Source organism: Marinobacter mobilis (assembly GCF_900106945.1).
GTDB lineage: Bacteria > Pseudomonadota > Gammaproteobacteria > Pseudomonadales > Oleiphilaceae > Marinobacter > Marinobacter mobilis.
In genome coordinates, this window is sequence record NZ_FNNE01000001.1 from 56,851 (window position 1) to 170,489 (window position 113,639).

The following is a 113,639-nucleotide window of genomic DNA, read 5'->3' on the forward strand; positions in this document are numbered from 1 at the left end:
GATGCTGCTGTTCCAGGCCGGAGCGGAATTCTGAAACCGGCGATCAGTCCAGTGTCATGGGTGGATTGTCGTCGGCCCAGCCCGGCACAAAGTGGGCCGCGATCACCTCGGCAGGGACATCTTCAACCCGCGGATAGCTCCAGACCGGTTTCTGGTCACGGTCAATCAGGCGGGCCCGTATTCCTTCCCTGAGATCCGGGCGGCGGACGCATTCCTGCGCCATGGCCAGCTCCATCTCGACGATATCCTTCAATGACATCTGCTGCGCCCGTTTCAGTTGCTCCGACACCAGCCAGGCGGTGACCGGACAGCCGCAACGGAGATTCTGGATGCAACTTCGCCACCAGTCGTCACCGTCCGGATGGGACAGCAGGCGCCCGACCACTTCGGGCAGGGTACCCTTGCGGCAGAGCTGGGCTATGGTCTGTTCATAGTCAGCAAGCTGACTGGCCGGGAGTTGCTCGGGGCTGGGCGCGTCCAGCTGGTTCAGTAGCCGGTACAGGCGGTTGTCGTCGGCAGCGACAGACCCCGTCCAGCTCTGGCTTTGCAGTTGGGTCAGCAGTGGCGCTCTGCCGTCCGTGTGCACCGCCATATCGGCCAGCCCCACCCGCAGTGCGTCGCTGGCGTTCAGGCGTGCGCCGGTCAGCCCCAGAAACAACCCCAGGCCGGCTGGCAAGCGGTTGAGAAACCAGCTGGCGCCAACGTCGGGGTACAGGCCGATGGTGATTTCCGGCATGGCCATCATCAGATCCGGGGTGACCAACCGGTAGCGGCAGGCGGACAACAGTCCCATGCCGCCCCCCATCACCACCCGCTGGGCCAGTCCCACCACGGGCTTGGGGTAACAGTGGAGGTGGTGGATCAGTTGATACTCGCGGGCGAAGAAACGCGGGGCGGCCGTTGCGTCGCCGCTCCCGGTCATACTTTGGTACAGGGCAACAATATCGCCGCCGGCACAGAAGGCCCGGTCGCCATTGGCGTCCAGCACCACCAGGCAAATACGGTCATCGTCCCGCCACTGGTCGAGGGCTGCCTGCATGTCTGTGATCATGTCTTCGCTGAGGGCGTTGAGGGTGGCCGGTGAATCCAGGGTGATGTGGCCGATCACGCCTTGTTGGCAGGCAAGCTCGTTAACCAGAATGGGCATGCAGACTTTCTCCACGGGCGTGTGGGTACGCCGTTTATTGTCGGTTCGGGAATGACCGCAGTTTGCCACAGTCTGGCCCGGGAATGGATGATTGCCGTCCGATCCTTGTGCCAAAGTCGTAGCTTGATCTATCGCATTTGAGGCGGGTCGGGGCTATGTTATAACCTGCCCGGCGAGACTCTGTCCGCCGAAGCCTGGCTTCAGAGCCGATTTGATAGCCTGGTGGCAGCTTACATAGTGAGTGGCAGGTCAATAATTAATAGAGAGGGATAATCCATGAACCTGAAGAACGTAACGGTTGCAGGGGTGTTTGCCCTGGCTGCGGCCCTGCCGGCGGTCAGCGCCGCGGGTGATGTTGATGCGGGTAAGGCCAAGGCTGCGGTTTGCGCCGCCTGTCACGGCCAGAATGGCTTGGCGGCCATTCCGATGTACCCGAACCTGGCTGGCCAGAATGAAGCCTACCTGGTCAATGCCCTGACGGCCTACCGTTCCAAGGAGCGTAATGGTGGTAACGCGGTCATCATGCAGGCCCAGGCGGCAGCCCTGAGCGACGATGATATCGCCAACCTGGCGGCCTACTATGCCAGCCTCCCTGCCGGCGGTTGATCGCGGATGCAGGCAGCCCTGACCGGGCTGCCTGATCACTCAGGCGGCAGCTCCCTGCACAATGCGATAACTGGGGCTGTAGGCCACAGAGCCGGGCAGTTTCATCCGGTTCTGTGTCACGAATGCCTCCAGCATCTGTTCCAGCGGTGCCAGCAGCTGCGGGTCACCGGAGATCTCGAACGGACCCTTCTGCTGAATCTGGCGAATCCCCTGTTCCTTGACGTTACCGGCAACAATGCCGCTGAAGGCCTTCCTCAGGTTGGCGGCAATCAGGTGTGCCGGCTGATCCTGATGAAGCTCTAATGCCCGCATGGACTCGTGGGTTGGCTCAAAGGGCATCTGGAAAACCGGGTCGATATTCAGCATCCAGTTGAAGTAATAGGCGTCCTGCATCGCCCGCCGGAAGGTCACGACTTCGTCGATGCCGTGCTTCATGGTTTGCGCCACCCGCACCGGGTCATCGATGATGATGTCGTACTTGCTGGCGGCTTCTTCACCCAGGGCCTGGCGAATGAAACGATCGATCATCTCAAAATACTCGGCATTCTCCTGTCGCCCGGTGAACACCAGCGGGAACGGCAGGTCGCGGTTGTCGGGGTGCAGCAGAATACCCAGCAGGTAAAGAATCTCCTCTGCCGTTCCAACCCCGCCCGGGAACACAATGACGCCATGGCCGGTGCGCACAAACGCCTCCAGGCGTTTTTCGATGTCTGGCATGATCACCAGTTCGTTAACGATGGGGTTGGGCGCTTCCGCACCAATGATCGCCGGCTCGGTGATGCCAATGTAGCGGCCGTTGGCGACCCGCTGTTTGGCGTGGCCGATGGTGGCCCCCTTCATCGGTCCTTTCATGGCCCCGGGGCCGCAGCCGGTGCAGATGCTCAGCCCGCGCAGGCCCAGCTCGTGCCCCACGACCTTGCTGTAGTCATACTCAGCCCGGTTGATGGAATGGCCGCCCCAGCACACCACCGTATCCGGCTGGCGACCGGCCTGCAGCACCCCGGCATTGCGGAGGATGTGAAATATCAGGTTGGTGATGTCCTCGGGATCATCGCGGCGGAAGCCATCAGCGGTACGCGGAATCGAACTGGTGTAGAGAATGTCCCGCAGCACCGAGAACAGGTGCTCCCGGTTGGCCCGTAACATGGAACCGTCAACAAAGGCGTGGGCAGGGGCGTTGATCAGTTCCAGCTTGAGTCCGCGGGGTTGGGGCACCAGCCGGATATCAAAGTCGGCGTGGCTTTCCATCAGTGTCTTACAGTCATCGGTCTCGATGCCGGTATTCAGTACCGCCAGAGCACACTGGCGAAAGAGTCGGTACAGGCCGCCTTCGCTTTTGTCCTTGAGCCGGTCAACTTCCTGCTTGGACAGGACTTCAAGGCTGCCTTCCGGGGATACCAGAGCGTTGATTCGGGTTTCTTTCATAGATCGTCCTTTTTCGGGCGGGAGAACAGCGTCCCCTACCTTCTAACCTTAGCCCATTTATTCGATCCGCTGCGACCGCTGTGGTTTGGAGGTGCTTCCGGATCGGGTTAAACTATGCCAACACTGGGGGCGGCCCTGGTGCGTCCTTAACCATTCTCCAGTCACCCTCCAGTCAGTCTATAGTCGGTTCCCATTATGAAATTCCAGATTCGTCCGGCCTCGGAAGTTGCCATCAAAAGCAAGCCGGTGCGCCTTCAGCAGATGCGTCAGTTGCGCCAGAATATCCGTAAGATCCTGATCCGTCTGGATTCGGAAATTGTTGTTGAAGGTGGCTGGGACCGGGTGACAGTGGACGTTCCCGATGGCCGTGGACTGACTGGCCAGGTGGTTGATGAGCTGGTCCGTATCCCCGGTATTTCCACCATCCAGGAAGTGGCGGTGTACCCGCTGGTGTCGTTGGAAGATGTGGCGGAAAAGGCGGTGGCAGCCTTTGCCGAGACCCTGGCAGGCAAGACCTTCGTGGTGCGGGCCAAGCGTCTGGGCGAACACAGCTTTACCTCGATCGAGTTGGAGCGCTTTGTGGGTGGGGCCCTGCTGCAGAACTCGACAGCCCGGGGCGTGAGCCTGAAGGATCCGGACATCACGGTGCGTATCGAAGTCCGCAAGGAGGAATTTCTGGTGGCTCTGCGCCGGCACCGGGGTGCTGGCGGCTATCCTCTGGGCAGCATCGAGTCGGTGATGACCCTGATCTCCGGTGGCTATGACTCGTCGGTGGCGGCTTACCTGATGATGCGCCGTGGCTTGCGCAGCCATTTTCTGTTCTTCAACCTTGGCGGAACCGCCCATGAGGTCGGGGTCCGTCAGGTAGTGCACTACCTGTGGCAGCGCTATGGCTCTTCCCACCATGCCAAGTTCATCTCAGTCCCGTTTGACGGTGTGGTGGCAGAGATCATGCAGTCGGTCAATCACCGCCACTGGGGTGTGGTGCTCAAGCGTGAGATGCTGCGGGCCGCTTCTGCGGTTGCCGGGGAGCACAACACCATGGGGCTGGTGATGGGCGACGCCGTGGCCCAGGTATCGAGTCAGACCCTGGCCAACCTCAACGTGGTTGACCGTGCCTGTGAACAGGTGGTGCTGCGCCCGCTGATTTCCATGGACAAGGAGCAGATCATCCGGATTGCCAAGGACATCGGGACCGAGCCCTTTGCCCGCACGATGCCGGAATACTGTGGGGTAATCTCCCAGAAACCGTCCACTCGGGCCAAGCTTGACCGTGTCCTGCATGATGAGGCCCAGATGGATGCCTCAGTATTGCAACGGGCGATCGAGGCGCGCACGGAAACCCCGGTGGCCAAGCTGATGGACACCCTCACCACGCCGGAAGATGTCGAACTGGTGCCGACGCCGGGGGTGGAGGACGTGATTATTGATGTTCGCCATCCGTCGGAGAGCGAACAGGCGCCACTGACCCTCACCAACAACGAGGTCTTGCAGATTCCCTTCTATGAGCTCAACCAGAAGATGGCCGGGTTGCCTGGCGACCGCCAATACCTGCTCTACTGCGATCGCGGCTCCATGAGCCGTATGCACGCGGGCCATCTCAAGGCCGAGGGCTTCACCAACGTCAAGGTTTACAGTCCGGTCCGCTGATCAGCCTTCCAGTCCCTGAAAGAAGCGCTGGACGTTGGTCGCCAGTGCTTCCAGGTCATACCCACCTTCCTGGATCACCAAGGTCGGTAGTCCGGCCAGACGAACGCGCTCCCCGAGTTTCTCGAAGCCATCGGAGGTCACCGCAACCTTGGCCTGGGGGTCGTTGTGGTAGACATCAAAGCCCAGTGGCAGGACCAGGGCATCGGGCTGGAACAGCCGGATGGCCGTCAGGGCTTCCTCCAGACGTTCAAAAAAGGTGGATTCCGGTGAACCGTGGGGCATCGGAAGGTTGATGTTGTAGCCAAAGCCTTCGCCCTCGCCACGCTCGTCCTCAAATCCTGCTACGACCGGATAGAAATTGGTGGGGTCGCCGTGGATCGAGACATACAGTACATCACTGCGCTGATAGAAAATTTCCTGAATGCCCTGGCCGTGGTGCATGTCGGTATCGAGTATGGCGATGCGGGGAAACCGTTGCTGCAGCTTTTCCGTCGCAATGGCGGCATTGTTGAGGTAACAAAAGCCGCCAGCGGCGTCCCGGCGGGCATGGTGGCCCGGAGGGCGGCACACCGCGTAACAGCTGCGCTCGCCCGCCATCAGGGCGTCGGCGGCGCCGATCGCAGTCTGCGCCGACCAGTAGGCGGCCTCCCAGGTATGGGCGCCAATGGGGCAGCTGCCGTCGGCGAGGTAATGGGCGGCCTCGGCGAGTAAGCCGCGCATCGGGTTGGGGGAGCGCACAAAGATGTTCGACATGACCTCCTCGCCCCAGTCCTCGGGCATGGCCATCCAGCGCCGGTGGGCCGACTCCAGGAACCGCAGATAACCAAGGTCGTGCACCCGGGCAATCGTGCCAGCACCCTGGTCTGCCGGTGTCAGCAGGGGCACGTTGAGCGCGGCCAGCCCTTTCAGCATGACCTCGGTGCGAGCCGGAACCTCCTGGGGCTGCCGCATCTGGCCCCGGGTGAAGTAAGTCTTCGGCAGGTGCAGGTCCTGGGACGGATGAAAAAATGCTTTCATTGGCCAACCTCCTTTTTCAACCAGTATAGGCACTCGGTCAAATGCCAGGATTCAAGGCGGCTTTACAGGGAGAAACTCAGGGACCAAGATGAACAGGGAGGCGACCAGTGTCCAGCCTTGGCCTGGTCAACACTGAACGGCAACATCAGAAGGAACCGAGATGATTGAATCTCCTCTGCTGACGCATCTCGCTGGTTATAGCGGCGGCCAATGGCAGGACAGCTCCGGGACCCGGAACTTCGAGGTCTTCAACCCTGCGAACGGAGAGGTGATCGCCAGGGTTGCTGCGATGAATGCTGATGAGGTTGAGCAAGCCATTCGCAGTGGCTGCTCGGCGTTACGACTCAGTCAGCCCTATTCGATCGAGGCGCGCCAGCGCTGGCTGGAGGAGATCCGCGATGCCCTGACCGCCCATCGGGAAGAGCTGGGCCGGATTCTCTGCAGTGAGCACGGCAAGCCCCTGCCGGAAGCCTGTGGTGAAGTGGATTACGCCGCCGGTTTTTTTGATTATTGCGCCCGCCACATTGGTGCCCTGGAATCCCACGCCCTGGCCGAGCGGCCCCGGGGCTGCAGCTGGACGGTGCATTACCGTCCGGTGGGGGTGGTTGGCCTGATCACCCCGTGGAATTTTCCCATTGGCATGATCGCCAAGAAGCTGTCAGCGGCGCTGGCGGCCGGCTGCCCATCCGTTATCAAACCCGCCAGCGAAACCCCGCTAACGATGATTGCGCTGTTCACTCTGCTGGACGAGCACACCAGCCTGCCGCCGGGGATGGTCAACCTGGTGATGGGCAAGGCCAGTATGATTGGCCAGGTGCTGTGCGAAAGCCCGGAGGTGCCGATGCTCTCGTTCACCGGTTCAACGGAGGTGGGCCGACGCCTGCTGGTGGACACCGCGCTCCAGGTCAAGAAGCTGGCGCTGGAGTTGGGCGGAAACGCGCCCTTCATCGTCTTTGATGATGCCGACCTGGAAGCGGCCGCCGATAACCTGATGGCCAACAAGTTCCGCGGTGGCGGGCAGACCTGTGTCTGTGCCAACCGTATCTTCGTGCATGACCGCGTCATGGCCCGTTTCAGCGAACTGCTGGCGCAACGGGTCAGCGCACTCACGGTGGGGGATGGCATGAACGAAGGGGTCGACATTGGTCCGCTGATCAACAAGGCCGGCTTCGACAAGGTGCGCCGCCATGTCAGCGATGCCCTGGCTCTTGGGGGCACCCTGATCGCAGGGCCGGATCCCGGCAGTCTCGACAACGTGGGACTGTTCTACCCGCCCACGGTGGTGTCCGGGGTTACCCGGGACATGGCCTGTTTTCGCGAGGAGACCTTCGGGCCACTGGTTCCGCTGGTGTCATTCTCATCCGAGGACGAGGTGGTCGCTGCGGGCAACGATACCGAGTTCGGACTGGCGGCCTACGTCTTCAGCGCTGACCCCGAGCGTGCCCAGCGAGTCACGGCCGCTCTGCGCTTTGGCCATGTGGGCTGGAACACTGGCACCGGGCCCGCTCCGGAAGCGCCGTTCGGTGGCATGAAAGCCTCCGGCATCGGTCGTGAAGGAGGCCTGGAAGGGCTGTTCGAGTTTGTTGAGCCGCAAACGGTGCCGCGGGGGGATTGATCCCCCGCACTCGTCACCGGAAACCGCTGGATTCTCCTGTTATAATCCCGGTCCTGTGCATTTAACCAGTACCGGACGCGCTCTATGGATGTCTCCCACATTATCGATTCCCTCAACGACGCCCAGCGTGAGGCTGTCACCGCCCAGAACGACCACCTGCTGGTACTGGCCGGAGCCGGCAGTGGCAAGACCCGGGTGCTGGTGCACCGTATTGCCTGGCTGATGCAGGTGGATGGGGTACCGCCAACCGGGATTCTGGCGGTTACCTTTACCAACAAGGCGGCGAAGGAGATGCGTTATCGCATCGAGCAGATGATGAACATCCCGGCTCGGGGCCTCTGGTTCGGCACGTTCCACGGTATTGCTCACCGCCTGTTGCGCGCCCATTGGCAGGATGCGGGGCTGCCGGAGAACTTTCAGGTGCTGGACAGTGACGACCAGTTGCGGCTGGTGAAACGGGTCATGCGTGAGCTGCAGGTGGATGAAAGCCGCTGGCCGCCGAAACAGGTGCAGTGGTTTATCAATGGCCAAAAAGACGAAGGTCTGCGCGCCGGTCATATCCAGGTCAATCCCGGCGATCATTTCACCGATACGATGGTGAAGGTCTACCAGCAGTACGAAGCCCTCTGTCAGCAGGGCGGCATGGTCGATTTCGGCGAGCTGTTACTACGCTCCCATGAGTTGTGGCTGCACCGGCCGGAGCTTCTGGCCCATTACCAGCGTCGTTTCCAGCATATTCTGGTAGACGAGTTCCAGGACACCAACACCATTCAGTACGCGTGGCTGCAGGTGCTGGCGGGCAATCGCGTACCGCTGACCATTGTGGGTGACGATGACCAGTCCATCTACGGCTGGCGCGGCGCCAAGATCGAGAACATCCAGCAATTCCAGCGTGACTTTCCCAATGGCCGGCTGGTTCGGCTGGAACAGAACTACCGATCTACCCAGCTGATTCTCAAGGCCGCCAACTCGGTGATCGCCAACAACCAGGGCCGGCTGGGCAAGGAGTTGTGGACCGATGGCCCGGAAGGCGAGCCAATCAGTCTTTACGCGGCGTTTAATGAACAGGATGAAGCCAACTACATCGCCGACAGCATCGAAAGCTGGGTGGCCGAAGGCAACCTGCGCAGTGAAAGCGCGATTCTGTATCGCTCCAACGCCCAGTCCCGGGTGCTGGAAGAGGCGCTGATGCGGCAGGGCATTCCCTACAGGGTATACGGCGGTCTGCGTTTCTACGATCGCCAGGAGATCCGCAACGCACTGGCGTACCTGCGTCTGGTGCACTATCGCCGCGACGATGCTGCCTTCGAGCGGGTGGTCAATGTGCCGCCACGGGGCATTGGCGCCAAGAGTCTGGCCGACCTGCGGGCCTATGCCGGTGAGGTGGGCATTTCATTGTGGGAAGCTGGCGAGCGCATGCTGCAGGCGGGCCAGGTGAAGGGGCGGGCGAAAACCGGTCTGCAGGGTTTTATGGACATTATCGAAGCCTTGGCGGACAAGGTCGGACATGCCAGCCTGCACGGTCTGATGAAGCAGACCATTGAAGACAGCGGGCTCAAGGACTACCACGCCAACGAGAAAGGTGAAAAGGCCCAGGCCAGGATTGAGAACCTGGAGGAACTGGTCAACGCGCTGGCGGATTATGAAGTGGAAGAGGGCGTTGATCCACTGGCGGAGTTTATTGCCCAGGCGGCGCTGGATGCAGGCGAAGCCCAGGCCGATGCCCATGAGGACAGCGTGCAGCTGATGACCCTGCACTCCGCCAAGGGGCTCGAGTTTCCGCTGGTGTTCCTGGCCGGAGTGGAGGAGGGCCTGTTCCCCCACAGCATGTCGGTGGAGGAGCCCGGGCGGATGGAGGAGGAGCGCCGCCTGGCCTATGTCGGTATCACCCGGGCGATGAAGAAGTTGGTGCTCACTTACGCCGAGTCCCGTCGTATCTATGGCCAGGAGAAGTTCCACGCCTTATCCCGTTTTGTTCGTGAGATTCCGGCGGATTGCCTGCAGGAGGTTCGGCTACGTAATACGGTGAGTCGGCCGGCGATGGTGTCTCGTCCCAACGAAAGCCTGTTCGCCAGCGAGTCCAGTGCCCAGGCAGGTTTCAGCCTGGGGCAGCGGGTGCGCCACCCGAAATTTGGTGAAGGGGTGGTGATGAATTGCGAAGGTAGCGGTCATCACACCCGGGTGCAGGTCAATTTCGACGAAGGCGCCAAGTGGCTGGTGCTGGCCTACGCGCCGCTGGAAGCCTGCTGAGGGAGCCTGTCGGACCGGGGCGGCGGTTTGTCCGCCGGTTCCCGGTTACCCATACCTCTGGACGTTCAGTTGGGGAAGCGTCCCCGGGTGCGGTTGGCGATTGCCACCAGCATCAACATCAATGGCACTTCCACCAGCACCCCCACCACCGTAGCCAGCGCTGCGCCGGATTGCAGTCCGAACAGCGCAATGGCGGCCGCCACGGCCAGTTCGAAGAAATTGCTGGCGCCGATCATCGCTCCCGGCGCGGCAATGCAGTGGCGCACTTTCCAGAGTCTCGCCCAGCCGTAAGCCAGAAAGAAAATGAACACGGTTTGTATGATCAGGGGTACTGCAATCAGGGCAATGTGCAGCGGATTGTTGAGGATGACTTCACCCTGAAAGGCGAATAGCAGCACCAGCGTCACGATCAGCGCAGCCGGTGTGACCGGTCCTAGCCGTTTCATGAAGATCCCGTCGTACCATTGCCGGCCATGGCGGGCGATCAGGATACGGCGGGTCAGGTAACCGGCGCTCAACGGAATCACAATGTACAGCACCACCGACAGCAGGACCGTATCCCAAGGCACCTGAATGTCGGAAATGCCCAGCAGGAATACCACAATCGGGGCAAAAGCGAACAGCATGATCAGGTCATTGAGGGACACCTGAACCAGGGTATAGGCTGCATCGCCGCGGGTCAGATAGCTCCAGACAAACACCATTGCGGTACAGGGAGCGGCACCGAGCAGGATCGCCCCTGCCAGGTATTCGCTGGCCAGCGGGGCCGGAATCCAGGGTTCGAACACCACGGTCAGGAAGAACCCGGCGATGGCAAACATAGTGAAAGGCTTAATCAGCCAGTTCACGATGGTGGTGATCGCCAACCCCTTGGGTTCTTTGCGAACGCCCACCACAGCGCTGAAATCGATCTGTGCCATCATTGGAAAGATCATTGCCCAGATCAGTATTGCAATCGGGATGGAAACTTGGGCGTATTCGAAGCGCGACAGGGTCTCCGGAATCGAGGGCGCCCACTGGCCAAGGGCAACCCCGGTGACGATGGCCAGCGCCACCCAAATCGACAGGTAGCGCTCAAACCGCCCCATGCCCGCGGTAGATTCTGACGGGGTGGATACGTCGGATTGACGGCTCATCGAAGCTCCTCAGATTGACCGCTGGTTAACGCGTTTTGCCAGGTCCGCCGCATTTTCTTTGCGCTCGGAATAACGGTCGGTCAGGTAATCGCTCCGATCCCGCACCAGGAGGGTGAATTTCATCAGTTCTTCCATGACATCGACGATGCGATCGTAGTAAGCCGAGGGCTTCATGCGGTCATTGTCATCGAATTCCATGAATGCCTTGGCCACCGACGACTGGTTTGGAATGGTCACCATGCGCATCCAGCGCCCCAGTACCCGCAGTTGGTTGACCGCATTGAAGGACTGGGAGCCCCCACAGACCTGCATCACTGCCAGGGTCTTGCCCTGCGACGGACGTATCGCTCCCAGTGACAACGGAATCCAGTCAATCTGGGTTTTCATGATGCCAGTCATGGCGCCATGGCGCTCGGGAGAACACCACACCATGCCTTCGCTCCAGCTGACCAGATCACGCAACTCCTGAACTTTCGGATGAGAGGCATCTTCGGCATCGGCCAGGGGCAGGCCGCGGGGGTTGAATATGCGGGTTTCAGCGCCCATCGCGTCCAGCAACCGTGCCGATTCCTCGACCACCAGACGGCTGAACGAACGCTCCCGGAGCGAGCCGTAGAGCAGCAGAATCCGTGGCCGATGGGTGGATGGGGTGGCGGCAAACACGGCATCGGCGGTGGGGGCGACGAACAGTTCGCGATCAAGGTTTGGCAGATCTGGATGGCTCATGGTGCTCCACAGAAACAAAGGGCTGGATAGCTCTCCAAAGGATAGCTGGCGGGCAGGCAGTCGGCCTGTCCAAAGGGTTCAACGGGTTTACTTCGGCGATTTGCCGCTATAATATCCGAAAAATAAAATATACAGAAGCTGTTATATATGGAAGTTCGAATATGAAGCGCCGGGTCTTGTTCGTCTGTACCGCTAACAGTGCCCGCTCGCTGATGGCGGAAGCCCTGTTGAAGCACCTGGCGGGGGACCGTTTTGAAGTGGCGAGCGCGGGTACCGAGCCGGCTCGGCCCCACCCCCTGGCGTTACAGGTATTGCAGGAATCCGGCATCCCGGTGGATGACCTCCACAGCAAGCAGCTGACGACCCTGGAGGACCAGCACTGGGACTACGTGATCACCCTGTGCGAAAAGGCGGCCAATGAGTGCGGCACGCTGTGTCAGCCCGCGCAGCAGATTGCCTGGGATTTTCCGGATCCGGTTCCGGGTAACCGGCACGTCAACTTCGCCCAGACCCTGAAGGAGTTGCGGGAGCGGATCGGCTTGTTTGCCTTGGTGCATCAAAAGGAAACAGGCCTGAAACCGTTGGAATATAACCCGGTGACGGTGTTCCGGGCGCTGGGGGATGCGTTGCGGTTGGCCACGTTGTTGCTGATTCGCGAGCAGAAAAAACTGTGTGTCTATGAACTGACGACCGCATTGGCGGCATCCCAGCCCAAGGTCAGCCGTCACCTGTCGAGCCTGAAGGAGGCCGGGTTGCTGGACACCGAGCGCCAGGGACAGTGGATATTTTACGATCTCCACCCCCAGCTGCCCCCATGGGTCAGGCGGGTGCTGGATGAGACTTCAGCCAGCCACCCCCGGCTTATAGAGCAGGAAACACGGCGATTGCACGGGATGTCAGACCGTCCCGTTGTCCGGGTTGTCTGAACTCAGGTTATTTGAGCGGTTTTAGCGTTATTGGAGAGTATCAACATGAGTAAGATCAAGGTCGGTATCAACGGCTTCGGCCGCATGGGGCGTCTCGCGCTGCGGGCGGCCTGGGAATGGCCAGACATGGAGTTTGTCGCCATCAACGATCCGGGGGCGGACGCGGCCACCCTGGCGCACCTGCTGAATTTTGATAGTGTCCACGGTCGCTGGAACCGGGAAGCCCGTGCCGAGGGTGCCGAGATGGTGATCGGCGAACAGCGCCTTCGCGTCACCCACAATAAGGCCATCGGCGACACTGACTGGTCCGGCTGTGATCTGGTGATCGAAGCCAGTGGCAAGATGAAGACCGTTGCCGTCTTGCAGCCCTATCTGGATCAAGGTGTGAAGCGGGTCGTGGTCACGGCTCCGGTCAAGGAGGCCGGCGCCAGGAATATTGTGGTGGGTGTGAATGACGAGCTGTTCAATCCGGCTACCGATCGCATCGTCACGGCGGCGTCCTGTACCACCAATTGCCTGGCCCCGGTGGTCAAGGTGATTCACGAAAAACTGGGTATCAAGCACGGCTCCATCACCACCATTCACAGCCTGACCAATACCCAGACCATCATCGATGCGCCGCATAAAGATTTGCGCAGGGCCCGTGCCTGCGGCAGCTCGCTGATTCCGACCACCACCGGGTCGGCCACAGCCATCATCGAAATCTTTCCGGAACTGAAAGGCCGCCTGGACGGTCATGCGGTGCGGATACCGCTGACCAATGCTTCCCTGACCGACTGTGTCTTTGAGGTCAGCCAGCCGACTGATCGGGATACGGTTAACCAACTGCTGAAAGACGCGGCGGAAGGTGAGCTCAAGGGCATCCTGGGGTATGAAGAGCGCCCGCTGGTGTCCATTGATTACCGGACCGACCCCCGTTCCTCCATCATCGATGCCCTGTCGACCATGGTGGTCAATGGCACTCAGGTGAAGCTCTATGCGTGGTACGACAACGAGTGGGGCTATGCCAACCGTACGGCGGAACTGGCGCGCAGGGTGGGTTCCGCCTGACATGACGGCTGCAATCCGACAGTATCTGGTCATCACCGGTAACTACTGGGCTTTTACCCTGACCGATGGCGCCCTGCGAATGCTGGTAGTGCTGCACTTTCACCAGCTCGGTTACTCGCCGCTGGAGATTGCCCTGCTGTTCGTCTTCTACGAGTTCTTCGGGGTCGTGACCAACCTGGTGGGGGGCTATCTGGGGGCCCGTATGGGGTTGAACCGGACCATGAATCTCGGGTTGTTTCTACAGATTGTTGCCCTGGCCATGCTGGCCGTCCCGGCGGCAATGTTGACGGTACCCTGGGTGATGGCGGCGCAGGCGCTCTCTGGCATCGCCAAGGATCTGAATAAAATGTCCGCCAAGAGTGGCATCAAACTGCTGGTGCCGGATACCCAGCACGGCACCCTGTACAAATGGGTGGCGCTCCTCACGGGGTCCAAGAACACCCTCAAGGGTGTGGGTTTCTTTCTCGGTGGTGTGTTGTTGATGGAGGCAAGAATCACTGGCGCTGTCATGATCATGGCCTTAGCGCTGGGTCTGGTGTGGCTGGCAAGCCTGTTCCTGCTCAAACAGGAGCTGGGCAAGAGCAAGGCCAAGCCGAAATTTACCGACATCCTCTCCAAGAGTCGTGCGATCAATGTGCTGTCGGCGGCCAGAATGGTTCTGTTTGGCGCCCGCGATGTGTGGTTTGTGGTGGCACTGCCTGTCTACCTGCACACGGTGTTTGGCTGGGATTTCTGGAAAGTGGGTGGTTTTCTGGCCTGCTGGGTCATCGGCTATGGTTTTATCCAGACTATTGCGCCACGGATCACCGGTAGTCGTGGGAGCCGGCAGACGGCGGTGTTCTGGGCGGCGGTGCTGGCACTGGTTCCGGCCGCCATCGCCATTGGCCTGATGGCGGGCTGGTCGCCGCAGTGGGTGGTAATTGGTGGACTGCTGATGTTCGGCGTGCTGTTTGCCGTCAACTCCTCCCTGCACAGCTATCTGATCGTCAGCTACGCCCGTGGCGATGGCGTGTCTCTGGATGTTGGCTTCTACTACATGTCTAATGCCGCCGGGCGATTGATGGGTACCCTTCTGTCCGGTTGGGTGTATCAGGTCTATGGCCTGGAGGCCTGTTTGTGGATGTCTGCCGGACTGGTGGCGATGGCGGCGCTGCTGTCACTGGGCTTGCCAGAGCGGCCACCGGCCTGAGCCCATCGCGACGGCCGCCGGTGGACGATCTGCTGTTGGGCACCAAAGTCGCATGTTCCTTCAAAACATCCTCACGATAGTCTTAGGGGTGCCCTCAATCCCCTGGTTGGCGGCACTTTCAATGCCATTCCCAATGGCGCTCTTTATGGCACTCTCAATGAGACTCTGAAACGGAACCTCTCACAAAAGGCGGTCGTAATGATCGATTTACTCCGACGTTATCCGTTACCGGTGATCGTCGTTGCCCAGTTGTTCGGAACCTCCCTGTGGTTCAGCGTTAATGGAGTCTGGTTATCCCTGTCCCGGGAGTTGGGGCTGACCGAAGCGGATCTGGGCAGGCTGACTCTGGCGGTACAGGCTGGCTTTATCGCAGGCACCCTGACGATTGCGGTGACGGGGCTGGCTGACCGCTTTGGGGCCAGCCGGATCTTCGCGGTGGCAAGTCTGTTGGGCGCCATGGCCAATGCCGGGTTTGTGCTGACCCTGAATCTGCCGGCACTGGATTTCATTTTGCGGTTTGCCACCGGACTTTGCCTGGCGGGCATCTATCCGTTGGGCATGAAAATGGTCATCGCCTGGACGCCGAAGTATTCGGGCGTGGCACTGGCTTGGCTGGTGGGTATGCTGACCCTGGGTACTGCGCTGCCGCACCTGATGCGCGGGGCGACGCTGGGTATGCCCTGGCAGTGGCCGTTATTGGTGGCGTCGCTGCTGGCCGTAGTGGGTGCTGCGGTGGTGTTTCTGTTGGGGGATGGCCCCCATTTACCCAAAAGCAGCGGGCCTATCCCTCTGCGTCAGGGGCTGGCCGCCTTGCGTGTGCCCCGATTCCGGGCCGTTGCCGGTGGTTACTTTGGGCATATGTGGGAACTCTATGCATTCTGGACCCTGGTGCCGTTGCTGGTTGGCCGCGAGCTGGGGCGTCTGGGAGAGGGGGACGCATTGATTCCATGGCTGGCGTTTGCGGTGATTGGTATCGGAGCCGTGGGGTGTGTCGGGGGAGGCTGGCTAAGTCGAGTAAAAGGCAGTGAATGGGTGGCGCGGCAGGCGCTTCGGCTATCGGGCACGGTCTGCCTGGTATACCCCTGGCTGAACGGGGTATCGCCGGTGGTGTTGATGGCCTTGCTTTTGGTCTGGGGGGTGGCCGTGGTGGCGGATTCGCCCCAGTTCTCGGCTCTCGCTGCCGAGGCCGCGCCGCGGGCATCGGTGGGCTCGTCGCTGGCGGTGATGAATGCCGTTGGTTTTGGCCTGACCCTGCCGGCCATCTGGTTGACCAGCGGATGGTGGGGCCAGCTGGAGGTTTGGGCAGTATTACTGCTGGTGCCTGGGCCGGTGCTCGGGCTATGGTCGCTGGCAAGAGCAGGGGCTGAACCAGCGCAGGGCTAGCCTGGGCGGGCGGCAGCCCCGGGCTGGTATCAGAGCTGGTCCGGGACTTCGCGGATGCGCCCATGCTCGTCGATGGCGACAAAGACAAACAGCGCTTCGGTCACCTTGCGGGGGCGCTTGGCAGCACGGTCCAGGGTCCACACCTCAACATTGATCTTCATCGAGCTGCGGCCAATGTCCACCAGTTCGCAGTAGCAGCTGACCTGGGAGCCAACGCGCAGGGGTGACAGGAATTCCATGCGGTCTACGGCAACGGTGGCATTGCGTCCCTGGGATACTCGCCCGGCAATGGAAGCTGCGGCCATATCCATCTGCTTGATCAGCCAGCCGGCATAAACATCACCATTGGCGTTCGTATCCCCGGGCAGAGGGACTACCTGAATGGTGAGTTCGCCGCGGGGGCGGGGTTTGTCATCGTCCAGAGTCGTCATCGAAAGGCACCTTTTGTCATTCTTGTTTCATTGCATAAAAAATGTTGAAAAGCTGCATGTTAATGGTGATCGCCGTGGCTGCAAGCGAAATCGGCCTTAAATGCCAGCATTTCCCTTTACCGCTCATGACGGTAATATTTCAAACGCTGTAACAAAGTTGTCACAGAGGCTGCGTATTCTCCAATCATCGGCTCACCCATGCCGTTAGTCTGAGGATTGGATAAGACGTCAAATTGACGAGAAATGACGCGATCTGATCCCATCAGCTCACCAAAAGCAGCTTATAAGCTCAACGTGATGGAGACGTAACGTGATTAATCTGAAGACAGCTTTCGCCAGCCTGGCCGTTGCCGGTACCCTGGCTGCAGTTTCCACCCCGACCCTGGCCCGTGACACCATTAACATCGTGGGTTCCTCTACCGTTTACCCGTTTGCCACCGTGGTTGCTGAGCACTTCGGTCGCAACACTGATTTCCCGACTCCGAAATTGGAGTCCACGGGTTCCGGCGGTGGTCTGAAGCTGTTCTGTGCCGGTATCGGTACTCAGCATCCGGACATCACCAACGCTTCCCGTCGTATGAAGGCCAGTGAATTTGAACTGTGCCAGAGCAACGGTGTTGAAGACATCGTGGAAGTGAAGATCGGCAGCGACGGCATTGTACTGGCCAGCTCCCAGGAAGCGGAAAACCTGGACGTCAGCCTGCAGCAGTTGTTCCTGGCTCTGGCCAAAGATGTTCCGAACCCGGACGGCAGCGAAGAACTGGTTGCCAATCCTTACCAGAACTGGAATGACATCGACGCCAGCTTGCCTAACAAGCCGATTCGCGTGATGGGTCCTCCTCCTACCTCCGGTACCCGTGACGCCTTCAACGAGTTGGCTCTGGAAGGTGGTTGCAAGACCTTTGACTGGATCAAGGCTATCAAGGCTGAAGACAAGAACGCCTACAAGGCCATCTGCCACAGCGTTCGTGAAGACGGTGCCTTTGTTGAGGCCGGTGAGAACGACAACCTGATCGTTCAGAAACTGACGGCAGACGCCTCCGCCTACGGTATCTTTGGCTACAGCTTCCTGGAAGAGAACTCTGGTACCCTGCAGGCAGCAACGGTTGCCGGCTTTGAGCCGACCATGGACAACATCAGCGTTGGTGACTACCCGCTGGCCCGTTCCCTGTGGTTCTACGTGAAGAAAGCTCACGTGGGTGTGGTTCCGGGTATCGCCGAGTACGTGGCTGAGTTCGCGAGCGAAGGCGCCTGGGGTGACAACGGTTACCTGGCTGATGTGGGCCTGATTCCGCTGGATCGCGCGGACCGCATGACGGCTGCCGAAAGCGCTGTCAGCCTGGAAACCATGACGGGTGACGAGCTGTAATACGGCTGGTATCAGAGAAGTGGTAAGGAAAAGTGCGGGCCTGGTGTCCGCACTTTTCATGTGTGTAAAAACCCGCTGAATGCCCCTTTCGGGGAGATAAGGCGGGTTTCCAATAGCAGAAACAGAGAGAAACCATGCAACCGGCGAATCTAATTCCGCTCATTGTGGTGCTGGTCGTTATTGCCTTTGCCCTGGGCTACGCGCGATCACGAGCCCTGGCAGTCCCCATGGGTGGTATCAAGCATCTGAAATCGCTTCCCTTCTACTATGCTGCCCGGGCGGCCATGTGGTGTGGATTGCCGGCGCTGCTGGTCTTGGCCTGCTGGCTGGGGTTTGAGGGCAAGGTTATCCAGACGCTGGTGGTCGGCAGTCTGCCGGCGGAATTGCAGCCGGATTCGGCGGGCAAGGCCAGTCTGATCCTGTCTCAGATCAGTAACGTCGCCTCCGGCGCACTGTCTGCCGATGTTGTGCCGCCGGCTATTGCTGAAGCGGCCTCAAGGCTGACGGGGCTGCAGCAGAGCAGCCAGACGATGATGGCGCTGCTGGTTATCTGTATTGCGGTGCTTGGGGGATTTGTCGCCTGGTTACGTATAGCCCCCCATATCAATGCCCGGGAAAAATTTGAGACCACCCTGCGGCGGATTTTTTTCGCCTGTGCCGGGTTGGCAATCCTGACCACCGTGGGCATTGTGTTCTCGGTGATCTTCGAGACCATTCGATTCTTTGGCAAGGTACCCATCACTGAGTTCCTGTTTGGAACCTCGTGGAGCCCGCAAACTGCGATCCGTGCGGACCAGGTGGGGGCTGAAGGTGCCTTTGGCATGATCCCGCTGTTTGTGGGCACTCTGCTTATTTCTGCTATTGCGATGGTGGTGGCGGTGCCTGTCGGCCTGATGTCCGCCATCTACCTGTCCGAATACGCCTCCCCGCGCATGCGCGGCATCATCAAGCCGTTGCTGGAAATGTTGGCAGGTGTGCCAACGGTGGTTTACGGTTTTTTCGCGGCGCTGACCGTGGCGCCATTCATCAGCGGCCTGGCGGCAGCCCTGGGATTACAGGCATCGGCAGAAAGTGCGCTGGCAGCCGGTCTGGTGATGGGCATCATGATTATTCCGTTTGTATCATCACTGTCTGACGATGTTATCAATGCCGTACCCCAGTCGCTGCGGGACGGTTCCCTGGCGCTCGGTGCGACCCAGTCCGAAACCATGAAGAAGGTGATTTTTCCGGCGGCATTGCCCGGCATTATGGGCGGTATTCTGCTGGCGGTGTCCCGCGCCATTGGTGAGACCATGATTGTGGTCATGGCCGCGGGTCTCGCGGCCAACCTGACCGCTAACCCTCTGGAAGCGGTCACCACCGTCACCGTTCAGATTGTCACCCTGCTGGTGGGCGATCAGGAATTCGACAGTGCCAAGACCCTGGCGGCCTTCGCCCTCGGCATGCTGCTGTTTGTTGTAACCCTGGCGCTGAATGTCATTGCCCTCCATGTCGTAAGAAAATATCGGGAACAGTATGACTAACTCAACTTCGCAGGCGGAGATTGTCCGCCAGTCTCTGAAGCGACGTTACCGCAAGGAACGCCGTTTCCGGGCCTACGGCATTGCTGCAATTGCCGTGGCCCTGACCGCTCTGGTGGTGTTGTTTGCTGACATCATCGGTAAGGGTTACACCGGCTTTCTCAAGACCACGCTTACTCTGGAGGTCACCTTTGACCCTGAGCTGATGTATCTGGAGGATCCCACTGACCCGGCCCAGCTGCGTAATGGTGACTATTTGGCGCCGCTGATTGCCGCGCTCAAGAAGGAACTGCCGGAAGTGTCCGGCCGCCGGGCTGAGCGGGCGCTGAAGGGGCTGATCAGCAGTTATGCCGCCAGTGACGTAAAAGATCTGGTGGCGGCAGATCCGGCGATCATGGGCACCACTCAGCGTCTGACCTTCCTGGCCAGCGATGATGTCGATGTGTTCGCCAAACACCGGGACGATGCCAGCTATTCCATCAAGCTGACGGAGCAGCAGCAGGCCTGGGCCCTTACCCTGTTGGAGCGGGGCATCATTGAAAACTCATTCAACGATGTGTTTTTCAGCAATGGCGACAGTCGTGATCCTGGCCATGCCGGTGTCCTCGGTGCCATTGTCGGGTCTTTGCTGACCATGGCGGTAACCCTGTTGCTGTCGTTCCCCATTGGGGTGTCTGCGGCGATCTACCTGGAGGAATTCGCGCCCCAGAATCGTCTCACCGATTTCATTGAAGTGAACATCAACAACCTGGCTGCGGTACCGTCGATTATCTTCGGTCTGCTGGGTCTGGCGGTGTTTATCAACCTGTTCGGCATGCCGCGCTCGGTGCCGGTCGTGGGTGGTCTGGTGTTGATGCTGATGACTCTGCCGACGATCATTATTTCCAGCCGCGCCGCCATCAAGAGTGTGCCGCCATCGATTCGGGAAGCGGCCCAGGGTATCGGGGCGTCCAAGATGCAGGTGGTACTGCACCATGTGCTGCCACTCGCCATGCCCGGCATGCTGACCGGCTCCATCATTGGTATGGCGCAAGCCCTGGGTGAAACCGCGCCGCTCCTGCTCATCGGTATGGTGGCCTTTATCGTTGATGTCCCGGACGGCTTTTTCAGCTCTGCGACGGTGCTGCCGGTGCAGATCTTCCTGTGGGCAGGCAGTCCGGAACAGGGCTTTATCGAACGTGCGTCGGCCGCCATTATGGTGTTGCTGGCCTTTCTGATCAGTATGAACGCATTGGCTATCTGGCTCCGTAAACGACTCGAGCGCCGGTGGTAAAGGAGAATCCCATGAGTACTTTGAATACCAGTATCAGCACTGAACAGACGCAACGGGAAGCTCCCGAACTGGCTCCGGCCGCAGTGCAGGACAAGCCTGAGGAAACCGCCATCGAATATGGCCAGACCGTGGGTACCCCGTTTGCCGATGACGCAAAATTCCGTCTGCGTGACGTTGAGGTGTATTACGGCGAGAGCCAGGCGATCAAGGGTGTAAGCCTGGACATTGCCCGTAATGAGGTTATTGCCTTTATCGGTCCCTCCGGTTGCGGTAAGTCCACGTTCCTGCGCTGCCTGAACCGGATGAACGACAGTATCGATATCTGTCGTGTGAAAGGGAGCCTGGAGCTGGACGGACAGGATCTCTACGACCCCCGCCGCGACGTTGTTGAACTGCGTGCACGGGTAGGCATGGTGTTCCAGAAACCGAACCCCTTCCCCAAATCCATTTATGACAATGTGGCCTACGGCCCGCGCATCCATGGCCTGGCAAATCGCAAGTCAGAGCTGGATGACATTGTTGAGGACAGTCTGCGAAAAGCCGGTCTGTGGAACGAGGTCAAGGATCGCCTGGATGCTCCGGCAACCGGTATGTCTGGTGGTCAGCAGCAGCGTCTGTGTATCGCCCGGACGATCGCCGTGAGTCCGGAAGTGGTGCTGATGGATGAGCCTTGCTCCGCGCTGGACCCGATTGCGACGGCAAAGGTTGAAGAGCTGATTGCCGAGCTGTCGGAGAGTTACACCATCATCATCGTGACCCACTCCATGCAGCAGGCCGCTCGGGTTTCTCACCGTACCGCCTATTTCCATCTGGGTAACCTGGTGGAAGTTAACGCCACCGACAAGGTGTTCACGGCACCCGAGCATAAACTGACCGAATCATACATCACCGGCCGTTTCGGCTGATTGTGGCCGCGACGGATAGATCAGGAGAATAAGAGTTATGCCTACGCAAAAGGATGAAGTTTACGGTGATCACATTTCCCATCAGTTCAATGAAGAGCTGGCGGAACTGAAAACCGAATTTCTGAAAATGGGTGGCTTGGTTGAACAGCAGCTGATGGATTCAATCCAGGCGCTGATCGAGAATGACGGCCAGCTGGCGGATGACGTTCGCGGTCGTGACAAGGTGGTCGACAAGATGGAAATCGCCATCGATGAAGAGGCGACCAAGGTCATTGCCCGCCGCCAGCCTACTGCCCGGGATCTGCGCCTGGTGGTCTCCGTCATCAAGATGGTGGCTGACCTGGAGCGGGTAGGTGACGAATCGAAGAAGATTGCCAAGTTCGCCATGGGGCTGTCTCAGGAAGGTCAGGCGCCGCGTGGCTATGTCGAGGCCCGCCACATTGGTAATCATGTGGCCAGCATGCTGCACGATGCGCTGGATGCCTTTGCCCGTCTGGATTCTGAGCAGGCCCTGCGGGTGATGAAGGAAGACAAGCGGGTGGACGAGGAGTATCAGGCTGCAACCCGTACCTTGCTTACCTTCATGATGGAAGACAGCCGCAATATCTCCCGCTGCATGTCAGTGATGTGGGTGCTGCGAGCGCTGGAGCGGGTCGGTGATCACGCCTGCAACATTGCCGAAAACGTGATTTTCATGGTCAAGGGCGAGGATGTTCGACACGCCTCCATGGAACGGGCGGAAGAGGTGGTCAGCCGCTAACGGCAGGTCCATCGTTCGCTGTAAAAAAGCCGGCCCAGGTAAACCTGCGCCGGCTTTTTTATGCCTGCTGATCAGATGGCCAGGTCAGGCCTGCTTCATCCGGTCGGTGTAAGGTGGCCAGCCCAGGGGTTTGCCAGCCAACAGGTGCAGGTGGATATGAAATACCGTCTGACCGGCGCTTTCTCCGCAGTTCATCACGGTGCGATAGCCTGCGTCGTCAAAGCCCATCTCTTTGGCCAGCTTGGCCGCCACCAGGTACAGGTGGCCGACCAGTTCGCGGTCGCCCGCTTCCAGATCATTGATGGTGGCAATCGCCCGTTTGGGGATGATCAGCAGGTGTACCGGGGCTTGGGGGTTGATGTCACGGAACGCCAGGCTGAGGTCGTCTTCATAGACGATGTCCGCGGGAATCTCGCGGTTGATGATCTTGTTGAAAATCGTTTCTGACATGGTGGTTGTGTCCTTGCCGTCGTGGTGGTTCTGATCGTAACCCGGTATCAGGCTGCCGCTCAGGGGAGTGGCAGCGAGGGCAGCCGGCTGGCCAGCAGTTGCAGCACCGCGGGCAGTTCTTCCTCGATACCCATGGCGTAGCGGGCGACGCGGTTTTTTGCGAAAGGCAGGGCCTGAGCCATGCCGAGGCCCAGGTTGCGTGCCAGATGCAACGGTGGAATGCGGTTGCTGAACAGGTAATAGAACAGATCCATGGCCAGCATCATGCGCCGGTTGGCCGGGCGCCGCTGTTGCTCATACTGCTGCAGGCAGCTGCTGTCGCTCAGGTTGAGACCGTTTCGGCGACATTCTTTAAGCAGGTCCTGCAGGCACTGGGCATCCTGGAAGCCCAGATTGACGCCCTGGCCGGCCAGCGGGTTGATGGTGTGGGCGGAATCGCCAACCAGGACCACCCGGCCGTTGCTGTAGCTGTTCGCATGCTGGCGGGCGATGGGGAAGCTGGCGCAGGCATCGATATGGGTCAGTGGCGGCAATTCCGGCGGAAACGCGCGCTGGATCTCGGCCAGCAGGTCCGGTTTGCTCATCGCCTTGAGCCGGCTCAGGGTGTCCGGGCTGTCGTACCAGACCAGTGAGGCCCAGCTTTCCTGGGGGAAGGCATCGCCCGCGCTGTGCAGGGGCAGAAAGGCTCGTGGCCCACTGGGATGAAACGCTTGCCAGGTGATGTCCTCAACCGCGCCGCGATACCGTACTGAAATAACCATGGCCTGCTGGCTGTACTGATCCCGCTGGGTCCCAATGTCGGCCATCTCCCTGACACGGGACTGGGCACCATCGGCACCGACAACCAGTTGGCAGCTGAGTTCGCGGCCGTCATCAAGGGTGACGGTCGCCTGATCCTGCTGCTGGCAGACCGCGCTGACACCGCTGCCAGCGAGCAGATCAACCGAAGGTTGCTCACGGACACATTGCCACAGGGCGTACTGGGTTACCCGGTTCTCGACGATATGACCGAGATGGCCGGTGTTGAGGTCGGTGGCGTTGAAGATGGTTTGGCCGAGGCGGGCGGGCAGCAAATTGCTCAGTGGGTGGCGGGTTTCGTCCCATACCCCCAGGCGGGTGTACGGCGTCAACCGCATGGTCGCCATTTTCTGCCAGGCACCCAGTTGCCGCAGGTAACGCTCGTTACCGGCGCTGATGGCCGACACCCTCAGGTCGGGCGACTGAGCGGGATCGAACGCCCCGGCGCTGTCCCGGTCGATCAGGGCAACGCTGAATCCGTTCTGGCCGAGGCCGGTGGCCAGAGCGGCACCGACCATACCGGCGCCCACCACCACAATGTCATACGCTTGTGTCATAGGAATATCCTGTCCGAGGCTCCCAAGTTTACGCGATGGAGCCGCGGAGACAAGCGTACCCGCAGCTGGGCGGCGGTGGGATGACCTGGCTCAGGTTCGGGGCAGGCGTGACCTCAATAACCCATGAGATCCTGGGAGATCAGGTCATCATTCTGCATTTTTCGGGGTTTCTGCCCTTTACGCAGCCAGGCCGGCTTCTGGGCGCCAGGTTTGGTGAAGCCCTGATTGATGACCACTGGGTGAACCAGCTCCAGGAAGTCGCTGGTTTTCATGTGGATGGATTCGGTATGCGTGCCAGCGGCAAAGGCCAGTTCAGGCTGGAGGGTAAGGGCTTCGCAGCAATACACCGACATATCAAAAAGATTGCCAAAGGGGGGCATGGCACCGACTTCACACTCTGGGAACCGGTCCTGGAATTCCTGTTCGTCCGCAAGATCAAGAAAGTCGGTATCCAGCACGCTGCTGAGGCGATCCCAACGCACTCGCCAGGTCGCAGGCATGACCAGCATCGCCATCTTGCCGTCCAGCTCGATGATGACGGTCTTGGCGACACGGTCTCCGGCAATCTGGACATGATGGGCCAGTTGCTGGGCGGTGTAAGCGGGAGGGTGGGGCAGGCACATGTATTCAACACGCGCCTGGTCGAGAAAGTCTTTCAACTGTTGTACCGGCATCGTTACAACCTCCTACCAGCAATGACAGTTTACCGGCTCGACGTCAGTCGGAAGCGTCAACCGGACGTAGGGAACGAGAGCGTGGAAGGTGGCATTCCCCTACCCGTCAGCTTAGCCAAGACGGAGGAGAAAGCTAGAGTATTTCTGGTGGTTTTGAGATTTCCGTCCCAGTTGGTCGCCACTGGGACGTGGCGGGAAAAGAAAAAGGGAACCCCGGTCTGGGGTTCCCTTGCTGTTGGGGACGGTGCAGGGGTACTGGGCTCAGTCCTGTTTAAAAATATGCACGTCCCGTTGTGGGAAAGGAATGGAAATGCCTTCTGCATCAAAGGTCTTCTTCACATTTTCCTGCATGTCGAAGTAAATCCCCCAGTAGTCAGCCGCCTTGGCCCAGACGCGAACAGTAAAGTCCACGGAGCTTTCACCGAGGTTACCAACCACAACCATAGGGGCCGGATCCTTGAGCACGCGCTCGTCCTGCTCCAGCAGTCGCATAATGGTGGCCTTGGCCTTGCCGATATCGTCGCCATATCCGATGCCGAAGCTCATATCGACACGGCGGGTGTCGTAAGCGCTGAGATTGATCAGGCTGGAGTTGGACAGGTTGCCGTTAGGGATGACAATGCGGCGGTTATCGAAGGTATTGAGGACGGTGTAGAGAATCTGGATTTCCACCACGGTGCCCAGGTAACCCTGGGCCTCGATGACATCGCCGACCTTGAAGGGCTTGAAGATAAGGATCAGTACCCCGCCGGCAAAATTGGCCAGGCTGCCCTGCAGGGCCAGACCAACGGCGAGGCCGGCGGCACCCATAATGGCAACGAAGGAGGTCGTGGCGATGCCCACCATCGACGCGACCGAGATCAGCAGCAGAATTTTCAGGGTGACACCGATCAGACCACACAGGAACTTGCTCAGGGTGGGGTCTTTGGCGGTGAGACGGGCTTCCAGTACCCGAACCAGGCGGCCGATCAGCCACAGGCCGATGAGCAGGGTGACAATCGCCAAAATCACTTTGGGAGCGTAGGTCATGACCATGGCGGCGGCCTGGTCCATCAGCTCGGTGGCTTGTCCATTCGATCCGAAGAGGTCGTCCATAAGAACTCCTTGTTCACAATATTGGGGGTAGGTCTGAGGGTGAAACGGGCAGCACAGTACGTGGCCGATAACGACGGCCTCTGCCGATACTTATAGCAGAGTATGCCCTTGATTGTGTAACGATTATGACACGATTGGCCCAAATATCAGGCGGCGCTCAGAGCCGATGTCGCGTTGTTGTGGCGGCGAGGCTCAGGACTGACTCCAGTTCACCAGTTCATCCGGGCCGCCGCGGGCTGCAATACGTCCGGCTTTCTGGCTGAGCTGGTAGTCGTACATGGGGTCGTAGTAGTCGGTCAGCAGGTGCTGGATCCAGGCATCGTGACCGCTCAGGTCACCGCTGGCCTGCTGCTGTTGCAGGGCGGTTTCCATCAGCTGGCGTAGCTGCTGGTGGCGAAGCCCCCCGAGTCGTTTGCGGATGCGGTCGAGGGCGCTGAGCAGGTAATCACTGAAATTGCTCCAGCCGGCCTCTTCGCCATCCCGTTCATGGTAGGCGGCGAGCATGTCTTCAACATAATCTTCGCGGATGATGGCGATGCGCTCCTCCATCGGCCGTTCGAGGATCAGCAATTCGGCTTCCGCCATGCGCGCGCGCAGGGTATCGGTCAGACAGCAGCGGCCAATCAGTTTGCTTTCGTCTTCGAGGTAGATCGGGCCGCGGTGTTGGTGGCGGGCCTTGAGCATGGCCACGGCAAGCCGGTTCTCGAAATCAATCTGGCCCGGCTGTGGCGATACCTGGCGGCCAAAGCTGGAACCGCGATGGTTGGCCAGGCCTTCGAGGTCGACAGGGTTGGGCAGCCGCTTCAGCACTCGGGTTTTTCCCGTGCCGGTACGACCACTGAGAATACGGAATGAGGCGGTGGCCGTGACGTCTTCCAGGCTGTCGATCAGGAAACGGCGCATGGCCTTGTAGCCGCCGCTGACCAGGGGGAACTCGACACCGGCTTCGGTGAGCCAGCGCTGGGTTAGCTGTGAGCGTAACCCGCCGCGAAAGCAGAACAGGTAGCCTTCGGGATTCTGTAACGCAAACCGTTTCCAGGCCGCAATACGCTCGTCCTTGAGGTCGCCCGCCACGAGCTGATGGCCCAGCTCAATGGCCTTGTCCTGGCCTTTGTCCTTGTAACAGATCCCTACCCGGTGACGCTCGTCGTCATTCATCAGGGGCGCATTAACCGCGTTGGGAAAGCTGCCCCTGGTGAACTCGATCGGGGCCCGGACATCCATTAGCGGGGTGTCATTGAGGAAAAGCTGAAGGTAGTTGTCGGTATTCGGTCTGGCCATGAGCGTTCGGGTTTCACTGCGCCGGAATGGAGGGCGCAGTATATCGGAAACGGCGAAATTTTACCCATCAGGGTGGTCTCGGGGTGAGGGAGAGGTGATGGACGGTACATCGGTCAGTAGAATAGGGGTTTGTCTATCGAACACAGGATGCCCCATGTCGACACATGTCCTCGACCGCCACCTGCAGAAGACCCTGAGCCGGGGCCGCGTGGCGGCAACCCGGCCCGCCGGTTGTCCCGATATCGAGCTTTACCTGTTTGATCCGCAGGTGCTGGACGGCCCCCTCAGCCATGACGAAGCCCAGGCGGTGGTGGGCGAGCCGGCCTACTGGTCCTTCTGCTGGGCCAGCGGTCAGGTGCTGGCGCAATGGATTCTGCAGCATCCGCACTTGGTGGCCGGCAAACGGGTGCTGGATTTTGGCAGTGGTTCCGGGATCGTGGCGATCGCCGCGGCCATTGCCGGAGCCGCCGAAGTGGTCGCCTGCGACCTTGATCCGGCAGCACTGGACGCAGCTGAAGCAAATGCTGCGGGCAACGGTGTGGCTCTGAAACGCTGTGAGGACTGGTATCAGCGTCCGCAAGCGCTGGACGTGATTACCGCCGCTGATGTGCTCTACGATCCGGACAACCGAGGCTTCCTGGCAGAGTTTCGGGCAGCCGCGCCTCAGGTTCTGCTGGCCGATTCCCGGGTCAGGGATCTGGGCGATCCCGCTTATGTCCGGCAGGCAGTGATCGAAGCAAGAACCTGGCCGGACCTCAATGAATTTGAGGAGTTCAACCAGGTACGGATCTATCACACCGTCTGAGCGCGGCGCGGCTGTCATGGATCGGTAACCGGGTCGGCTTTATATAGGCGCCAGGGTTAAACAAGAGGGTATCCACCATGACACGCGAGTTGTTGTTGCTTCGGCATGGCAAGTCTGACTGGCGGAAGCCGGTGGCAGATTATGATCGCCCTTTGAGGAAGCGGGGGCGGCAGGGGGCAAAGCAGATCGGGGTCTGGCTGGAACAGCAAGGCCTGGTGCCGGACTATGTGCTGAGCTCGCCGGCGGAGCGGACCCAGGCAACCGCGGAAAAGTGTGTGCGGATTCTGGGCCGGAAAGGGTCGTGGGTGCATACGGACAAACAGCTCTACCTGGCGGATGCCAGCACGATACTGAACGCATTGCAGCGAATTCCCGGGGAATATCAGCGGGTACTGTTGGTTGGTCATAACCCGGGGCTGGAGGATCTGGTGCGGCAGTTGGCGACGCAGCCGCCCACGACGCCGGAGGATGGCAAACTGATCCCGACCGCCACCCTGGCGCATTTCTGCATCCCCGGAGACTGGCATCACCTGTCATGGGGGCAGGGTGAGCTGGTCCAGATTATCCGGGCCAGAAACCTTGTGCTTGCCTCGGCCTGAGCGCGGCTTGCGTCGGAACGGGGCTTAAGCCGGACAAAAAAAAGGGCAACCATAATGGCTGCCCTTGTTCGGAACGGTTGCGACTTCCGATATCGCGTTGCAACACTCCTGTTGCGCACTGTCCTGTTCGCCGCTCCATGGCGCCAGCTTCCTAGCCAGCGTTCCAGATAATTATCCCTAAAGCCCAGCGTCCGTGGCTCCTTGCTTCTCCCCGCATCCAATTGCAGGGGTGCTTCCCAGCGTCCTTCCTTTTCCCTGTCATCCTTGACACGTTCACTATAGCAATTCGCCCCTGACAGATTTGTGACAGGGAGCAATTTCTTGCTACATCGGTTTTGGCGACACAATTTTAAATTCAATTAAAAACAATGTCTTGAGATCATTCTGTGCATTGAGATTACACCTGCGTACGCAACAATGCCGAACTGTCGCACGCATTTGTGAGATATCTCTTACATGGGGTTGGGGAAAGTTCTCACTGATGTGAGTAAGGCGGGTTATCGCCGTTGGCGGACGGGGGAGGCAGCCTTGACCATAACGCCAGGCCCAGGGCAATTCCCACGGCGTCGGCGGCCATGTCGGCGAAGGAAAATTCGCGGTATGGCAACGGCCACTGAATCAGTTCGATGGCAACGCCATAGCCTGCCAGTAATGTCAGCAGGGTCATCGGGCGAGCCTGGGGCCAGCCCAGACGAGCCAGCAGGGACAGCTCCAGAAAGGCCACCAGGTGATTCAGCTTGTCGCTGGGAGACGGCGGCAGCAGTTCGTTGCTGGCGGTGGTCGCCAGGTAGAGGATTGCCAGGCCTGATAACACCAGTGCCAGACGCCAGAGCGGGAGGTAGCGGAGAATCCCAAGCAGTTGGTGTTTAAGGGCATTCATGGTCGGGTTTCGGCTGTGGCTGCGGTCGCAACATGATATGCTTTGCGCCCCATTCCTGTCATTGCGGTAGTGACCACTGGAGCGCCTGTTTTATGTTTAACGGCAACTTCTTCCACGGCCTTGGCTATCTGGGCGAAGGGTTCCGGCTTATCCGTCAGCCCGGGCTGCGGTTGTTCGTAATTATTCCCCTGCTGATCAATATCCTGCTGTTTGCGGGCATGGCCTATTTCCTGGCCATGATGTTCTCGTCGCTGGTTGATATGGCCATGGGCTGGCTGCCGGACTGGGCCTGGCTGCAAAGCCTGGACTGGCTGTTCTGGTTGCTCTATGGCGCGGTGATCCTGCTGATGCTGGCGTATGGCTTCGTGATTGTCGCCAACCTGATTGGCGCGCCGTTCTACGGCTACCTGGCGGAGCTCACCGAGAAGCACCTGACCGGCCAGGAACCGTCGGTGGACGGTGGCTGGGCGCAGATTGTGCGGGATATTCCCCGCGCGCTGTGGCGAGAGGTGCAGAAAATCCTCTATTACCTGCCCCGGGCCCTTGGCCTGTTCATCATTGGCCTGATTCCGGTCGTTAACCTGGTGGCTGCGGTGCTGTGGTTTATCTTTAACAGCTGGATGATGGCGCTGCAGTATGTGGATTATCCCGCCGATAACAACCGGGTCAGTTTTCCCGAGCTGAAACGCCAGCTGGCGCAGCAGAGGCTGTCGGCCCTTGGCTTTGGATTGCCGGTGGCATTGGCAGCGATGGTGCCGTTACTTAACCTGTTTGTTGTTCCCGCGGCGGTCTGTGGTGCCACGGCCTATTGGGTCCGTGAATCGCGGCTGCCGGTAAAGAAATAAGTTGGAGGTTTTTTGGATACGTCAGATTTCGTCATAGGACAACGCTGGGTCAGTCACAGTGATACCGGACTGGGCCTCGGCATTGTGACGGAGGTTTCCGGTCGCCGGGTGACCCTGGGGTTCCCCGCGGCTGATGAGGAACGCACTTATGCCATCGACAGCGCTCCGTTGGCGCGGGTGGTGTTCCAGATCGGTGAAGAGATCGAAACCTTTGAGGGCGACCGGCTGACGGTTCGTGCAGTGGAAGACCTGGGCGGGGTCCTGCTCTATCACGCCGACGATGGCCGTGACGACCTCAAGCAGATTTCCGAGGTCCGGCTCAGCAGTGTGGTGAGCTTCTCGGCCCCTCAGCAACGGTTGTTTGCCGGGCAGTTTGACCGCAACGGTGCCTTCCGCCTGCGGGTGGCGGCGATGCAGCACCTGGACCGGCTGCGGGCTTCGCCAGCGCAGGGACTGATCGGGGCCCGTACCCAGCATCTGCCACACCAGATCCATATCGCCCATGAGGTGGCCAGTCGCTATGCGCCGCGGGTGTTGCTGGCGGATGAGGTGGGTCTGGGCAAGACCATCGAGGCCGGACTGGTCATTCATTACCAGTTACAGACGGAACGCGCCCGGCGGGTGCTGATTGTGGTGCCTGACTCCCTGGTGCACCAGTGGCTGGTGGAAATGCTGCGCCGCTTCAATCTGCGCTTTTCCATTGTCGACCAGAGCCATTACAACGACGACTATGAGTCCGGCGGTGATGAGCCGGAGCCGCAGGAGAATCCGTTCGAGGCCCAGCAACTGGTGCTGTGCAGCCTGGATTTCCTGACCCGCAACCGCCATGCCCAGCAGGATATGCTGGCCGCAAGCTGGGATTTGGCCGTGGTCGACGAAGCTCACCATCTGGCCTGGAGCCCCGAGTCGGCGAGCCCGGAATATCAGGTGGTGGAGCGTCTGGCCGACATCAGCCGGGGGCTGTTGCTGCTGACCGCAACGCCGGAGCAGGTCGGGGTGGCTAGCCACTTTGCCCGGCTGCGATTGCTTGACCCTGCCCGCTTCCACAGTCTGGAGGCTTTTCAGGATCAGGAACAGGATTATGAGCGGGTCAATCAGGTGGTGCGCCGCCTGCTGGCCAATCCGCAAACCCCGGATGCCGCCGATCAGGACGTATTGAAGGCCTGGCTGGGGGATGATCTGGCTAACCTGATGAAGGCAGAGCAGCCGGTAACGGCCATTGTGGATGCCCTGCTGGATCGTCACGGCACCGGGCGAGTGCTGTTCCGGAATACCCGCGCGGCCATTCAGGGCTTCCCCCAGCGCCAGCCAGAGCCGGTGCCACTGCCGTGTCCGGATATCTATCCAGAGGCCTCGGGGCTTGCCGGGCTGGCTCCGGAGCAGGGTGTTGCTGACGAGCTCTGGCTCGCCGAGGACCCGCGGGTGGCCTGGCTGGAAAAGACCCTGACGGGCCTCAAGCGGGAAAAGGTGGTGGTGATTTGCGCCCACGCTGAAACCGCGATGGCGCTGGAATACCATCTCCAGTTGCGAGCGGGAATCCGCAGTGCGGCGTTCCACGAGCACCTGAGTCTGATCGAGCGGGACCGGGCCGCGGCCTATTTCGCTGAGAACGAACAGGGCGCTCAGGCGCTGATCTGCTCGGAAATCGGCAGTGAAGGCCGCAATTTCCAGTTTGCCCACCATCTGGTGCTGTTTGACCTGCCGGCCAACCCGGACCTGCTGGAGCAGCGCATTGGCCGCCTCGACCGCATTGGTCAGACTGAAACCATCCATATCCACCTGCCTTATCTGCAGGGCACCGCCCAGGAAATCCAGTATCGCTGGTTCCAGGACGGGCTGAATGCCTTTGCCGAGAGCTGTTCCGTCGGTGTCGCTGTGCAGGAAACCCTGATGGAGGCCTGGCAGGCTGCGATCATTGGTAGCAATGGCGCTGACCTGCAGGCGCTGGTTGACGCTACCAGGGCCGAAGCTGATCGCTTGCGTACCTTGTTGCACAATGGCCGTGACGCGCTCATCGAACTGAATTCCTGCCGCCGCGAGCAGGCCGAGGCGCTGATCGCGCAGATCGAACAGGAGGAGTCGTCGGCCCAGGTGCGCGACTTCATGATGGAAGCCTGTGACATTCTCGGCGTCGACGTTGAAGATCATTCCGAGCATGCCGATATCCTGCGCCCGAGCGAACAGCGTCATACCGGACACATCGCTGACCTGCCGGAAGATGGTCTGACGGTGACCTGGGACCGGCGCCAGGCGCTGGAGCGCGAAGACATGGCGTTCATGAGCTGGGAGCATCCGCTGGTGACCGGCGTGCTGGAATCGGTCACCAGTACCGATCTGGGCAAGGCTGCTCTGGCCAGCCTGTCCGTGAAGGGGCTGCCACCGGGAACCCTGTTGCTGGAAGGGTTGTTCAAGGTGCATTGCCCGTCCCCGGATGCCCTTCAGTTGTCCCGTTACCTGCCGTTGTCGCCGTTGCGGCTGCTGGTGGACGTGCGCGGGCGGGATCTGTCAGCGGCGCTGCCTCATGACCGTCTCAATGATCTGTGCTCCAACATCCGTCGCCGCACCGCTCAGGCCGTGGTGCCGAAGATCCGGGCCGAGGTTGAAACCATGGTGGATCACATTGAGCGCCTGGCTGGAAAGCAGCTGGAACCATTGCGGGAGGCTGCTCTGGTGCGGGTCAGGACGTTCCTGCAACCGGAAATCCAGCGCTTACAGGCGTTGCGGCAAAGCAATCCGGCAATTCGCGATGAAGAAATCGATTTTTTCCGTGATCAGCTGGCGATGAGTGAAGAGGCTCTGGCCCGGGCGTCCCTTGAACTGGAAGGGATCCGTGTGATCGTTACGTCGTAACCGTCGCTGGGGTGTTGGCGAGGGCGACAATGATCGGGTAACGTGTTGCCAGACAATGTAAAAACTGTGGCACTGGCGGGTTGGGCCTGCCGGGCACAGTCATCCTCAGGATAACCAAAGGGAGTGAGGCTGCTATGAGCTGGTTTCTGCTGTTTGTTGCACTTGCGGGATTGCTGACGGTGATGGCACGGGAGTCTGGTGCCAAGCCTGCTATTGCGGTGTTGGCCGGGGTTGGGGTGGTGTCCCTGTTGTTTGCCTCTACGACATTGGCATTGCTGCTGTTTGCCGGTGCCGCTGCGGTCGCTGCGGCGGGTCTGCCGGGGTTCCGCCAGAGCTGGTTGAGCGGACGAGTGTTCGAGCTGTTCAAGACCGTTGCGCCGAAGGTGTCCGCAACCGAGAAAACCGCGCTCGAAGCCGGCACTGTGGGTTGGGATGGCGAGCTGTTCAGTGGCCGCCCGGACTGGCATAACCTGCTGATCAACCGCAATACCGGGCTGACCGAGGAAGAGCAGGCGTTCGTCGACAATCAGTGCGAGACGGCTATCGCCATGTGCAACGCCTGGGACATCGCGGTTGAGCGCGCTGATCTGCCCCAGGAGCTGTGGGATTTTCTCAAGAAGGAGAAATTCTTCGGCATGATCATCCCCCGGTCCTACGGCGGTCTCGGCTTTTCCGCCAAGGCCCAGACCGCGGTGCTGCAGAAGCTGGCCCCGAACGAGTCCCTGATGGTTACCGTCGGTGTTCCCAATTCCCTGGGGCCGGGTGAGTTACTGCTGAAGTACGGTACCGAGGAACAGAAGAATCATTACCTGCCCAGGCTGGCGGATGGCCGGGATATTCCCTGCTTTGGCCTTACCGGGCCGCGGGCGGGGTCGGACGCGACCTCTATCCCGGACACCGGCATCGTCTGCAAGGGCATCTACGATGGCAAGGAAGTGCTGGGGCTTCGCCTCAACTTCGAGAAACGCTGGATCACCCTGGCGCCCGTTGCCACCGTGGTCGGCCTGGCATTCCGCATGTTTGATCCGGACGGCCTGCTTGGCGAGACCCGGGATCATGGCATTACCTGTGCGCTGATCCCGCGGGAAACCGAGGGTATGGAAATCGGTCGCCGTCATTGCCCGGTCGGCAGTCCGTTCATGAACGGACCGATTATCGGTAAGGACGTGTTCATTCCCCTGGACTTCATTATTGGTGGCCCGGACATGGCGGGCCAGGGCTGGCGCATGCTGGTGGAATGTCTGTCGGTGGGACGCTGCATTACCTTGCCGTCCGGGGCTGCCGGTGCGGCCGCCTATGCGGTGGGTACCGCGGGTGGCTTTACCAGAGTGCGGCGCCAGTTCAATACACCGGTGGCGGAAATGGAAGGGGTTCAGGAACCCCTGGCCCGGATCGCCGCCCATGCCTATATCGCCCGTGCGGCGGTGAACCAGACCGCCAATATGGTGGACAGTGGTGAGAAGCCTGCGGTGCCGTCTGCGATTCTCAAGTATCACCTGACCGAATTCCAGCGTCAGACGCTCACCGATGCGATGGACGTACACGGCGGCAAAACCGTGACCCTGGGGCCAAAAAACTATCTCGGCACCAGCTACGCCGGTGCTGCGGTCTCGATCACGGTGGAAGGCGCTAACATCATGACCCGCAGCCTGATGATCTTCGGTCAGGGCGCAATCCGCTGTCATCCGTATGTACTGCAGGAGCTGGCCGCCAAGGACAATGATGATCTCCTGGCGTTTGATGAGGCGTTCTTTGGCCACGCCGGGCTGATCTTCGGTAACGCAGCACGGGCCTTCACCCAGGCGCTTGGCGTCGGGCGTCCGGAGGTGCCGTTTGACAGTGCATCCCGGCCCTACGCCCAAGGGGTGGCCCGGTTCAGTGCGGCCTTCGGCCTGTGCGCTGATGCCGCCATGACCACTCTGGGTGCCGAGCTGAAAATGCGCGAGCTGCTGTCGGCGCGGCTGGGGGATGTACTGGCTAACCTTTACCTGTCGTCCATGGTGCTCAAGCACTGGTACGAATCCCAGCCGGTGGAAGCTGAGCAGGAGTTGATGGCGTACAGCCTGCAGATGCTTCTGCATCGGGCCGAAAATGCCCTCTCGGATTTTCTGCTCAATCTGCCAAACCGCCCGGTGGCGTGGGCATTGAGAGCGCTGACCCTGCCACTGGGCCGGCGCTGGCATGCGCCCGGCGATGAGTTGACCCGTACGGTGGCGCGAGCCATGTCCACCGACACCGCCTTGCGTGGCAGTCTGCTGGCAGGTGCCTGGACCGGTGAGGGTAACGGCTCCATTCAGAACCCGGTCGCCAGCTACAACAGCCTGCTGCAGGGCTATGGTCGTGCCGAAAGCCTGTACCGCAAGGTGGCACGGGCCTACGGCAAGGGTGAGCTGCCGGTGGAAGCGCTGCATCCGGAAGCGCGGGTGGAAGCGGCCTTGGCTGCCGGTATCCTCAGCGCCGAGGACGCTGATTTCATGCGCGATTTCGAAGAGCGGGTGCTGGACATGCTGATGGTGGACGATTTTGCCTTTGATGCATTTGCCCGCAACCCGGAGACTCTCGTCAGGCATACGGCCGCATGATAGGGGAGTGCTGAATGAACCTGTGGTGGTCATGTCTTGCCATCAGCCTGGGCGCGGTAATCGGTGCCAACCTGCGCTGGTTGCTGGGACTGTGGCTGAACAGCCCCTACCATGTGATCCCGGTGGGAACGCTGGTGGCAAACCTGACCGGGGGCTGGCTGATTGGTTTGCTGATCAGCTATTTCTCCCAGGGCTCCAGTCTGGCACCGGAATGGCGGTTGTTTGCCATTACCGGGCTGTGCGGAGCCCTGACCACGTTCTCCACGTTTTCCCTGGAAATGTACGCTGCCCTGCAGGGCGGCAAATATCTGATGGCGGTGACCGGCAGTCTGGTTCACCTGATCGGCAGCTTGCTGATGGTGGTGTTGGGGGTGATGACCTTCAACTGGCTCAAGGGCTGAGTAAGTTCACCTATAATATTGAAAATGCTCTTGGCAAGGCCCGGAACTAAGAGTAGAGTGCTGAATTGAAGGAAAGATTTGCATGGCATTTCATGAATAAGACGTATCCCGCCGTAGTTCGTAGTGCATCGTCCTGTTTTTGATTCCAAGCGTTGAGTTTTTCCGTAACCGTCCGCCACATGAGCGTGGCGACAGCAATATGATTGATTTCAGGAAGTGTAAGCATGTCTACTACTACCGGTACCGTTAAATTCTTCAACGAAGCAAAAGGTTTTGGTTTCATCACCCGTGAAGGTGGCCCGGACGTTTTTGTTCACTACAGCGCTATCCAAGGCAACGGTTTCAAGACCCTGGCCGAAGGTCAGCAGGTTGAATTTACCGTTACCCAGGGCCAGAAAGGTCCTCAGGCGGAGAACGTTGTTGCCCTGTAATTGACAGGTGCTAACAGCAAAAAGGCAGCTTCGGCTGCCTTTTTTTGTGCCTGGAGTTTGAGCCGTTGTCGGCTCTGAACTCCGACCGCGTCAGCGGTCGAAGAGGTCGTGATAGAACGCCAGAGTACCGCGCCAGGTGCGCTCGGCGGCCTGTCTGTCGTAACCGATGGGCATGCCGAAGCGTGTGGCGACCGCGTCGGCGTCCGGATTGCTGAATGAGTGTTTGACCCCGGGAAAGCTGGTCAGGGTCAGATCCACGCCGGCACTCTGCATTTCCTGCACCAGGGCGGCAACCTGATCGGCCGGCACCATCTGGTCCGCGCCCCCGGTATAGACCTGAACCCGGGCTTTAACCTGGCCGGGTTCGGCGTGAAGCGGGCTGGCGAGAGGGCCATGAATGCTGACCACGCCCGCCAGATCGAGCCCCATTCGCGCCATGTTCAGCACCACGGCGCCACCGAAGCAATAGCCCTGGGCGGCGATCCGGTCGGCATCCACGGTGGCGTGATCCTGCAGTAGCTGCATGGCCGCTTCAAAGCGTTCCCGGATAGCTGCGCTGTTTTCGGTGGCTGCCTGCATGAAACGACGAGCATCATCGGGGTGGTCCGCGAGCTTGCCAGAACCATACATGTCCAGGGCGAAGGCGGTGTAACCTTCGGTTGCGAGCTTTTCCGCCTGCTGGCGGGAAAACTCATTATGCCCCCACCATTCGTGAACAATCAGAATGCCCGGCCGTTCGCCGCGGGTACGGTCGTCGTAGGCCAGATATCCGGTAAATTGCTCATCTCCGACCCGGTAGTGGATCTCTTCCGTCTGCAAGTCGGCCTGGGAGAGCATCGGAGTCATCGCCAGCAGGATCAGGGGTGACATAAGTGCTCGTGCTTTCATTGCATTACCTCGGGTCATGGGTTTTAGTTAAGTAATCCTAGTCGTCATTGCGCCACCTTGCGCAACCGGATGGCCAGTTAGGACAGGCGGCGGTGATTGCTGGGGGGGGCGGCTACGTCACGGTAGTCAGAGCTGGCTGTAGAGGGAGGTGGCAACCATGCTGGTCGGGGTTCCCAAGGAAATCAAGAACAACGAGTATCGGGTTGGGCTGACGCCTGCCTCGGTACGCGAACTGTGTCATCAGGGCCACCAGGTGTTGGTGGAGAGCCAGGCCGGCGCCGGGATCGGGTTCAGCGATGCTGATTACGGCGCTGCCGGGGCAACCCTGGTGTCCTCTGCCGAGGAGGTCTTTGCCCGGGCGGCGCTGATCGTCAAGGTCAAGGAGCCGCAAGTGCGGGAGCGTCAGCTGCTGACGCCGGAACAAACCCTGTTTACGTATCTGCACCTGGCGCCGGACCGTCCTCAAACCGACGACCTGCTGGCCTCCGGCGCGTTGTGCATTGCCTATGAAACGGTGACCGACCCCCACGGTCACCTGCCGCTGCTGGCGCCGATGTCGGAAGTGGCAGGACGAATGGCGGTGCAGGCCGGAGCTTATTGTCTGGAGAAGTCCATGGGTGGGCGGGGCGTGTTGCTCGGCGGTGTGCCCGGGGTCTCAGCGGCTCGGGTTACGGTGATTGGGGGTGGTGTGGTCGGCCGCAGTGCGGCCACCATTGCCATTGGTATGGGGGCAGATGTGACCGTGCTGGACCGGGATCTGGAGGTGTTGCGGCACCTGGATCATGTCTACGGCAACCGCATCAAGACCCTGTTTTCGACCCGCGACGCCCTGGAGCAGGCGGTCGTCCAGGCTGACCTGGTGGTGGGAGCGGTACTGGTGCCCGGCGCCTCAACACCCCGGCTGGTTACCCGGGACATGTTACGGGCGATGGCGGACGGCAGTGTGCTGGTGGATGTTGCCATCGATCAGGGCGGTTGTGCGGAAACGTCCCGGCCGACGACCCATGCAGACCCCACCTACATTGAAGAAGGCGTGGTGCACTACTGTGTCGCGAATATGCCTGGCGCGGTGGCACGAACCTCTGCCATGGCGCTCAATAACGCGACTCTGCCGTTTGTATTGGCGCTGGCCAACAAGGGCTCGCTGGCGGCACTTCGCGAGGATCCGTATCTGCGGGCGGGGCTCAACGTCGGCGCCGGTCAGGTGGTCCATCCCGGGGTCGCCGACGCCCACGGCTATCGCCCGGTGGCCGCCATGACGTTGCTCGATCAATTGACCTGAAGAAGGAGTGGCCATGAAACTGGTTGGCTCGACAACCTCTCCCTATGCGCGCCGTATTCGCCTGTTGCTGGCGGATACGCCCCATGAGTTCGTCAATCTGGATATCTACGGCAGCGATCGGGACGAGTTGCGTCGGACGACACCAGCCCTGAAGATCCCGATGCTGGTGGACAATAACCTGACCCTCTACGACTCACGGGTGATCGCCCGTTACCTTGGCCAGAAAATGGGGCTGCCGGCGCTGAGTTGGGATCAGGAAAACCTGCTGACCCTGGTGGATGCGGCCAACGATTCCTTTGTCAGCCTGTTGTTGTCGAAACGCTCCGGGATCGATACCGACCAGGATCTGCTGTTCTATAACCTCCAGCGTGAACGGGTGACGCGTTCGCTCACCGCTCTGGCCGATGCGGTGGATCGCGGAGCCTTCGACAATTGGGACTATCCGGCCATCTGTCTGTTCTGCCTGGTGGACTGGATCGACTTCCGCGAATTGCTGACGGGTGCCGATGCTCCCCGGTTGCTGGCGTTCCGCGACCATTGCCTTGCGCAGCCCGGCGTGTCCGCGACAGATCCACGCAACGGCTAAGCCGGAGTTGGAGCTTTTGCCAGATCTGGACTAGTTTTCTAGAGAGGTGTGACGGCTTCGTGACGGTGTGCCTTCACTACCCTTCTAACCTGAAAACATAATAAGGGGAACGGCTATGCTCCTTGGACATGCGTTTGGTCTGTTTACCCACCCCGACGACGAGTGGGCATCCATCCGGAAAGAGCACGAGACTCCCGCCAGGGTCTATGTGGCGTATGTGGTTCTGTTGGCCGCCATTGCGCCTGTCTGTGCCTATATTTCCACGGCCCACTTTGGTTGGACGGTGGGCAGTGACCGGCTGATCAAGCTGACAGAAATCAGCGCGCTGCAACTGAGTGTGCTGACGTACCTTGCCATGCTGGTAGGGGTCTTTGCATTGGGTTATGCCATCAACTGGATGGCACGTACCTACGGTGCCCGGGAAGAGCACAATGCGGCAAATGGGATTGCCCTGGCGGCCTATTCCTGTACGCCGCTGTTTCTCGCCGGATTTGCACTGCTGTACCCGGTGCCCTGGTTCAATGCCTTGGTGTTCCTGGGGGCGGCCGGTTACGGAGCCTGGCTGATGTATGACGGTTTGCCGATTGTGATGCAGATTCCCAAGGAGCGGGCGGTCATGTACGGCGGCGCCCTGCTGACGGTAGCGCTGGTGATCCTGGTATCCACGCGGGTCGGCTCGGTACTGCTGTGGAACCTGGGGTTAGGGCCGGTGTTCATCAGCGGGTAGGCCGCAGTTCCTGTCGCCGCCGCCCTGCCATGGGCTGGCGGCTATCCCTCCGTTACTGCGCAGGCCCGGTCTGCGCCATTTCCTGTTCGGTGTAATGCCCCACCATGGTGGTCAGCCCTTCTACCAGTTCGTCGAAGCTGATCGGTGGGGCGGGATCGGACAGGTGACGAATGACCGAGAATGTCCCGCCGTTGATCATGATGTAGCTCATGGTGGGGATGTTGCGGATTCGCAGGGTTTCGGGATGGTGCATCAGGTACTGGGTTACCAGTTCTGACAGCGCTTTTTGCAGCGGCTCCATGTGTTCCTCGACCCCCAGCGTCATGGCATGGCGAGCACATTTCAGGTAGCGCCCGTCATTCTGCTGCAGGAAATCGCGGAAATGCTGCAGTAACTCCCGTACCGCTTCCTTGATGGGTTTCCGAACAAGGGTTGGAAACAGGGGCTGAATAAGGTTGATGGTATCGGCCATGAAGCGCTCCACCATGACCTGGAAAATCTGCTCCTTGTTGTCGAAGTATTCGTACAGGGACCCCACGCCAACCCCTGCAATATCAGCGATTTGCCGGGTTGTTGTTGCCGCCGGGCCATGCTCGGCCATGGCAATGAAGCCCGCTTCGATGATGGCATTCACGGTCGCCTTGGCGCGTTGTTGTCGAGGTGCTCTGGCCATACAGTATCCGAATTGAATCCGAACAAGCGTTCGCTCTATCGTGACCGAATAGTTTGGCCTATGCAAGTGGGCCAAAACCCGTTGATCACCAAGGGTCGTTATACATGTTCGGATTAGGTTCTCAGAAGAAACCCAGCAGTCATGCCAATGCGGTTGTCACCGGCGCCGGCAGCGGTATCGGTCGGGCCTTTGCCCTGGAAATTGGTCGCCGCGGTGGTGCGGTGCTGTGTTCAGACATCGTTCTGGCCGCGGCGGAGGAAACCGCCGCGCTGGTTCGTCAGCGTGGCGGCCAAGCCTGGGCCTGTCACTGTGATGTCAGTGATCTGGATCAGGTCGAAGCCATGGCTTGTCGCGCGGACGAGGTGCTGCCTGCGCCGGTCGATCTGGTCATCAATAACGCCGGGGTTGGTGTTGGCGGTACACCCATCGGCGAGGTCGCCATCGACGACTGGCATTGGACGCTCGGCATCAACCTCTGGGGGGTCATCCACGGCAGCCATGTGTTTGTTCCGCGACTGCGCAAGGCCGGTCGGGGCGGCATCATCAATGTGGCCTCCACCGCCGGGTTCTCCGCTGCGCCATTGATGGGCCCCTACAACGTCACCAAGGCCGGTGCTCTGGCCCTCACCGAAACCCTGGCTGCGGAGCTGGCGGGTTCGGGGGTGGCGGTAACGGCGCTTTGTCCCACCCTGGTGAAAACCAACATCAACGCTAACGGGCGGATTGTCGGAGATTCCTCCAGGCTGTTTGACCGGCTGATGGCTCGCTTTGGCATGTCCGCCGAACGGGTGGTCAACGATGCCCTCAATGCTCTGGATCGTGGCGACCTGTACGTCATGCCGCAATTTGATGCCCGCATGATCTGGCGCGCCAAACGACTGGTTCCCCGCACCTATGCCATGGGAACCGGATTGATTAACCGTTTTGGCGCCAGTCGCCTGAACTGAAGCCTACGGCAACAAGGACTAAATCATGGCTAAAATTGATCTCGACAAGATGCTGGTGAAGATCAAGAACACCCAGTGGGCGCTTTCGGACATCGACTGGGATGCCCCCGGGGCTGACCTGGTGACCGCCGAGCAGTGGCCTCAGCTGAAGGAATTCATGGCCGATCTGATGTGGATCGAGCACGTCGGTGCACGGGCTTTTGCCGCCATGGCGAAGAAGGCGCCAACCGATACCCTTCGCGAAATCTATACCTATTTCCACGCCGAAGAGCAGCGTCATGCCAATGCTGAAATGGCGCTGATGAAACGCTGGGGAATGCTGGACGGTGATGAGTTGCCTGAGCCCAACATCAACCTGCGGCTGGTCATCGAATGGCTGGACCGCTACAGCGACGAAATGCCGGTGTATGTGCTGGGTACGGTGGTGCCGATGCTGGAAATCGCCCTGGATGGCGCCTTGTGCAAGTTCCTGCTGGACACTGTGGATGACCCGGTCTGCCATCAGGCGTTTGAAAAGATCAACGACGACGAATCCCGCCATCTCGGGGTCGGCTTCACCGTGATGGAAATGCAGGGCCATGGCGCCACCTACATCAAGATGGTCGAGATGGCGGCGCAGTTAATGGACCCCCGGCTGATCCTGGGCATTGCTTCCTATTTCCCGCTACTCAACAAGATGCGCGATAACGTGGTAGCGATGGGGCTGTCGGAAGAAAAACTGTACGCCTGCATGAGGAAGTTTGAAAAGATTGGCGGGCGTACCGAGGATGGTCGTCGCAATGTCTGGTTCCAGATCATCAAGTTCCACTCCCGTTGGGTGGTTGACCGTAACAACCGCTTCTACCACGCGCCGGTGGACGCGGTTGTGAAACTGACCGGTTACATTCCCCGCCGGGTTCTGCCCGCGGTGCCGAGCTGGGTGAAAGAACTGACCTACAAACCGACCGCCTGATCCGGGCTGGTCCGGCCATTAACAAGCCGCACGGCGTCGTTGCGAACGATAGCCGTGCGCTCTGTCTATGTTTTTATGAGAGTGTGAGATGACCAACGCGACGACTTCCCGTAAAGGTACCGCAAAGGCGGCCACCACCAGCGCCAAGCGCGCCAGTAACGTCAAGCCGGCCACTGTCCTGATCGTCGGTGCCGGGTTTGCCGGTCTGGGCACAGCGATACGTCTGCAGCAGGCTGGGATCCGGAATATTGTGATTCTGGAGCGCGCCAGTGCTGTCGGCGGCACCTGGAGAGATAACAGCTACCCCGGTGCCGCCTGTGATATTCCGTCCAACCTGTATTCCTATTCCTTTGACCCGAACCCGGACTGGTCCCGGAGTTTCTCCGGCAGTGCGGAAATCCTCAGTTACATCGAGGCGATGGTGGAGCGGTTCGGGTTGCAGCAGTACATTCGCTTTAACCAGAACGTGACCGACCTGTCTTATGATGACGATCATGGCCTCTGGCACGCCAGTACCGAGGGTGGGGCGTCTTTCTCCGGCCGGGTGGCGGTTATGGCCCAGGGGCCTTTGTCCAACCCCGGCTTCCCGGCGATTCCGGGGATTGAGGACTTCAAGGGCAAGACCGTCCACAGTGCGGCCTGGGATCACGATTACGACTTCCGTGGCAAAAGGGTGGGGGTGATTGGCACCGGTGCGAGCGCCATTCAGATCATTCCGGAACTGGCTAAGCAGGCGGGTAAGCTGACGGTATTCCAGCGTACCCCGGCCTGGGTGATGCCGCGCCCGGATTTTGAGACTCCGGACTGGCAGAAGACTCTGTTCCGCAAGGTGCCAGCGAGTCAGTCAGCGTTGCGTAAGGGGCTTTATCTGGCGCACGAATCCATGGCTCTGGCGGTGATCTGGCAATCACCGGTGACCCGGCTTGCGGAGCGTCTCGGCCGCTGGCATTTGAGACGTCAGGTCAAGGACCGCTGGCTACGCCGTCAGTTGACGCCGGACTATCGTATTGGCTGCAAGCGTATCCTGGTCTCGAACGATTACTACCCGGCCCTGCAGCAGCCGAACAGCAAGCTGATTACCTGGCCGATTGCGCGGATTTCCGAGAACGGTGTGCGTACCGTAGAAGGGATCGAGCATCAGTTTGATGCGATTGTGTATGCCACCGGTTTTGAGGTCAGTCATTCCGGTACACCGTTCCCGGTGCGCGGCAGTGCCGGGCGGTTGCTCGCGGATGACTGGGCGCGAGGGGCCCAGGCCTACAAGAGCATCAATGTGGCGGGCTATCCCAACCTGTTTCTGACCTTTGGGCCGAACTCCGGCCCGGGCCACAACTCCGCGCTGGTGTATATGGAGTCGCAGATCGATTACATCGTCAAGGGTGTGAAGACGATCCTCAAGCGCAATCTGAAAGCGCTGGCGGTCAAGGACCGGGCTCAGGACGAATACAACGCCGGCATCCAGAAGCGGCTGGCAAGGACCAACTGGAACTCCGGCTGCAAAAGCTGGTACCTCACCGAGGATGGCTTTAACGCCACCATGTACCCGGGCTTCGCCACCCAGTACGCGAATCAGATGAGCGAACTGGAACTCAGGGACTACACTCTAATAACTGCTTGATATTCAACGGTCTGCTCCAGTAGAAGCCCTGGCCATAGAGGCCGGGGAACTGCTGGAGCCAGCAGGCCGTTGCCTCGTTTTCCACCCCTTCCACCACAATGTTCAGTTTAAGGGCATCACCCAGCTCCAGTGCGGTGCGGAAGATCCGCTGGCGGATCGGATTGGTGAGAATGTCCTCAAGGAAGCTGCGGTCGATTTTCAGTTCATCGAGATCAAAACTGGCCAGGGTGCCGAGGGAAGAGTGGCCGGTTCCGAAGTCGTCGAGCGCAATCTGGAGCCCGGCGCGGCTGAGCTGGTGGATCATGGCCCGCGCTTTGCCGGTATCGCTCATGACCGAGGTTTCGGTGATTTCGAGAATCAGGTTCTGTGGTTCAATCTGATGGCTCTGCAGCGTTGCCAGTACGGTCTGGTCAAAGCCAGGCTGGCTCAGGTCCTGGGCCGAAATGTTGATGGCGATGGCAATGTGGTGGCCATAGTGTTCTGCCAGTACCGGCCAGTCGCGACAGGCGCGATCCAGCGCCCACAGGGTGACCGGATAGATCGCGCCAACCTGCTCGGCCAGGGGGATCCACTGATCTGGGGAGATCAGGCCGAATTCCCGGTGGTGCCAGCGGATCAGCGCTTCAAAGGCGGCGGTCTTGCCATCGCGGACACTGACCTTGGGCTGGTAGAGCATGTAGATGTCGCCACTGCTCAGCGCGTTTTCCAGATCCAGCATCAGCACCTGCTTGCGCAATTGCTGCTCGGCAATGTCGGAATCATACAGGGTCAGGGTCTGGCCCTGATCCAGAGCTGCAAAGCCGGCGCAGGACAGAATATCAGCGGCAGATTTGCCATGTATTGCGGAGTCTGCAACCCCCACTGAGGGGTGCCAGCTGAAGGCGTAACGGCCTTCGATGTAGCTCGCTTCGAGCCACTGGATAATGGCTTGCTGGATGGCGGCCGGTCGCCCGGGGAGCACGTTGTTGCGCAGGGCAAAGGCGTGGCTGGTGATGTCGATGGTGGCCAGACCCTGGTGGTTAAAGCGCACCAGCGCCTCGCCGAAGGTTTCGCGGAGGAAATCGTTGAGCCGGGCCAGGTAGCTGTTGAGCAGGTTGGTGGCGGCCTGGTAGCCCAGTGACTGCTCGATCTGGCTAAAATATTCCAGCCGCACCAGATACAGGCTGTAGCGTTCGCCCCGGCGATGCATGTCCTCAAGGGTATCCTCCAGCACCAGACGGTTGGGCAGGCCGGTGTTCTGGTGGGTGACCAGCAGCTGGTCGTAATCGGCCTTCAGCCGGGTGCGGCGAAGTTTTTCCTGGCGCGCCTGGATCGACGCACTCAGGCGCCGTCGCCGCTCTTCCAGCAGCAGCTGACCAATGCCCATGGTCAGCAGAATGGAGGCTATGGCGGTACCAAGGAAAAAGGCGGAGTTGGTCAGGCTGTTCACCGGTACCAGACCTACTGTACGCACCGACGAGGTGATGGCGCCGATGAAAATGGCAATCACCGCCAGGGCGTAGTAGCGGGCGTAAAGATGGGTACGCAGGCGCTTGAGGACGATGGCCAGGATATAGAGCAGGGCACTGCCGGCAATGATCAGCAGGGTGCCCTGACCCATATAAGGAATCTGGATCGGGGTGGTGACCAGTAGCAACAGAGCAATCAGCGAGACCGCGTCGAGAATCCGCGATGGCTTCCGGGGGAGATCGATAAAGTGTGGGGTGAACTGGCAGATAGCGATCACACACAGTGGCAGGGTGACGCTGAGCAAACCGTTGGCGGCCGGGTATTCCGGCCACAGCAGCCACGGGCCAAAGCCTTCAAGAATCAGTTGTGACAGGATAATGCTGATCATCAGGACACTGAGCCAGGCCAGGCCCGGACGACGCAGCAGGGTTACGATCATCAGGTTGAGCAGCAGGGCAAAGCCCAGCAGGCCGCTGACAAAGGCTTTCCAGACCAGAGTGCTGGCCGAGGAGCCCACCACCGACTCCGGCGTTTGCAGCGATACTGGCAGCATGGTGGGGCCGGAATTGCGGACCTCGAACAGGAACAGGGTCGAACTGTGAGGTGCAATGGTGACGGGCCAGACCCACTGTGGCAAATCGTATATTCGGTTATTGAACGGGTACTGGTCGCCCATGACCGGCATGCGGGTTATGCCCTCCCGGGTCACCGCTGCCGGGGCGATGTGGTCGAGGAACGGGGCGGGCACTACAATGAGCCTGTCCATCGGCTGTGCGGACCGGTTCTCGATGTGGAAGCGGAAAGTCGCCGGGTGAGTCAGGTAGCCCAGGCCGCTCCCGCTGCGCTCGGCGTGCTGCCAGAGATCGTCTTGCCACAATCGGCCGGTAAGAATCTGGTCAAGGCTGCGCATCGTATAGTCGACACGAACAGTGTCCGCCGGGGTGCCGCTGGTGACTGGGCCGGAGGGGATGTCATCGGGAGCATTGAATACGGACTGCGCCAGCAGGCCATAGAGAATGGCGGCAATGACCAACAGCAATGGCCGCCAGAGGGCGGCAATCGAACGCTGAAAGCGCTCAGCCCGCGCACCGGCTAATGAACTGAAGGTAGGATGTTCGGAATCCATGGAGCGCTTGACCTGTGTGTTCTCGTTATCCTCTCCGCCAATGGCCCGGGGCAGGATGGTTGCTTACAATTCGATACACAATGAAATATCTTTTAACATATTGAGAATCAAGATATTTTACGTAATTTCATAGTTGGTTCCCACGATTCATTACAAAATTGTGGCGAAGCGGTAATCCATTCTCCGGCCGGGAATGGCCAACCTGAGGACCAGCGCTGGTATAGTGGGCCGGATCAGCCGCTGCGGCCGTGGTGTGTTGCTATGCTGTACCGGAAAGCTAACCATGAGCTTAGTAGTAAAACGCGGAGTGGGTGAACCTGCCCGCCAAATTCTGAACATTTAAGGCATCCGGGATGCGACAACCGATTCTGATTTCCTTGCTGGCACTCTTCCTGATCACCGCCACAGCGGCGCGGGCTGAGACAGCTCCGTTGCCTAACCTGGCGTCGGTGAATGCTGCCGCCGCCTACCTTGATGATGGCAAACTGCTATTGGCCAAGAACGCCGACCGGCAAGTGCCCATCGCTTCGGTGACCAAGCTGATGACCGCGTTGGTGGTGCTGGAATCGGGGGCGTCCCTGAACGAGCAGCTGGAGTTTTACCCCCGTCATGTGGATGCGCCGAATAACGCCTATACCCGTATCCGCGTCGGCTCGACTTTGCGCCGTGGCGATATGCTGCGGATTGCACTGATGTCATCGGAGAACTTCGCCGCCTATACCCTGGCTCGCCACTACCCCGGAGGCTACGACGCCTTTGTGGCAGCGATGAACGAAACAGCGACGACCCTCGGCATGACGGGTACCCATTTTGTCGACCCCACCGGGCTGTCCGCGGGCAATCGATCCACGGCGGCTGATCTGGTCAGACTGGTGGTGGCGGCCAGTGGTCATGAGGAAATTCGCGAGTATTCGACCTCCCGCTATTTCACGGCAAATTTCCGTCAGCCGCGGTACCGCCTGGATTTTGGCAACACCAATATTCTGGTACACCGGGACAGCTGGGGGGTGTCTCTGAGCAAGACTGGCTACCTCACCGAAGCCGGTCGTTGCCTGGTGATGGTTTCGCAAATGGAAGGGCGCGATGTGGTGACGGTGTTGCTGGATTCCTTTGGCTCCCGTTCACCAGTTGGCGATGCGGGCCGGATCAAGAACTGGTTGCTTACTGGTGAGCGCGGTCGGGTGGCAGGGGCTGCCCGGGAGTATGAGCAGCAGCGTAACCCCCAGTTCGCGACGGCAGCGAATACCCCGGCGGTCAACTGAGACAACGGCGCAAGAGACCAGACATGATTCAGGTATTTACCACCGGCGGTACCATCGACAAGCATTACTATGACGCCAACAGCGAGTTTGAGATCGCCGACAGCCTGCTGCCGGAACTGCTGCAGGAAGCCAATATCAGCGATCCCTATCAGATTGCCGGGCTGTTGCGGAAGGACAGCCTGGACATCACCGAGCAGGATCGGGCGGCGATTGTTGACGCGGTAGCCGGCACTTCGGCCCAACGCATCCTCATCACCCACGGTACCGACACCATGCCGGAAACGGCACAGGCACTGGCCGGGATCAGCGCCAAGACCGTGGTGCTGATGGGGGCCATGCAGCCGGCCCGCATGCGCCGCAGTGATGCGGTGTTCAACCTTGGGTTTGCCTGGGCGGCGCTGAAGCTGTTGCCGCCGGGCATTTACATTGCGATGAACGGCGACGTGTTTGAGGCTGGCCGGGTCCGCAAGAACCTGGCGGCCCAGCGTTTTGAAAGGGACTGAAGACGCCTGCTGAGGGTGTTTGCGGTTCAGCCCAGGCTGGCGATTTCGTCTGTGGTCAGTGGCCGGTATTCGCCTGGGGCCAGGGAGGCGTCCAGTTCGACCTTGCCTATACTCAGTCGATGTAATGTACAGACCCGGTTGCCTACGGCGGCCACCATGCGTTTGACCTGGTGGTAACGGCCTTCGGTGATGGTGAGGTCAATCACGCGTTCGGTCACCGGCACCGCGTCGGTGGCGACGGCGGGTTTCGGATCATTCCTGAGTGTTACTCCCCGCTTCAGTGCGCCCAGGGCGTCCTCAGTCATAGGCTCTGCCAGCCCGACCCGGTAGGTCTTCGGGCAGTGTCGGCGGGGGGACGTTACTCGGTGACTCCACTGGCCATCGGTGGTCAGTAACAGCAGCCCGGTGGTATCCAGGTCGAGGCGGCCAACGACCACGAGCCCCGGACGCAGATCCGGGGGAAGCAGGCTCAGCACGGTGAGATGCTCGCTGTCTTCGGTTGCACAGACCACCCCCGTTGGTTTGTGAAGCATCAGGTAGCGGTCAGCGGGCAGGGTAAGAACCTGCCCCCGCAGGGTGACCTGCTGACCCGCAGCCAGTTTCACCGCGCCCTTGCGGCAGACTTCTCCATCCACTGACACCTCGCCGGCACTGAGTGCCCGTTTGGCATCCTTGCGGGACAAACCGGTGGCATTGGCAACAAGAAAATCCAACCGCATGCACTGACCTACAGGGTAATGCCCAGGGCCTCGAATACACCCTGGTCCGGATAACCATCGGCGATCAGCTGATTGGCGCTCTGGAACTGGCGGATCGCACGACGGGTTGCCGGCCCCATAATGCCATCCGGCTCGCCGGAGCTGAATCCTCGGTCATTGAGCGCCTGCTGCATGGCCTCAATGCTGGCTCGGGACAGTTTGGGCAGGTCCTCCGGTGGAGGGTTTTGCAAGCCGCCCGCGCCGGCAATCCGGTCGGCGAGATGGCCGACGGACAGCGCGTAAAATTCAGAACGGTTCCAACCCATGATCACCTTGAAGTTGTGGTAGGCCAGGAAAGCGGGTCCGCGGTGGCCTGAAGGAATGATCAGGGCGGCTTGAATGTCGGCATTCACCAGAGGTTGGCCAAAGGCATCCCTCAGGCCCATGGCCCGCCAGTCGCTCAATGGACGGCGCTGGCCATCGGCGAGCGCGTAGTCAAAACCGGCAGGCAGTATCACCTCACGACCCCAGCGGTAGTCGCTGTTCCACCCCATGGCCTGGAGGAATTTGCCAGCGGACATCAGGGCGTCCGGCAGGCTGTTCCAAAGGTCGCGCCGACCATCACCATCGGCATCCACTGCATGCTGCAGGAACACCGTTGGCATGAACTGGACGTGGCCCATGGCCCCGGCCCAGGAGCCTTCCATCTGTTCGGCGGGAATGGCCCCTTCGTCGATAATCTGCAGGGCTGCGATCAGCTGGGTGGTGAAAAAGCTGCTGCGCCGCGGGTCGCAGGCCAGGGTGGCGAGGGCGCTGGGCACCGACATGTTGCCAAAGTAGCTGCCAAAATTGGTTTCCAGTCCCCAGAACGCAAGCAGGTAGGGGCCGGGAACGCCGGTCTCGCGGGTGACCCGTTGCAACAGGTCACTGTGGGTGTGCAGGAGCAGCCGGCCTTCGAGAATTCGGCGGGCATTGACCCGGCGGTTGAGGTAATCCTCGAAGGTCGTGGTGAATTCCGGTTGCTTCCGGTCCAGTTCGATAACCCGGTCGAGATGCTCCACCTTGGCCAGAACCTCGCCGGCAACGGGCTCTGATACGCCGGCGGCAACGGCCTTGGTTTGCAGTTCGCCGACACACTCCCGGAACGGGTCCTGGGGCGGGCTCTGGACCTCGGCTTGGGCCAGGGGCGTGATCAGGCTGGCAGCCAGGGCCAGCGGATAAAGGCAATGACGAACGTTGGATGTACGGCGGTTCCGATCCTGGTACCGGGAGTGCGGTTTGGGCACGAGCGACCTCGACAGACAGTAAATGGTTTCTGGCCCTCATGGTAACGCGTTTGCGGGCACATGAAACACTGGAAATGGCTGCAGAAAGTGACAATTGTTTAAGCCGGCGACCGGAGAAGCGTAACCGGATTTCGCGGTTTGTTGTGACCTGGTAACGCTGGCGCCTATGGCAGGCGGCTTTGATCTATAGTTGAGGTGAGGAATCCTCCGGATGGCACTGGTTGCCGGTCCGGTCCTGTAACCGATGAAGGTACTGATCTATGGCGTTACTCAAGGCGCTGGTGGTCGATGACGCCAGCTTTGTTCGCGACTTGGTCAAACGGGCCATTCGTCAGCGCTTTCCGGTGATTGAGCTGGCTGAGGCGCCTAACGGTAAGCGGGCGCAATCACTGATGTCCCGAACCCGTTTTGACCTGGTCCTGTGCGATTGGGAAATGCCGGAAATGTCGGGACTGGAGCTGCTGCAGTGGATGCGCCAGGAAGAGGCCTATCGCGAGGTGCCTTTTATCATGATTACCAGTCGGGGTGACAAGGATCATGTGGTCGAGGCGGTCAGGCAGGGGGTGTCGGAATACCTCGGCAAGCCGTTCAGCCCGGAAGGGCTGAGCAAGAAAATCATCAAGGTAATGGGGCGGCGGCTCAAGGATGCGATGGCCCGCTCGGGAAAATCCATGGAAGGACCTGCCGATGCCTTCAAGGAATCGGCGTCGTTGCTGACCCAGACCCGCAAGCCGGTGGAGACGGCGCCACCGAGTCAGGTTCAGGCGTCGCCGCTGGTGTCTCCGGACGCTGCCCCCGGCCCTGCGGCAGCCAAGGCACCTCCCTCCCAGACACTGAGGAGTTTGGCCTCGGTCCGCTTTGCCGACAGCACCCTGCGCTCGGTGGTCAAGGATATCAATCTGACCGAAGTGCGGGTTATTGCCAAGCGGGATCAGGCCTTCCCGGGCATCCTGGATCCGGCAGTGGTGGACATTGAGATTGCGGACGGTGAAATGGCCCGTCTGAACGGCTATGTGCACCAGTTGCAGGCGGTGGATAAACGTCAGGATACCGATTTTGTGAGTGTGGTGATCCGTTTCGTCGACGAAGACCCGGCAAAACTCGAGGACCTGTCCCGCTTTATCGCCCGCTTTCGGGCCGGGCGATAGTCAGGCTTCCGGCAGCGCGCTGGCTTCCGGAGGGCGCTCCGCCAGCCGTTCACGGGGGAAGTGGCAGATAAACTCACTGCCTTCGCCAATCCGGCTCCTTATTTCCAGATTGCCGTCGTGATTCAGCAACACGTGCTTGACGATGGCCAGGCCCAGTCCGGTGCCGCCGGTTTCCTTGTGACGGCTCGGGTCGGCGCGGTAAAAGCGCTCGGTCAGCCGGGGGATGTGAACCGGATCGATGCCGATGCCGCTGTCCCGCACGGACAAGTGTGCGCCGTTACGGTCGGTATGCCATGAAATGAAGATCTGGCCTCCGGCCGGCGTGTACTTGACGGCATTGAAAATCAGATTGGAGAAGGCGCTCCGGATCTGGCTCTCGTCCCCCGTCAGCAGGCGCCGCTCGCCAATGTCCATGGAGATTTCGTGGCCCTGTTCACCGCTCAGGGCACGGGCGTCGGTGCTGATCTGCGTGACCATGGTGTTGACGTCAATAATGCTGTCCGGGGCGGCGTGTTCGCCGGTCTCGATCTTCGACAGCAGAATCAGGTCGGTAATCAGGGCTTCCATCCGCGAGGCTTGCTGGTCCATGGTGTGAATGGCCCGGCGCCATTTGGGAGGCAGGTCATCTGCATTGTCCACCATGGTTTCCAGGTATCCGCTGATCACTGTCAGCGGGGTCCGCATCTCGTGGGAAACATTACCGACAAAATCACGGCGCATCTGTTCCAGCTGGTACAGCCGGGTAACGTCCTTGGCGACAATCAGGCGATCGTCATCGCCGAACAGGCTGATCTGCAGTTGCAGGCGGATATGCGGCTTTGCAGGTGAGCTGATTTCCAGCGGTTCGCGATAGTTGCAGGCATCGAAGTAGGCCTTGAACGCGGGAAGCCGGATCAGGTTGTGAATAAGCTGGCCCCGATCCGACTCGCGCTGGAAGCCCAGCAGGTGTTCGGCAGACCCGTTCCACCACTCCATGGCGCCGTGGGAGTTGGTCATGATAACGCCGTCGTGCATGGCGTTGGTGGATTCCTGAACCCGGTTAATCTGCCTCAGCAGGCGGTCGCGGGTGCGCAGGTGGTTTTGCCGCATCCGGTGCAGCCCGTCAAAGACATCCCCCCACAACCCCAGGCTTTCCGGCGCACCGTCGCTGCCGTTGGGATTGACCAGCCACTGGATGAGCTTGTGGGCCTGAGCGAGGGTCCATACCAGATAAATCAGCAGGCCGGCCAGCAGACCCAGCAATGGGTGCCCGAAGAACAGTCCGATGCCGGTGGAGAAAATCAGTAATCCGGCGATTACTCGCAGATAACGCGACCAGTTGTGCTGCATGAAGCTACCGCTATTAGGGAAGTGCAGGTCAGGCGGCCCGGGTGGAGAACCGGTAGCCGGTGCCGCGAACGGTCTGGATCAGGTGATCGTATTTGTCACCCAATGCCTTGCGCAGACGACGGATGTGAACATCCACCGTTCGTTCCTCGACATAGACATTGCCACCCCAGACCTGATCAAGCAACTGTGAACGGGTGTATACCCGTTCCTGATGGGTCATGAAGAATTGCAGCAGACGGTATTCCGTCGGGCCCATACTGAGTGCGCCTTGCACGGTGGTCACCCGGTGCCCAACCGGATCGAGGGTGAGCCCCTCGACTTCAATCGGACTTTCCACACCTGGCGGCGTGGTGCGTCGCAGCACCGCCTTGAGGCGGGCGACCAGTTCGCGAGGGGAAAACGGCTTGGTGATGTAATCATCGGCACCGACTTCCAGGCCCTGGATCTTGTTGTCTTCCTCCACCTTGGCCGTCAGCATGATGATGGGGATTTCAGAGGTGGTTTCCTCTTTTTTCAGCCGCCGTGCCAGTTCGACACCGCTGGTGCCGGGCAGCATCCAGTCGAGCAGGATCAGATCCGGCTGCTGGTCAATGATCAGGGCATGCGCTTCACGGGCATCCGCTGCCTCAAGATAGTTGTAATCTGCCATCTCGAGGGCTACCGCGATCATTTCCCGGATCGGGGCTTCGTCGTCTACGATCAGGACAGTTTTTCCAGACATGGGCATTAACCTGTATCCATCGGATTAATTGTTTCTGCCTCATTACAACGACCGACTGTTACAAGTATATGACAGGGCTTGGCCTGTCGCGCTAATTGCAACAAATCGGCAGGGCACGGTGTCAGAACGCCAGGTCCAGTGCGAGTCCAACAAATACCGCGCAGCCGGCCCAGTTGTTGTTGAGGAATGCCTTGAAACACTGCTCCCGGTCACGATCCCGCGTCAGCAGCTGCTGATAGACAAACAGGGTGGCCATGGCCGCTAGGCCGAGGTAATACAAGGCTCCAAGGTCCGCCTGAATCCCGACCATCACCAGCATCAGGACGACCAGAGCCTGCAGCATGGCAATAATGGCACGGTCGCTGTCGCCAAACAGGATGGCGGTGGATTTCACGCCTATTTTCAGATCGTCGTCCCGGTCTACCATGGCGTAGAAGGTATCGTAGGCCACGGTCCACAGCAGGTTGGCGGTAAACAGCAGCCAGGCCAGCCGGGTCAGCTCCCCGGCTTCGGCCGCCCAGGCCATGGGGATGGCCCAGGAAAAGGCGGCGCCGAGGAACAGTTGCGGCAGGTGGGTGAAGCGTTTCATGAACGGGTAGATAAAGGCCAGCAACACGCCCCCGAACGACAGATACAGCGTCAGGGTATTGGTGAACAGCACCACCATCAGGAATGCCACCAGCACCAGCGCCAGAAACAGTGCTACGGCTTCCACGGCCTTGATCCGCCCCGAGGCCAGCGGCCGCTCTTTGGTTCGTTTGACGTGACCATCCACCTTGCGGTCGGCGAAATCGTTGATTGCACAGCCAGCGGCCCGCATCAGGAACACACCCAGGGTGAAAATGATCAGGTTAGCCAGGCTGGGCAGGCCACCGGCGGCCAGCCACAGTGCCCAATAGGTGGGCCAGAGCAGCAGCAGGCTGCCAATCGGGCGATCCAGGCGCAGCAGGCGGGCGTAATCGGACAAACGGGACTGCAGTGTTGGCGTCGTCATATCCAGGGACATGCCTGCCGGCTCCTTGCTCAGTGTTGCTGGGTAACGTGGGCTGATGATTATAGCCCGTTGCTGCGGCGAAATTTAAGTGCGGCCCAGAGGGTGTGCGGCCAGCAAGGTTGGCAGGAAATACTCTCCGACCAGTAAGGAGCCCTCGGGGCTGTTGAAGCATGAGCGCCGTGCCACGTCGGGCTGGCTGGCATTGCGGGCCTGGCAGAGTCCGGTTTCAAACGGTCCCCGCCGCCATTGCCGGTGGCTGAACAGATAGGCGCCGAGGGGCATGCGTCCGAGGTGGCGTAATCGCCGGCCTTTGCCGTCCAGAGTGGTCCGGGGAATGATCGTACGGGCCAGGACCCAGGGTTCACCGTCGCCACAGAGCCGTACTTCGCGGATCCAGGCAAGCTGGCGCTGGGGAATGTTCAGGGTCAGTGCTTCTTCCCGGGTTGGTCGCAAAAAACCCTCGCGCACCACCTCGACGTGAAAGCTGTGCTGGCAGCACAATTGCAACGCCTTGGTCAGTGAGCCCTCGAGTTGCAGCCAGTAGCGGCTGGCCGGCTTGATGCCGTGAACCTTGAGACTGGCAGCGGCCAGCGAGCGGTGCCAGATGGTCGGCGGAATACAGCTGCGCTCAGAGTCCCTTGACGGCATAAATCCCCGGCGCATTACGCCAGTAGCCCTTGTAATCCATGCCGAAGCCGAACAGGAATCGATCTTCCACTTCCAGCCCGGTGAAGTCTGCCTTCAGGTCGGGGCGGGCCTTGCGATCGTGAAGTTTGTCGACCAGAACCGCGGTCAGCACTTCACGGGCACCTTTGGACTGGCAGTAATCAACGATGGCCGCAAGGGTGTTGCCCTCGTCGAGAATGTCATCGACAACCAGTACGGTGCGGTTCTGCATACTTTCTTCCGGGCGCAGTTTCCACTCCAGAATGCCGCCGGTCGTTTCCTGACGGTAGCGGGTAGCATGCAGGTACTCGGCCTGGACCGGGAACTTCAACTGTGGCAGCAGCTGGCCGGTCAGAATCAGGCCTCCGTTCATCACGCAGAACAGCAGCGGGTTGCTGTCCTTCAGGCGATCGGTGATGGCCTCGGCCATGCGCTGGATAGCGGCGTGAACCTGGGGCTCGGTAACCAGGCAGTCCGCCTCGGCGAGCACCTGGTTCATCTCGGCGACGGTATCGCTCATAGTGGTCTGATCCTGTCGTAAAACGCCGCATTATACCCAAGCGTTCCAGCCGAGGGGAGGCCGAACCCGCTTACAGTGAATGGGTATTTGCCGGTATTGGCAGTTCCGTCGACAAAAGCTTGTCCTGATGGCATTGGTGTACGGGGGTTCGCTGGGTATGATAGGCCTCCAACAATGACAATGCGTCGCTCTGGGTTTGGGAAATTCCAGATATTAATGTAGGATTGTCCGACAAAAATGGCGCCCTGATGATTTTGGAGGTTAGAGCATGAAGAAGTGGCAATGCGTGGTATGTGGTTGGATCTACGACGAAGCCGCTGGCTGGCCGGAAGATGGCATTGAGCCGGGCACCAAGTGGGAAGATATCCCGGATGACTGGGTTTGCCCGGACTGTGGTGTGGGTAAAGAAGATTTTGAAATGATTGAGATCGGCTAAGCCGACAGGTTTGAGCTAGTGGAGCAGAGTGAATGAGTGCAGAAGCCCCCATTGTAATCGTAGGCACCGGACTGTCAGGGTTCTCCCTGGCCCGGGAAATCCGCAAGCAGGATAAGGAAGTCGCTATCCTGATGATCACGGCCGACGACGGCTTCAGCTATTCCAAGCCGATGCTTTCCACGGGCTTCACCAAGGGGAAGGAGGCGGACGAACTGGCTCAGGCCACCGCAGCCGCCATGGTGGAGCAGCTCAACATTGATCTGCGGGTTCATACCACTGTGACCGGTATCGACGCTGCCGCCCACCAGCTGTGCATTGGCGACGAGCGTCTGAGCTACAGCAAGCTGGTGCTGGCCTGGGGCGCCGATGTTATCCGTCTGCCGATTGAAGGTTCGGGCCAGGAGCATGTGTTCTCCATCAATGATCTGATGGACTACCGGGCGTTTCGCAAGGCGGCGGTTGGGAAGACGCGGATCGCGCTCATGGGTGCCGGTCTGATCGGCTGTGAGTTTGCCAACGATCTGCGTAACGGTGGCTATGAGGTCGATGTCATCGCGCCGTCGGATACCGTGATGCCAGGCCTGCTGCCGCAGCCAGCGGCTGATGCGGTGAAGGACGCTCTGGCGGAGTTCGGGGTGAACTTTCATCTGGAAACCGTGGTGGACCGTATCGAGCAGGCCGGTGACGGTGTCAGTCTGACGCTGGCCAACGGTGAGGTCATTGCTGCAGACCTGGTGGTATCGGCTGTCGGGCTTCGCCCGCGTATCAGCCTGGCCGCCGAGTCGGGGCTGGATGTGAACCGGGGCATTGTGGTGAATCGGGCGCTGGAAACTTCAGTGGCGGATGTCTACGCCATGGGTGACTGTGCCGAGGTGGATGGCCATGTGCTGTTGTATGTATTGCCGTTGATGGCCTGTTCCCGGGCTTTGGCCAAGACCTTGCTGGGTACCCGCACCGAGGTCGCCTATGGCACCATGCCGGTGATGGTGAAAACCCCCTGTTGCCCGACCGCTGTCTGCCCGCCGCCCCAAGGTGCCGAGGGCGACTGGCAGGTGGAACAGGATGGCTACAACGTACGAGCCCTGTTCAAGGGGCCGGATGACCAGGTACTTGGCTTCGCGCTCACCGGTGACTACGCCGTTGAAAAGCAGGCGCTGGCAAAAGAAGTACCGCCGATTCACAACTGAGTCGCTGTCACCCAGACTGCAGTGTGTGTTGAAAAGGAGCATTCCGGTCAGTCCGGGTGCTCCTTTTTCACATTGCCAACACGGCAGCATCTGAGGTAGAAAAGATGCTTAGGGAGCTAATAAGCTGCTCTGGATGATCGCCAGGGTTGCGATTCCGTATTCTGAACCTCTCTGATCTGAACTACAGGAGCGAGCATGCTGGAAGTTACCAGAAAGCTGGTAGAGTTGCTGGACCTGTCGCCAACCGGTGACGACCATTTTCAGGGCGACAGTGAAGACTTGGGTTTCCCGAATGTGTTTGGCGGGCAGGTGCTGGGGCAAGCTCTGATGGCTGCCAGTCGCACTGTAGAGGATCGCCTGGCGCATTCTCTGCACGCCTATTTCCTGCGTCCGGGTAACCACAGTTTGCCCATAGATTATGAGGTGCAGCGGGTTCGCGATGGCGGTTCTTTTTCGGTTCGCCGGGTGATTGCCCGTCAGGACGGTAAGGAAATCCTGACCGCAGCGGTGTCGTTCCAGGTGGCCGAGGAAGGTTTCGAGCACCAGATGGATATGCCGTCCGCCGAGGGCTATGAGGGCTTGCCGTCGGAATCCGATTACGTCGAAAAACTGCTGCCCCATGTGCCCGATGCGATGAAATCAAAGCTGGCCCGTAATCGCCCGGTGGAGATTCGTCCGATTGATCCTGTTAATCCGCTCAAGCCGGAGAAGAAAGCCCCGACCAAGCAAAGCTGGCTGCGGGTTCAGGGTGAGCTGCCGAATGATCCGATCCTGCATCGCTGCCTGCTGGCCTATGCGTCGGACTTTACCTTCCTGGGCACGTCCCTGAATCCCCACGGCGTTACTTTCATGAGTCGGAACATGCAGGTCGCGAGTCTGGATCACGCGATCTGGTTCCACCGTGAATTCCGTATCGATGACTGGCTGCTTTACGACAAGGACAGCCCCAGCGCGGCCGGTGGCCGGGGCTTCAACCGTGGAAACTTCTTCAACCGAGATGGGGTGCTGGTGGCGTCTACCACCCAGGAGGCGCTGATCCGCAAGCGCAGCTAATGCTTGTGGCGTGTTCCGGGGTAGGTGCTAGCCAATCTGGCGGGCGGCCCCGGACACCCGATTATCCAGCCAGTTCTGAAGCTCCCGCAGGGGCAGTGGCGGGGTTAGCAGGTAGCCCTGAATCATGTCGCAGCCCATACTCTTCAGCAACGCCCGCGTGGCTTCATTCTCGACCCCTTCAGCGACCACCTGATAGCCCAGGCTGTGGCACATATCGATGGTGGTCTGCACAATCACCCGATCCTCACTCTCATTCAGCAGATCATGGATCAGCGAACGGTCGATCTTGATCTCCTTGGCCGGTAACTGCTTGATGTACGACAGCGACGAATAACCGGAGCCAAAATCATCAATCGACAACGGAATGCCGGTGGCGTCCAGTGATTGCAGTGCGCGCAGGGAGTTGAGCGGATCCAGCATCATCGAGGTCTCGGTGACTTCGAGGATGATCTGGCCGCGGTGACGGGGGTGAGCCGCCATCAGTCGCTGCACATACAGCGGAAATTCGGGTTCCCGCAGATTGTTGGGGGAGATGTTGACCGACACGCCAATGGGATAGCCCCGCTCGATCAATGCGTTGCGCACCACCAGCGACTGTTCCAGCACCCAGCGGGTCAGGGGCTTGATCAGGCCGGTCTGTTCGGCGATCACCACCAGCTCATCGGCCGGGATCGGCACTTTTCGTCCGGGCCAGCGGATGAGCGCTTCCACGCCGATGATTTCATCGGATTTCAGGCACAGCTTGGGCTGAAGGTAAAGCGCCAGTTCGTTGTCACGCAGTGCCTGGCGGAACTCGGAAACCAGGGTCAGGCGGTCGGCGCTGTAGGAGTCCCTGGACGGCTGGTAATAGGCCAGGCTGCGGTCACGGGCTTCGTCTGACTCCTGGGCGATGTAGGCGCGTCGAATCAGGGCATTGGTGTCCTGGGCGTGGTCCGGGTAGATCGATACGCCGGTCTGTGGATCCAGCGGTAGCTGCATGCCCAGGTAGTCGATGGGTTCACCGAGCTGCTCCAGCGCCAGCACAATGCTGCGAGGGGCAGCGGCAATGACATCCGCATCGACGATAAAGCCGAGCGCCGCCGGTTCCAGCGAGGCCAGGTGGAACGAGCGCTGATCGGTCACCTCGATCGGGCGTACCCCGGGCAGTTCGCTGATGATGCTGTTGAAACGGCTGGCAGCGAGTTCCAGCAGGCGGTCGGTATTGCGGTGCCCGAGGGTCTTCGTAATGGCCTGCAGGTTGGTGAGGTAGATGATACCGATGGCGTGCCGCTTCTTGGGCTCGCGATTGATCAGGTCGTTGATCACCATCTCGAAACTGGTGCGATTGGGCAGGCCGGTGAGCGGGCTGTGCAGGGCCTGATCCATCATCCGCAGCTCGGCTTTACGACGTGCGGCCATGGCATTGAGTTCAGCCTCCCGCGCCAGCATCTTGCCCGCCCGTTCCTGGTACAGGCGCGCTGCCAGGGCAATCGTTAGCAGGATGGCTTCCAGGGCGGAGCCAATCTCCATGCCATAGGTGGTGACGAAGTTGGTGGGAATCCAGCCATATTTATTGGTAGCGGTAATGGCACTGCCGATGGTCAGCAAACCCCAGGCAATGGTGTAGAACATGGCCTGTGGAACCCCGCGCATCCACAGCACGGGGCCGGTGAAGGTCATGAGCAGGCAGCCGGGAATGGCCAGCGCCACGGACAGCCGTATCGAGGTGTTGTAGTCGAGTACAAAGGTGCCGGCGATGGCGGCCAGATTGAGGGCGATAAACAGCCGTACTACCAGGTCAATGCGGGGGGCATTATCCCGTAGCCTGAGGAAGGAGCGCCCGAACAGCAGGGTCAGCAGCATGGCCGATGGTATCGCCAGCAGTACCGACTGGTTGTGAAGCACCGGATTGTCTGGCCACAGAATCTGGAAGGTCACACCACGCAGGGCTGCGAGCAGGAACAGGTAGCTGAAGGTCGAGAGCACATACAGCAGGTAGGTGAGTTCCCGCAGCGCCAGAAAAATGAACACATTGAAGAAAATGACCGTGATCAGCACGCCGTAGTAGAGGCTGTGCAGCTGATCTTCCACCGCAATGGCGTCAAACAGCTCGTTTTGTGCCCAGATACGGATGGGCACCTGCAGCGAGCCATGACTGTCGACCCTGAGCACAATCTCATAGTGCTTGCCGCTCTCGGTTTGGAACGGGATCAGGAACGTGGGGTGATTCAGCGGGCGGTGTTCAAAAGGCAGGCTGTCGCCAACCCGGGTCTGGTCACGGATCTCGCCATCTTTCAGCAGGAAAAACTCAACCGAGTCGAGCAGGGGGTAGCTGATGTCGAGAATCTGGCGATCCGGCTGGCTGGGCACATCCATGCGGAACCAGAAGGCATTATTGACGTAACCAAAGTTGGGGCTGGATTCCGGCAATGTTTGCCAGCCGCTGCGGGCCAGAGCCTCATGGATCGTCTCTTCTTCAGCGGACTGCAGGTAGCTGATCTTCGGTGGAAGCCAGCTCGAACTGCCGGGTTCGCTGTGAACCTGAAAGGCCAACAGGCTCAAGGTCACCGCCAGGGTGATCAGTAATGCAATTGGGCGCACGGTTATCCGGTCTTGTTGTGGTTGTTCTGGTCCTGCGGGGGGAGAATGTATGCGCACTCCCCGGTCCCTGCCATTATTGTCATAGTATCGGCAAGCCAGGGTCCAGTATGGCGCCTGCTGCGAAACGGCTCAAGGACAAAATGCCGCTGAGAGGATCCCGGGGATGTCGACGGGCCGGGGCCGTGAGCGGCTTACAGCGACGTCAGCCAGTCGCGAACCCAGGGCAGAGCCACTTCTTCCGGGTCAGTGGTTTCGAGGGCGTCAATACGCAGGGTGTCGCCGACCTTACGGGCACAGGTTTCGAACAATGCTTCTTCGAGCAATTCGCCGGCGCCGCAGAACGTATCTCCGTAGGAACTGTCGCCCAGCACGATCACGCCGAAAGGGCGTCCCGGTTGTTGCGGCAGTTGCTCACGCAACTCGAGGTAGAACGGCAGCAGGTTAGGCGGGACTTCACCCTGACCGGTGGTGGAGGTGCACACCAACAGGGCGTCGCTGTTGCCGGTGACGTCTCCGAGGGTGGGTTTTTCCAGTACGGTGATGTCATGACCTTCCGCTTCCAGGTCTTTTTTCAGGGCGCGTGCGGTCATCAGGGCGCCGCCATAGACGGTGCCGACCAGAATCCGGATTGAAGCCATGTCTTATCTACTGTGTTTGAAACGGGAACGCCATGGTACCGGCGTTGCGGGTGGGGCTCAAGATGGTCGAGGGCTATCCTGGTGGCTGGTCGTCGCCCGGCTTTTTACCCTCGGGGCAATCTGGTTACGGCCATTTTCCTTGGCGCTGTATAGCTGGACATCCACCTGCTTGAGCAGGTGGTTTACCGAGTCGGACTGGGTAATTGAGCTAACCCCGGCACTGATGGTGACCGGGAGCACCTGATCGCGGAAGCGGAATTCGGTATCGGCCACTTTCTGGCGCAGTCGTTCTGCCAACGTCAGTGCCTGCAGCAACGAGGTGTCCGGCAGCAACAACAGGAATTCTTCTCCACCCCAGCGGGCGCCGAGATCGGTCTGGCGGACAATGTCCCGCACCAGGTCGGCAAACTGCTTAAGTGAAGCATCCCCGGCATCGTGGCCATAGTCATCGTTGATCCGCTTGAACCAGTCCAGATCAATCAGCGCCACGGAAAAGTGGTGTCCGGAACGCTGGTAGCGGGAATACTCTTCCAGCAGGCGCTGGTGCATGGCCCGCCGGTTGGGCAGGCCGGTGAGTTCGTCGGTGCGGGCCGCCTGTTCGTGGCTGCGGGCCAGCTCAAGCAGGCGGCTGCGGGCTTTGAGGCGACTGTATTCCAGGATGAAGCAGAACAGAGATTCAAACAGAACACTGGTGAGAAAGCGGATCTTGAAGTCGGCACTGTATTCGGTGGTCACGAACGGCAGTTGCGGCCACTGGAAGATTACCAACGCCATCGCCAGGCAGGTGGCAAGCATAATGGTGCCCTGGCGCAGGTTGGTGAGATAGAACAGCAGTGGCGGAAAGGCGTAGAACCACAGCGGGCCGGTGTTACTCTCGCCGCCGGAGGCGAACAGGTAGCCGAACAGCACAATAACGATGGCCAGCAGGCCGACCATATGCAGTTCATGTTTTTTCAGGAAAAGGTAGACCGTGCCGTTAATCGCGATCAGGGCGGCAAAGGTCCACAGCATCACCGCATGGCCACCGTGGCCGGACAGCCACGATTTTGTGCCGATACCCAGCAGTAGCATCAGCGCGATGACCGCCAGCCATCGCGTCAGCTGCAGGCTGCGACGGAAATCTTCGTCCTCGGCGGAATACTGGGCCGGCGGCCGTGCTTGGGTCATGTACCCTCTGTTTTTATAGTTATTGACAGTAAAGTTCCAAATTATGCGCCAAAATTCCAAGGGTTAACAGGCGCTGGTGGGCATATCTCCGATTTTGGGAAGGTTGCTCAAGAGGTCAGTATGGTCGACGAAAACCCGGCTACGATTTCATTTTAATGACAAAGAATTTATAGTGCGCCACTGAATTCTGTCTTCCAACGAATGGTTCTCTCCATGGCTGCTTCTAACGGATTCTTCGATAACCTGCTCACCAGCTCGGCCACCGAACGCTACCGAATAGGCATCAGTCTTATTTTCCTGCTTGCCGTGTGGTTGTTTGTCGGTCATTCCGCGAGCGGTATCCCTAATGGCATGCTGCTGATGGCGGCTGCGGTGATTGGCGGCTATATGGCGATTAACATCGGCGCCAACGATGTCGCCAACAATGTTGGCCCCGCCGTTGGCTCCGGGGCGATCTCCCTGGGGGCTGCGGTCCTGCTGGCGGCCGTGTTTGAAGCCGCCGGTGCCCTGATTGCCGGGGGTGATGTGGTCTCGACCATCAAGGGTGGCATCATTTCACCAGAGCGTCTGAGTCAGCCGGAGAGTTTTGTCTGGCTGATGACGGCGGCTTTGCTGGCTGGAGCCCTGTGGCTGAACCTGGCGACCTGGATGGGAGCGCCGGTGTCGACCACTCATTCCATCGTCGGCGGGGTTCTTGGTGCCGGTATTGCTGCCGGCGGCTGGGGCATCGCGAACTGGGCGGTGATGGCCAAGATCGTTGCCAGCTGGGTGATCTCGCCGGCCCTGGGAGGGCTGCTGGCGGCGCTGTTTCTGTTCCTGATCAAGAAGGCCGTACTCTATAAGGCAGACGTAATCCCGGCGGCGCGCCGATTCGTGCCCTGGCTGGTCGCGGTGATGGCCTGGGCTTTCGGGACTTACCTGATGGTCAAGGGTGTCAAGAAAATCATCAAGGTCGACTTCTTGGTTGCGTCCCTGGTCGGGCTGGCGCTGGCGGTCATTACCCTGCTGGTGATGCGTGCTCTGGTGGCCCGTCGCGCGGCGACGATGGAGAACAGCCCCAGTGGCGTAAATACCCTGTTTACCTGGCCCCTGATCTTTGCCGCGGCCCTGCTCAGCTTTGCCCATGGGGCGAACGACGTGGCCAACGCCATTGGCCCGCTGGCGGCGATAAACGATGCCATCACCGCCGGTGGTGTGGTGACTTCCGCCGCTATCCCTTTGTGGGTGATGATGGTCGGCGCGTTGGGGTTGGCGCTGGGGCTGATGCTGTTTGGTCCGCGCCTGATCCGTACTGTCGGCAGTGAAATTACCGAGCTCGACAAGACCCGCGCCTTCTGTATCGCTTTGTCAGCGGCGTTGACGGTGATTATTGCCTCCCAGCTCGGGCTGCCGGTCAGCTCAACCCATATCGCCATTGGCGGGGTGTTCGGGGTTGGCTTCCTGCGTGAATATCTGAAAACCAACTACGCGTCCCAGCTGCACTCGATCATGGAAAACCATGACGAGAAAGAACGGGCCCGGTTGCAGCCCTTCCTGGATGATTTCCGCAGCGCGTCAGTGGAAGAAATGGAACGGTTGCTGCAGAAGGCCCGCAAGAACAAGCGCGAATTGCCGCTGTCCAAGCCGGAGCGCAAGCGCCTGAAAAAAATCTACCGCCAGGAGCTGGTCAAACGCTCCCACCTTGCCAAGATTGTGGCCGCGTGGGTGATTACGGTTCCGGCCTCTGCCTCCATGGCCGCGCTGCTGTTCTTTACCCTGCGCGGACTGATGGTCTGATGCTGTTGCATGGAAGGCCGTGGTAGGCAATTATCGTACTGATGAGTGCGGGCTGAGGGCCCGCACGGTGCCATTCTTCCCAGGAGTAGCCAATGAGCACAGCAGCTGAGAGTCGCCAGTCCAGAACCATTGAGGAACTGCGCGGGTTTATCCGAAAAGTCCTGAGTGATCCGACGGTTGCGGTAAAGTCCGTCGAGATTGCCCGAAAGTACCGGGGCCAGCCTGGCGCCGATGAGCTGATCGCTCAGGAGATCAGTGCCAGCACCACCGTTCGTATTCCGGAAAACTGGAGTGAAGCGGACCGCATGTTCATCCAGATTCTCCACGAAGTATTGGATGACGAGGCAGCCCTGTACTAAGAGGGCGGTTTCAACCTTCCGGGCCGGAGTTCTTCCGGCTCAGGCCTGCCTGCTTTCCGCCCCGGTGGCTGTCAGTACGGCTTCAGTGAGCTGTCTGAGGATGGTCATTTCATCGCTGAGCCCGCTATCGGTCGCGAGCTCTTCCTGTTCGTTCAGAATGTCGGTCAGAATATCTTCTGTGGTCAGCGGGTTGGCCAGCACCACCCGGAACACCAGGCAGGGGAAGTGGTGATAGCAGGCAGGTTCCAGTCGGGTGCGGGAGACAAACGCCTTGCCGCGCTCACGCTGGGTCTTCTGAATGAACTTGGTGATCCTGTTCAGGCTGGTGTTGATGCGCTCACTCTGCAGCGGATCGGCCAGCGTCAGGGCATGCTGGGCATCGGCCGGGGCGTAACGGTAGGTGAGGATGTTCAGTTCCGGCGCGGTGACCAGTTCGAAGTCCGGTCGTTGTTCAATCATGTCGGCAAAGCGGCGGGCCTTTTCGATACCCTGGTCGATGAGGATCTCATAGCCTTCCCGCGCCAGGATTTTCAACCCGGAATGAATCAGCATCGACATGCCCGGGCGTGAGCCTTCCAGAGTGGTGCTGCCCAGATCCCGGGAGCCCTGACGGATGATGTACTGGGCGTGGTGCTCCACGGCACTGGCCAGGGCAGGGTCACGGAACACCACCAGACCGGCTCCCATAGGTACATACAGCTGCTTGTGGGCGTCGAAAGTGACGGAGTCGGCCTGTTCGATGCCTCTGAGCAGGTGGTTATGCCGGCGAGAGAACAGGGTCGGTCCGCCCCAGGCTGCATCGACATGGAAATGGGCCCCGAACTCCCGGGCGATGTCGGCTATGGCATCCAGAGGGTCGACATTGCCGGTTTCAGTGGTACCGGCGATACCGCAGATCGCCATGACCTTGATCTTCTGCTTCTGCAATTCCAGGCATTTGTCCCGCAGGGCGTCAGGCTGGATGCGGTTGTTGTCGTCGGTATCCACGGCAACCAGGGATTCCCGGCCCAGCCCCAGGACATCGGCAGCTTTACGCAGGGAATAGTGGCCACGGCGGGAGACCAAAATGGCGGCGCCTTCGTGGCCGTAGTAGCGCAGAGCCCGAAACAGGCCTTCCTGATGAATGCCGCGGAAGCTGCCTTCCGCCGGGAATGCGCGGTTGCGGGCCACCCACAGGGCGGTCAGATTGGCAACGGTGCCGCCGGAACACATAGCGCCGAGGGCATGGCGCGGGTCGTGCATCCATTTGCGGTAATAGGAGTCGTCCTCGTTATAGACCAGCCGGTGAATCATGCCGAGCACCTGGCGCTCCATGGGCGTAAAGGCCTTGGACGTCTCGGTTTTGACCAGGTTCTGGTTGAGGGCGATCATGATCTTGGACAGCGGCAGCATGAAATACGGCAGGGCCGACGTCATGTGGCCGATAAAGCTGGGAGAAGCGGTGTGAACCGAATTGGCCACCAGCTTGTCGAGCAGGAACTGGGTCTGTTCCGAGACGAAAATGGGTTTCTCGGGAATGACCGGGTCGGAAAAGTCCTTTTCGACTTCGCTGAGGTCACGCTCGACGGCGACGATGTGTTCCTGGAGGAAGCCGGCCAGATTGCGGGAAATGTTCTGGTCAATCCGGCTCAGGGTGGATTCCGGTGCCTCAGGCACGGTAAAGACACGGTACATGGCCTCCAGGGAGGCGTGAGCGGATTTCTTGTTACCAGTCATAGCGCCACGGTCTCAGTCTTGGTCCGCTGGCCACAGGCCTTTGCGGCGGATAACCCAGGGCACTTTGTCCCCATCAGTCTGTCATGGCAGTCTGGCACCCTTCCGTATGGCGGCCTTGCTGCCGGTCTCCGGCGTCCTTTTAAGGGAGCGTAGTATACGGCGTCACCTCTGCCCTGACCACAGCGGCTATAGTCTTAAGATGCCGCAATCGCCGCGGGCCTGCGGGTAAACACGCTGAACCCCCTAGAACAGTTCCCTCTGGATCTCGAGGATTGGGGCGTCCACACGCTCGGCAATCGCTTTTTCCACCTGATCCAGGCGTTGATTGATCAGCTGCGAAGACGTGCCCAGGGCGGCAATGGTCCAGGTGGCGCAATCCAGGGCATCGTGGTCGGCGGTTTCGGCAACGGCCAGGTCACTTTCCTTGCCCCAGATGGCCTTCAGCGCGCTGAAGGCACGTCGCTTGGCTTTGAGATCGTCACAGCCGTAAAGCTGGAAGTGCAAGGTCATCACGCCCAGGTGGGGCGTGATGGCGGTCGTTTGCGGTTGGCCGGCTTGCAGCAGGCGGCGCAGTTGGTCTGACATGGCGTTTGGCTCTGAAGACGCGAGGGCTGGTCCGTGTCCGGCCCTCGCCGGAAACATCCGTTCAGTCTACTACAGGCGTGGCGCGATCGATAATAGCCCGGGCATCGACGCCCCGCGGCAGGTTGCCAATGTTCAGGCCGCCCTGGCTCTGGAGGCGGGATGCGCAGAAGGCGTCGGCCACTGCGGTGGTGGAGTGCTGTAGCAGTACCGAGGCCTGCAGTGACAGCGCCAGGCGATCCACCAGGTTGCGGGCGCGGAACTGGATGTCCTCAGGGTTGCCAAACTCATCCTTCAGATCGCTGACAAAACGGTCGTAACGGGCGTCGGCACCGCGGGCCCGGTCCAGTTCGGCAAAGAACGCCTGCAGGGTGTCCGGTGACTTCTGCAGCGCCCGCAGGGTGTCCAGACACTGGACGTTACCGCTGCCCTCCCAGATAGCGTTCACCGGTGATTCACGGAACAGGCGGGGCATGATGCAGTTTTCCATGACGCCGCTGCCGCCGATGCACTCCATTGATTCATAGGCATGGTTGGGGCTGCGCTTGCAGATCCAGTATTTGCCCACCGGGGTCGCCAGACGAGTCAGCAGACGCTCATGTTCGTCGCTCTGGTTGTCGAGGGCGTGGGCCACTCTCAGGGTCATCGCGAGGGCAGCTTCGCTTTCCAGTGCCAGATCCGCGAGGACGTTTTGCATCAGCGGCTGATCATTGAGGGTGGCACCAAAGGCGCTGCGGTGGCGGCAGTGGTGAAGTGCCTGAGCGGCGGCCTGACGCATGCCGCCGGAGCTGCCGATCATGCAGTCGAAGCGGGTCATGGAGACCATCTCGATGATGGTGGGTACGCCACGGCCCTCTTCCCCGACCATCCAGGCCAGCGCACCGCGAAGCTCGGCTTCACTGGACGCGTTGGCCACATTCCCCATCTTGTTCTTCAGACGCTGGATCTGCCAGGGGTTCTTGCTGCCGTCCGGTCGCCAGCGCGGCATCAGGAAACAGGACAGGCCGCCGGGTGCGTGGGCCAGTACCAGAAAGGCGTCGCACATCGGTGCCGATACAAACCATTTGTGACCGACCAGCTCATAGGTCTGACCGGGGCCGCCCTGTCCCAGCGGGTAAGCTCGGGTAGTGTTGGCGCGAACATCGCTGCCACCCTGTTTTTCCGTCATCGCCATGCCAATGGTGACCGACTGCTTTTCGCTGTCGGGGACATTGCGGGGATCATAGCTGTTATTGAGGATCCTGGATTCCCAAAGGGCTTCCAGCTCCGGCTGTTTACGGATGGAGGGGATGGCAGCAAACGTCATGGTAATCGGGCAGCCGTGGGCGGCTTCGACCTGGGATTGCAGGTAGTACTTGGCGGCACGGGCGACATGGGTTCCGGCCCCGGGGTTGGTCCAGGGGCTGCTGTGCAGGCCATGGGCCATGGAGATGCGCATAAGCTCGTGGTAGGCGGGGTGGAACTCGACCTCGTCGATACGGTGGCCGTAACGGTCGTGGGTGTTGAAGACGGGCTTGTTCTCGTTGGCCTTGAATCCCAGGTCGATGGTCTCTGCGCGGCCTGTCAATTCGCCGAATTCCACCAGCTCTTGTTGGGCCCAGGCCGCATCCCGCAGGATCAGACCTTCCTGCAGAGCCTTGTCCTGGCTGAACAGGTTGTAGTTTTCCAGGGCCGGTGGTTGATTGGTCACGGTATGAGTGACCGCCAGGTGACGGTCTTCCGGTTCCACGGCGGAGTGATCGGCGTTCATGTTTATCTCCCGGTACCGGTCAGCCCTTGCAGGCAGAAACGTACAATGCTGTTGACCAGTGTGTCAGTGTTTATTGTTTTCGTGGCCTCGCCGTAGCCACCTTGTGCCGGAGACAGCGGGCCAACCAGACTTTCTGCAATGGCGCCAACCAGACAGGTACTGCTGGACCCCGCGTCCTGGGCTGGGATGGAGCCTTCGCTCATGCCCTCTCGGATGGCCTGCTCAAACAGGTCCGCGTAAGCCTTGCGGTATTGCAGTCGCTCGGCCTCCACCACCGGGTCAACCGGTTCGGCAATCAGCGCCCAGGCCATAACCGGCCGGTTCAGTGCCCGCTGGGCGAACCGGGTCAGGGCGAGCTCCAGCCGCTGGATGGCATCGCCCGGCTGGGCCAGCGACTCGGAAACGTTCTGGACCTCGCGCCGGGTGGCGTTGCGGAACACTTCCGCGAACAGCTCCTCCTTCGATGCGAAGTGGCGGTAGATGGTGCCAGTGGCTACTTCCGCCAGACTGGCAACCTGAGTCACCTGAGCGTTGCGGAAGCCGCCCTCCATCACCAGTTGTTGGGCACAGGCCAGAATCCGCTGACGGTTTTCGGCCTTGCGAAGGCGCATTTTTTCGGTTTCACGATAGGCCATGATGCCCCTTTTTGTAGAAGTGAATCATTATTCATTTATTGTGTCAATGATGCCCCCCGCGGATTGTTGCCCTGCTTGCCGGTAATCATTGCTGCTGCCTATTGTAGCGCCGGATGAAGGTGCCTTACCGGGTGAATTGGTGGGTGCGCGGGCCAATGTCATAAATTTGTCATAACGGGACTGTTACCCTTTCGGCGATGGAGTCTGTCCGTTGCGGTCAGGGCGTGTATGATTAGGGGAATTTCAACACGTTGATACGCCAACGACGCCCCAGGAGGATTGAGTGAGTACTCCAACCCGACGTAGTTTTCCGGTCACCCGCCTGCGCAGAAACCGGGCCGATGATTTTTCCCGCCGCCTGGTGCGGGAGAACCGGCTGAGTGTCGATAACCTGATCTATCCGGTGTTTGTTCTGGAAGGCGAAAACCGCCGCGAAGCGGTACCGTCGATGCCGGGAGTCGAGCGCCTGAGTATTGACCTGCTGTTGGAGCAGGCGGCCGAACTGGTGGCGCTGGGCATTCCTGCGCTGGCCCTGTTTCCGGTGATTGCGCCGGAAGACAAGAACCTGTCGGCTAGCGGTGCCTGGGATTCCCGGGGGCTGGTGCAGCGTACCGTTCGTGCCCTCAAACAGGCGCAACCGGAGCTGGGAGTCATTACCGATGTGGCGCTGGACCCGTTCACCAGCCATGGTCAGGATGGCATCATCGACCACGACGGTTATGTAATGAATGACGTTACCGTCGAGGCGCTGGTGAACCAGGCGCTCTCCCACGCCGATGCGGGGGCAGACATCGTGGCGCCTTCGGACATGATGGATGGCCGGGTGGGGGCGATCCGTGAGGCCCTGGAAAATGCCGGCTATGTGAATACCAGGATCATGGCGTATTCCGCCAAATATGCCTCGAGCTATTACGGGCCGTTTCGTGACGCCATCGGCTCTGCGGCGAATCTCGGCAAAAGCGACAAGTCCACCTACCAGATGGACCCGGCCAACGCTGACGAGGCCTTGCACGAGGTTGCGATGGATCTGGCTGAAGGGGCCGACATGGTCATGGTCAAGCCGGGCATGCCCTATCTGGATATTGTTTACCGGGTGAAGCACGAGCTGAAAGTGCCGACCTTCGTTTATCAGGTCAGTGGTGAATATGCGATGCACATGGCCGCGGCCCAGAACGGCTGGCTCGACGGTGACAAGGTGATGATGGAAAGCCTGGTGGCTATGCGTCGGGCCGGAGCCGACGGCATCCTGACCTACTTTGCCGTACGTGCGGCTAAACTTCTGAAACAGATCGACTGAGCACCGGGGTGGCCCGAATTCGCTGGTTGGTCCGGACCCCACTGTTGAGGATCATTCTGCAATGACAATGGATACGGCAAGCGCTGACAAATCGGTCGCCCTGGCAGCGGCTGCGACTGTCGCCGAGGGCGAGGAACAGGTTGTTGATCCGGCGGCCAGCGAAAACTATTTCAACCGCGAGCTGAGCCATCTCCAGTTCAACTACCGGGTGCTGCAGCAGGCGCTGGACCCCAGTCACCCGCTGATCAACCGGCTGATTTTCTGCTGCATTTTCAGCAGCAATATGGATGAGTTCTTTGAAATCCGCGTGGCCGGACTGCGTCAGCAGATGAAGTATGGCCGCGAAAGCATCGGTCCGGACGGCATGTTGCCGACTCAGTTGCTCAATGAAATCAGTCAGGTGGCGCATCAGTACATCAGCGAACAGTACGACATTCTCAATAATGTGCTGATCCCGGAGATGCAAAAGGAAAACGTCAGTTTTGTCCGGCGGCGGGAGTGGACGCCTGCACAGGCGGAGTGGGTACGTACCTACTTCGAGGAAGAGATCCTGCCGGTGGTCAATCCGATTGGTCTGGACCCTTCCCACCCGTTCCCGCGTCTGGTGAACAAGAGCCTCAACTTCATTGTTGAGCTTGATGGCAAGGACGCCTTTGGCCGGGAAACCGGTATGGCTATCGTGCCGGCACCGAAGTCGTTGCCGCGCCTGGTGCGGTTACCGGACGAAGTCTGCGACGGTGGCGACAACCTGGTATTCCTGTCGTCCATGATTCATGCCCACGCCGACGAGCTGTTCCCGGGCATGGAAATCAAGGGCTGCTACCAGTTCCGGCTGACCCGTAACGCCGACCTTGTGCTGGAAGATGACCTTGAGGATCTGGCGTCGGCCCTGCGGGGTGAATTGCTCAGCCGCCGTTTCGGTGACGGAGTCCGGCTGGAGGTGGCGGATAACTGTCCCGATGAGCTGACCCACTTCCTGTTGCGGGAATTTGGGCTCAGCGAGCGTGATCTTTACCAGGTTCATGGCCCGGTCAACCTGACCCGACTGATGGCGGTAGGCAGTCTGGTGGACCGGCCTGAGCTGGAGTATCCCGGCTTTTCACCGGCGGTGCCGAAGAAGATCCGCAACAATGAGGATATCTTTGGGGTTATCCGCCAGAAGCCGGTGTTGCTGCATCATCCCTATGAAAGCTTTACCCCGGTCATCGACTTGCTGCGCCAGGCGGCCAAAGATCCTAACGTGCTGGCCATTCGCCAGACCCTGTACCGGACTGGCAGCAACTCGGAAATCGTCGAGGCGCTGATGGACGCCGCCCGCCGCGGCAAAGAAGTGACCGCGGTGATTGAGTTGCGTGCGCGTTTCGACGAAGCCGAGAACCTGGAGCTGGCCAGCCGACTGCAGGAAGCGGGTGTGGTGGTGGTCTACGGAGTGGTGGGCTTCAAGACCCACGCCAAGATGATCATGATCGTGCGCCGTGAGGAAGGCCGACTCAAGCGCTATGTCCACCTTGGTACCGGCAACTATCACGCCGGTAATGCCCGGCTGTATACCGATTACAGCCTGATGTCCTGTGACGATGCGCTCGGTGACGACGTCAACAAGCTGTTCCAGCAGCTCACCGGTATGGGCAAGGCGCTTAAGATCAAGAAGCTCTACCACGCCCCGTTCACCCTCCACAAGCGGCTGATCGAGATGATTGACCGCGAGGCCGGGTATGGCAAAAAGGGGCGTATCATCTTCAAGATCAATGCCCTGACCGAGCCGGAGGTCATGCTGGCGTTGTACCGGGCATCCCAGGCCGGGGTGCGGGTCGATCTGATTATCCGTGGGATCTGCTGTCTGCGTCCGGGAGTGCCGGGACTGTCAGAAAATATCCACGTGCGCTCCATCATTGGTCGCTTTCTTGAGCACACCCGGGTGTATTGCTTTGGCAACAAGGGCAAGCCTGAGATTTATGGCTCCAGTGCCGACGGCATGGTGCGCAACCTGATTAACCGGGTGGAAGTGGCGTTTCCGGTGGAGGACAAGGATCTGGCGGAGCGGATGATGAGCGATCTCAATGCGTATCTGAGCGATAACTGCCAGAGCTGGGAATTGCAGTCAGACGGCAGCTATATCCAGAACCAGCCCGGGGAAGGGGAAGAGCGCTTTGTGGCACAGCAGGCGCTGCTGGAAGGTCTGACCAACAAATAGCAGGCTAAGCGCAGCCGGCGGGCGCCGGCTGCGTTCAATGGGTCTTACTGGCCGGTCAGCTGATGGTACTTGTCCATCAGTTCGTCCTTGCTCTCGACCCGTTCCGGATCGACAGGAATGCAGTCCACCGGGCACACCGCCTGGCACTGGGGCTCGTCGTAGTGGCCGACGCACTCGGTGCACTTGTTCGGGTCAATCACGTAGATCTCATCCCCTGGCGAAATGGCTTCGTTGGGGCATTCCGGTTCACAGACGTCGCAGTTGATGCATTCGTCGGTAATCATCAGGGCCATCAGGCATACCTCGGAAAAGCTCGAATAATTCGCCGCTATTCTACCGGAGTTTGGGAGAAAAAGGGCGGGACGTCAGGCCTTGCCGAATTTCTTCTCCAGCGCCTGGGCCACCGGAACCGATACAAACTCCGAGACATCGCCGCCAAGCGAGGCGATTTCCCGAATCAGCGTCGACGAAATGTAGGACAGATGGTTGGCCGGGGTGAGGAAGACGCTCTCCACTTCCGGCGCCAGACGACGGTTCATGTCGGCAAGCTGGAATTCATACTCGAAATCCGATACCGCCCGCAGTCCCCGCAGGATTACCGTGGCACCTTGTTCCCGGACAAACTCTGCCAGCAGGTTGCTGAACCCGGTCACCCGGACGTTGTCGAGATGACTGATGGAGTCCTCGACCAGGGCCACTCGCTCTTCCAGGGTCAGTAGGGGCTGTTTCTTTGGGCTATAGGCAACCGCCACGATCACTTGGTCAAACATCTTGCCGGCCCGTTCAATCAGGTCGGTGTGGCCATTGGTGATCGGGTCAAAGGTTCCCGGATAAATCACGGTGGGCATGCGAAGGCTCCTTCTCATAAGCGAGCCCGTAGGATACCAGTATCTGGGGGGGAGTGAGGAGAGCCACCGGACGTCGTGTTGGGCACGAATTCCGGTGGCGAAGGGAATCAGCGGGTGAGTTTGGATGCCAGTCGGCTGCTGTTGCGGGCCGACAGGGTGTATACCGACAGCTGCGGGTTGGCGCCGATGCTGGTGGGGAAGATTGAGGCATCATGGACGCTGAGGTTGGTGACCTGGTGGTGCTGGCCAAAACCATCAACCACCGAGTCCTGTGGGTCGGCGCCCATACCGCATCCGCCCATCTGGTGTGCGGTGAACAGACGAGCCCGGTGAAGTGCCATCGGGAGGTCGCGAATGGCCGCTTCGGCCTCACGCCAGTTGCTGTACCAGGGCGAGTCAAGATGGACCAGCCGGACCTGTTTGGCGCCTGCTGCAAACTGGGCTTCTGCCATGCGCAGATAGGCGTCGCGCAGGCCTCGCCAGAGGTAATCCGTCACTGGGTAATCCAGTACCGGGCTGCCGTCGTCGCGCAGGCTGACTTCGCCGCCCTGGCTGTCCGGGTGAAAACCATCGCGGATCAGTGCCAGCATGGATTGCATCCACGGCAGCTTGGCAACGTCTTGGCCCATGGCTTCGCCATGGCCGGGCAGGACGCCGCTGGCCATGGCCGGGTGCAGTGGAGGCACTTCCAGCTTGAAGCCGGCGGGACCGTCAACACCCTGGCTAAAGTTGAATTCGTCGGAATAGATGGACTGAGGCGCTCCATAGAACGGGTCGACCTTGTCCGGCATTTCACCGACGGTGGCGTTGACTGGGTGCAGGAAGGTGCGTTTGCCAATGCGTCCGTGGGGATCGGGAATGTCGGAGCGCAGCAGTAATGCGGGTGAACCGAGGGCGCTGGCTGCCACCACAAAGTGACGGGCGCGAATCTGCACCTTCAGCGGCATTGGTGTCACGCTATCGGTCTGCAGCGGGGTGGCCTCCAGGTGGCTGATGCGGTCCTGGTCCATCACCAGGCGATCGGCCCGCAGGCTGTGGATCAGTTGCGCCTTGTGTTCCAGTGCGCCGGGTACCGTGGTTGTCAGGGCGCCCTGCTTGGCGTTGGTGGGGCAGCCCATGCCGCAGTAACCGAGGTTCCAGCAGCCCTTGACGTTGCGAGGTATCACATGCCACGACCAGCCCAGTTGCTCACAGCCGCGACGCAGGGCGTCATTGTTGGCATTGGGCGGTACCGCCCAGGGGGCAATGTTGTGGCGCTGTTTGCGGTCTGCGAACCAGGGGCGCAGGTTGTCCGGGCGCAGCTCTTCGAGGCCGAAATGGTCGGCCCAGTAGTTCAGGGTCGGGTCTGGAGTGTCGAAACTGGAGGTCCAGTTAACCGTGGTGGAACCGCCGACACAGCGCCCCTGCAGGATCGCGATGGCGCCGTCGCGGGTTACCCGGCTCAGGCCTTCCTGATAGAGCGTGGCGTAGGACGTCAGCTCATCCATCTTGAAGTCTTTCTGGTGATACAGACGGCCCTCTTCCACCATGATCACCGACAGTCCCGCCCGGGCGAGAATTTCAGCCGTGGTGCCGCCGCCGGCGCCGGTGCCAATCACCACCACATCGGTTTCAAGGGTGAGGTTATCTGTCAGGGATGCCGCATCAGTGACCTGCCAGCCATTGGCCAGGCCCTGGGCAATCAAATCAGTCATAGCCATGAACGTTACTCCTGGTCTGGGTCAGCTTGGGGTCTGGAACTGGGGTAGGGCGCTGGCGGCCCATTCCGGTGGCCCGGGGTAGCCGCTGCGTGCCCACTGTTCCGGTTGCCCGTAGTAGGAGACGTTGCTGATTTTGGTGAGTGCAATGTAGCCTTGGTTGAACAGTCCGATACTGCTGTTTTTCCAGCGGTCCAGGAATGCCGTGGCATCTGCTGTGCTGACGTTCTTCCAACTGGACCAGACACCGGCCAGGGTGGCGCGGGTCAGGCCGAAATTGAGCAGGTCGAAGAGCTTGCGCAGCTCTTTCTGGTTGGGTGCTCCGAACTGGAAAATGCCGGCATCGATGGTCTCGATGGTGGCGCGGATGTCGTGCCGGCGTTGCTCGGGGGCTTCGGTCAGCGTCGGCCCCAGAATGGCTGGAAGCAAGGCTTCAAACATGACGATGTCGTCAGTGCTGAGAAAACGGAAGGTATAGTCGCCGCTGCCGTCCGGGGCGGCCGCTTGCAGGCCGGCCGGCGTTGTGGCGCAGCCGCTGATGCCTGCGGTCAGGCTGACGCTGCCGAGAAAGAGGGCGCCGCCGAGTCCCGTCTTGAGGAAGCTGCGTCGCCCGGGATCAGGCACGGTTTCAGGGGTGCTAAGGTCGTTGTGCATGGTTGGTGACTCTTGTTTTTATTGGTGATGCATTCGTTCCCGGTTTAACGGATAAACAGCCGGTAAACCAGCTTGTGCACCGCAGTGCCATGGGGCGCATAGACCGCCTTGCCGCTGTTGAAGCGCTGCTTGGCAAAGATGGAGCGGTGGTGGCTGAAGGTCAGGAAGCCTTCCTTGCCATGGTAGTGCCCCATGCCGGAATCACCGACACCGCCGAAGGGTAGATCATCCTGGGCGACGTGCATGAGTGCGTCGTTGATGCACATGCCGCCGGAGTGGGTTTGTTCAACCACTTTCTTCTGCAGGCCCTTGTCATACCCGAAGTAATACAGGGCCAGTGGGCGCGGGCGCTCATTGATGTAATGGATGGCTTCGTCCAGTGAATCGTAGGTCAGCACTGGCAGGATTGGGCCGAAGATCTCGTCCTGCATGACTTTCATGTCGGGGGTGGTGTCCAGGACCAGGGTCACCGGCATCTTGCGGGTGCCGTCCTTGAGATTTTCGCCGGCAGGATTGACTTCGATCAGCCGGGCGCCTTTTTCTTTGGCATCCTCAAGGTAGCCCTGCAGGCGCTGGTACTGCCGCTCGTTGATAATGGCGGTGTAGTCGTCGTTGTCCCGGAGTTTTGGGTACATGGACGACAGCTGGCTGCGGAACTCATCCACGAAACTCTGCAGGCGGTCGGCCGGACACAGGACATAGTCCGGAGCCACGCAGGTCTGACCGACGTTGAACGCCTTGCCGAACGCGAGGCGCTGGGCGGCGTCGATCATTGGTACGTCGGAGGAAATGATGGCGGGGGACTTGCCGCCCAGTTCCAGGGTCACCGGTGTCAGGTTTTCTGACGCTGCCTTCATCACCAGCCGTCCCACTGAGGTGGAGCCGGTGAACAGCAGATGGTCGAACGGGCGGCTGGTAAAGTTGGCCGCTACATCGGCCTCGCCCAGAACCACGGAAACCAAGTCCTCGGGGAAGGTGTCAGCCATCAGTTCGCGGAACAGGGCTGAGGTATGAGGGGTGAACTCGGACATCTTGATCATGGCCCGGTTTCCGGCAGCCAGGGCGGCAACCAGCGGCCCCACCGCCAGGAACAGCGGGTAGTTCCAGGGCACGATGATGCCGACCACGCCCTTGGGCTGGTAATGTACCTGGTTGCTGGCGGGCTGGAACAGCACTGACACGTGGCGGTTGGAAGGTTTCATCCAGCCGGCCAGGTGTTTCATAGCGTAGTTGATGCCCTGAACGGATGGCATGATTTCGGCAATCAGGGTTTCGTCCCGTGAGCGGCAGCTGAAGTCCTGGTATATCGCGTCCAGCAGGCGGTCCTGGTTGTTCAGCAGGGTACGCTTCAAACGTTTCAGGTTTTCCTGGCGCTCGGTCAGCGAAGGCATGGGGTTCTTGCGGAAAGCGGCACGTTGGGCGGTAAAGATCTGGCCGATACGCTGGACGTGCTTCTTGCTTTCGGTCAACTCGATCACGGTTGAAGCCATGGTTTACTCCTTCCACGCTGCCTGGGCAACGTTGTGGCGGTGGTCAGGGAACGGGGCCATCCGGTCTTGGTGCCGGCTAATAAACAGTACAGGGTTTGCACTATTGTTGGATATTAGAGTATATACTCTAGCTTTGAGTCAAGAATAAGAATCACCGGGCACCAGGATCAACAAGGCCTATGAAGACAAGAGACAAGATCATTCTCGCCAGCCTCGATCTGTTCAACGAGCGAGGGGAGCGTAACGTCACCACAAACCACATTGCGGCTCATCTGGCGATTTCCCCCGGGAACCTCTACTACCACTTCCGTAACAAGTCGGACATCATTTACGAGATTTTTCTCGAGTACGAAAAGCTGGTCGACTACTACCTGCAGATTCCTGATGATCGCCCGTTAACGCTGGATGACATGATGTTCTATCTGGAGTCGGTGTTTGATGGCTTGTGGAGTTATCGCTTCTTCCATCGTGACCTGGAATTTCTGCTCGACAGCGACGAGCGGCTGCGAGAGGACTACCGGGGGTTCACCGGCCGCTGTCTGGAATCCATTGATTGCATTTTTCACGGTCTTGCAGAGGGTGGGGTGATCGAAAATCAGCCGGAGGAACTGCGCTCGGCCATGTCGCTGAATGTTTGGCTGGTGGTCACCAACTGGATGGCGTTCCTGAAGACTGCCCACGGCAACGGACTGTCGGATGAGTTGTCCATTCACATGCTGAAGCAGGGTATCTACCAGGTATTGACTCTGGAACTGCCATACCTGATGCCGGAATACCGGGAAGCGGTCATGACCTTGCGAGAAAAATACCGGCCGCAATTGCCGGAGAACGGCGAGGGCATGCGTTCGGCGAGCCGGAAAAAACTGGGGAACTTTTGACCAGCGGGGCTGTCTTTACTGGCGACGCTATTGGATTCGGACATCCGGGCGTCTCCTGAGTGAGTTCTCAGGTTTTAGCACGTCGCAAACCCTGACGTATTGCCGGCTCCTCCAATGGTGAGCCGGCTTTTTTGTGGGATACCGGTGTGATCAGAGCAGGTCTTCCGGAGATTCCAGGGGCGCTTCCAGCCAGTCGCTGAGAATATCCCGCACGTCATCGAGTCCGGTCTTGGCGGTCGCTGAGAACATGACCAGGTTCTGAACACAACTGAACGCCTTGAGCTTGCGTTCAATGCCCAGCATGGCGGTCTTGGCCTGGCCAAATTTCAGTTTGTCGGCCTTGGTGGCCAGAATGGTCAGCGGTACCTGGTTGTGCTCACACCACTCCACCATCATCTGGTCAAAATCGGTCAGCGGGTGGCGGATGTCCATCACCAGCACCAGGCCTCGCAGACAGTTGCGCTCGTTCAGGTAGTGCCCCAGGTGCTTCTGCCAATCGTCTTTCATGTCCCGGGAAACCTTGGCGTAGCCATAGCCTGGCAAATCCACCAGGCGGCAGTTCTCCCGGTTCAGGGTGAAAAAGTTGATCAGCCGGGTGCGTCCCGGGGTCTTACTGGTTCGCGCCAGTTTGCCGTTGTTGGTGATGCAGTTGATGGCGCTGGACTTGCCGGCATTGGAACGACCGGCAAAAGCGACCTCGGCGCCAAAATCTGCCGGGCACTCATCCAGTCGGGAAGCGCTGATCAGGAAACGGGCGCTGTTGAAGGAAATCGGTTTGGGGAGCAGTTCATCCGTCACGGATTTAGATTTTCCTATTGGATTTCAGTTGTCAGGGATTAATGTATAATGCTACACCAATTTTCGGTGCAGCGCTGTGCGTTGCGCCCCTGGAGACGGTTTGCCAGTCCTGTCCCGCAGGGTTCGCAACCTCCCAGCTCCGGTTGGAGGCTTCCAGGCCATTGCCTGCCGGCTGCATAAAAAGATTCTTCTATTAAAGATGAGAGAAGCGGAGCGAGCATGAAAAAACTGATCGCGGGAGTTGTTCTCGGCGTAGGTCTTACAGCAATGGCTCATGCAGCAGGTGATCCTGCCGCGGGTGAGCAGAATGCAGCGGTATGTGCAGGCTGTCATGGGCAGGGCGGTGGTCAGCCAGTGATGTCTGCTTACCCCAAGCTGACCGGGCTGGGTGAGAACTATATCTACCGTCAGCTGGCCAGCATCAAGAACGGTACCCGTACCGTGCCTGAGATGACCGGGCTGCTGAACAATCTGTCTGACCAGGATCTGCAGAATCTGGCAGCCTACTTCGACCAGAATCCGACCTCGGTCAACCAGGCTGATCCCGAGCTGGTGGAGCGTGGCGCTGCGATCTACCGCGGTGGCAACCTGGCTTCCGGGGTGCCGGCCTGTAGCGGCTGCCACAGCCCGAACGGCACAGGTAACGAGCCGGCTGGCTATCCCCGTCTGAGTGGTCAGAATGCTGATTATGTTGCCAAGCAGCTGAAGGCCTTCCGTGACGGCAGTCGCGCTGGCACGCCCAACGCCCAGATCATGGTTGACGTTGCTGCCCGCCTGACCGATGACGAGATCGCCGCAGTGGCGAACTACGTATCCGGCCTGCACTAAGCGTTGTCAGGACCATAAAAAACCCGCTTCGGCGGGTTTTTTTATGGGTTACCGGTGTGTAATACGCGGGCGGTGGAAGTCCGGCAGCTTGCTGGGTCATAATCCTGAACAACTGGAATTTGTTGAGCCATGGCGGTTTTTTCTGGACGCCAGGGTGTAATCTGTTTGTCTAAACTGGAGAATAAATATGACCAAACTGCTCAAGGCGGCAATGTGTTTCATGCTGGCAGCTTCTTTTGCTGTCCATGCGGAAACGGTGTGGGAAGAGGGGCGTCACTACGAGCGTCTGGATAACCCGATTCGTACTGCCAGTGCGGATACTGTCGAGGTGGCGGAAGTGTTCTGGTACGGCTGCCCGCACTGCTATAACTTCAAGCCGCTGGTGGAGGCCTGGGAAACGGAACTGCCAGAAGATGTCAGTTTCAGCATGTTGCCTGCGGCTCTGGGGCGTACCTGGGAAGTTCACGCCCGTACTTTCTACGCGCTCGAGGCGATGGGGCAGATGAACCAGACCACCAACGATGCGCTGTTCGATGCCATTGCCGGGGAGCACCGGCCGCTGAATGCGCCGGAGCAGATTGCTGACTTCCTGGCCGATTACGGTGTCGAGCCGGAGGCGTTCCTCAAGGCCTATGGCAGTTTTGGTGTCAATGCCCAGTTCCAGCAGGCCCAGGCCAAGGTTCGTGGCGCGCGGATTACCGGTGTTCCGGCTATGCTGGTTAATGGTAAGTACAAGGTGAGTGCAAGCACTGCTGGCGGTCATGAGGCGATGCTTGAAGTTGTGGATTACCTGATTGAGCAGGAGCGGGCCGGCAATTGATGGGTCGGGTGCCCAGGCGGCCCGACGGGCAGTTGGCTGGTTGCTGGAGTTGAAGGGAAGGGGGAGCATGTACAAGCGCATCCGCAGACAGCTGACTGATGTTCGGGGGGGTGAGGCGGTTCCCCGGGGTGGCTGCTCCGGCGCTGACCATGTGCCGGAGTTTGAACCTCATCGCCATATCCGGTTGCTGACCTTTAATATACAGGTTGGCATCAATACCTCTTCCTATCACCATTACGTCACTCGCAGCTGGCAGCACCTGTTGCCTCACCGGCGACGGATCGAGAACCTGGACCGCATCGCGGCCCTGTTGCGTGGTTACGATGTGGTGGCGTTGCAGGAGTGTGATGGCGGCAGTCTGCGCAGTGGCTACATCAATCAGGTTCAGTACCTGGCAGAGGCTTCCTGTATTCCCTACTGGTACCAGCAGCTAAACCGGAATCTCGGGGCGCTGGCCCAGCACAGCAATGGTCTGCTGAGTCGTTTTCGTCCCCTCGATGTGACTGAGCACCGATTGCCCGGATTGCTGCCGGGCCGCGGCGCCATTATTGCCCGCTATGGCAGTGAGGATGATCCGCTGGTGCTGGTCATGATGCACTTGTCTCTGAGTCGCTCAGGGCAGCAAAGGCAGCTGGGGTATATTCGGGAGCTGATCGCCGATTATCGGCATGTGGTGCTGATGGGCGATATGAATAATCACGCCGAGGAATTGCTCGGGCAGACGCCGCTGAAAGAGACGGATCTGATTCCGTTGCCGGCGACGGCTCACAGTTTTCCGAGTTGGCGGCCGGAACGGGCGCTGGACCATATACTGGTCAGCCCGAGCCTGGAGATCCGGCGCTCGGAAGTGGTCAGTTGTCCGTTGTCAGATCATCTGCCTATCGCGATGGATATCGCTTTGCCAAAAGGCTATGTCACGGCCTACTGAGGCTGTCAGGTGCTTATTCGGCGGACACAAAAAACCCGGCCAGGAGCCGGGTTTTTTGTGTCCGCCAGATCGGTATTACTTGATCTTGGCTTCTTTGTAGGCCACGTGCTTACGGACAACCGGGTCGTACTTCTTGAGTTCGACTTTTTCCGGAGTGTTCCGCTTGTTCTTCATGGTGGTGTAGAAGTGGCCAGTGCCTGCTGATGAAACCAGCTTGATCTTTTCGCGCATGATACGGCTCCTTAAACTTTCTCGCCGCGGGCACGAAGATCTGCCAGCACAGCGTCAATGCCTTTTTTATCGATGATGCGCATACCTTTGGTAGAAATGCGCAGCTTCACAAAGCGGTTCTCAGACTCGACCCAAAAGCGGTGGCTCTGCAGGTTCGGCAGAAAACGACGCTTGGTGTGGTTCATTGCGTGAGAAACATTGTTACCGGTTACCGGCCGCTTACCGGTTACCTGACAAACTCTGGACATACTTGCCTCCGACCTGAGCGTTGGTCCTGAATACGAAAATACGAATTCGTTAAATTGCGTCTCTGGTTGCTGCGTGGGTCATTGCCGGTGATTCAAAAAACACCTTGCGCCCAAATAAATGCACGCTGCCCGCCAGATGCCGCCAGAAAGGGACGCTTTTATACCAGAACTGCCCCTGCAAAGCAAAAAATTGTTGGTAATTTGTTCAGGGTATTTCTGGCGGGAATTACATAAGCCCCCGTTCGGCGAGGGAGACCACGTCGCCATGGCCAACCACCATGTGATCAAGCACACGAATGTCGACCAGGCCAAGCGCCTCCTTCAATCGCTGGGTCAGGCTGATATCGGCCTGACTGGGCTCGGCAACCCCGGATGGGTGGTTGTGGGCAAAGATGACCGCCGCGGCGTTATCTTCCAGCGCCTGTCGCACCACTTCCCGCGGGTACACCGCAGCGCCGTCTATAGTACCACGGAACAGTTCCCGGTAGTGGATAACCCGGTGGCGATTATCCAGAAACAGGGCTGCAAAGACTTCGTGATGGTACGTACCGAGCCGGCTGCGGAGATAGCTTCGGGTATCTGCCGGGGAGCGCAACGGATCACCCTGGCGCAGGGGTTCGTCCATAACCCGGCGAGCCATCTCCATGGCGGCCTGAACCTGGGCGTATTTGGCTGGGCCAAGGCCGTTGATAGCGCAGAACTGACGTTGGGACGCGGTCATCAGGCCGCGCAGGCCAGAAAAGTGATCGATCAGCTGGCGTGCCAGGGACATCACTGGCATGCCTGCAGTGCCGGTGCGCAGGAAAATGGCCAGCAGTTCGGCGTCGGACAGGCTGCTAGCGCCATGGCTCAGCAGGCGCTCGCGGGGCCGTTCATCGGTAGGCCAGGGATGAGTGGTCATGGGGAATCCTTTCGCTGCTCTGGATAGAAATAAAAGAAGGGCTATCAGTGGCGCATCCTGCGCCAGTGGCAAGTGTATCACCTGTCTGGGCTGTTGGCGGAGCCTGAGCGGTGCTATCTTATAAGCCTTTCATTTTCCGGGTCCGAGGGTCGGATCCAACCTGTGGAGAGGCCATGGCGAAGAAACGTATCCTGCTGGGTGTCACCGGTGGAATTGCTGCCTATAAAAGCGCGGAGCTGGTCAGGCTGCTGAAAAAGTCCGGTCACCAGGTGCGCGTAGTGATGACGGGCGGTGCCCAGGCATTTGTTACGCCGTTGACGTTTCAGGCACTCAGTGGTGAGGCGGTCAGAACCTCGTTGCTGGATCCGGAGGCGGAACTGGGCATGGGGCACATTGAACTGGCCAAATGGGCGGAGCTGCTATTGGTAGCCCCGGCATCGGCAGATTTCATGGCGCGCCTGGCCCAGGGGATGGCGGACGATCTGCTGACAACGGTTTGCAGCGCCACCGAGGCGCCCATTGTACTGGTGCCGGCCATGAACCAGGCGATGTGGCGTAATGCCCGAACCCAACGCAACGCCGCCCTGCTGGCTGCGGACCCGCAGATTGAACTGTGGGGGCCGGCTCAGGGAGATCAGGCCTGTGGCGATACCGGTCCGGGTCGCATGCTGGAACCCCAGACCCTGGCCGACCGTATCAATGCTCCGCAAAATGCTGCTCTGGCCGGGCTGCGGGTGGTGATCACGGCCGGCCCCACCCGTGAACCCATCGATCCGGTACGCTACATCAGCAATCACAGCTCGGGGAAAATGGGGTATGCCCTTGCGGCCGCTGCCCGTCGGGCTGGCGCCGAGGTGACCTTGGTCAGTGGTCCGGTCAATCTGGCAGCGCCTGCGGCTGTGCAGGTCCGCCCGGTGGTGACCGCAGCGGATATGCTGGCACAGGCCTCTGCGGCGGTGGATGAGGGGTGTGACATTTTCATAGCGACAGCGGCCGTGGCGGACTATCGCCCGGCCAGCTGCGCTGATCAGAAAATCAAGAAATCCGCCGAGGACATGGCGCTGGCACTGGTGCGCAACCCGGATACCCTGGCGACAATTGCGGGCCGTGAAAACGCCCCTTTTACCGTTGGATTTGCGGCAGAAACCACAGACGTGGCCCACTATGCCAACGATAAAATGCAACGAAAGAAACTGAACATGATCGTTGCAAACGACGTGTCCCGGCCGGGGCTGGGGTTCAACAGCGACGACAACGCCGTCACCGTGTTCTGGCCCGGCGGCCAGCAGGAATTCGCCACCGAAAGCAAGGCCGGGCTGGCCGAACGTCTGGTGGCGCTGATATCAGAGCGGTTCCGGCAGGCCTGAAGGCCCGGAACAAAGTTGTAACAGCAAGGATTTTTTATGACCAGACAGACTTTGCAGGTGCGTGTACTGGACCCGCGAATTGGCGACAGCATTCCCTTCCCTGAATACGCTACCGAAGGCTCCGCCGGGCTCGACCTGCGCGCCTGCCTGGACCAGCCGCTGACCCTTGAGCCGGGACAGACCGAGCTGCTCAAAACCGGCCTCTCCATTCACATTGCCGATCCTGGCCTGGCTGCGATGATCCTGCCCCGCAGCGGTCTTGGTCATAAACACGGCATTGTGCTTGGCAATCTGGTGGGGTTGATTGACTCCGATTACCAGGGTGAGTTGATGGTGTCCTGCTGGAATCGTGGCCAAACCACGTTCACCGTTGACGTCGGTGAACGGATTGCCCAGCTGGTGCTGGTGCCGGTGGTGCAGGCCGATTTCGAAGTGGTTGAGTCGTTTGAGGCCAGTGATCGGGGCGCCGGTGGATTCGGGTCTACCGGTACCCGGTGATCAGTAGCGCTCCTGATGATGCGCAGAAATGACGTTCGCGACTATACTTTTTCAAAAGGATTCAGTGCCTTAAAAGGTGAACCAAATTTGAAGCAGGGTTGGCTATGAAATTGGGAAAGAAAAAGGCATCCGACGATAGCGTAGCGGCGGCGCCGGAAAAAACACAGGGAAAAACCCGGAAAGGTGGGGCCAGGGCGAAAGCCGGTGGTGGTAAGCGGCTGACTGCTGTGGCGTTCCAGCAGGCACTGGTGGTGGTTGTCGCGGCGGTGGCCGCTGTTGCCGCGTTACAGTTTCTGGTGTTGCAGCCGGCGCAGGCTGAACGAGAGCAAGACTTTGCCCGTTTGGCCCTTGAGCATGTCAGGGCGCGTGTCGAACAGCAGGTGGAAACGCTGCAGCGATTTACCAATGGCCTGGCGGCCCAGCCCCGGGTGCAGAGCGTGATCGACGATGACCAGCAACGGGCGGCTCTGGAGGATGAGTTGAAGCAGTTGCTGCCGGGCATTCAGGAAGTGCACCTGTTTGCCTACGGCGCCATTCCCCGGACGACCATGAACGGAAACGATGGCCTGGGCTTTGCCAGCCTTGATCTGGCCCGTCGGGTTGAAGCCGGCCGGGTGGCCCACCCTGATGCGTTCCCCCGCGATGGCCAATGGTTTATCCAGTTTGCAGCCCCGGTAATGAATCCCGCTAATGGGGCTGTCAGGGGCTCGCTGCTGATATTAATGAAAGCAGCGGTACTGCAACCGGTGCTCGATGCTCTGGATCCCGCCCGGGGGGGCGAGGTCGCGCTGGTACAGACCGCGGCCGGTAAAGCAACGCGGGTTCTGCAGCAGGGCAGTGGCAGTGGTGAGCGCTTCGAGGTGATGTTGACGACGCCGAACTGGAGCCTGCAGTACCTGCCTGCACATGGCGCTGTGGCTGACAGCAGCGCGGTGGCTGTGGCAATTGTCGTTGTGGTGCCGTTGGCTATTGCTGCGCTGCTGGTCTGGTTGCTGCTTGGTGTTGCCCGCAAATCCCTGCGGCTGGAGATATCGGCACTGATCCAGTGGTCCCAGAAGGCGTTTTCCGGAGAACGTCAGAAGCAGCCTGAACTGCACTGGGACCTGGTGGTGCCGCTGTCGGAAAGTCTGCAGCGCTCCTCCCAGGCGATTGACAAGCGCCTGTCAAAACTGAGTGAGGGCGCGGCGGCCAAAGCATCGGCGTCAGCCGACAAGCCGAAGGCTGAGGCGGGGGCAGGCAGCACCGATGAGCCCCTGTTCCAGGACAGCGATGTCCTCGACATCGACATGCTTGAGGGGGATGACGATATTCTCGGGCTTGGCGGTGCACCGGAGAACCCGGCAGGTGTTGCCCTGGAAGAAGTGGCGCTGCCGGAAGTGCACGTGCCGCCGGAAATCTTCCGCGCCTACGATATTCGTGGCATTGTCGGTGAGACTCTGAACTCGGAAATTGTCGAGCTGATTGGTCGTGCCATTGGCAGTGAGGCCATCGGCCGCGCCCTCGATACCCTGTGCATCGGGTACGATGGCCGCCATTCCAGCCCGGAGCTGGCAGCCGCCCTGGCGCGCGGCATCATGGCGACCGGCTGTAATGTCATTGAAGTGGGGGCGGTGCCAACGCCGGTGCTGTACTTTGCCACTCATCACCTGGAGACCGGTTCCGGGGTTATGGTGACGGGCAGCCACAACCCGGCGAACTACAACGGCCTGAAAATGGTGCTCGGCGGTGAAACCCTGTCCGATGACGCCATTCAAAGGCTGCTGCAACGAATCCAGTCTGCCGACTTTGTCAGTGGCCAGGGGCAGCGTAGTCAGGATGACGTTCGTCGCGCTTATCTGGATCGGATCGTCGGCGACATCGCCGTCGCCGCACCACTGAAAGTGGTGCTGGATGCGGGCAACGGCATTGCCGGGGAGCTGGGGCCGATCCTGGTCGAGGAACTCGGCTGCGAAGTGATTCCTCTGCACTGTGACATTGACGGCAGTTTTCCCAACCATCATCCCGATCCGGGCAAGCCGGCGAACCTGGCCGATCTGATTCACCGGGTCGAGGCGGAGGGCGCCGATATCGGCCTGGCCTTTGACGGCGATGGTGATCGTCTGGGGGTGGTGACCAATACCGGCAAGATCATCTGGCCTGATCGTCTGCTGATGTTGTTTGCCCGTGATGTGGTGTCTCGTAATCCGGGGGCCGACGTACTGTACGACGTCAAGTGCAGTCGGCGCCTGGCCAATGTCATCAACGAGGCCGGTGGTCGCCCGATCATGTGGAAGACCGGTCACTCGCTGATGAAGGCCAAGATGAAGGAAACCGGAGCGCTGCTGGCAGGGGAAATGAGCGGGCATGTGTTCTTCAAAGAGCGCTGGTATGGCTTTGATGACGGACTCTACTCGGCGGCCCGTCTGCTGGAAATCCTGGGTATCGAAGACCGCCAGAGTGACGAGGTGTTTGCTGATTTCCCGGAGGACGTCAGTACCCCGGAACTGAACATCGAGGTCACCGAAGCTGGCAAGTTCGAGTTGGTGAACCGGCTCAGCAGCGAGGGCGAATTTGGCGACGGCAGCGTCAGCACCATTGATGGTGTGCGGGTCGACTACCCGGATGGCTGGGGGCTGTGTCGTGCGTCCAACACCACGCCGATGCTGGTGTTGCGGTTTGAAGCAGAGAATGAGGAAGCCCTGGAACGCATCAAGGCGGTGTTCCGTGAGCAGTTACAGAAGGTGGCGCCGGATCTTGATGTGGCGTTTGACCACTGATGATGCCCGGCCCCATCGCAGTCTCAACACATTGGCAAAAGGTTTAAGAAAGAATGGCACTGGATCGTGAAACGGCAATGCAGGTGGCGGCAGTACTGAGTAAGGGGCTGCCCTATATCCAGCGGTTTACCGGCAAGACGGTAGTGATCAAGTACGGCGGCAACGCCATGGAAAATGAGGAGCTCAAAAGCAGCTTTGCCCGTGACATGGTGCTGATGAAACTGGTAGGCATCAATCCTATCGTGGTCCACGGCGGTGGTCCGCAGATCGGTGAGCTGCTGGAGCGCTTGAACATCACGTCCCACTTCGTCAATGGCATGCGGGTGACGGACAGCCAGACCATGGATGTGGTGGAAATGGTGCTGGGTGGTCAGGTCAACAAGCAGATCGTGTCGCTGATCAACCAGCAGGGCGGTACCGCTGTCGGCCTTACCGGCAAGGACGGTAACCTGATCCGTGCCAGCAAGCTGGAAGTGCAGAACCATTCCGATGAGCTGGCCCGTCCGGAAATCATCGATATCGGCCATGTGGGTGAAGTGAAGGCGGTGAATGTCGAAGTGATCGACATGCTCACCCGCAGCAACGTGATTCCGGTTATTGCGCCCATCGGAGTGGGTGATGATGGCGCCTCCTATAACATCAATGCGGACCTGGTGGCTGGCAAGGTAGCCGAAGCGGTCAAAGCGGAAAAGCTGATCCTGCTGACCAATGTGTCCGGTCTGAAAAGCAAGGAAGGGGAGGTGCTCACCGGCCTCACCGCCCAGCAGGTGAATGATTTGATTGCTGACGGCACCATTCATGGCGGTATGTTGCCGAAAATCCGCTGCGCACTGAACGCGGTGGAAAATGGGGTGCAGACGTCCCACATCATCGATGGTCGTGTGGCCCACGCGACTCTGCTGGAAATCTTCACCGACGAGGGTGTTGGAACCCTGATTTCCCGCGGCTGAGACAGTCGCCTGGGGCAAAGAGGTAAGCTGGTTTGAAGAAACTCATATCAACACTGGTGGTGCTGGCACTGGTTGCTTTTGTGGCATTCAAGGCCGCGGTGTGGTGGTTCGCCGACCAGGACCTGCGCCAGGCGCGGGTCGCCCTTGAGGCGCTGGGCGTGATGGAGCGGGGCACGATTCACTCGAGCCTCGCCGGTCAGGTCAGCCTGCATGAGGCGAGCTATCAGGATTTTCGCCTGACCCAGCCGTTGCAGGTGGCGCGGTTGACGGTTGATGCAGGCTCGCCGCTGGCGTTGATGACGGCGCTGGTGGACCCTCGCCGCCTGCCGGCAACCTGGGAGGCGAAGGCTGACGGCTTTCGTCTCGGGCTGGATGCGAACATGTTCCGTAGCTGGGTTGCCTCGGCAGAGAACGCCGCTCCGGCGCTGTTTGCGCCGCCCTGTGGGCCGGATGTTCGCCAGCGCCTGAGCACTGGCGAATTGCTGCGGCTTGGTATCAGCAACATCAGCGGTGATGCGGTGCTCAGGCAGCGGATCTCTGGCCTGCAGCTTGAAATCAACACAGACAGCACCGGGAGCCTTGAAGTTGACTGGCCTGGTGCCAGAGCGTCGCTAACCGAGCCTCAGGCAGTGCTGGAATCGAGCGCGTCGGCACTGACGCTGACGTTACGTGATGGCGGAATCTTGCGCACGATTGCCGCGTTTTGCTCGCGGGAAATGGGGCTGTCGGCGGATGAATGGAATGCCCGTGCCGGAGCGCTGTTCCAGCAGCAACTGGCGTTAACCGGCTATCAGGCCAGTGAGCAACTACTGGCCTTGTACCGCCGCTGGCTGTCTGAAGGTGGCGAGCTGACGCTGGTGCTTGATCCGGCCAGTGCCACCTACGGCGTGCCGGTCCGCAGCGCGGACGGTGATGACGCAGCTCTGACGGTACAGTATAACGGCGCGGTGGTGCCGGACGTGTTCCTGCAGCCACGGGTTGCGGAAGTGATTGAACCGGCCGATAACGCCGCGGCCGCAGCCGGAGCGGCTGCGCAACAGTCCGCGGCGCCGGGATGGCGTACCCGGGCGCTGGCGGATGCCGGCCAATGGCGGGGGCACCAGGTACGGGTGACGCTGCGCAATGGCCGGATGGTGGAGGGACGGCTGGACGCCGTCAGTGAACGCCAGCTGGATGTGGCACGGCCGGTAGACGGTGGTGAGGTGGTGTACCCGCTGGCACGGTCTTCGGTTTCCGGATTCGAGGTCTGGCAACGGAGCTCGGGTACTCCCGCTCGTTAGACCCGGCAAGGGCCAGGTGATGACAATGACAGAAGCAAACCAGCCGCCGGGTATTCGCGATATGATTGCCCGGCTGGTCTCGTTACCGTCGGTAAGCAGCGCTTCGCCGGACTGGGACTTGAGTAACGAGGCGGTGGTACAGACCCTGGCGGAATGGCTGCGCCCACTCGGCTTTGAAACCGACATCATGCCGGTGCCGGGGATGGCCGGTAAGTACAACCTGATTGCCACCCTGGGGCGAGGGCCCGGCGGACTGGTGCTGTCAGGTCACACGGACACCGTGCCCTACGACGAGCGCAACTGGCACAGTGATCCGTTCACCCTGAGTGAGCGGGACGATCGCTGGTACGGTCTCGGCACCTGTGACATGAAGGCGTTTTTTGCGCTGGCAATCGAGGCGGTGCGTGGGCTGGATGCCCGCAAGCTCAAGCAGCCGCTGATTATCCTTGCCACTGCGGATGAAGAAAGCTCAATGAACGGTGCCCGGGCACTGGCCGAAGCGGGCCGTCCCAAGGCCCGTTATGCGGTGATTGGTGAGCCCACCAGCCTGCGCCCGATCCGGATGCACAAAGGCATCATGATGGAGCGGCTGGTGTTTGAGGGGCAGTCAGGGCACTCCTCTAATCCGGCGCTGGGCCGCAATGCCCTTGAAGGCATGCATGCCGCGATCAGTGAGTTGCTGGCGTTGCGGGCCGACTGGCAGGCGCGCTACCGGAATCCGGCCTTTGAGGTTCAGGTGCCAACCCTTAACCTTGGCTGTATTCATGGCGGCGACAACCCCAACCGTATCTGCCGTCGCTGCGAGCTGCATTTTGATTTGCGTCCGCTCCCGGGAATGGACATGGACGAACTTCGGTCGAACATTCTGCAACAGTTGCAGCCGCTGGCCCGGGAACGCAACCTGGAGATGGCCTTCTCACCGCTGTTTGACGGGGTGCCTCCGTTTGAAACCCCGGCCAATGCTGAGCTGGTAAGAACCTGTGAAGCGCTGACGGGGCACCGTGCCGAAGCGGTGGCTTTTGCCACCGAAGCGCCCTGGCTGCAAAAGCTGGGGATGGAAACCATCGTGCTCGGGCCCGGTTCCATTGATCAGGCCCATCAGCCGGATGAGTACCTGGCGCTGTCCCAGGTCGAGCCCGCGGTGACCCTGTTGCGGAGCCTGATTCAACGTTTCTGTGTGGAGTGAGTTCTTGAAATCTAACGACTGGCTGCATGGGTTCCGTCACTCTTCCCCGTACATCAACGCCCATCGGGGGCGCACGGTGGTGTTGTCCATCGGTGGTGATGCCCTGGCCCATGACAATCTGATCAACATCATTCACGACCTGACCCTGCTCAGCAGTCTGGGCGTGCGCCTGGTGATTACCTTCGGTGCCCGTGCCCAGATCCAGCAGCGGCTGGATGAGGCGGGGCTGGCTTCGTCGTTCCATCGAGGGCTGCGGGTCACTCCGGAAGCGCACTTGCCGCAGGTGTTGCAGGCCATTGGCGGCTTGCGGACCTATCTTGAAAGCCAGCTCTCCCTGGGGCTGGTCAACTCGCCGATGCACAACGCCCGGATCCGGGTCAGCAGTGGCAATTTTGTCACTGCCAAGCCGGTCGGGGTGCTCGACGGGGTGGATTACGGTCATACCGGCCGGGTCCGTCGTATCGACGTGGCTGGTATCGAGAGTTTGCTGGAACTCGGGCATATCGTGCTGGTGCCGCCCCAGGGTTATTCGCCGACCGGCGACGTGTTCAACCTGTCCTACGAGGATGTCGGCAGCCAGGTGGCTGCGGCCCTGCAGGCAGAAAAGCTGATCATTTTCACCCGCCATCAGGGGGTGCTGGATGAGAACGGCGCTTTGATCCGCGAGCTGTCTGCCGGCCAGGCCTCAGACCGGCTGGCCGCAGCCCGGGCCAGCGGCGATGATGCCGACCTGCTGCGGGCGGCCTGCGAGGCCTGTGTCAAAGGGGTACAGCGTGCCCATATCATCAGCTATGCCGCCGATGGCGCCTTGCTGGAAGAGCTGTTCACCCGGGACGGTTCTGGCACCCTGGTCAGTGGCGACACCTATGAGCAGATTCGTCCGGCAGGGGTCGAGGACATTGGCGGTATTGTCGAGCTGATCCGCCCGCTGGAAGAGGCCGGTGTGCTGGTGCGTCGTTCCCGGGAAATGCTGGAGACGGAAATCGAGCGCTTCGTGGTGGCCGAACGGGACGGAACCGTGGTTGGCTGTGCGGCACTGTATGACTACCCCGATGAGCAGGCTGGAGAGCTCTCCTGTTTTGCCGTTGATGCCAACTACCGGCGAGCCGGACGGGGTGATGAGCTGCTGGCGATGATCGAGCGCCTGGCCCGCAGTCAGGGCATCCAGCGCCTGTTTGTTCTCACCACCCAGACCGAGCACTGGTTCCGTGAGCGCGGCTTTCAGCCGTCTACCGTACAGGCGTTGCCAGGGCCAAAGCTGGCGGCCTATAACGCTCAGCGAAACTCAAAGGTGTTCGTCAAACCGTTGTGCTAACGCGCGGAGTTGTTGCTGGCGTGCTTCGTTGGCCTGTTTCGCCAGTGCTTCAACCGCCTGGTAAAACTCCGCAAAGCGGAAATCGTGCTCCCGGAGCAGCTGGCGGAATGCAGGTACATACTGATTGTACTGGCGGAACAGCGCCAGGTGGGCATTGTTGAACGGCGGTGGCTCGCGCCCGAACGGGCCTGCCAGCGCCCAGTCAGCAGACAGTGCGAGGTAGTCGTCACGGAGCTGGTTCATGATGTAGGTCTTGTCGGCCCTCAGTTGCTCCAGACTGATCTCATTGCGCTGGTCGTAGAGAGCGTCCAGACGGCTGCTGGCCTCGGCAACCAGAGCCAGGGTCTGGCCGCGCTGGTGCAGTCGTACCAGCGCCTGCTGGAAGCGCTGGGGCTGGTAATGTTGCTCCAGCCACAGTCGCAAGCCTTCCAGCTCGACGGCTGTGGCAAAGCTTTCATTGAAGGCCGTGTCCCCCTCCATGTACACCACCCGGTGGCTGAGTTCATGGAACAGAAGCGCGACCATGCGGTCGTCGGGCAAGCGGGTAAAGCCCGGGTGCAGGGGGTCATCGAACCAGCCGAGGGTGGAGTAGGCGGTCACGCCGCCGATAAAGGTGTCGTAATCCTCGGCGATGAATTCGGCCTGTTCGCGTTGGGCGTCCTCAAGATTGAAGTAGCCGCGGTAGGACTGGCAGCCGACAATGGGGTAGCACCATTGATGGGGCGCCAGTGAGAATTCCGGAACGGCGACCAGGTTGACCACCACGTAGGGCCGTTCGAAGGCCACGTATTCGGAATAGGCCCGCCCCACAGGCAGTGCCAGGTGTTCTTCGGCGAACTTGAGTGCGGTGCCTGCGGTCTTGAGTTTATCGCGCAGGGCCTCTGGCGTGGCTGGATCCTCCAGGACGGATTCGACCGGTTGCGCCGACCACATCAGGGCGGCCTGTCCGCTGATCGCCTGGCTGTAGTAGCGTAGGGATGTGCACCCGCTCAGGGCCGTGATCGCCAGTACTAACAGCCCGCTTTTGCAAAGGTTGGTAAGGGGGGGACGGATCGCCATAGGGGGTGAAGATTCCAAAGGTTTTTTAATCATGTCGTGGTAATGGCTATACTACAGCCATCGCCACCCGGAGTGGCAGCAGGAAGCCGAGGCATGACAGGGATGCCAGGCTTTTCTCCATGCGCCCGGAAACGTTGTCGGCATCGCCAGATTTCAGGTAATCCATGGTATCGAAGGAACGACGCTCCAGTCCCCGTAAAGCCATCAAGCTTGCCGCCCAGCTGGTGCTGCAAGACGGCATCAGTTTGCCCTGTCAGATCTCTGACTTCTGTGCCGAAGGCATGTTTGTTCGCTATTCCGGCGACACTGAGCGCAAGTTGCATCAGGCGCTGGGCTCCTCCGCCAACAATATCATCACCATTCGATTCCGCGGAAGCGATGGGCGTTCCCGTCACGAAGTCACCGTGAGTGTGGTTCGCCGTATCGCTGGAGCGATCGGGGTGGCCTACGCCCATTCCAGTCCGGAAGCCCTGGCTGCGATGCTGCAACAGTATGGGGGGGGGCAGGCGCTGGAGCGTTCCCAGCTTAAACCGCCCAATGAGCGTATCCAGTTTATTCTCCATCAGTGCGCACGAAGTGTGGTGCAGTTCATCGAGCCGCTGATGGATGCCTGTTTTATCCGTATGTTGTCCGCTCTTGAAGCGGCCGCGCAACAGGCTCCGAACGACCAGCAGGCCCATGACTACATGGATGCGACGGGAGTTCTGGCGGCGCGCAGGAAGATCATCTGGCATCACATGCAGCAGTCGCTGCAATCCCCCATGAAACCCAACCCCCAGGGACCACCTGGGGCGGAACTGTCACTGGTGGACAAGGGTGAGTTTGAGGACTGGCTGACCTTGCGGGTGATGGTGACCAAGGCCGATACCCTGTACCGGGGTGAATTGCTCCAGCTGAAGCTGCGACTCGACCGGCTGGGGGTGTGTAATGACACCGGCCACCAGAATCCGTTGGGGCCGGCGCTGGTCTGTGAAGCCTTCCACAGTGGACTGGCGCTGATGAAAGCCAGTCGGTCGGTGGAAAAGGTCTGCCTTAAGGCCTTCGAGGCAACGGTGCTCAATAACCTGACGGCGCTCTACGAAGATCTCAACCGTATTCTGATCCGGCATGGGGTGTTGCCGGATCTGGATCTGAGCAAATACCTGAGTGAACGGGGCGGTGCCCGTGCGGAGTCCGCGTCAGCAAAAGCCAAGCCGGAGCCGTCTGTTCCGGCCAGGCAAGAAGCCCATTCGGCTCAGGCTCAGGCAGCCTCAGGGCCCGGCGAAACTGTGACCCGGCCAGCAATCGCCGACCCGCGCACGGACGGCAATCGTGGTTTTCAGGCTCACACCCAGGCGGCACAGTCGGCCTTCGCCACCGTACGAAACCTGTTATCCACCCTCAGCGCGAGTCGCCTGGCCCATGGCGACGTGGAGCCGGTGAGGTTTCCTCCCAATGCCCGTCCGTTGTCGGCAGGAGAATTCCAGCGTCAACTGCAGCAATTGCAGGGAGCTGAGCCAGTGGCCGGAGCATCGGAGCGGTCACTGCGGGAACGGGTGATCGGACATGTTCGCGATTCCGGTGACACCCGTCTCGACCATGAGCAGCAGGAGGTGCTGGATGTGGTGGACCGGTTCTTCGGCAGCGTGGTGGAAAGCCCCCGTCTGAGCCAGTCTGCCCAGCAGCACCTGCGCCAGCTGGAAGTCCCTGTGCTCAAGGTGGTGATGCGTGATCCATCGTTCTTTGAAGATGCCGGGAGTCCGGTGCGTGGGGTAATTGACCGTCTGGCACAACTGAGCGTGAAGGGCGGGCGGATCAATCCGGTGACCCAGCGTCGGGTGTCGGATCTGGTGCAGCGGATCGTCAATGAATTCGAGCAGGACACCGGGATTTTCGAGCACGCGGTGCAGGAGCTTGATGGCCTGATTGAGCGCCAGAACCTGGTCTACCGCCGAAATGTCGAGCGGGTTACGGCGGCGGCTGAAGGTGGCCAGAAGGTTGCTGACTCCAAGACTGCGGTAGCCCAGGCGCTGGACCAGCGCCTGGCCGGGCGTCAGGTGCCGAAGGTTGTACTCAGTCTGCTTAACGGTGGCTGGCGTGATCTGCTGTCACTGACCTGGATACGCCAGGGCGAAGACAGTCAGCTATGGCAGGACTATCTGTCAGTGATCGATTCCCTGGTGGCATTTGGCGAAGATCCACACAGCGCGATTAACCTGCCGGAGCTGCTCCGGGTGATCCAGGACGGGCTGGCTTCGATTTCCAGCAACCACATGCCACCTTCGCAGATTCGGGAGCAACTTAAACAGTTCCTGGTGCGGACACCGGGGGTGGAAAATCTTGAGCTCGTCGAGGTGCCCGCCCAATCGGACGAAGGGTCGATGACGTCCGAACTTTCCGAGCGGGAGCAGCGCAGCCTGCAACGCTGGATCAATCGGGCTCAGCAGTTGCGAACCGGCGACTGGCTGCGTGACCAGGAAAACCCGGAGGCGGTCCAATACATTCGGTTGGTATGGGTTGCCCGAGGTTTCAGTCGGTTTGTTTTCGTCAACCACCAGGGTATGCGGGTGGTGGAGCTGGAACTTGCCGATCTGGCGAAACGGATGAAGCAGGGGCGCATTGTGCCGGATAGCCAGTACGACCGGCCGCTGGTGGATGAAAGCATCGACCGGATGGTGCGTAAGGTCTATGACCAGCTGTCCTGGGCCTCCACCCATGATGAACTGACCGGCCTGCTGGGGCGGCGGGAATTCGAGCGGATGCTGGAGCAGCAGCTGGCCCGCCACGAAGACGAGCGGACTCTGGTGATACTGGATCTCCGTCAGTTTCGGCTGCTCAATGATACCGCCGGCTATCAGACCGGGGATGACACCCTCAGACAGGTGGCTCGCCTGCTCGAGGAACGGGTCGGGGATGGCATGCCGCTGGCCCGGCTGGCAGGTAATGAATTTGGCTTCCTGTTGCCGACGGAAACGGCCGAGGCCGACAGTGCCGGCATTATCCGTGCTATTGAAGAACTGGCGATCGAGCATGGCGAGCGGGTCTATCATCTGTCTGCGAATGCGGGTCTGGCGCCGGCCTTGCCGATGCTGACCACCCCCGAACGCTGGTTACGGGCGGCGGATGAAGCCTGCAAGAAGGCCAAGCAGAGCGGCAATGGCCGGGTGTCCAGCTACACGGCTGAGGCTGGCGATCAGAGCCGTCAGGAGCTGATCGCGGCCAAGCTGGCGAGTCTGGGCGATCTGGATGAGGAGCGCATGCTGCTGCGTTGCCAGAAAATCATTCCCCTCCACGCCAACACACTCATGTCCAGCCATCATGAGATCCTGATCAGCATGTACGATGACCAGGGCAACCTGATCACCGGCAGTGACCTGGTTCGAGCGGCTGAACGCTACAACCGGATGCAGGTCGTGGATCGCTGGGTGGTTGGCCATCTGCTTGACTGGTTGCGGGAATCTGAGCGCCGGGCGGAGAAGCTCGGAGGGGTGTGTATCAACCTGTCCGGTCATTCGCTCAATGATGAATCGTTGTTGGAGTTTGTCTATGACAAGCTGAGCGAGAAAGAGGCGCCGATTGAACGGCTGTGGTTCGAAATTACCGAGGCAGCGTCTATCAATGATATTGAAAGCGTGGTGGAGTTCATCGGCGAAATGAAAGAACTGGGCTGTCGTTTCTGTCTTGGCAACTACGGTGCGGGGGCGACCTCGTACCAGTTCATGCGGCGGCTGCCGGTGGACGTGATCAAGCTGGACGGGTCCTTTACCGCGCAGATTGCCAGTAACCAGGCTGACCGCGCCATGGTGGCCTCCATTGTGGAACTGGCCCACTACATGGATCGTGAAGTCATCGCGTCCCATGTCGAAACCCGGGACGTGCTCGATATCCTGCGGCAACTGGGTGTGGATTACGCTCAGGGTTATGTGGTTGAGAAACCTCGCCTGCTCGACAGCGTCAACTGAGGCAAAAAGCCGCTTACTATGTCAAAACGTCATCCGATCATTGCGGTTACCGGTTCCTCTGGTGCCGGTACCACTTCCACCGGCCACGTATTCAGTCGGCTGTTTGCCAGCGAAGGGCTGACAGCGGCGATGGTCAGTGGCGACAGCTTTCACCGCTATACCCGGGAACAGATGGCGCGGCTGGCGGCCAAAGGGCAGTTCGGTGAACGCAACCACTTTGCCCTGGCCGCCAATCACATCGACAAGCTCGAGGCGCTGTTCTACGACTATAGCCATACCGGTAACGGACAGTGTCGTCATTACGTCCATGATGAAGATCTGGCGCTGATTCAGGCAGGGCACAAACCTGGTACCTTTACACCCTGGGAGCAGCTGCCGGCGCAGACCGATCTGCTGTTTTACGAAGGCCTGCACGGCGGCGTGGTCAGCGATGTGTACAACACGGCCCAGTACGTCGATCTGCTGATCGGTGTGGTGCCCATCGTCAATCTGGAGTGGATCCAGAAAATTCACCGCGATACCTTCCAGCGTGGTTATTCCCAGGACGCGGTGGTGAAAACCATCATCAACCGTATGGACGATTACGTGCACGACATCGTGCCGCAATTTTCCCACACCCACGTCAACTTCCAGCGCATTCCGCTGGTGGACACCTCCAACCCCTTCGTGGCGCGGGATGTACCCACCGAAGATGAAAGTATGGTGGTGATCCGATTCCGTGATCCCGGCGAGGTCGACTTTCCCTATCTGCTGCAGATGATCGCCGGGAGCTCCGTCTCTCGCCGCGACACATTGGTGATTCCCGGCCCCAAGCTGTCCCTGGCGATGGACCTGATTCTGCGGCCGATGGTGCTGCGACTGATCGCCCAGAAACCCTTTGCCTGAGTCTCCCTTAAAGCCCCGGGGATAAGAGCCGATGCCACCCTGAACGTTAAGTTCCGGAGCGCTGGCGGTGACCGTTCGTGTCGGGTCGCCGCCAGCGATCGTCTTCGGTCGGCCTCAATCCGGAACATCTGCCACGTTTGCTACCACTGCCGAGGGCAGATCAGACAACGCAGCCAGTGCGGCTTCGTGGATCTGGGCTGCGGGCACGGCATTGCCGGTCACTTTCGATGGCAGTGCGCGGGTGGCGGTGGCGGAGGCAACGACCGTAGGGTTGTAGCCTAACGAGAAGGCGCCGCGGGCGGTGGAGTTCACGCACATGTGGGACATAAACCCGGTCAGGATCAGGTTTTCCACACCGGCCTGCTTCAGGCGCTCGTCGAGATCTGTGTGCACAAAGGAATTGGGGAAGTGCTTGGTGATCACCGGTTCATTCGCCAGCGGTGCAACCACGTCGGCAATCTGGCCAACCGCTGCATTGAGGTCGTAGGGCGAGCCGGCACCGGCATCGTGCTGTATGTGGAACACCGGACGCCCGGCGGCGCGGAACCGGTCGAGCAACTTCCTGCACTCGGCAAGGGCAGGTTCAACGCCTTCCAGTTGCATGACCCCCTCCCGGTAGGTGTTCTGGGCATCAATGATGATCAGGGCTGAGTTGCTGATGGGCGTGGCGGTGTTGCCAAGGCCGACAAGGTCACGGATCGTGGTTGGTGCGGTCATGTTCATTCCTCGCTGGTAGTCTGCAATAGGTCCGGACGGTGCCGGGCGGTTCGCTTCATTGGTTAGGTGGGCTCTATTATTCGGCGAAGTCGGCCTCTATACTGCAGGCAAAACTGGCATAATTGAGGTCGAAAGTGACAAAGGCGGCGGTCCATATCGCGATTGTTCATTATCCCGGAGCGCTGTTGTCGGCCGTGCAGGGGCTGGCCGAGCAGTTCTATCTGGCCAACAAAATCTGTGTGCAGCACGGCATGGATGCGGTCTTTAAAACCCAGATCTTCAGTCGTCAGCAGCTTGTTGAACGGGTGGACGGACAGCTTGATCCGCTGCACGTCGTGATCCTGCCGCCTTGTCTGGAGGGTGAGTATTATCTGGCGCCAGAGGCCCTGCTGATTGAGTGGCTGAAGGAGCAGCACCAGAACGGTGCAATCGTCGGTTCGGTCTGTGCGGGGGCCTTTGTGCTGGCGGAGACCGGCTTGCTGGATCATCGCCGGGTGACCACCCATTGGGGGCTGGCGGAGGACTTTTCCAGCCGCTATCCCCAGGTGGAGGTCGACAGCAACAAGCTGTTGATCAACGATACCGACATCATCACCGCCGGTGGGCTGATGAGCTGGATTGACCTTGGTCTGGAGCTGGTTGCCCAGTTCACCAACTCACAGATCATGCGTCAGCTAGGCAAGTTTCTGATCGTTGATACCGGGCCAAGGGAGCAGAGCTACTACCAGAGCTTTACCCCCAAGCTGGATCACGGTGATGAAGCCATTGTCCGGGTCCAGCATCGGTTGCAGCGGGAATTCAGGAAGCCTGTCATGGTGCGTGAGCTGGCGGATCAGGCACACCTGACTGAGCGGACTTTCCTGCGACGGTTTGTCAGTGCCACCGGGCTCAAACCGACCCAATACCTCCAGCGGTTGAGAATCCAGAAGGCCTGTGAGTTGATTGAAACCAGTGTGCTGCCGTTTGAACGGGTTGCCGAAGACGTTGGCTATGAGGATCTCAGCGCCTTCCGCAAAACCTTTATCAAGATCACCGGACAGACCCCCAAAGAGTTCAAAAAGCGGTTTGTACGCCCGGTTCAGGCCGTCAGCCGGCCATCCCGGTAATCCTGTAGCGCCTGTTCGATTTCTTCCCGGCTGGTCATCACAAACGGGCCGTACTGCACGATGGGCTCGCCGATGGGTTTGCCGGCGATCACCAACAGGCGGGCGCCCTCAGGTCCACCCTGCAGGGAAAGATGATCGCCGTCACCAAGTACGCTGGCGGCGCTGATACGCAGGTCGCTACCGGCAACTGCCGCCTCGCCTTCATAAAGGTAGACCAGGGCATTGCGTCCGTCCGCCAGCGGTAGCGTCAGCTCGCTGCCGGCGGCCAGCTGGATGTCCAGGTACAGCGGCTCGGTGCTGCCCCCGGTGACGGCCCCGTGATACTGGTGTCCGCCCAGCTCCAGGCTTCCGGCGATCAGCTTGACCACACTGTCGGCAACATTGACCCGGGGAATGTCTTCGGGCTGGATATCCCGATAGCCCGCCGTTTTCATCTTCTCGGCAGCCGGAAGATTCAGCCACAACTGGAAGCCGCGCATCAGGCCTTCGTCCTGCTGGGGCATCTCCGAGTGGATGATGCCGCGCCCGGCGGTCATCCACTGTACGCCCCCATTCTGCAGGTTGCCGCGATTGCCGAGATGATCTTCGTGGAGCATGTGCCCCTCGATCATGTAGGTCACGGTTTCGAAGCCCCGGTGTGGATGGGCCGGAAAGCCGGCGATGTAGTCGGCCGCCTGATCCGATCCAAATTCGTCGAGCATGAGGAACGGATCCATCCGCACCGCCTGGCTCTGTCCGAGGGAGCGTTTGATGCGCACTCCGGCACCGTCGGAGGTCTCGATGGCCGGAATGATCTGTCGGATGGTTCGGTTCGTCATCTCAGGTCTCCTTGGTGTTGCCGTGGACGGTGTGCCGATGAACCCGATGGCCCGCTCAGGCGGTCAGTGCGTCAATCACCGAATCGGCTTTGTCCAGGGACTGGCTCTTGTGGTCGTCACCCATGTTCAGACCTTCAGCATAGATAAACTCCACACTGGTCAGACCGAGGAAGCCCAGGAACGATCTCAGGAAAGGCGTCTGACTGTCGTTCGGTGTACCGGCGTAGATGCCGCCACGGGCTGCCAGAACATACACCGGCTTGTCTTCCAACAGGCCTTCCGGGCCGTTCTCGGTGTAGCGGAACGTGATACCGGCACGGGCAATGTGGTCGAAGTAAGCCTTCAGCACCGACGGCACACCGAAGTTATACATGGGCACGCCCAGCAACACCGCATCGGCCTGCTTCAGCTCGGCAATCAGCTCATCGGAAAATGCCTGTACGTCGGACTGTGCGGCGGTGGCATCCGCTGGTGTGGCAAGAAACGCACCGAAGCGTTCAGCGTCCAGGTGTGGCACCGGGTTCTTTGCGAGGTCGCGAATGTGAACCTGTGCGTCCGGATGCTGGCGGGTCAGTTTTTCGAGGGTCTTGCTGACCAGTTGGGACGATTGACCATTTTGACCGAAAATACTGGCAGTGATGACGAGGATGTTTTTCATGGCTGCTTGGCTCCTGTGCGTTTGTTTCAGGCTATGGAGCTATTAGACGGGAATCAGCAGAGGGAAGAAATCGGAGAGATTTGGCAGGGTTGTTCAATAAAACTGATCAAGTGGCGGAGCGGGCTGCTCCGCCGCTTGATTGTATTCAGGCCATGTTGCGGGAGTAGAAGATCTCCAGCATTTCCTGCTTCAGCCGTTCCTCGATGGACTGGGCCTGCTCGGGGTCCAGATCACTGGCGTTAACACCGAACACGTAGTTATCGAGGTTGAAGTCCTTCAGCATCATCTTGGTGTGGAACAGGTTCTCCTGGTACACATTGACGTCGATCATCTGATAGGCGTTCTGGGTATCTTCGGTCAGATAGTTCTGGATCGAATTGATGTCGTGATCGATGTAGTGCTTGGTGCCATCGACATCACGGGTAAAGCCCCGTACCCGATAATCCACGGTGACGACGTCGGAGTCGAAGCTGTGGATCAGATAGTTGAGCACTTTCAACGGCGAGATCAGTCCGCAGGTCGACACGTCGATGTCAGCGCGGAAGGTGCTGATGCCCTCGTGAGGGTGGCTTTCCGGATAGGTGTGTACGGTCACGTGGCTCTTGTCCAGGTGCGCGACAATCGTGTCCGGAAGCGGACCCGGGGATTCTTCGTTATTGGCTTCGGGGCCGGTCACTTCATGCTCGGCTATCAGCATGGTCACAGACGCACCGTGGGGCTCATAGTCCTGACGGGCAATATTGAGGATGTTGGCGCCGATGATCTTGACCACATCCGAAAGGATCTGGGTCAGTCGTTCAGCGTTGTACATTTCGTCAATGTAGTCGATATAGGCTTCGCGCTGCTCTTCGGTTTGCGCATAGCAGATATCGTAGATATTGAAGCTCAGAGACTTGGTCAGGTTGTTGAAACCATGCAACTGCAGTTTGGTTTCCATATTCAGCCCCCCCAACAGTTTGGAGATAAAAGACAATGATGGTGCGTTATTGCACCTCACACAAGGCCGCCACCGAACACTGACCGAGTTGATTACCTTTTGTGCAGATCCGGCGGAGAAGGGTGCGTATTATGCACACCGGACATGTCCTTGGATAGGGTTTGCGGACAACATTTTGGACGCCGCAGGAGCCAGCTCCAAAACCTGCTTTCGAGCGGTGGGTCCAGAGCCGCCTTCAGTGGCGTTGCAGACGGCTCTGATGCCTTATGGGTGAAGGCGTCAGGCGGGTTCGTGAATTTCGTAACTGTGGCTGATTTCGACCCCGGCTTTTTCCAGCATGATGGAGGCCGAACAGTACTTTTCGGCCGACAGACTCACGGCCCGTTTGACCAGGTTCTCTTTCAGGTTGTTGCCAGTGACAATGAAGTGCAGGTGGATGCGGGTAAAGACCGAGGGCACGGCATCGGCGCGTTCCGCCTCGAGTTCTGCGCGGCAGTCGGTCACGTCCTGACGGCTTTTCTGCAGAATGCTCATGACGTCGAACGAGGAGCAGCCGCCCAGACCCATCAGCAGCATCTCCATGGGGCGGGGGCCAAGGTTGTTGCCACCATGATCCGGCGGGCCATCCATCTGAACCGAGTGACCACTTCCGCTGGTGGCCTTGAAGCTGGCGTTGCCGGACCAGTCGATGGTTGCTTTCATGGTGTCGCTCTCCGCTTACATTGGCGCGCTGAATGGAAGCGCGGATGCTACCACAACCTGATCGTGACCGGCACTGGCTGAGGGGGCAGGACACACGTTTTATACCTGTTCATGTTGCCGAAAAGAGGCCATCTTGTTATAAGTTCGTCGCTAAGGTGCTTAATCTGGACAGCACCGTGGGGTGCATAATAAAGATCCGGCCGTGCCAGGACCGGACACGCTCACAACCGCAAACCCGCATGGAAAGCAGGGCAGAAACTACAACACCAGGACTAGCCAGTATTAAGGAGGCGCGACTCAAACTATGGCCACTATCGTCAAGCCGGTTGAGCAGAAAACAAAACACCTGGATTATTTCCTGTCACAGTGCCATCGCAGGCGCTATCCAGCCAAGAGCACGATCATCTACGCCGGCGACAAGAGTGATTCACTGTTTTATATCGTAAAGGGGTCGGTGACGGTCATTATCGAAGATGATGACGGTCGTGAAATGATTATGGCCTATCTCAATGCCGGAGATTTTTTCGGAGAGATGGGACTGTTCGACAACATGGATTCGCGCAGCGCCTGGGTCAAGGCCAAGAGCGAGTGCGAGGTTGCTGAAATCAGCTACACCAAATTCCGTGAGATCGCCCAGCAGGATCCGCGGGTGCTGTACTTCATCGGGGAACAGATGGCGACCCGTCTGCGCCAGACCACCCGTAAGGTGGGAGACCTCGCGTTTCTGGATGTTACCGGTCGGGTTGCCCGGACTCTGCTGGATCTGTGCAAGGAGCCGGATGCCATGACCCATCCGGACGGTATGCAAATCAAGATTACCCGCCAGGAAATCGGCCGCATTGTGGGCTGTTCCCGTGAGATGGTTGGCCGGGTATTGAAAACCCTCGAAGATCAGGGACTGGTTCAGGTCAAAGGCAAAACCATGGTGGTTTACGGTACCCGCTGACCACGCCGTGAGATCCTGATGATTGGCTTGCCGGACGTTGGGTGACCTGATGGTAATCCGGCAGGCTTGTTATGGGGCACCCTGGCCCCATTAATCAGTATTTGGGCCTGATGCCTGATCGGTCTTGATCGGGTGTGCTGGCTACCTACACCAGGGAGCTTTCATGAATTCCATCCTCAAGCGGTTTTTACTCGTCTCCAGCTTTTACCTGCTGACCCCGGCTGCCAGCGCTTTCGATTTCAGTGAATCCCTGCGCGCTGGCTCCGATGCCCTCTCTGCCACCAGCCAGGTCAGCGGTGATGCCCAGTTGTTAATGGGACAGTTACAGGGCGGCCTGGGAGTTACCGAAAGTCAGGCGATGGGCGGCACCAGTGCTTTGCTGCAGCTGGCCCAGAACAGTCTGGGGGCCGATGCCATGACCGGCCTGACCGATCAGGTCAGTGGCTTGAACGGATTGCTTGGTGCCAGCACAGGCGCCGGACTGGGCAAGTCGTTGCTGGGAAGTGTCACCTCGATGGAGAGCGTTGAGCAGGCGTTTCGTGCCATCGGACTGGATGCTGGCATGGTGCAGCAGTTCGCCCCGATGGTGCTGGACTTTCTGGCGAACCAGGGCGTCGCTGCGGGCCTGCTGGGCAGCCTGGGGTCGTTGTGGAGTCCCACAGTCTGAGCAGGACCCTGCCCCGGTCGGTTGACAGATTGCCCGCTATTGCCGCTGCCACACCAGGAAGCGGTTGTTGGCGGGCATCGCGACATCCGCAATAAGGCCCAGACCGACCCGTGCTGCCAAGGCTTCCAGATCGTCCATATCCCTCAGCCCCATAGTGGGGGTCTGGCTTTTCAGGTAATGGTCAAAGTTCCGGTTGCTGTCACTGGTGTAGCGCCCTTGATAGTTGAACGGGCCATACAGGCAAAAGCGCCCGCCTTCCGGCAACAAGCCAGCCACGCCGGCAAACATCCCCTCAACATCCGGCCACGCCATGATGTGTGAGGTGTTGGCGGAGAAAACCGCGTCGGCCTGTTGCAGTGGCCAGGGTGTGACGGAAACATCCAGGGTCAGGGGCGGCAGGATATTGCAACGGGCGGCTTCCGCCAGCCAGGGCCGGCAGTTGTCCACGGCTTCCGGCCGGTCACTGGGTTGCCACTGTAGCAGGGGCAGCGCCGCCGCAAAGTGCACCGCATGCTGACCGGTACCGGTACCAATTTCGAGAATCAGACCGGAATCCGGCAGGAATCGCTGCAACTGCTCAAGAATGGGCTGTTTGTTGTTTTCACAGGCTTGTGAAAACGGTTTGGCGGCCATCATGGCTGGCTCTCCGGCAGTTTTGGCTCTGGTAACAGCTAGTCGCTGGCGCTGAAGGCCCGCTGCATCTCGCGGACGAATTGCACCGGCTGGTCCAGTATAGGGACGTGTCCGCTGTTCTCAAAGAAGACCTGGCGGGAGTTTGGCAGCAGCTCCTGCATCCGCGCCTGCCCCTGCCAGGGGTAGAGTTCCGATTTGCGTCCGGTAATGATGGTGGTGGGTACCTCGATCGATGGCAGGAGCGGCAGGAAATCATAGTCGCGTTCGGCATACGCTCGCAGGTGCTGATACAGCACGTACCAGTTCTCGACGGGAACCAGCTGGTGTGCCAGGGCGGGAACGCGAATAAGCCGGCGAACGCCCCACTTCATCCAGCTACGGCTGAGGGCCTGGGACATGAAATCACTGAGGTGACTGTAGAAGCGGTCTTTGACTTCCCGGGGAAACTGCTCAAATGGTGTGCCGGGTTCCGCGTTGGAGAGAAAGTCCAGGGTCGGCTGCCAGCGTTTCATGTGGTCCGGCCCCTGTTGGCCAAACAATCCCCAGCGCCAGCTTTCATCATGGGAGACTCTTGGCGCCTGGTCGATATGGAGATAGCGCGCAAGGGTATTGGTGCCAAAGAGCTCCATATACCGCAATGAGGTTGTGGCACCAAGGGAGATGCCGCCAAGGCGGACCGGTTCACCGTAGCTGTAGTGCTGGATAATCGCATCAAGGTCGCGGGCATGGCTGGTAACGACACAGTCTTCGCTGCAGCTCAGTCGTGAGGACCGGCCAAAGCCGCGAAGGTCCGGCAGCACGAAGCGAAACTTGTGAGCCAGTGGCAGTGCCAGCGGCAACCAGTGGCGGCTCTCCATGCCAAAACCGTGGAGCAGGATGACCACCGGCCCCTGGCCAAACTCTCGTACGTACAGAGATTGCTTGTCATGGGTGGTGATGCGGGTCATTGAAAACTCCAGGGAAAATGGCTCAGGGGAAGCATGGTACGGACGCCTGGCGCTTCTGGCCACGGAGCGTCAGGCCAATCTGCCGAATCGAACCTCATTCGACGATCGCGACTGCCTTTATCTGGACCCACACCGATTGCCCGGGTAACAGTCCGAGTCGGTCCACGGCACGGCTGGTCAGGCGCGCCAGGAGCGGGGTCTGGGCAAGCTGCAGACGGACCATGGTCATGCCGGAGTCGGGATCGCCGGCCAGCTCGTCGATGGTGGCAGGAAGCAGGTTCTGGATGCTCTGGTCCGGATGGTGGGCCAGCGCGATGCTGACATCCCGGGCCAGGACGCGCAGCCGGATCTGGCTGGACACCGGGGTATCCGCGGGGCTGCGAACCCAAAGGCTGCCGCCCTCAAACTCGGCCCGGCTCAATTGCCAGCGCGTGTCGTGTTCGCGGATCCAGGCCGGAATGATCACTCCGGAATCCTCATCTCGTGACAAGTTCAGGTCGAGACGCGCCAGGACCTGTGTCAGGGTGCCCTGGGCGACCACCCGGCCGTGCTCCATCAGCACCAGGTAGTCGGCGAGGCGCGCCATTTCATCGACCGAATGGGTGACATACACCACCGGAATGGCCAGTTCATCGTGGAGTTTTTGCAGGTAGGGCAATATTTCCCGCTTACTGGTCTGGTCCAGGGCGGAGAGTGGCTCATCCATCAGCAGCAGTCTGGGGCTGGTCAGCAGGGCTCGGGCAATGGCGACCCGCTGGCGCTCGCCGCCAGACAATTGTTGCGGCTTGCGCTCGAGCAAATGGTCCAGGCCGAGCCATTGAATGGCCTGCGCCGGTTGCACGCGGCGCTGTTCCTCCGGGGTGCGACGGTAACCGTACATCAGGTTGTGGTGGACGGACAGGTGAGGAAACAGACTGGCTTCCTGGAAAACATAGGCCAGGGGGCGCTGATGGACGGCCAGCTGATGGCCGCTGGATTGCCAGCGTTCGCCATGGACGTGCAGCTCGCCGGTAGCGGCCTGCAATCCGGCCAGGCAACGGAGAAGCGTGGTCTTGCCACAGCCGGACGGGCCGAACAGCACGGTGATGCCCCGCGCCGGCAGGTCCAGCGTGACGGCCAGTGAAAATTCGCCCCGCTGGCTTTGCAGTTGTGCCCGAACACCCTGCTCACTCATGGTCGCACCGCGCTGCTGTTAGCCCGGCCGTTGATCAGATAAAGGCTCAACAGGACCACGAAGGAGAAACCCACCAAACCTGCCGACAGCCAGTGTGCATTGGCGTACTGCAGGGTTTCCACCTGGTCGTAGATGGCGACTGACAACACCCGGGTTTCGCCAGGAATATTGCCGCCAATCATTAATACCACCCCGAACTCGCCCACGGTATGGGCAAAGGCGAGTACCGCCGCGGTCAGGAATCCCGGTCGGGCCAGGGGTAGCGCAACGCTGATGAAGCGGTCCCAGGGGGAGGCGCGCAACGTCGCGGCGACTTCCAGCATGCGCTCAGGCACAGCGTTGAAGGCATTCTGTAATGGCTGGACGGCAAAGGGCAGGGAGTAAACCACCGACGCCAGCACCAGACCGCCAAAAGTGAACGGCAGATAGCCCAGGCCGAGGCTTTTGGTCAGTGCCCCGATCGGACCGTCCGGGCCCAGCAGCAACAACAGGTAGAACCCCAGCACTGTTGGTGGCAGCACCAGCGGCATGGCGACGATGGCGGCGATCGGCTGACTCAGCCAATGACGGCTGCGGGCCAGCCACCAGGCCAGCGGCGTGGCAATCAGCAGCAGCAGGGCGGTGGTGGTGCCCGCCAGCTTCAGGGTTAGCCAGATGGCTTGCCAGTGTTCGTTCATTCGGTTCCTGCTCTTAACAATTCACGGCCCCGCACCATAGCCTGCCTGGCGGATCAGCGCCTGCGCAGGCTCACTGCTCAGGAAGTTCATCCAGGCCTGGGCGGCGGGATTGTCCTGCCCCCGGACCAGCAGCACGGCCTGCTGGCTGATCGGTTGGTAATAGGTCTGGGGGATTTCCCACAGGCTTCCGGCAGATTGTGGCCAGGCCCTGACCTGTGCCAATGCAACAAACCCCGCGTCAGTGTTGGCCGTGGCCACGAACTGGAATGTCTGGGCAATGGACTCGCCGCGAACCACTCTCGGCTGTAACGCTGGCCACAGCGCCAGTTTCTGAAGAACCTGCTGGGCCGCCAGGCCATATGGGGCTGTTTGCGGGTTCGCCATGGCCAGTCGCTGGAAGCGGCCACCGGTGAGGAAGTCTGTGCCATCGACGAAACGTTCGCCGTTGGGGCTCCACAGAACAAGTTTTCCACTGGCGTAGGTGAAGCGGCTGCCGGCAACGGCAAGGCCTTGCTGTTCAAGCAGGGCAGGGCGTTGCTGGTCGGCGGCCAGGAACACATCGAAGGGAGCGCCGTTACGGATCTGGGCGTAGAGCTTGCCGGTTGAGCCGTAGCTGATAATGGCGCGGTGGCCGCTGTCCGTCTGGAAGCGCTCGGCCAGCTGGCGACTGGTGTCGGTGAAGTTGGCGGCAATGGCAATCCGTACCTCATCCGCAAGTGTTATCGGGCTCAGCAGCGTGATCAGCAAGGTTGGCCAAAGCAGCGCCAGTCGCAGCATGGGGGTATCCGTTGTGGTGATGTATCGTTATATCCGGGTGGATATAATGCTAGTCCAGTGACGCCCTTGCTGGCTAGTCTTTATTCGGTTTGGGTCTTGTGAAGGGTATCACTGGAGCCTGGTTGGATCAGTTGTTCGAGCTCACCGAGTTCCGGGCAGTTCAGTAACCGTTGCTCGTAACGCCGGTAGAGCCCGAGCACGTGATGGCCCAGTTCGGAGAGTTCGGCACCACCGCCCTGGCGGCCCCCGGTGGCGGTCTGCACCAGCGGATTACGGAAGCATTGGTTCATGGTGTCTACCAGGAGCCAGGCGCGCCGGTAACTCATGCCCAGATGCTTGGCGGCTGCAGAGATTGAGTGGCTGTCGGCAATCGCTTCGAGAAGTTGCGCCTTGCCCGGACCAAGGGCGATGTCCTGATCAAGCTTGAGGCGCAATCTGGGGGTGAGTCTGGGGTGGTCCGGCATGGGCTCTGTCTGGCACTCATTCAAAGCGTTTCAGACTATACCGGGCCGTCGCCGGGCGCAACGTGTGTTAAGACCTGGCCCGTTAACTCTGCTGGGATACCCCGGGGCTGATACCGGGGACGTCCTGTGGGAGGCAGTCAAGCAGGTGCTGCCAGACTTCGTCGGCGTTGGTTTCATTCACCAGTTCGTGGCGGGCTCCCGGAAACAGGCGGAAACTGGCCAGGGTGATACCGGCCTGGTGAATGGCATCGCAGTGGCGACTGACGCCGCTGCCCATCTCGCCAACCGGGTCATCACTGCCTGCCATCAGGTGAACGGGCAGGTCCTTCCGCCACTGCCGGGGGGAAATGGCCAGCATTCCGCCAATGAAATCACTCCATAACTGGACGGTGCAGGGGGTGCCACAGAGCGGATCGGCAAGGTAGCGGTCCACTTGTTCGGTGTCGCGGCTTAGCCAGTCGTGACTGGTGCGGTTGGGACGGAACTGTTTGTTGAAGGCGCCAAAGGTCATGCGATCGATCAGTTTGCTGCGGTATCGGCCCCCGCGGAAACGGGCGATGGTCCGGATCAGCAGCTGTGATGCCCGCAGATGAGGATGATCAATGCGATTGGTGGCGCAGAGGATCAGGTTGTCGAGATCGTCACCGTACTGTTGCGCGCAAGCCTGGGCGATGAACGAGCCCATGCTGTGGCCGAACAGGGTCAGGGGAAGGTCAGGATGTTGCTGGTGACCAAACCTGATGACGGCATGCAGATCATCCACCACCTTCTGCCAGCCGTTCTGATCACTGTAATGTCCACGTTCCTGCTTTTCACAGAACGGGCCGTGGCCACGATGCTCCAGGGCAAACACTTCAATACCATGTTCGTTTAGCCAGCTGGCCAGGGCGCCATAGCGACTGGCATGCTCGGCCATGCCGTGGGAAATCACCAGAACAGCCAGCGGGCGGTCGGAGTGCCAGACCTTTACCGGTATCCGGTGGCCATCGGCTGCATCGAGGAAGTGTTCAGTGTAGGTCATGACAATCGGTCTACGAAATGAGTTGGCAGTGTCGCCAGTTTAGACGCAAATCCTGGTTCGGTCTGAGACACCGGTAGGAGTTCCCATGATTGCTCCAGCGGGTGTCTCGGGCCGCTCAGCTCTGATGTGAGGGTTGGTTTTGAGACGATGGCCCGGTTTTTTCTGAGCAACCCCGTCGCCACTCCGGTGGCTGCCAGAGCCGCTGTAGCCGTTCCCGCCAGTTGCTTGATTGGGCCATGTCGCGGAACAGGTCGGCGTACTCGTGGGTCCACAGGGTGATCAGGCGGTTGTCCGGAATAGGGGTGGTGATGCCATAGTGTGGCGGGTTGTGCTCGTCTTCGTTGGTGAACGTGCCGAAGAGGCGATCCCAGATGATCAGAACGCCACCGTAATTGCGATCGATATAGCCGGGGTTGCGGCCATGGTGAACCCGGTGGTGGCTGGGGGTGTTAAAGATGAACTCGACCCAGGCCGGCAGACGCTTCACCAGGGTGGTGTGGATGAAGAACTGGTACACCAGCGACAAGGCAAAGACCACGCCGATCCAGACCGGGTTGAGCCCCAGCAGTGCCAGCGGCAGGTAGAACACCCAGTTGCCATTGAAAATATTGGTGGCGTTCTGGCGCATGGCGGTCGAGAAATTCATGCGTTCGGAAGAATGATGGACCACGTGGGCCGCCCAGAACCAGCGCATGGTGTGGCTGCAGCGGTGCATCCAGTAAAAGCAGATCTCCACGCCGATGAAGGTAAGGAAGGCGGTGAAGACATTCAGCTCCAGGTCAAACAGGCGGTATTGGTACAAAAGGGCGAAGACCGGAAAGGCAATGATGCCCGCAAACAGCAGTTCGGTGATCTGATATCCGGCGCCAAGGGCAAAGTTGCGAATGGCCTCGCGGCTGTCCATTAGCGTCGGGTTGTTGCGGATCCTGGCGTATTCCCACAGCGCCACGATCAGGAACACGGGGGTGGCGATCATGAAGATCAGCTGCCGTTCATCCAGTGCCAGCCAGGGGGCGACGGTTTGCCATAACGGCATCAGGCCACTCTTTTCCAGTACGTCCATCATCAGGTCGGTGATGCTCATTGAGCGCTCCGCTGTTGTCGTTGTTGTTTCAGTGGTGAGGTTTGAGGATATGGTTATTTTGTCGCCAGATTGCTCGCATTGATTGACAATAGGTGTCACCAAATTGATCATAGGTGACAAACTTGGGAGGGCATTATGGCGGCAATATTGCGAGTGACTGGGGCCTGGGTCGGCCTGCTGAGTGACTGGCTGGACCGCGAAGGACTTGAGGCGAAGGCCTTGAGGGCTGCCGTGGAGCGCTGGGCCGGTGAGGAGAGTGTGCCGGTACCGGTGTGGCGAAACCTGTTGGAACAGGCCGTGGCGCTGGTGCCCGGGCAGCAGGCCCCGGAACTGGCCATCGGCAGTGGTGTCCGGCCTGGCCATGTCGGTGTGCTGGGGTATCTGGCGCTGGCATCGAGCACCTTGGGTGAGGCCATGTTGGCCTACCAGCGCTACGAAAACCTGTTCTACGGCGCCAATCTGGCCGAGGTGTCTGTTGAGGGCGGTGAGGCGGAAATCCGCTGGCCCAGGGAAGGGAATGAGCTGGGTCAGCGCGCCGATGGCGTGGCCATTGCCGCTCTGGTGACCTTCCTTCGGCGCCAGCTCGACAATCCGCCGCCACCGTCGGGGATCAGCTTTCTGGGGGGTGTCAGCTCTCGGGCCGAGGCAGAGTACGAGCAGTTTTTTGAATGCCCGGTGCAATGGGACGATAGCCATGTTCGGGTACGGTTCCCGGTCACCTACCTCACGGAGCCGATGCTGAGCCGCGACCCGGCATTACGGGAGCTGCTGGATCGCCAGGCCCAGGCGTTGGTGAGGGCGTTGCCTTCCGGCTCGGCCATGGAGCGTCAGCTGCAGCAGGTTCTGCTGCGATTGTTGGCAGAAGGCGAGCCCACCCTGGCGCGGGCGGCCACCGCCATGCATATGTCGCCCCGGACCCTGCAGCGGCGTCTGGCGGGACACGGTCTGAGTTGGCAGCAGTGGCTTGACCGCAGCCGTGAGCAGCTCGCCTGTCAGTACCTGCAGGATCCCGGTCTGAGTCTGTCTGACGTGGCCTTGCTGTTGGGATTTTCTGAGCAAAGCGCCTTCACCCGGGCTTTCCGGCGCTGGACGTCAACCTCGCCGGGGCGGTTCCGGCAATCGGTGCGCCCGTTGCGTTCTCCTGCCTGCTAGGGTACAAAAAAACCAGTGATTAGACGGCTGTTTTGCTGACAACTTCTTGGTAAACGAAAGGAAACGATGACCGTGAGATTCCCAATGACGCTGGCCGTGGCCCTGTGGATGGTTCTGGCCCTGGCCGGGTGTGCAAGCCTGAGCAATGAGAGTGACGCAACGAATGAACGTGGCACCACAAAGGCTGCGGAGCCGACAGGCACTTACCGGGTCACCGGGGCGGTAACCTA

At 60.0% G+C, this 113,639-nt stretch carries 107 protein-coding genes (2 of these 107 only partly in view); 55 read left to right on the plus strand and 52 right to left on the minus strand.

Features of this window, described 5'->3' with window-relative positions; genetic code table 11:
• Positions 1-34: the end of an ankyrin repeat domain-containing protein gene (locus BLV11_RS00245; protein WP_091810941.1), read on the plus strand. The gene continues 665 nt to the left of window position 1, outside the view; 34 of the gene's 699 nt are visible here — the last part of the coding sequence; its start codon lies beyond the left edge, outside the window; its stop codon occupies positions 32-34.
• Between the two features lie 9 nt (positions 35-43).
• On the opposite strand, the gene BLV11_RS00250 is transcribed toward BLV11_RS00245, so the two are convergent.
• On the minus strand, positions 44-1,147 hold the full coding sequence (locus BLV11_RS00250; RefSeq protein ID WP_091810942.1) for an enoyl-CoA hydratase/isomerase family protein: 1,104 nt from the start codon (positions 1,145-1,147) through the stop codon (positions 44-46).
• A gap of 276 nt (positions 1,148-1,423) precedes the next feature.
• On the opposite strand from BLV11_RS00250, the gene BLV11_RS00255 reads away from it, so the two are divergent.
• Positions 1,424-1,753, plus strand: coding sequence for a c-type cytochrome (locus tag BLV11_RS00255; protein ID WP_091810943.1), 330 nt, complete (start codon positions 1,424-1,426; stop codon positions 1,751-1,753).
• Between the two features lie 39 nt (positions 1,754-1,792).
• On the opposite strand, the gene ppnN is transcribed toward BLV11_RS00255, so the two are convergent.
• Entirely contained in the window at positions 1,793-3,178 is a 1,386-nt protein-coding gene (gene ppnN / locus BLV11_RS00260) for a nucleotide 5'-monophosphate nucleosidase PpnN (RefSeq protein ID WP_091810944.1), read from the minus strand.
• Between the two features lie 195 nt (positions 3,179-3,373).
• Between ppnN and thiI the strand changes: the two genes are divergently transcribed.
• The gene (gene thiI / locus BLV11_RS00265) at positions 3,374-4,828 is read left to right on the plus strand and encodes a tRNA uracil 4-sulfurtransferase ThiI (RefSeq protein ID WP_091810945.1); all 1,455 of its coding nucleotides are present in this window, start codon (positions 3,374-3,376) and stop codon (positions 4,826-4,828) included.
• Here the strand turns inward: thiI and BLV11_RS00270 are convergent, their stop codons facing one another.
• Complete coding sequence (locus BLV11_RS00270; protein ID WP_091810946.1) at positions 4,829-5,845, minus strand: histone deacetylase family protein; 1,017 nt, start codon at positions 5,843-5,845, stop codon at positions 4,829-4,831.
• A 160-nt stretch (positions 5,846-6,005) separates the two neighbouring features.
• Between BLV11_RS00270 and BLV11_RS00275 the strand changes: the two genes are divergently transcribed.
• On the plus strand, positions 6,006-7,460 hold the full coding sequence (locus BLV11_RS00275) for an NAD-dependent succinate-semialdehyde dehydrogenase (RefSeq protein ID WP_091810947.1): 1,455 nt from the start codon (positions 6,006-6,008) through the stop codon (positions 7,458-7,460).
• An 84-nt stretch (positions 7,461-7,544) separates the two neighbouring features.
• Positions 7,545-9,710, plus strand: coding sequence for a DNA helicase II (gene uvrD / locus BLV11_RS00280; protein WP_091810948.1), 2,166 nt, complete (start codon positions 7,545-7,547; stop codon positions 9,708-9,710).
• A gap of 65 nt (positions 9,711-9,775) precedes the next feature.
• On the opposite strand, the gene arsB is transcribed toward uvrD, so the two are convergent.
• Both arsB and arsH read right to left on the minus strand, forming a co-directional pair.
• On the minus strand, positions 9,776-10,846 hold the full coding sequence (gene arsB, locus BLV11_RS00285; protein WP_091810949.1) for an ACR3 family arsenite efflux transporter: 1,071 nt from the start codon (positions 10,844-10,846) through the stop codon (positions 9,776-9,778).
• 9 nt (positions 10,847-10,855) lie between these two features.
• Positions 10,856-11,572 carry an arsenical resistance protein ArsH gene (gene arsH / locus BLV11_RS00290; protein ID WP_091810950.1) on the minus strand — a complete coding sequence of 239 codons (717 nt, stop codon included), beginning with the start codon at positions 11,570-11,572 and terminating at the stop codon, positions 10,856-10,858.
• 161 nt (positions 11,573-11,733) lie between these two features.
• On the opposite strand from arsH, the gene BLV11_RS00295 reads away from it, so the two are divergent.
• The 4 genes from BLV11_RS00295 (at position 11,734) to BLV11_RS00310 (ending at position 16,120) form a co-directional block, all read left to right on the plus strand.
• Positions 11,734-12,498, plus strand: coding sequence for a metalloregulator ArsR/SmtB family transcription factor (locus BLV11_RS00295; protein WP_091810951.1), 765 nt, complete (start codon positions 11,734-11,736; stop codon positions 12,496-12,498).
• Between the two features lie 45 nt (positions 12,499-12,543).
• Entirely contained in the window at positions 12,544-13,548 is a 1,005-nt protein-coding gene (locus BLV11_RS00300) for an ArsJ-associated glyceraldehyde-3-phosphate dehydrogenase (RefSeq protein WP_091810952.1), read from the plus strand.
• Position 13,549: 1 nt separating this feature from the next.
• The gene (gene arsJ, locus BLV11_RS00305) at positions 13,550-14,737 is read left to right on the plus strand and encodes an organoarsenical effux MFS transporter ArsJ (protein WP_091810953.1); all 1,188 of its coding nucleotides are present in this window, start codon (positions 13,550-13,552) and stop codon (positions 14,735-14,737) included.
• Positions 14,738-14,935: 198 nt separating this feature from the next.
• Positions 14,936-16,120, plus strand: a complete 1,185-nt coding sequence (locus BLV11_RS00310) for an MFS transporter (protein ID WP_091810954.1) — start codon at positions 14,936-14,938, stop codon at positions 16,118-16,120.
• A gap of 29 nt (positions 16,121-16,149) precedes the next feature.
• On the opposite strand, the gene BLV11_RS00315 is transcribed toward BLV11_RS00310, so the two are convergent.
• Positions 16,150-16,551: an acyl-CoA thioesterase gene (locus BLV11_RS00315; RefSeq protein WP_091810955.1), complete on the minus strand. Its 402-nt coding sequence runs from the start codon at positions 16,549-16,551 to the stop codon at positions 16,150-16,152.
• Between the two features lie 310 nt (positions 16,552-16,861).
• On the opposite strand from BLV11_RS00315, the gene BLV11_RS00320 reads away from it, so the two are divergent.
• The 5 genes from BLV11_RS00320 (at position 16,862) to phoU (ending at position 22,378) form a co-directional block, all read left to right on the plus strand.
• Positions 16,862-17,920, plus strand: coding sequence for a substrate-binding domain-containing protein (locus BLV11_RS00320; RefSeq protein ID WP_091810956.1), 1,059 nt, complete (start codon positions 16,862-16,864; stop codon positions 17,918-17,920).
• 134 nt (positions 17,921-18,054) lie between these two features.
• A complete protein-coding gene (pstC, locus tag BLV11_RS00325; RefSeq protein WP_091810957.1) occupies positions 18,055-19,443 on the plus strand; it encodes a phosphate ABC transporter permease subunit PstC in 1,389 nt (462 codons plus the stop codon).
• Complete coding sequence (gene pstA / locus BLV11_RS00330) at positions 19,436-20,713, plus strand: phosphate ABC transporter permease PstA (RefSeq protein WP_091810958.1); 1,278 nt, start codon at positions 19,436-19,438, stop codon at positions 20,711-20,713. The genes pstC and pstA overlap by 8 nt, the downstream gene beginning before the upstream one ends.
• Before the next feature lie 11 nt (positions 20,714-20,724).
• The gene (pstB, locus tag BLV11_RS00335; protein WP_091810959.1) at positions 20,725-21,618 is read left to right on the plus strand and encodes a phosphate ABC transporter ATP-binding protein PstB; all 894 of its coding nucleotides are present in this window, start codon (positions 20,725-20,727) and stop codon (positions 21,616-21,618) included.
• A gap of 37 nt (positions 21,619-21,655) precedes the next feature.
• The gene (gene phoU / locus BLV11_RS00340; protein WP_091810960.1) at positions 21,656-22,378 is read left to right on the plus strand and encodes a phosphate signaling complex protein PhoU; all 723 of its coding nucleotides are present in this window, start codon (positions 21,656-21,658) and stop codon (positions 22,376-22,378) included.
• Between the two features lie 84 nt (positions 22,379-22,462).
• On the opposite strand, the gene BLV11_RS00345 is transcribed toward phoU, so the two are convergent.
• The 5 genes from BLV11_RS00345 to mnmH form a co-directional block, all read right to left on the minus strand.
• Positions 22,463-22,828: a histidine triad nucleotide-binding protein gene (locus tag BLV11_RS00345; protein WP_091810961.1), complete on the minus strand. Its 366-nt coding sequence runs from the start codon at positions 22,826-22,828 to the stop codon at positions 22,463-22,465.
• A gap of 59 nt (positions 22,829-22,887) precedes the next feature.
• Positions 22,888-24,183 (minus strand): FAD-dependent monooxygenase, encoded by a 1,296-nt coding sequence (locus tag BLV11_RS00350; protein WP_091810962.1) that lies wholly within the window; start codon positions 24,181-24,183, stop codon positions 22,888-22,890.
• A gap of 113 nt (positions 24,184-24,296) precedes the next feature.
• Positions 24,297-24,857 carry an aminoacyl-tRNA deacylase gene (locus BLV11_RS00355; protein ID WP_091810963.1) on the minus strand — a complete coding sequence of 187 codons (561 nt, stop codon included), beginning with the start codon at positions 24,855-24,857 and terminating at the stop codon, positions 24,297-24,299.
• 261 nt (positions 24,858-25,118) lie between these two features.
• On the minus strand, positions 25,119-25,952 hold the full coding sequence (locus BLV11_RS00360; protein ID WP_091810964.1) for a mechanosensitive ion channel family protein: 834 nt from the start codon (positions 25,950-25,952) through the stop codon (positions 25,119-25,121).
• Between the two features lie 192 nt (positions 25,953-26,144).
• On the minus strand, positions 26,145-27,233 hold the full coding sequence (gene mnmH, locus BLV11_RS00365; protein WP_091810965.1) for a tRNA 2-selenouridine(34) synthase MnmH: 1,089 nt from the start codon (positions 27,231-27,233) through the stop codon (positions 26,145-26,147).
• Positions 27,234-27,387: 154 nt separating this feature from the next.
• Here mnmH and BLV11_RS00370 point away from each other — a divergent pair, with 154 nt between their 5' ends.
• Complete coding sequence (locus BLV11_RS00370) at positions 27,388-28,038, plus strand: 50S ribosomal protein L11 methyltransferase (protein ID WP_091810966.1); 651 nt, start codon at positions 27,388-27,390, stop codon at positions 28,036-28,038.
• Between the two features lie 77 nt (positions 28,039-28,115).
• Positions 28,116-28,637 carry a SixA phosphatase family protein gene (locus tag BLV11_RS00375; protein ID WP_091810967.1) on the plus strand — a complete coding sequence of 174 codons (522 nt, stop codon included), beginning with the start codon at positions 28,116-28,118 and terminating at the stop codon, positions 28,635-28,637.
• Positions 28,638-29,112: 475 nt separating this feature from the next.
• On the opposite strand, the gene BLV11_RS00380 is transcribed toward BLV11_RS00375, so the two are convergent.
• Positions 29,113-29,517: a VanZ family protein gene (locus tag BLV11_RS00380; RefSeq protein ID WP_091810968.1), complete on the minus strand. Its 405-nt coding sequence runs from the start codon at positions 29,515-29,517 to the stop codon at positions 29,113-29,115.
• Positions 29,518-29,609: 92 nt separating this feature from the next.
• On the opposite strand from BLV11_RS00380, the gene cysZ reads away from it, so the two are divergent.
• The 5 genes from cysZ (at position 29,610) to BLV11_RS00405 (ending at position 36,626) form a co-directional block, all read left to right on the plus strand.
• Positions 29,610-30,362, plus strand: a complete 753-nt coding sequence (gene cysZ / locus BLV11_RS00385) for a sulfate transporter CysZ (RefSeq protein ID WP_091810969.1) — start codon at positions 29,610-29,612, stop codon at positions 30,360-30,362.
• Between the two features lie 12 nt (positions 30,363-30,374).
• On the plus strand, positions 30,375-33,212 hold the full coding sequence (gene rapA / locus BLV11_RS00390; RefSeq protein WP_091810970.1) for an RNA polymerase-associated protein RapA: 2,838 nt from the start codon (positions 30,375-30,377) through the stop codon (positions 33,210-33,212).
• Between the two features lie 134 nt (positions 33,213-33,346).
• Positions 33,347-35,794, plus strand: coding sequence for an acyl-CoA dehydrogenase (locus BLV11_RS00395; RefSeq protein WP_091810971.1), 2,448 nt, complete (start codon positions 33,347-33,349; stop codon positions 35,792-35,794).
• Positions 35,795-35,814: 20 nt separating this feature from the next.
• Positions 35,815-36,195 carry a fluoride efflux transporter CrcB gene (crcB, locus tag BLV11_RS00400; protein WP_091811345.1) on the plus strand — a complete coding sequence of 127 codons (381 nt, stop codon included), beginning with the start codon at positions 35,815-35,817 and terminating at the stop codon, positions 36,193-36,195.
• 224 nt (positions 36,196-36,419) lie between these two features.
• The gene (locus BLV11_RS00405; protein WP_091810972.1) at positions 36,420-36,626 is read left to right on the plus strand and encodes a cold-shock protein; all 207 of its coding nucleotides are present in this window, start codon (positions 36,420-36,422) and stop codon (positions 36,624-36,626) included.
• Between the two features lie 90 nt (positions 36,627-36,716).
• Here the strand turns inward: BLV11_RS00405 and BLV11_RS00410 are convergent, their stop codons facing one another.
• Entirely contained in the window at positions 36,717-37,514 is a 798-nt protein-coding gene (locus BLV11_RS00410) for a dienelactone hydrolase family protein (protein WP_091810973.1), read from the minus strand.
• 157 nt (positions 37,515-37,671) lie between these two features.
• On the opposite strand from BLV11_RS00410, the gene ald reads away from it, so the two are divergent.
• From ald to BLV11_RS00425, 3 genes are all read left to right on the plus strand, one after another.
• The gene (gene ald, locus BLV11_RS00415) at positions 37,672-38,796 is read left to right on the plus strand and encodes an alanine dehydrogenase (protein ID WP_091810974.1); all 1,125 of its coding nucleotides are present in this window, start codon (positions 37,672-37,674) and stop codon (positions 38,794-38,796) included.
• Positions 38,797-38,809: 13 nt separating this feature from the next.
• Positions 38,810-39,382 (plus strand): glutathione S-transferase family protein, encoded by a 573-nt coding sequence (locus BLV11_RS00420; protein ID WP_091810975.1) that lies wholly within the window; start codon positions 38,810-38,812, stop codon positions 39,380-39,382.
• Between the two features lie 115 nt (positions 39,383-39,497).
• The gene (locus tag BLV11_RS00425; RefSeq protein ID WP_091810976.1) at positions 39,498-40,109 is read left to right on the plus strand and encodes a Yip1 family protein; all 612 of its coding nucleotides are present in this window, start codon (positions 39,498-39,500) and stop codon (positions 40,107-40,109) included.
• Between the two features lie 52 nt (positions 40,110-40,161).
• Here BLV11_RS00425 and BLV11_RS00430 read toward each other — a convergent pair whose 3' ends face one another.
• Positions 40,162-40,782 carry a TetR/AcrR family transcriptional regulator gene (locus BLV11_RS00430; RefSeq protein WP_091810977.1) on the minus strand — a complete coding sequence of 207 codons (621 nt, stop codon included), beginning with the start codon at positions 40,780-40,782 and terminating at the stop codon, positions 40,162-40,164.
• Between the two features lie 104 nt (positions 40,783-40,886).
• On the opposite strand from BLV11_RS00430, the gene BLV11_RS00435 reads away from it, so the two are divergent.
• The 3 genes from BLV11_RS00435 (at position 40,887) to BLV11_RS00445 (ending at position 44,299) form a co-directional block, all read left to right on the plus strand.
• A complete protein-coding gene (locus tag BLV11_RS00435) occupies positions 40,887-41,729 on the plus strand; it encodes an SDR family NAD(P)-dependent oxidoreductase (protein ID WP_091810978.1) in 843 nt (280 codons plus the stop codon).
• 25 nt (positions 41,730-41,754) lie between these two features.
• Positions 41,755-42,681, plus strand: a complete 927-nt coding sequence (locus tag BLV11_RS00440) for a ferritin-like domain-containing protein (RefSeq protein WP_091810979.1) — start codon at positions 41,755-41,757, stop codon at positions 42,679-42,681.
• 88 nt (positions 42,682-42,769) lie between these two features.
• Positions 42,770-44,299 (plus strand): flavin-containing monooxygenase, encoded by a 1,530-nt coding sequence (locus BLV11_RS00445; protein ID WP_091810980.1) that lies wholly within the window; start codon positions 42,770-42,772, stop codon positions 44,297-44,299.
• Here the strand turns inward: BLV11_RS00445 and BLV11_RS00450 are convergent.
• Positions 44,271-46,874, minus strand: a complete 2,604-nt coding sequence (locus tag BLV11_RS00450) for an EAL domain-containing protein (RefSeq protein ID WP_091810981.1) — start codon at positions 46,872-46,874, stop codon at positions 44,271-44,273. The genes BLV11_RS00445 and BLV11_RS00450 overlap by 29 nt on opposite strands.
• Before the next feature lie 353 nt (positions 46,875-47,227).
• Between BLV11_RS00450 and pbpG the strand changes: the two genes are divergently transcribed.
• A complete protein-coding gene (gene pbpG / locus BLV11_RS00455; RefSeq protein WP_091810982.1) occupies positions 47,228-48,136 on the plus strand; it encodes a D-alanyl-D-alanine endopeptidase in 909 nt (302 codons plus the stop codon).
• Between the two features lie 23 nt (positions 48,137-48,159).
• Entirely contained in the window at positions 48,160-48,639 is a 480-nt protein-coding gene (locus tag BLV11_RS00460; RefSeq protein WP_091810983.1) for an asparaginase domain-containing protein, read from the plus strand.
• A gap of 26 nt (positions 48,640-48,665) precedes the next feature.
• Here BLV11_RS00460 and BLV11_RS00465 read toward each other — a convergent pair whose 3' ends face one another.
• Together BLV11_RS00465 and BLV11_RS00470 are read right to left on the minus strand one after the other, a co-directional pair.
• Entirely contained in the window at positions 48,666-49,358 is a 693-nt protein-coding gene (locus tag BLV11_RS00465) for a pseudouridine synthase (RefSeq protein WP_091810984.1), read from the minus strand.
• A gap of 8 nt (positions 49,359-49,366) precedes the next feature.
• Entirely contained in the window at positions 49,367-50,551 is a 1,185-nt protein-coding gene (locus tag BLV11_RS00470; protein ID WP_091811346.1) for a lytic murein transglycosylase, read from the minus strand.
• Between the two features lie 332 nt (positions 50,552-50,883).
• Here BLV11_RS00470 and BLV11_RS00475 point away from each other — a divergent pair, with 332 nt between their 5' ends.
• Complete coding sequence (locus BLV11_RS00475; RefSeq protein ID WP_091810985.1) at positions 50,884-51,771, plus strand: response regulator; 888 nt, start codon at positions 50,884-50,886, stop codon at positions 51,769-51,771.
• Here the strand turns inward: BLV11_RS00475 and phoR are convergent, their stop codons facing one another.
• The 5 genes from phoR to BLV11_RS00500 form a co-directional block, all read right to left on the minus strand.
• Positions 51,772-53,100, minus strand: coding sequence for a phosphate regulon sensor histidine kinase PhoR (gene phoR / locus BLV11_RS00480; RefSeq protein WP_091810986.1), 1,329 nt, complete (start codon positions 53,098-53,100; stop codon positions 51,772-51,774).
• 28 nt (positions 53,101-53,128) lie between these two features.
• Positions 53,129-53,821, minus strand: a complete 693-nt coding sequence (phoB, locus tag BLV11_RS00485) for a phosphate regulon transcriptional regulator PhoB (protein ID WP_091811347.1) — start codon at positions 53,819-53,821, stop codon at positions 53,129-53,131.
• Between the two features lie 121 nt (positions 53,822-53,942).
• Positions 53,943-54,827, minus strand: coding sequence for a 4-hydroxybenzoate octaprenyltransferase (ubiA, locus tag BLV11_RS00490; protein WP_091810987.1), 885 nt, complete (start codon positions 54,825-54,827; stop codon positions 53,943-53,945).
• Positions 54,828-54,899: 72 nt separating this feature from the next.
• Entirely contained in the window at positions 54,900-55,463 is a 564-nt protein-coding gene (locus tag BLV11_RS00495; RefSeq protein WP_091810988.1) for a chorismate--pyruvate lyase family protein, read from the minus strand.
• Positions 55,444-56,001, minus strand: a complete 558-nt coding sequence (locus tag BLV11_RS00500; protein WP_091810989.1) for a hypoxanthine-guanine phosphoribosyltransferase — start codon at positions 55,999-56,001, stop codon at positions 55,444-55,446. Before BLV11_RS00500 ends, BLV11_RS00495 begins: the two co-directional genes overlap by 20 nt.
• A 268-nt stretch (positions 56,002-56,269) precedes the next feature.
• Here BLV11_RS00500 and rubA point away from each other — a divergent pair, with 268 nt between their 5' ends.
• From rubA to BLV11_RS00515, 3 genes are all read left to right on the plus strand, one after another.
• Positions 56,270-56,437, plus strand: coding sequence for a rubredoxin RubA (rubA, locus tag BLV11_RS00505; protein ID WP_091810990.1), 168 nt, complete (start codon positions 56,270-56,272; stop codon positions 56,435-56,437).
• 32 nt (positions 56,438-56,469) lie between these two features.
• A complete protein-coding gene (locus BLV11_RS00510) occupies positions 56,470-57,624 on the plus strand; it encodes an NAD(P)/FAD-dependent oxidoreductase (protein ID WP_091810991.1) in 1,155 nt (384 codons plus the stop codon).
• A gap of 195 nt (positions 57,625-57,819) precedes the next feature.
• A complete protein-coding gene (locus BLV11_RS00515; protein ID WP_091810992.1) occupies positions 57,820-58,677 on the plus strand; it encodes an acyl-CoA thioesterase in 858 nt (285 codons plus the stop codon).
• Positions 58,678-58,704: 27 nt separating this feature from the next.
• On the opposite strand, the gene BLV11_RS00520 is transcribed toward BLV11_RS00515, so the two are convergent.
• From BLV11_RS00520 to BLV11_RS00530, 3 genes are all read right to left on the minus strand, one after another.
• On the minus strand, positions 58,705-61,257 hold the full coding sequence (locus BLV11_RS00520; RefSeq protein WP_245725867.1) for an EAL domain-containing protein: 2,553 nt from the start codon (positions 61,255-61,257) through the stop codon (positions 58,705-58,707).
• A gap of 191 nt (positions 61,258-61,448) precedes the next feature.
• Positions 61,449-61,895 (minus strand): flavodoxin, encoded by a 447-nt coding sequence (locus BLV11_RS00525; RefSeq protein WP_091810993.1) that lies wholly within the window; start codon positions 61,893-61,895, stop codon positions 61,449-61,451.
• Positions 61,896-61,952: 57 nt separating this feature from the next.
• Entirely contained in the window at positions 61,953-63,062 is a 1,110-nt protein-coding gene (locus BLV11_RS00530; protein WP_091810994.1) for a GGDEF domain-containing protein, read from the minus strand.
• Between the two features lie 213 nt (positions 63,063-63,275).
• Here BLV11_RS00530 and BLV11_RS00535 point away from each other — a divergent pair, with 213 nt between their 5' ends.
• Together BLV11_RS00535 and BLV11_RS00540 are read left to right on the plus strand one after the other, a co-directional pair.
• On the plus strand, positions 63,276-64,838 hold the full coding sequence (locus tag BLV11_RS00535; RefSeq protein WP_091810995.1) for an inorganic phosphate transporter: 1,563 nt from the start codon (positions 63,276-63,278) through the stop codon (positions 64,836-64,838).
• 92 nt (positions 64,839-64,930) lie between these two features.
• The gene (locus BLV11_RS00540) at positions 64,931-65,197 is read left to right on the plus strand and encodes a hypothetical protein (RefSeq protein ID WP_091810996.1); all 267 of its coding nucleotides are present in this window, start codon (positions 64,931-64,933) and stop codon (positions 65,195-65,197) included.
• Between the two features lie 39 nt (positions 65,198-65,236).
• On the opposite strand, the gene panP is transcribed toward BLV11_RS00540, so the two are convergent.
• The 4 genes from panP to BLV11_RS00560 all read right to left on the minus strand — a co-directional run bounded on the left by panP (position 65,237) and on the right by BLV11_RS00560 (position 69,880).
• Positions 65,237-66,913, minus strand: coding sequence for a pyridoxal-dependent aspartate 1-decarboxylase PanP (gene panP / locus BLV11_RS00545; protein ID WP_091810997.1), 1,677 nt, complete (start codon positions 66,911-66,913; stop codon positions 65,237-65,239).
• A gap of 243 nt (positions 66,914-67,156) precedes the next feature.
• On the minus strand, positions 67,157-67,498 hold the full coding sequence (locus BLV11_RS00550; protein WP_091810998.1) for a DUF503 domain-containing protein: 342 nt from the start codon (positions 67,496-67,498) through the stop codon (positions 67,157-67,159).
• A 61-nt stretch (positions 67,499-67,559) separates the two neighbouring features.
• The gene (locus BLV11_RS00555) at positions 67,560-69,245 is read right to left on the minus strand and encodes an acyl-CoA dehydrogenase family protein (protein WP_091810999.1); all 1,686 of its coding nucleotides are present in this window, start codon (positions 69,243-69,245) and stop codon (positions 67,560-67,562) included.
• Positions 69,246-69,247: 2 nt separating this feature from the next.
• Positions 69,248-69,880 carry a TetR/AcrR family transcriptional regulator gene (locus tag BLV11_RS00560; protein ID WP_091811000.1) on the minus strand — a complete coding sequence of 211 codons (633 nt, stop codon included), beginning with the start codon at positions 69,878-69,880 and terminating at the stop codon, positions 69,248-69,250.
• Positions 69,881-70,163: 283 nt separating this feature from the next.
• Between BLV11_RS00560 and hemB the strand changes: the two genes are divergently transcribed.
• Positions 70,164-71,177, plus strand: coding sequence for a porphobilinogen synthase (gene hemB, locus BLV11_RS00565; protein WP_091811001.1), 1,014 nt, complete (start codon positions 70,164-70,166; stop codon positions 71,175-71,177).
• Positions 71,178-71,238: 61 nt separating this feature from the next.
• The gene (ppk1, locus tag BLV11_RS00570) at positions 71,239-73,371 is read left to right on the plus strand and encodes a polyphosphate kinase 1 (RefSeq protein ID WP_091811002.1); all 2,133 of its coding nucleotides are present in this window, start codon (positions 71,239-71,241) and stop codon (positions 73,369-73,371) included.
• A gap of 44 nt (positions 73,372-73,415) precedes the next feature.
• Here ppk1 and BLV11_RS00575 read toward each other — a convergent pair whose 3' ends face one another.
• From BLV11_RS00575 to BLV11_RS00595, 5 genes are all read right to left on the minus strand, one after another.
• A complete protein-coding gene (locus tag BLV11_RS00575; RefSeq protein ID WP_091811003.1) occupies positions 73,416-73,664 on the minus strand; it encodes a YfhL family 4Fe-4S dicluster ferredoxin in 249 nt (82 codons plus the stop codon).
• A gap of 72 nt (positions 73,665-73,736) precedes the next feature.
• On the minus strand, positions 73,737-74,219 hold the full coding sequence (coaD, locus tag BLV11_RS00580; RefSeq protein ID WP_091811004.1) for a pantetheine-phosphate adenylyltransferase: 483 nt from the start codon (positions 74,217-74,219) through the stop codon (positions 73,737-73,739).
• Between the two features lie 107 nt (positions 74,220-74,326).
• Entirely contained in the window at positions 74,327-75,919 is a 1,593-nt protein-coding gene (locus BLV11_RS00585; RefSeq protein WP_091811005.1) for a GMC family oxidoreductase, read from the minus strand.
• A gap of 21 nt (positions 75,920-75,940) precedes the next feature.
• The gene (locus BLV11_RS00590) at positions 75,941-76,570 is read right to left on the minus strand and encodes a hypothetical protein (protein WP_091811006.1); all 630 of its coding nucleotides are present in this window, start codon (positions 76,568-76,570) and stop codon (positions 75,941-75,943) included.
• A gap of 44 nt (positions 76,571-76,614) precedes the next feature.
• Positions 76,615-78,060, minus strand: coding sequence for a coniferyl aldehyde dehydrogenase (locus tag BLV11_RS00595; RefSeq protein ID WP_091811007.1), 1,446 nt, complete (start codon positions 78,058-78,060; stop codon positions 76,615-76,617).
• A gap of 179 nt (positions 78,061-78,239) precedes the next feature.
• Between BLV11_RS00595 and BLV11_RS00600 the strand changes: the two genes are divergently transcribed.
• A complete protein-coding gene (locus tag BLV11_RS00600) occupies positions 78,240-78,938 on the plus strand; it encodes a TetR/AcrR family transcriptional regulator (RefSeq protein WP_091811008.1) in 699 nt (232 codons plus the stop codon).
• A 150-nt stretch (positions 78,939-79,088) separates the two neighbouring features.
• On the opposite strand, the gene yihA is transcribed toward BLV11_RS00600, so the two are convergent.
• Positions 79,089-79,736 (minus strand): ribosome biogenesis GTP-binding protein YihA/YsxC, encoded by a 648-nt coding sequence (gene yihA / locus BLV11_RS00605; RefSeq protein ID WP_091811009.1) that lies wholly within the window; start codon positions 79,734-79,736, stop codon positions 79,089-79,091.
• Between the two features lie 219 nt (positions 79,737-79,955).
• Between yihA and BLV11_RS00610 the strand changes: the two genes are divergently transcribed.
• From BLV11_RS00610 to BLV11_RS00620, 3 genes are all read left to right on the plus strand, one after another.
• Positions 79,956-80,564 carry a c-type cytochrome gene (locus BLV11_RS00610; protein WP_091811010.1) on the plus strand — a complete coding sequence of 203 codons (609 nt, stop codon included), beginning with the start codon at positions 79,956-79,958 and terminating at the stop codon, positions 80,562-80,564.
• Positions 80,565-80,751: 187 nt separating this feature from the next.
• Entirely contained in the window at positions 80,752-81,384 is a 633-nt protein-coding gene (locus BLV11_RS00615; RefSeq protein ID WP_091811011.1) for a thiol:disulfide interchange protein DsbA/DsbL, read from the plus strand.
• A gap of 67 nt (positions 81,385-81,451) precedes the next feature.
• Complete coding sequence (locus tag BLV11_RS00620) at positions 81,452-82,312, plus strand: endonuclease/exonuclease/phosphatase family protein (protein ID WP_091811012.1); 861 nt, start codon at positions 81,452-81,454, stop codon at positions 82,310-82,312.
• Positions 82,313-82,387: 75 nt separating this feature from the next.
• Here the strand turns inward: BLV11_RS00620 and rpmG are convergent, their stop codons facing one another.
• From rpmG to radC, 3 genes are all read right to left on the minus strand, one after another.
• Positions 82,388-82,543: a 50S ribosomal protein L33 gene (rpmG, locus tag BLV11_RS00625; RefSeq protein WP_091811013.1), complete on the minus strand. Its 156-nt coding sequence runs from the start codon at positions 82,541-82,543 to the stop codon at positions 82,388-82,390.
• 11 nt (positions 82,544-82,554) lie between these two features.
• Positions 82,555-82,791, minus strand: a complete 237-nt coding sequence (rpmB, locus tag BLV11_RS00630) for a 50S ribosomal protein L28 (protein ID WP_091811014.1) — start codon at positions 82,789-82,791, stop codon at positions 82,555-82,557.
• Between the two features lie 226 nt (positions 82,792-83,017).
• Positions 83,018-83,692 carry a RadC family protein gene (gene radC, locus BLV11_RS00635; protein WP_091811015.1) on the minus strand — a complete coding sequence of 225 codons (675 nt, stop codon included), beginning with the start codon at positions 83,690-83,692 and terminating at the stop codon, positions 83,018-83,020.
• A gap of 173 nt (positions 83,693-83,865) precedes the next feature.
• Between radC and coaBC the strand changes: the two genes are divergently transcribed.
• From coaBC to argA, 7 genes are all read left to right on the plus strand, one after another.
• A complete protein-coding gene (coaBC, locus tag BLV11_RS00640) occupies positions 83,866-85,059 on the plus strand; it encodes a bifunctional phosphopantothenoylcysteine decarboxylase/phosphopantothenate--cysteine ligase CoaBC (protein ID WP_091811016.1) in 1,194 nt (397 codons plus the stop codon).
• Positions 85,060-85,095: 36 nt separating this feature from the next.
• The gene (dut, locus tag BLV11_RS00645) at positions 85,096-85,557 is read left to right on the plus strand and encodes a dUTP diphosphatase (RefSeq protein WP_091811017.1); all 462 of its coding nucleotides are present in this window, start codon (positions 85,096-85,098) and stop codon (positions 85,555-85,557) included.
• Between the two features lie 104 nt (positions 85,558-85,661).
• The gene (locus BLV11_RS18580) at positions 85,662-88,313 is read left to right on the plus strand and encodes a phosphomannomutase/phosphoglucomutase (RefSeq protein WP_091811018.1); all 2,652 of its coding nucleotides are present in this window, start codon (positions 85,662-85,664) and stop codon (positions 88,311-88,313) included.
• A gap of 53 nt (positions 88,314-88,366) precedes the next feature.
• Positions 88,367-89,263: an acetylglutamate kinase gene (argB, locus tag BLV11_RS00655; RefSeq protein ID WP_091811019.1), complete on the plus strand. Its 897-nt coding sequence runs from the start codon at positions 88,367-88,369 to the stop codon at positions 89,261-89,263.
• A gap of 32 nt (positions 89,264-89,295) precedes the next feature.
• A complete protein-coding gene (locus BLV11_RS00660; protein ID WP_091811020.1) occupies positions 89,296-90,543 on the plus strand; it encodes an AsmA family protein in 1,248 nt (415 codons plus the stop codon).
• A gap of 25 nt (positions 90,544-90,568) precedes the next feature.
• Positions 90,569-91,729, plus strand: a complete 1,161-nt coding sequence (argE, locus tag BLV11_RS00665) for an acetylornithine deacetylase (RefSeq protein WP_425433818.1) — start codon at positions 90,569-90,571, stop codon at positions 91,727-91,729.
• Positions 91,730-91,733: 4 nt separating this feature from the next.
• Positions 91,734-93,044, plus strand: coding sequence for an amino-acid N-acetyltransferase (argA, locus tag BLV11_RS00670; protein WP_091811349.1), 1,311 nt, complete (start codon positions 91,734-91,736; stop codon positions 93,042-93,044).
• Here the strand turns inward: argA and BLV11_RS00675 are convergent.
• Complete coding sequence (locus BLV11_RS00675; protein ID WP_091811022.1) at positions 93,015-94,103, minus strand: aminopeptidase; 1,089 nt, start codon at positions 94,101-94,103, stop codon at positions 93,015-93,017. The two genes, argA and BLV11_RS00675, sit on opposite strands and share 30 nt — an antisense overlap.
• A 164-nt stretch (positions 94,104-94,267) precedes the next feature.
• Between BLV11_RS00675 and BLV11_RS00680 the strand changes: the two genes are divergently transcribed.
• Both BLV11_RS00680 and BLV11_RS00685 read left to right on the plus strand, forming a co-directional pair.
• Positions 94,268-98,044 (plus strand): DUF1631 family protein, encoded by a 3,777-nt coding sequence (locus BLV11_RS00680; RefSeq protein ID WP_091811023.1) that lies wholly within the window; start codon positions 94,268-94,270, stop codon positions 98,042-98,044.
• Between the two features lie 18 nt (positions 98,045-98,062).
• A complete protein-coding gene (locus BLV11_RS00685; RefSeq protein ID WP_091811024.1) occupies positions 98,063-98,929 on the plus strand; it encodes a phosphoribulokinase in 867 nt (288 codons plus the stop codon).
• Positions 98,930-99,043: 114 nt separating this feature from the next.
• On the opposite strand, the gene BLV11_RS00690 is transcribed toward BLV11_RS00685, so the two are convergent.
• Complete coding sequence (locus BLV11_RS00690) at positions 99,044-99,646, minus strand: cysteine hydrolase family protein (RefSeq protein ID WP_091811025.1); 603 nt, start codon at positions 99,644-99,646, stop codon at positions 99,044-99,046.
• Positions 99,647-99,780: 134 nt separating this feature from the next.
• Here BLV11_RS00690 and BLV11_RS00695 point away from each other — a divergent pair, with 134 nt between their 5' ends.
• A complete protein-coding gene (locus BLV11_RS00695) occupies positions 99,781-100,752 on the plus strand; it encodes a GlxA family transcriptional regulator (protein ID WP_091811026.1) in 972 nt (323 codons plus the stop codon).
• On the opposite strand, the gene BLV11_RS00700 is transcribed toward BLV11_RS00695, so the two are convergent.
• From BLV11_RS00700 to BLV11_RS00715, 4 genes are all read right to left on the minus strand, one after another.
• Positions 100,725-101,570 carry a pirin family protein gene (locus BLV11_RS00700; RefSeq protein WP_091811027.1) on the minus strand — a complete coding sequence of 282 codons (846 nt, stop codon included), beginning with the start codon at positions 101,568-101,570 and terminating at the stop codon, positions 100,725-100,727. The two genes, BLV11_RS00695 and BLV11_RS00700, sit on opposite strands and share 28 nt — an antisense overlap.
• A 55-nt stretch (positions 101,571-101,625) precedes the next feature.
• Entirely contained in the window at positions 101,626-102,228 is a 603-nt protein-coding gene (locus BLV11_RS00705) for an FMN-dependent NADH-azoreductase (RefSeq protein ID WP_091811028.1), read from the minus strand.
• A gap of 145 nt (positions 102,229-102,373) precedes the next feature.
• Positions 102,374-103,165 carry an adenosylmethionine decarboxylase gene (speD, locus tag BLV11_RS00710; protein ID WP_091811029.1) on the minus strand — a complete coding sequence of 264 codons (792 nt, stop codon included), beginning with the start codon at positions 103,163-103,165 and terminating at the stop codon, positions 102,374-102,376.
• Between the two features lie 279 nt (positions 103,166-103,444).
• Positions 103,445-103,867, minus strand: a complete 423-nt coding sequence (locus tag BLV11_RS00715) for an OsmC family protein (RefSeq protein ID WP_091811030.1) — start codon at positions 103,865-103,867, stop codon at positions 103,445-103,447.
• A gap of 304 nt (positions 103,868-104,171) precedes the next feature.
• Here BLV11_RS00715 and crp point away from each other — a divergent pair, with 304 nt between their 5' ends.
• Positions 104,172-104,813 (plus strand): cAMP-activated global transcriptional regulator CRP, encoded by a 642-nt coding sequence (gene crp / locus BLV11_RS00720; RefSeq protein WP_091811031.1) that lies wholly within the window; start codon positions 104,172-104,174, stop codon positions 104,811-104,813.
• A 163-nt stretch (positions 104,814-104,976) separates the two neighbouring features.
• Positions 104,977-105,480: a DUF2780 domain-containing protein gene (locus BLV11_RS00725; RefSeq protein ID WP_091811032.1), complete on the plus strand. Its 504-nt coding sequence runs from the start codon at positions 104,977-104,979 to the stop codon at positions 105,478-105,480.
• A 36-nt stretch (positions 105,481-105,516) separates the two neighbouring features.
• On the opposite strand, the gene BLV11_RS00730 is transcribed toward BLV11_RS00725, so the two are convergent.
• The 8 genes from BLV11_RS00730 to BLV11_RS00765 all read right to left on the minus strand — a co-directional run bounded on the left by BLV11_RS00730 (position 105,517) and on the right by BLV11_RS00765 (position 112,257).
• On the minus strand, positions 105,517-106,116 hold the full coding sequence (locus tag BLV11_RS00730; protein ID WP_091811033.1) for a DUF938 domain-containing protein: 600 nt from the start codon (positions 106,114-106,116) through the stop codon (positions 105,517-105,519).
• 35 nt (positions 106,117-106,151) lie between these two features.
• Complete coding sequence (locus BLV11_RS00735) at positions 106,152-107,060, minus strand: alpha/beta fold hydrolase (RefSeq protein WP_091811034.1); 909 nt, start codon at positions 107,058-107,060, stop codon at positions 106,152-106,154.
• A 94-nt stretch (positions 107,061-107,154) separates the two neighbouring features.
• Positions 107,155-108,234, minus strand: a complete 1,080-nt coding sequence (gene modC, locus BLV11_RS00740) for a molybdenum ABC transporter ATP-binding protein (RefSeq protein ID WP_091811035.1) — start codon at positions 108,232-108,234, stop codon at positions 107,155-107,157.
• Positions 108,231-108,911, minus strand: coding sequence for a molybdate ABC transporter permease subunit (gene modB, locus BLV11_RS00745; protein ID WP_091811036.1), 681 nt, complete (start codon positions 108,909-108,911; stop codon positions 108,231-108,233). The genes modC and modB overlap by 4 nt, the downstream gene beginning before the upstream one ends.
• Before the next feature lie 21 nt (positions 108,912-108,932).
• Complete coding sequence (gene modA / locus BLV11_RS00750) at positions 108,933-109,688, minus strand: molybdate ABC transporter substrate-binding protein (protein ID WP_091811037.1); 756 nt, start codon at positions 109,686-109,688, stop codon at positions 108,933-108,935.
• Between the two features lie 80 nt (positions 109,689-109,768).
• Complete coding sequence (locus BLV11_RS00755; protein ID WP_091811038.1) at positions 109,769-110,152, minus strand: winged helix-turn-helix domain-containing protein; 384 nt, start codon at positions 110,150-110,152, stop codon at positions 109,769-109,771.
• 82 nt (positions 110,153-110,234) lie between these two features.
• Positions 110,235-111,173 (minus strand): alpha/beta hydrolase, encoded by a 939-nt coding sequence (locus BLV11_RS00760; RefSeq protein WP_091811039.1) that lies wholly within the window; start codon positions 111,171-111,173, stop codon positions 110,235-110,237.
• Positions 111,174-111,288: 115 nt separating this feature from the next.
• Entirely contained in the window at positions 111,289-112,257 is a 969-nt protein-coding gene (locus BLV11_RS00765) for a sterol desaturase family protein (RefSeq protein ID WP_091811040.1), read from the minus strand.
• A 135-nt stretch (positions 112,258-112,392) separates the two neighbouring features.
• Here BLV11_RS00765 and BLV11_RS00770 point away from each other — a divergent pair, with 135 nt between their 5' ends.
• Together BLV11_RS00770 and BLV11_RS00775 are read left to right on the plus strand one after the other, a co-directional pair.
• On the plus strand, positions 112,393-113,409 hold the full coding sequence (locus BLV11_RS00770; protein ID WP_091811041.1) for a helix-turn-helix domain-containing protein: 1,017 nt from the start codon (positions 112,393-112,395) through the stop codon (positions 113,407-113,409).
• 66 nt (positions 113,410-113,475) lie between these two features.
• Positions 113,476-113,639 carry the 5' portion of a YbaY family lipoprotein gene (locus tag BLV11_RS00775; RefSeq protein WP_217634501.1) on the plus strand. 313 nt of this gene lie beyond the right edge of the window, so only the first 164 of its 477 coding nucleotides appear in the window; it begins with the start codon at positions 113,476-113,478; its stop codon lies beyond the right edge, outside the window.

Bases quoted from the DNA above. Each gene is read 5' to 3' on its own strand.
- speD (WP_091811029.1), bottom strand. From the start codon at position 103,165: ATGGAAACCAAACTGCAGTTGCATGGTTTCAACAACCTGACCAAGTCT.
- BLV11_RS00535 (WP_091810995.1), top strand. From the start codon at position 63,276: ATGGCTGCTTCTAACGGATTCTTCGATAACCTGCTCACCAGCTCGGCC.
- pstC (WP_091810957.1), top strand. From the start codon at position 18,055: ATGCAACCGGCGAATCTAATTCCGCTCATTGTGGTGCTGGTCGTTATT.
- crp (WP_091811031.1), top strand. From the start codon at position 104,172: ATGGCCACTATCGTCAAGCCGGTTGAGCAGAAAACAAAACACCTGGAT.
- BLV11_RS00770 (WP_091811041.1), top strand. From the start codon at position 112,393: ATGGCGGCAATATTGCGAGTGACTGGGGCCTGGGTCGGCCTGCTGAGT.
- BLV11_RS00705 (WP_091811028.1), bottom strand. From the start codon at position 102,228: ATGAAAAACATCCTCGTCATCACTGCCAGTATTTTCGGTCAAAATGGT.
- BLV11_RS00250 (WP_091810942.1), bottom strand. From the start codon at position 1,147: ATGCCCATTCTGGTTAACGAGCTTGCCTGCCAACAAGGCGTGATCGGC.
- BLV11_RS00550 (WP_091810998.1), bottom strand. From the start codon at position 67,498: ATGTCAGACCAACTGCGCCGCCTGCTGCAAGCCGGCCAACCGCAAACG.
- BLV11_RS00585 (WP_091811005.1), bottom strand. From the start codon at position 75,919: ATGGCTATGACTGATTTGATTGCCCAGGGCCTGGCCAATGGCTGGCAG.
- pstB (WP_091810959.1), top strand. From the start codon at position 20,725: ATGAGTACTTTGAATACCAGTATCAGCACTGAACAGACGCAACGGGAA.
- phoB (WP_091811347.1), bottom strand. From the start codon at position 53,821: ATGTCTGGAAAAACTGTCCTGATCGTAGACGACGAAGCCCCGATCCGG.
- phoU (WP_091810960.1), top strand. From the start codon at position 21,656: ATGCCTACGCAAAAGGATGAAGTTTACGGTGATCACATTTCCCATCAG.
- BLV11_RS00730 (WP_091811033.1), bottom strand. From the start codon at position 106,116: ATGATGGCCGCCAAACCGTTTTCACAAGCCTGTGAAAACAACAAACAG.
- argB (WP_091811019.1), top strand. From the start codon at position 88,367: ATGGCACTGGATCGTGAAACGGCAATGCAGGTGGCGGCAGTACTGAGT.
- mnmH (WP_091810965.1), bottom strand. From the start codon at position 27,233: ATGGCCAGACCGAATACCGACAACTACCTTCAGCTTTTCCTCAATGAC.
- ald (WP_091810974.1), top strand. From the start codon at position 37,672: ATGCTGGTCGGGGTTCCCAAGGAAATCAAGAACAACGAGTATCGGGTT.
- BLV11_RS00375 (WP_091810967.1), top strand. From the start codon at position 28,116: ATGACACGCGAGTTGTTGTTGCTTCGGCATGGCAAGTCTGACTGGCGG.
- BLV11_RS00690 (WP_091811025.1), bottom strand. From the start codon at position 99,646: ATGACCGCACCAACCACGATCCGTGACCTTGTCGGCCTTGGCAACACC.
- modC (WP_091811035.1), bottom strand. From the start codon at position 108,234: ATGAGTGAGCAGGGTGTTCGGGCACAACTGCAAAGCCAGCGGGGCGAA.
- BLV11_RS00530 (WP_091810994.1), bottom strand. From the start codon at position 63,062: ATGACCCAAGCACGGCCGCCGGCCCAGTATTCCGCCGAGGACGAAGAT.
- BLV11_RS00435 (WP_091810978.1), top strand. From the start codon at position 40,887: ATGTTCGGATTAGGTTCTCAGAAGAAACCCAGCAGTCATGCCAATGCG.
- modB (WP_091811036.1), bottom strand. From the start codon at position 108,911: ATGAACGAACACTGGCAAGCCATCTGGCTAACCCTGAAGCTGGCGGGC.
- BLV11_RS00595 (WP_091811007.1), bottom strand. From the start codon at position 78,060: ATGGCTTCAACCGTGATCGAGTTGACCGAAAGCAAGAAGCACGTCCAG.
- BLV11_RS00760 (WP_091811039.1), bottom strand. From the start codon at position 111,173: ATGACCTACACTGAACACTTCCTCGATGCAGCCGATGGCCACCGGATA.
- BLV11_RS00275 (WP_091810947.1), top strand. From the start codon at position 6,006: ATGATTGAATCTCCTCTGCTGACGCATCTCGCTGGTTATAGCGGCGGC.
- BLV11_RS00755 (WP_091811038.1), bottom strand. From the start codon at position 110,152: ATGCCGGACCACCCCAGACTCACCCCCAGATTGCGCCTCAAGCTTGAT.
- BLV11_RS00500 (WP_091810989.1), bottom strand. From the start codon at position 56,001: ATGAGCGATACCGTCGCCGAGATGAACCAGGTGCTCGCCGAGGCGGAC.
- radC (WP_091811015.1), bottom strand. From the start codon at position 83,692: ATGACCACTCATCCCTGGCCTACCGATGAACGGCCCCGCGAGCGCCTG.
- BLV11_RS00680 (WP_091811023.1), top strand. From the start codon at position 94,268: ATGGTATCGAAGGAACGACGCTCCAGTCCCCGTAAAGCCATCAAGCTT.
- BLV11_RS00765 (WP_091811040.1), bottom strand. From the start codon at position 112,257: ATGAGCATCACCGACCTGATGATGGACGTACTGGAAAAGAGTGGCCTG.
- BLV11_RS00345 (WP_091810961.1), bottom strand. From the start codon at position 22,828: ATGTCAGAAACGATTTTCAACAAGATCATCAACCGCGAGATTCCCGCG.
- BLV11_RS00515 (WP_091810992.1), top strand. From the start codon at position 57,820: ATGCTGGAAGTTACCAGAAAGCTGGTAGAGTTGCTGGACCTGTCGCCA.
- BLV11_RS00700 (WP_091811027.1), bottom strand. From the start codon at position 101,570: ATGACGAACCGAACCATCCGACAGATCATTCCGGCCATCGAGACCTCC.
- BLV11_RS00350 (WP_091810962.1), bottom strand. From the start codon at position 24,183: ATGACACAAGCGTATGACATTGTGGTGGTGGGCGCCGGTATGGTCGGT.
- BLV11_RS00615 (WP_091811011.1), top strand. From the start codon at position 80,752: ATGACCAAACTGCTCAAGGCGGCAATGTGTTTCATGCTGGCAGCTTCT.
- BLV11_RS00315 (WP_091810955.1), bottom strand. From the start codon at position 16,551: ATGACGACTCTGGACGATGACAAACCCCGCCCCCGCGGCGAACTCACC.
- coaD (WP_091811004.1), bottom strand. From the start codon at position 74,219: ATGCCCACCGTGATTTATCCGGGAACCTTTGACCCGATCACCAATGGC.
- BLV11_RS00300 (WP_091810952.1), top strand. From the start codon at position 12,544: ATGAGTAAGATCAAGGTCGGTATCAACGGCTTCGGCCGCATGGGGCGT.
- BLV11_RS00440 (WP_091810979.1), top strand. From the start codon at position 41,755: ATGGCTAAAATTGATCTCGACAAGATGCTGGTGAAGATCAAGAACACC.
- BLV11_RS00725 (WP_091811032.1), top strand. From the start codon at position 104,977: ATGAATTCCATCCTCAAGCGGTTTTTACTCGTCTCCAGCTTTTACCTG.
- ppk1 (WP_091811002.1), top strand. From the start codon at position 71,239: ATGACAATGGATACGGCAAGCGCTGACAAATCGGTCGCCCTGGCAGCG.
- BLV11_RS00420 (WP_091810975.1), top strand. From the start codon at position 38,810: ATGAAACTGGTTGGCTCGACAACCTCTCCCTATGCGCGCCGTATTCGC.
- BLV11_RS00590 (WP_091811006.1), bottom strand. From the start codon at position 76,570: ATGCACAACGACCTTAGCACCCCTGAAACCGTGCCTGATCCCGGGCGA.
- modA (WP_091811037.1), bottom strand. From the start codon at position 109,688: ATGCTGCGACTGGCGCTGCTTTGGCCAACCTTGCTGATCACGCTGCTG.
- BLV11_RS00450 (WP_091810981.1), bottom strand. From the start codon at position 46,874: ATGGATTCCGAACATCCTACCTTCAGTTCATTAGCCGGTGCGCGGGCT.
- BLV11_RS00575 (WP_091811003.1), bottom strand. From the start codon at position 73,664: ATGGCCCTGATGATTACCGACGAATGCATCAACTGCGACGTCTGTGAA.
- panP (WP_091810997.1), bottom strand. From the start codon at position 66,913: ATGACTGGTAACAAGAAATCCGCTCACGCCTCCCTGGAGGCCATGTAC.
- coaBC (WP_091811016.1), top strand. From the start codon at position 83,866: ATGGCGAAGAAACGTATCCTGCTGGGTGTCACCGGTGGAATTGCTGCC.
- BLV11_RS00295 (WP_091810951.1), top strand. From the start codon at position 11,734: ATGAAGCGCCGGGTCTTGTTCGTCTGTACCGCTAACAGTGCCCGCTCG.
- BLV11_RS00495 (WP_091810988.1), bottom strand. From the start codon at position 55,463: ATGCCGTCAAGGGACTCTGAGCGCAGCTGTATTCCGCCGACCATCTGG.
- BLV11_RS00610 (WP_091811010.1), top strand. From the start codon at position 79,956: ATGAAAAAACTGATCGCGGGAGTTGTTCTCGGCGTAGGTCTTACAGCA.
- BLV11_RS00380 (WP_091810968.1), bottom strand. From the start codon at position 29,517: ATGAATGCCCTTAAACACCAACTGCTTGGGATTCTCCGCTACCTCCCG.
- rubA (WP_091810990.1), top strand. From the start codon at position 56,270: ATGAAGAAGTGGCAATGCGTGGTATGTGGTTGGATCTACGACGAAGCC.
- BLV11_RS00310 (WP_091810954.1), top strand. From the start codon at position 14,936: ATGATCGATTTACTCCGACGTTATCCGTTACCGGTGATCGTCGTTGCC.
- BLV11_RS00465 (WP_091810984.1), bottom strand. From the start codon at position 49,358: ATGCGGTTGGATTTTCTTGTTGCCAATGCCACCGGTTTGTCCCGCAAG.
- rpmB (WP_091811014.1), bottom strand. From the start codon at position 82,791: ATGTCCAGAGTTTGTCAGGTAACCGGTAAGCGGCCGGTAACCGGTAAC.
- BLV11_RS00395 (WP_091810971.1), top strand. From the start codon at position 33,347: ATGAGCTGGTTTCTGCTGTTTGTTGCACTTGCGGGATTGCTGACGGTG.
- dut (WP_091811017.1), top strand. From the start codon at position 85,096: ATGACCAGACAGACTTTGCAGGTGCGTGTACTGGACCCGCGAATTGGC.
- pstA (WP_091810958.1), top strand. From the start codon at position 19,436: ATGACTAACTCAACTTCGCAGGCGGAGATTGTCCGCCAGTCTCTGAAG.
- BLV11_RS00255 (WP_091810943.1), top strand. From the start codon at position 1,424: ATGAACCTGAAGAACGTAACGGTTGCAGGGGTGTTTGCCCTGGCTGCG.
- BLV11_RS00370 (WP_091810966.1), top strand. From the start codon at position 27,388: ATGTCGACACATGTCCTCGACCGCCACCTGCAGAAGACCCTGAGCCGG.
- cysZ (WP_091810969.1), top strand. From the start codon at position 29,610: ATGTTTAACGGCAACTTCTTCCACGGCCTTGGCTATCTGGGCGAAGGG.
- rpmG (WP_091811013.1), bottom strand. From the start codon at position 82,543: ATGCGCGAAAAGATCAAGCTGGTTTCATCAGCAGGCACTGGCCACTTC.
- BLV11_RS00355 (WP_091810963.1), bottom strand. From the start codon at position 24,857: ATGCCGGTACAACAGTTGAAAGACTTTCTCGACCAGGCGCGTGTTGAA.
- ppnN (WP_091810944.1), bottom strand. From the start codon at position 3,178: ATGAAAGAAACCCGAATCAACGCTCTGGTATCCCCGGAAGGCAGCCTT.
- arsH (WP_091810950.1), bottom strand. From the start codon at position 11,572: ATGAGCCATCCAGATCTGCCAAACCTTGATCGCGAACTGTTCGTCGCC.
- BLV11_RS00600 (WP_091811008.1), top strand. From the start codon at position 78,240: ATGAAGACAAGAGACAAGATCATTCTCGCCAGCCTCGATCTGTTCAAC.
- BLV11_RS00475 (WP_091810985.1), top strand. From the start codon at position 50,884: ATGGCGTTACTCAAGGCGCTGGTGGTCGATGACGCCAGCTTTGTTCGC.
- BLV11_RS00685 (WP_091811024.1), top strand. From the start codon at position 98,063: ATGTCAAAACGTCATCCGATCATTGCGGTTACCGGTTCCTCTGGTGCC.
- BLV11_RS00270 (WP_091810946.1), bottom strand. From the start codon at position 5,845: ATGAAAGCATTTTTTCATCCGTCCCAGGACCTGCACCTGCCGAAGACT.
- BLV11_RS00460 (WP_091810983.1), top strand. From the start codon at position 48,160: ATGATTCAGGTATTTACCACCGGCGGTACCATCGACAAGCATTACTAT.
- BLV11_RS00525 (WP_091810993.1), bottom strand. From the start codon at position 61,895: ATGGCTTCAATCCGGATTCTGGTCGGCACCGTCTATGGCGGCGCCCTG.
- arsJ (WP_091810953.1), top strand. From the start codon at position 13,550: ATGACGGCTGCAATCCGACAGTATCTGGTCATCACCGGTAACTACTGG.
- uvrD (WP_091810948.1), top strand. From the start codon at position 7,545: ATGGATGTCTCCCACATTATCGATTCCCTCAACGACGCCCAGCGTGAG.
- BLV11_RS00405 (WP_091810972.1), top strand. From the start codon at position 36,420: ATGTCTACTACTACCGGTACCGTTAAATTCTTCAACGAAGCAAAAGGT.
- argE (WP_425433818.1), top strand. From the start codon at position 90,569: ATGACAGAAGCAAACCAGCCGCCGGGTATTCGCGATATGATTGCCCGG.
- BLV11_RS00560 (WP_091811000.1), bottom strand. From the start codon at position 69,880: ATGGCCTATCGTGAAACCGAAAAAATGCGCCTTCGCAAGGCCGAAAAC.
- BLV11_RS00675 (WP_091811022.1), bottom strand. From the start codon at position 94,103: ATGGCGATCCGTCCCCCCCTTACCAACCTTTGCAAAAGCGGGCTGTTA.
- ubiA (WP_091810987.1), bottom strand. From the start codon at position 54,827: ATGTCCCTGGATATGACGACGCCAACACTGCAGTCCCGTTTGTCCGAT.
- thiI (WP_091810945.1), top strand. From the start codon at position 3,374: ATGAAATTCCAGATTCGTCCGGCCTCGGAAGTTGCCATCAAAAGCAAG.
- BLV11_RS00410 (WP_091810973.1), bottom strand. From the start codon at position 37,514: ATGAAAGCACGAGCACTTATGTCACCCCTGATCCTGCTGGCGATGACT.
- BLV11_RS00620 (WP_091811012.1), top strand. From the start codon at position 81,452: ATGTACAAGCGCATCCGCAGACAGCTGACTGATGTTCGGGGGGGTGAG.
- BLV11_RS00715 (WP_091811030.1), bottom strand. From the start codon at position 103,867: ATGAAAGCAACCATCGACTGGTCCGGCAACGCCAGCTTCAAGGCCACC.
- pbpG (WP_091810982.1), top strand. From the start codon at position 47,228: ATGCGACAACCGATTCTGATTTCCTTGCTGGCACTCTTCCTGATCACC.
- BLV11_RS00735 (WP_091811034.1), bottom strand. From the start codon at position 107,060: ATGACCCGCATCACCACCCATGACAAGCAATCTCTGTACGTACGAGAG.
- BLV11_RS18580 (WP_091811018.1), top strand. From the start codon at position 85,662: ATGAAATTGGGAAAGAAAAAGGCATCCGACGATAGCGTAGCGGCGGCG.
- BLV11_RS00555 (WP_091810999.1), bottom strand. From the start codon at position 69,245: ATGAACGCCGATCACTCCGCCGTGGAACCGGAAGACCGTCACCTGGCG.
- arsB (WP_091810949.1), bottom strand. From the start codon at position 10,846: ATGAGCCGTCAATCCGACGTATCCACCCCGTCAGAATCTACCGCGGGC.
- phoR (WP_091810986.1), bottom strand. From the start codon at position 53,100: ATGCAGCACAACTGGTCGCGTTATCTGCGAGTAATCGCCGGATTACTG.
- BLV11_RS00510 (WP_091810991.1), top strand. From the start codon at position 56,470: ATGAGTGCAGAAGCCCCCATTGTAATCGTAGGCACCGGACTGTCAGGG.
- BLV11_RS00540 (WP_091810996.1), top strand. From the start codon at position 64,931: ATGAGCACAGCAGCTGAGAGTCGCCAGTCCAGAACCATTGAGGAACTG.
- BLV11_RS00425 (WP_091810976.1), top strand. From the start codon at position 39,498: ATGCTCCTTGGACATGCGTTTGGTCTGTTTACCCACCCCGACGACGAG.
- BLV11_RS00430 (WP_091810977.1), bottom strand. From the start codon at position 40,782: ATGGCCAGAGCACCTCGACAACAACGCGCCAAGGCGACCGTGAATGCC.
- BLV11_RS00360 (WP_091810964.1), bottom strand. From the start codon at position 25,952: ATGGACGACCTCTTCGGATCGAATGGACAAGCCACCGAGCTGATGGAC.
- BLV11_RS00445 (WP_091810980.1), top strand. From the start codon at position 42,770: ATGACCAACGCGACGACTTCCCGTAAAGGTACCGCAAAGGCGGCCACC.